Here is a 114,213-nt window from a genome sequence, read left to right as displayed (position 1 = left end):
TCGGCGCGGCATGCGCCTTCACGATCGCCATCGGAATCTGCCTGAAGAGTTTGGCGACGGAGAGCTCGCTCGCGCCGTTCTTCTGCGCAGCGCCTTCAACGAGGTAGCCTGGCGCGATCACGGTCGCATCGAATGCCGTCGCCTCCGGCCAATGCCGCCCGCTTTGCGTCGCTTCGGAAAAGGCGCGCGGGATCACGACGATCGCCGCGTCGCGCTGATGCCGCCGCGCAAAGGCGATGATGTGCGCCGCATGAGGTCCGGTCACTTCAAGTGGTTCGTAATCGCCATCGGTGAAGATGGCTGCCATCTCGGTGCGGCGTTTCAAAAGCTCGCGCGTCCAGGCGAGCTTGATGTGGCCATCATCCCAGTGTTGCGCCAGTGCCGCCCAATCCGGTTGCTGCAGTGCCTTCAGCACTTTCGCGCGTTCGGCGAAATCCACCGGGCGGCGGTTATCGGGATCGACCAGCGAGAAATCCCAGAATTCGGTGCCCTGATAGAAGTCCGGCATGCCGGGAATGGTCGCTTTCAGCGTGATCTGGCTCAGCGAATTCAACGCGCCAATCAGCGATGTGCGTTTGGCAAAAGTCTCAAGCGCCGCAAGAAATTCCGGCGACTGGGCCGGATCGAGAATGCGCTCCAGAAACGTGCGCAGACCTTTCTCGTAAGCCTCGTTCGGGTTGAGCCAGCTCGTTTCCTGTTTGCCTTCGCGCGCCGCCTTCAGCGCATAAGCCTGCATCCGCTCGAGGAAGGAATTGTCCCGCCCGCCGAGCGGCCACGCGCCGATAAGCGCCTGATACAACATATACTCAAACGCTGCGGAGGGCGCGCGCATCTCGCCATCGACCACCAGATGCTCGGCATTCAACATCTTCCAGCGACTTACGGCACTGGCCCATTCGCCCGGCATTTCCGCCAGCGCCAGCAGCCGAGCACGGGCATCCTCGCCGCGCTTGGTGTCGTGGGTGGCGGTCGAGGTCATGCCATACGGCCGCTCGCGCGCGCGCGTGACCATTATCTCATGGAACGTGGCGACAGGTATCGCGTCCGCTGCCGGCTCACCGCCAACTTCGTTGAACGCCAGCAGACGATGATAGCGATAGAAGGCGGTGTCTTCGAGCGACTTCGCCATCGTCGGCCCGGTGAATTGCTGCACCTTCAATGCAAAGCGTCGCGCCCGCGGCTTGCTATGCGCGGGGCGGCCAGGCTTCAGCAGGTCCAGCGTCAGAGCGTCGCGCAGGAAGTCGAACAAACCTTCGTCGGCGGCGAACCAGTCGGCACGCGCCTTCTCGATGGTGTTGGAAATCAACTGCCGATCCAGCGCCGATGGCCCCGTCGCGGAGAGATAGGTGCGATAGACCGGGAAATGCAGCACGTAGAGTTCGAAAGCCTGACGCAGCGTGTCGGCGGAGAAGTCGCGCGTCGAATAATGCCCATTGGCGATCCGTGCCAGCAGACGCGTCAGCACGGTGAATTCGCTGAGCAGCAGGGTATCAAGCACGCGGCGCTTGGCTTCCACCAGTTGGGGTTCGAATTTCGGCGAGACGTTGCTCACCTGTCGCCAGGTTTCGCCCAGCGGTTCCAGACCTTTTTCTTCGACCAGCACCTGCGTGATCACATTGAGCCATTCATAGCCGGTGGTGCCATGCACGCCGGCGAAGGGCACCAGCTTCTCGTGCTCGCCGAGAATCTTCTCGACCACGACATAGAACGGTTTGGTGCTGTTGCCATGCGCCTCGCGGATCAGCCGGCGCAGCCGTTGGAAATATTGCGAGGGATCATGAAGACCGTCGATATGGTCCAGCCGCAACCCCTGCAGCTTGTCTTCGGCAATCAGCCGTTTGACCAGCGAATGGATCGCCTCGAACGTATCGGCGTCCTCGATACGCAGACCAGCCAGCGTATTGACGTCGAAGAAGCGGCGGTAGTTGATCTCGCTTGATGCCAGGCGCCACTGACCGAGCTTGTAGTGCTGGCGCTCCAGCAGCATATGCATGGCCTGAATCTGGGCGGGCCGATCCAGCCCGGCGCGATAGGCGTCGAGGCCGCGGGTGATAACCTCGGCAGCGCCGTCGATCGACGCCAGCTGCTGCTTGAAAGCCGGCGCTTCCCGCCGGTTGGGATGGCGGAGGCCCTTGTGCTTGGCCGCGAGTGTCAGGATTGCGCGGCCGGCTGGCGTGTTGCCGGCATCGGCTTCCTTGACGATGCTGCGCAGCATCTCGCTGTAGCGCTCCGGCGCGATCGGCAGCCTATGTTCGAAATACCAGGCCGAGAAGCTGCCTTCCTCGGCGTCGTATCTCAGCTCGATCTCGCCGTTGTCCAGTGCCTGGCCATAAGAGCTACCGATGATCGGTAGCAGCAGACCGCCGCGTGCGCGATAGGGCAGGGTGTCCCAGTCGATGTCGAAGGAGACGGCGTGCGGCGAGGCCTGTCCCCATTCCAGCACGTCGAGCCACCACGGATTGTCTGCGAAATGCACGCCCACATGATTGGGCACAAAGTCGAGGATCAGGCCGATATCGTTGGCCTTCAGCGCGGCACTCAGGCGCTCGAAACCTTCGTCGCCGCCCAGTTCCGGATTGAGCTTGGTGTGATCGACAATGTCATAGCCATGGGTCGAGCCGGCGCGCGATTTCATGAAGGGTGAGGCATAGAGATGGGTGATGCCAAGCGCCTTCAGATAGGGGACGATGCCCGCGGTGGCATCGAAATCGAAATCCTTGGTGAGTTGAATACGGTAGGTCGCGACGGGAATCGCAGGAGCCATTATCTATCTCCGATCCGCCATATGACGGACCACGGCGTCCCCACGCCGGTGGTAGTGTTGCCCCAGATTGTCGTGCCGGATGCGGGCTGCGCAGCCGCTATTTCCTTGTCGGACAGATTTGCCGTGAGATGCAGCCTGCTGCCGTCACCCATTGTCCAGAATGCCGTGAGCCAACCGCCATCACTTGCCTCAGCCTTGCCGAACCGTGCGCCAGCGAGGCGCGGCACGATATGCTGCTTGCGCAATGCGAGCAGCTCGCGAACCAGCGTCAGCCGCGTCTTGCCCGTGGTCGTTTCGCGATTACCCCAATCGAGGAAGGCCGAGCGGAACGAGCTCTCGTCCAACGGATCGGGAATCTCGTCGCCATATTTTTCGTAGGCGCTGGCGAATTCCTTCTTGCGGCCATTGCGCACGGCATTGGCGAGATCGCCTTCGAAATCGCAGAAAAACGGGAATGGCACCTTCGAGCCCCATTCCTCGCCCTGAAACAGCATCGGCACCATCGGCGCCAGCAATGTAATGGCCAGTGCAGCTTCGATGGCCTCGGGCTTGGCCAAGGTTTCCAGCCGATCGCCGAGCGCACGGTTGCCGATCTGGTCGTGGTTCTGCAGGAAATTCACGAAGGCCGCCGGTGCGAGTTCGCCTGATGGTTCGCCGCGCGGTGCGCCGTCGCGATGCGCCGACGACTGGCCCTGATAGGCGAAGCCCGAGCCCAGCGCCCGTACGATATGATCGAGCGGCTTCGGTGCGTAGTCGCTGTAATAGCCCTTGTCCTCGCCGGTGAGCAGCACGTGCCAGGCATGGTGATAGTCGTCGTTCCACTGCGCGCGATATTTGCCGCGCGGCGGGTTGGTGGCGGGATCGAGCAGAGTGGCGCGGTTGTCGTCGTTCTCGAGCACCAGATGGATCAGCCGGCCGGTGTCGGCGGCCAGCTTGCCGACCTCGCGGCTCAGCTCGTGCAGCATCGGGATCTCGCCCTGTTCGGGGATCGCATGCACGGCATCGAGCCTGAGCCCATCGAAGCGATAGTCGCGCAGCCACGCCACGGCATTCTCGATCGCGTAGGCCCGCACCTCCGGCAGGTGATAGTTGATCGCCGAGCCCCACGGCGTATGCGCATCGCCGAAGAAGGACGGCGCATAGAGGCCGAGATAATTCCCTTCCGGGCCGAAGTGGTTATAAACGACGTCCAGAAACACTGTCAGCCCACGCAGATGCGCCTCGTCGATCAGCGCCTTCAGGTCCTCCGGGCGGCCGAACATCGCATCCGGCGCGTACCACAATACGCCGTCATAGCCCCAGTTGCGCTTGCCGGCAAAATCGGCGAGCGGCATCAGCTCGAGTGCGGTGATCCCGGTGGCGACGAGATGATCGAGCTTGTCGATTATCGCGCGATAGGTGCCCTGCGGCGTAAAGGTACCGACATGGGTTTCAATCAGCACGGTCTCTTCCCACGGCCGCCCGCGCCAGTCGGTCGCGCGCCACGGATAGGCCTTGTGGTTGATCACTTCGGAAGGGCCGGCGATATCGTTCGGCTGAAAGCGTGAGCCGGGGTCGGGCACGTCGGTCTTGTCGTCGATCCTGAAGCGATAGGTGGCGCCGGCTTTCACGCCGGAAATCTCGGCGACGAACCAGCCGTCATCGCCGGGCTTCAAGGGATAGGATTGATCGCCAAGTACCACGTCGACGCGTTGCGCCGCCGGCGCCCAGAGACGGAAGATCGCGCCTTTCTCCGTGAGCCGTGGTCCGAACGAATGCGCGCTCATGCTGGCGTCCCCGCAAAGGCAAGCACCGAGCGCGGTGGCGCATCGATGTCGCTACCGGGGGGGAGGATAGCGATGGAGAGCTTCTCGTCGGCGGTGTTCAGCACCTGCCGCCAGTTCTTGTATTCCAGCATCTTCGGCAGCTTGAAAGGAATGCCCTCAGGCGCCGCATTCAGCACGATGAAGATCGGATTGGTGTTGTCGCCGGAAGCGCTAAGCACATAGGACAGGAAGCGACCGTCGGGAAACGCCCAATCCGTCTCGGTCATCTCGTCGGCCGAGGGCGTCAGCCACAGCACGCCATAGCTGCCATCGGCGCGGCGACCGTCGAGCCAGCGTTGCGTGGTGATCTGCGGAAAGCGCTGTCGCAGCTGCGCCATATGGCCGATGAAGTCGGTGAGATCGTCGTCCTTATCACCGAGATTGTCCCAGCCGACCCAGCCGATCTCGTTGTCCTGACAATAGGCGTTGTTGTTGCCGCCCTGCGTGTTGCCGACCTCGTCGCCGGCTAGCAATAGCGGCACGCCCTGCGCGAGGAACAGACAGGCGAGCTGGTTCTTGCGCAGCTGCCGGCGCAGCGCCAGCAGATCGGGATCATCGGTCGGGCCCTCGACGCCGAAATTGTTGCTCAAATTGTCGCTGGAGCCATCGCGATTGTCCTCGCCATTGGCCTCGTTGTGCTTCTCGTTATAGGCAAACAGGTCGGCTAGCGGGAAACCGTCATGTACGGTGACATGGTTGATGCCAGCGCGCTGCTTGCGGCCGTCATGGTTGAACACGTCTGACGAACCTGTCATGCGACTGGACACTTCGCCGATCAGCGAGCCCTCGCCGCTCCAGTAGCGGCGCATGGCGCTGCGATATTTGTCGTTCCATTCCGACCACTGCGACGGAAACGCGCCAACCTGATAACCGCCCATGCCGAGATCCCAGGGCTCGGCGACCATTTTGACGTTCGCTAGGACAGGGTCCTGCCGGATGGCGGTGAGGAAACCGCTATTGCGATCGAAGCCATTCGGCCCGCGCGCCAGCGTGGTTGCAAGGTCGAAACGAAAACCATCCACGTGACACACCTCGACCCAGTAGCGCAATGAATCCATCACCATCTGCAACACGCGCGGATGCGTAAGGTTCATCGAGCTGCCACAGCCCGTGAAGTCGTCATAGAATCGCGGATTGTCCGGCATCAGCCAGTAATAGGAGGCGTTGTCGATGCCGCGATAGCTCAGCGTCGGGCCGAGATGATTGCCTTCGGCGGTATGGTTATAGACCACGTCGAGCATCACCTCGATGCCCGCATCATGCAGCCGCGCGACCGTCGTGCGGAACGCATCGAGCGGATTGTCGGCGCCGTAGCGCGCTTCCGGGGCGAAGAAGGAGAGGGTATTGTAACCCCAGTAATTCACCAGCTTCATCTCGACTAGACGCCGGTCATCGACGAAGCTGTGCACCGGCAGCAGCTCGATGGTGGTAACGCCAAGCCGTTTGAGATGCTCGATCATCGACGGCGACGACAGGCCGCGATAGGTCCCGCGCAGCCCTGGCGGCACGTCCTTGCGGGTCTGCGTCAGGCCTTTGACATGGGCCTCATAAATGATGGTGTCTTCCCAGGGGACGCTGGGACGCGCTTCCTTGCGGCCCCAGTTGAAGGTTTCGTCGACCACCACGGCCTTCGGCATGCCGCGCGCATTGTCGCGGCGATCGAAGGACAGGTCCTCGCGCGACGAGCCAGTGCGATAGCCGAAATGTGCATCGCTCCAGACGAGACGCCCGGCCAGTTTCTTGGCATAGGGGTCGAGCAGCAGCTTGTGCGCATTGAAGCGATGCCCATGCTCCGGTTCATAGGGCCCGTGCACGCGATAGCCATAGAGTTGGCCCGGCGAGACATCGTTGAGATAGCCGTGAAAGACGTGCTCGTTATACTCCGGCAGTTCGATGCGCTCGAGCTCGCGCCGCCCCTGGCTGTCGAACAGACACAGTTCGACCTTGGTGGCGTTCGCAGAGAACAAGGCAAAGTTGGTCCCCCGTCCGTCCCAGCTTGCGCCGAGGCGGGAGGGCATGCCGGCAGATAGTCTCATGCTCTAGAATTCCGGTACGAGAAAGAGTGCGGCCAGCGGTGGAAGGGTTAGACTGAGTTCGGGGACAAGCCCCTTGGCAATGACTTCGCCGGAATTGCCGACATTGCTGCCGCCATAATGCGCGGCGTCGGAATTCAACACCTCGCGCCAGGTGCCGGTGAACGGCACGCGGACGCGGTAATCGTGATAGACGTTTGGCGAGAAGTTCACGACCACGAGGCACTGCGTGCGCGGGTTGGCGCCCTTGCGCAGCCAGGCGAAGACGTTGTTGCCGGCATCGTCGGTGATCATCCATTCGAAGCCGGCCGGATCGCAATCGAGTTCATGCAGTGCCGGCTGGTTGCGATACAGCTCGTTGAGATCGCGGATCAGCGAGTGGATGCCGGCATGCTTGTCCTGCTCGAGCAGGTGCCAGTCCAGCGATGTGTCATGATTCCATTCGCGCTCCTGGGCAAATTCGCAGCCCATGAACATCAGCTTCTTGCCGGGATGTCCGAACATGAAGGCGTAATACGCACGCAGATTGGCGAACCGTTGCCAGTCGTCGCCGGGCATTCGGCCCAAAATGGATCGCTTGCCGTGCACCACTTCGTCATGGGAGAGCGGCAACACGAAATTTTCCGAGAAGGCGTATTGCAGCCCGAACAGAATGTCGTTGTGCTGGTACTTGCGATAGATCGGATCCTTGCTGATATAATTCAGCGTGTCATGCATCCAGCCCATGTTCCACTTGTAGCCGAAGCCCAGTCCGCCGAATTCGACGGGACGCGATACTTGCGGCCATGCAGTGGATTCCTCCGCCGCGGTGGTCGCATTCGGAAATTTGGCGAAGACTTCGGTGTTGAAGCGGCGCAGGAAGCTGACGGCCTCGATATTCTCGCGGCCACCATATTTGTTCGGAATCCAGGCGCCGGCTTCGCGGCTGTAATCGAGATACAGCATCGAGGCGACGGCATCGACGCGCAGCCCATCCACATTGTAACGCTCGAGCCAGAACAGCGCGTTGGATACGAGGAAGTTTACGACTTCGGTGCGGCCGTAATTGTAGATCAGCGTGCCCCAGTCCATGTGCCGGCCCTGCAGCGGGTTGGCATGCTCATAAAGGGCCGTGCCGTCGAAATTGCCGAGGCCATGCGGATCGTCCGGAAAGTGACCGGGCACCCAGTCGAGCAGCACGCCGAGCCCCTCGGCATGACAGGCGTCGATCAGCAATGCGAATTCTGCCGGCGTACCGAAGCGGCTGGTCGGCGCATACATGCCGGTCGGCTGATAGCCCCATGAACCGTCAAACGGATGCTCGTTGACGGGCAGGAATTCCACATGGGTGAAGCCAAGATCGCGAGCATAGCGCGGCAGCGTCTCCGCGAGGTCGCGATAGGTCAGCCACTCATTGTCGCCCTTGCGACGCCAGGAGCCCAGATGCACCTCGTAGATCGACATCGGCTTGTTCAGCGCATTGATGTGATCCGGGGCAGGGCGCGGATGCGGAATCCTGGTTTCGTCGAGCACGATGGACGCTGTTGACGGCCGCAGTTCGGCGGCGAAGGCCATCGGGTCGGATTTTTGCGTCAACTGTCCATGCGGGCCGATGATGTCGAACTTGTAGTGATCGCCGGGCATCGCGCCCGGGATGAACAGCTCCCAGTAGCCGGGGCCGCGCACGCGCATGGGATGACGCCGCGCGTCCCAGAAATTGAAATAGCCGACCACGCTGACACGCTTCGCATTGGGCGCGAGCACCACAAATCCGACGCCGCTGACGCCTTCAAGCACCATCGGATGGGCGCCGAGCTTGTCATAGAGCCGCTGATGGGTACCTTCGCCGAGCAGATAGAGATCGAATTCGGTGAGGATCGGCGGAAAGCGATAAGGATCGTCAAGATCGACGGATCTGTCGCCATAGCGCGCCCGCAGTTGATACTTGGTCGAGCCATTGGCCAGCGCGCCGACAAACAGCCCGGCGTCATGCACGCGCTCCAACGCGGTCGTCGCACCGTGATCATCAATGGCATCGACCTTCACGGCTTCCGGCAGGAAAGCGCGCACGACCGTCTTATCGGCTTCCTTGTGGGGGCCGAGATAGTGAAATGGATCGGAGTGGCGGCCTTCGACGATTGCGTAAGCCTCGGCGGGCAAATTTGTCATACGGCTTCCTCAGAATACTGGTTCAGAATGCGCAGAATGCCAGTCAGTGGCACCCGCAGCCAATCTGGCCGATGCGCAAGTTCGTATTCGATTTCGTAGAGCGCCTTTTCCAGAAGGAAGAAGTTCAGCATTTCCTTGGTGGCTCCCGCGTCTGCCGGCCACAGCCGCGCATCAGTCATGGTCTCGCGATAGGCGTCAACGAAAGCCGTGGTGGCACGTTCCCGCCAGGCGTCCAGTGCCGCAGCCAGCTTGCCGGTGTCGTCCGAAGTGACCTTGAGCGCGCGTTCCAGCGCTGCCGTTGCCGAATAATCGATCGAACGAATGAGCCCGGCGATGTCACGTGCAGCGGGCGCCTTGCGGCGGCGCTCATCGATCGATCTGCGCGGTTCACCCTCGAAGTCGATGATGAAAATATCATCCTTGACGATCAGCATCTGGCCGAGATGGAAATCTCCGTGATGGCGGATCTTCAGTCCGTCAATATTCTCCGGCAGCAGCTCGGTCAGCCACCCCCGCAAGCCGTGGCGCAGTTCCAGCACCTGATCGATCAGCGCGCGATCCGAATCCTTGGCGGCATTGCGACGTTGGGCGAGCGCACTAAATACCGGCTCCGCACGCGTGACGATTTCATTGATCCAGAGCCTGATATCGTCAGGCGACGTCGGCTCCGGCTTGAAATCCGGGATGTCGTCGCGGCTGGCCAGCGCCATCTGCATCTCGGCGACACGGCGGCCGGTCTGCGACATATAGAGCAGATACGGTACCTGTTCTTCACTGTGCGGGGCGTGGTCATCCACCGCCAGCAGACGCTGCTCATCGGCGAAACGGTCGAGATAGGCCGATGTCACCGTCCAGGCATCGCCCTGATTCTGCACGAAGGCATGCACGATGGCGACGGCGGTGCGTTGATCGCCCTCGACCAGTTCGACACTGCCAAGCAGAGCCGGCGTATTGGTGAAGCCGGCGATATCCGTCAGGAAACGGCTGACCTCGATCTCCGGATTGATGCCGGCCTGCAGCTTGCGATAGATCTTCACGACATAGTCGTTGTCGACCAATGCAGTGCTGTTGGACTGTTCGGTTTCGACCGCACGGATGTTCTCCAGCGGAGCAGCCGGCTTTTCGGCAAGCTTGGTTGTTGGCCGGAATTCCAGACGGTTTCCCTCTTCTTCGACGGTCAGTGAAATTCGCAAATTGTGCAGCAGCAGCGCAATGAAGATGTGGTCGGTGGCAACGTCGAGTAGGGTACCTTCGCGCGCGCCCTGACGAACGGCGGCAAAGGCTTTCGGATTGTAGCGTTCGCGGTCGAAGCGGGTCCACTCGATCTGCATGGGCAGCAGATAGCGCGTCGCCACATTGCGCTGCGTGGTTTCGAAGAACACCAGCCATGGACGATTGTCGCCGATCTCGCAGAACGGGATCGCACCGGTGAGCACGGGCTGGATCGCCTTTGGCTGTCGCTCCGGATACCAGCGGCTGCGCGCCAGGAAGGAGGGCAGCACGTCGCGCTCGAACACACCGCGCGTACGGGCGAGCGTCATCCAGGTCGAGCCGAGCGGCACCACCAGCGTTTCGAATTCCGGTACCACCGGCGGCTGCGAATGCTCGGAGACATCGCGGAGCTGCAGCTGGAACCAGTAGAAGCCGTAAGGCGCCAGCGTGATCATGTAAGGCAGATCGCCGATCGGCGGAAATTTGGTGCGGCCGAGCATTTCCAGCGGCACGCGTTCCTTCCACGGCGACAGATCGAGTTCGGTGGCCTGCGCGGCGCGCGACAGGTTGGCGACGCAGAGGATCGCTTCGTCGCCGAGCTGGCGCACATAAGCGAGAACGGAGCGGTTGTCGGGGCGGATGAAGGTCATGGTGCCGCGGCCGAAAGCCAGCGTCGATTTCCTGACAGCAATGAGGCGCTTGGTCGCCGACAGCAGCGATGACAGGCTGCGCGACTGCGCCTCCACGTTCACGGACTCGTAGCCGTAGATCGGATCCATGATCGGCGGTGCGTAGAGCCGCGCGGGATCGGCGCGCGAGAAGCCGCCATTACGGTCGGGTGCCCATTGCATCGGTGTGCGTACGCCGTTGCGGTCGCCGAGATAGATATTGTCGCCCATGCCGATCTCGTCGCCGTAATAGATGATCGGCGTGCCGGGGAACGACAGCAACAACGAGTCCAGCAGCTCGATCTTGCGCCGATCGTTGTCCATCAAAGGCGCCAGGCGACGGCGAATGCCGACATTGATGCGCGCGCGCGGATCGTTCGCATAGGTCGACCACAGATAGTCGCGCTCGACGTCCGTGACCATTTCCAGCGTCAGCTCGTCGTGATTGCGCAGGAACATCGCCCACTGGCAATCGCCGGGAATATCCGGCGTCTGGCGCATGATGTCGGTAATCGGGAAACGGTCCTCCTGCGCCAGCGCCATATAGATGCGCGGCATCAGCGGGAAGTGATACGCCATGTGGCATTCGTCGCTGTTGCCGAAATATTCCTGCACGTCCTCCGGCCATTGATTGGCCTCGGCGAGCAGCAGCTTGCCCGGCGCATAGGCATCGAGTTCGGCGCGCAAATGCTTGATGACTTTGTGCGTTTCCGGCAGGTTCTCGTTATTGGTGCCGTCGCGCTCGACAAGATAGGGGATCGCGTCCAGACGGAAGCCATCGACGCCGGCATCCAGCCAGCGTTTCATCACCTGCACCACGGCAGAGACGACGCGCGGATTGTCGAAATTCAAATCCGGCTGATGTGAGAAGAAGCGGTGCCAGTAATAGGCCTTGGCCTCCGGGTCCCAGGTCCAGTTCGACTTTTCGGTATCGGTGAAGATGATCCGGGTGCTCTGATATTTCTGGTCGGTGTCGCTCCAGACATACCAGTTGCGCGCAGAAGAGCCGGCCGGGCTGCGGCGGGCGCGTTTGAACCAGTCATGCTGATCCGACGTGTGATTGATGACGAGTTCGGTAATCACGCGCAGGCCACGGCGCTTGGCTTCGTGGATGAAGCGCTTGAAATCCTTCATCGTGCCGAAGTCGGGATGGATCGAACCATAGTCGGCGATGTCGTAGCCGTCGTCGCGGCCCGGCGACGGATAGAACGGCATCAGCCAGATGGTGGTGACGCCGAGATCCTGCAGGTAATCCAGCTTCTCGGTCAGGCCGATAAAGTCGCCGATGCCGTCATGGTTGCTGTCAGCGAAGGTCTTCACATGCAGCTGATAGATGATGGCGTCCTTGTACCAGAGCTTGTCGATCTCCTCGGCGCGCTGTTTCGCTTTAACGTCGATATCGGTCATTACGTTCATGTCAACGCTTTCAGGCGAGGCAACGGAAGAAGATGGCGGGATCGCGCTGGGGATCGAGACGCAGGCGGATGCCGCCCCATTCGACGCCATGGCGCTCGCCGGTAATGATGTTCTCGACGGCGGCAACATTGCGTCGCTCGCCATCGACCATCACCTGCGTGTCGATCGGTAGCCAGAATTCATACGGATCGCGCGACAGCGCGATGGCGCCGGCGACCGTATTGGTGCCATCCACCGACTCCTTGACGAAGCCGATGATGTTGTCGTTGTCGACCGGCATGAAGCGCAGGTTCGATGTCTGCTGCAGCGCCGGGTTGGCGCGGCGCGCGTGGTTCAGCGCGGTGATGTAGGGCTTGATATTCCCCGGCGCATTCCAGTCGCGGGTCCTGATCTCGTATTTCTCCGAGTTCAGATATTCCTCCTTGCCGGGGATCGCCTCGTGTTCGAGCAATTCGAAACCGTTATAGATGCCATAAGTCGACGACAGCGCGGCCGCCAGCGCCACCCGCGCCTTGAACATCCAGGCTTCGCCGGATTGCAGGTGATAGGGCAGGATGTCCGGCGTATTGACGAAGAAGTTCGGGCGATAGAATTCGCGCTCGGGATAGCCGCACAGTTCGTTGAGATACTGCTCGATTTCCCACTTCGCGGTGCGCCAGGTGAAATAGGTATAGCTCTGCGAGAAGCCGAGTTTGGCGAGGCCCTTCATCAGCTTCGGGCGCGTGAAGGCTTCCGCCAGAAACAGCGCATCGGGATGCTTCAACTGCACCTCGTGGATCGCCCATTCCCAGAACCGCAGCGGCTTGGTGTGCGGATTGTCGATGCGGAAGATCTTGACGCCCTGGTCGCACCAGAACAGCAGCATGTCGCGCAGCGCATTCCACAGCGATCCCGCATCTTCGCAGTCGAAGTCCGGATTGTGGATGTCTTCGTATTTTTTCGGCGGGTTCTCCGCATATTTCATCGAGCCGTCGGGCCGACGCTTGAACCAGTCCGGATGGTCCTTGACCCACGGATGATCCGGCGAGCACTGCACGGCCACGTCGATCGCCACTTCCAGACCATGCTCTTTGCACGCAGCGATCAGCGCATGGAAATCCTCCATGGTGCCGAGTTGCGGATGCAATGCGTCATGGCCGCCCTCGGCGCCGCCAATGGCATAGGGGCTGCCGACATCGCCGGGCTCGGAGGTTAGCGAATTGTTCTTGCCCTTCCGGTTGGTCTTGCCGATGGGGTGGATCGGCGTGAAATACAGTACGTCGAAGCCCATGGCCTGCACGTCGGGCAGGCGGGCAATACAGTCGCGGAACGTGCCATGCTGGCCGGGCACCGTGCTCTGGCTGCGCGGCACCATCTCATACCACGCGCCGTTGCGGGCACGTTCGCGGTCGATCATCAGCGGCAGCAAAGGCGAGCGCGTCAGGTCAGGCCGCAACTGCGCTTCGGCCATGGCGGTGCGCAGCTCAGGTGACAGCAGCGGCTCATTGTCGCCGGTCTGCAGGAAATTCTCGCATTGCTTGACGATGAGCGCCGAAGCCTCGGGCCCGCCATTCTGCGCCTTGGTCATCAGACCGGCGCCTTCCAGCGCATCCAGTGTGACATCCTGTCCGGCCTTCAGCTTCAGCTCGAAGCCGTGGCGCCAGGTGGCGAATTCGTCGGTCCAGGCCTCGATGGCATACACATAGCGTCCGATGCCACCGGGTGTGAATGTGCCGCCCCAGCGGTCATTGACCTCAAGGGTCATGGGGACCCGATTCCACTCGCGGTCCTGCTCGCGGCGCCAGACAATGGCTGCGGCGATGATCTCGTGACCATCGCGGTACAGGTCGGCATAGACAGCGACAGGTTCGCCCACGATACGTTTGACCGGGAAGCGGCCAGCGTCGATGATCGGATAGATGTTTTCGATATGGAAAGCCCCGCCGATGCCGGCGGTGTCCACGATTTGCGATGTTCTGTTCACGGTGATGCCATCATGAGGTGTCGTCCCTGTTCGATTATTCAAAAAGAGACGGTGCGATCATATACAAAGCCCCGTGACAGGGGTTTGGTTCCCCATGGAACTCAGCTTAGATCGACGCGTTGAAACCGGCTATCCTCTTCCGCAAATTCAGAGATTTCCCAGCAACTTTCGATTGTTGCTCTGCAAACAGCGTGCCGAATGGACCTTTTCACCAAAGCTGCCGAACTCGGAATCCAGACCGGTTTTCACGACGGTCAGGGCCAGTGGCACACCACGGGCGAAGCTGCCCTGAAGCTCATTCTGGACGCCATGCCGGTGCGCACGCCGCATCGCTTCGTGGCGAGTCCGGTCGTGGTCCGGGCCGGCGAGGGTGCCCGCACGGTCCTCAATGAGGCTGCCACGTTTCCCCTGACCTGGAAAATTCTCGACGGGGTTAAGGTTATCGCCGAGGGAACGACGGAGGGGCGCGAGATCACCTGGCCGCGCGATCTGCCGGTCGGCGTGCATCGGCTCAGGCTGGTCGACGCCAAGAAATTCCCCGATGAGGCGCCGTTCATCGTCGCGCCGTCCAAGGCATTTTCCGGCACCTTCGATCGGTCCTGGATTCTCGCCGTACAGCTCTACGGCGTGCGCTCCGAGCGCAACTGGGGCATCGGCGACTTCACCGATCTGCAGGACCTGATCAGACTGGCCGCCGATATCGGCGCCGGCGGTGTCGGTCTCAACCCGCTGCATGCGCTGTTCGACGACAGGCCGGCCGAATGCAGCCCGTATTCGCCGAACAGCCGGCTGTTTCTCAATCCGCTCTATATCGACGTCGAGGCGCTGCCCGAATATGCGGCGAACGATAGCGGCGACACGCTGGCTGAGATGCGCGCCAGCAAGTTCGTCGATTATGTCGATATCGCCGCGGTCAAGTCGACAGCGATGCGTGCCGCCTTTGAGACATTTTATGCCGATCCGACATCCGAGCGTCAGAAGGCCTTTGCCGCATTCCGCGCCGAGCGCGCGCCGCTGCTGACGCGCTTCGCCTGTTTCGAGGTGCTGCGGCATCAGCAGCAGACCGCGTGGTGGGACTGGCCGTCGGAATGGCTGCTGCCCGATGATGCGACCTGCGACGCCTTCCGCGCCGGGCCTGACGGCAAGGAAGTGGCTTACATCGAGTATGTGCAGTGGAATGCCGATCTGCAGCTCAAGGCGTGTTTCGATCTGACGACGAAGCTCGGCATGCCCGTCGGCCTCTATCTCGACGTCGCCGTCGGCGTGCAGTCCGGCGGCTTCGATGCCTGGAACGAGCAGATCGCGATCTCGCGTCATCTCTCCGTCGGTGCGCCGCCCGATGCGCTGCAGCCCGCCGGGCAGAACTGGGGTCTCGCCGGCTTCAATGCCGCAGGGCTGGAAGTGCAGGGCTTCGCGCCGTTCAAGGACATGTTGCGCGCCTCGATGCGCTATGCCGGCGCCGTCAGGCTCGATCACGTGCTCGGCCTCAATCGCCTCTACGTCGTGCCGCATGGCTATGACGCCGATAACGGCGCCTATGTGAAGATGCCGCTGGAAGCACTTCTGGCGGTGACGGCGCAGGAGAGCGTCGCCAATCGCTGTGTGGTGATCGGTGAGGACCTCGGTACCGTGCCGGACGGCTTCCGCGATCATCTCGCATCCTGGGGCATCTGGTCGTATCTGGTGATGATGTTCGAGCGTGATGAACGCTATGCCTTCCGCGGTATCGACTATTACGCACCGAATGCGCTGGTGACCTTCAATACCCATGATCTGCCGACCTATGCCGGCTGGCGCAGCCTGCACGATCTGCAGCTGAAGCGCTCGCTGGGCATCGATCCCGGCGAGAGCGACGATGCCCGCCGTTACGCGCTGCAGATGCTCAGCGAGGCGCTGCGAGCCCAGGGCATCAATACCGAAGACTTCTACGCCGTCGCTCACTTTCTCGCGCGCACGCGGACCCGTTTGCTGGCCGTCGCGTTGGAAGACCTGTTGGGTGTGATCGATCAGCCGAATATTCCCGGCACCATCAATGAACATCCGAACTGGCGGCAGCGGCTGCCGGCCACGGTGGAGACGATGGCCACGTCGATCGATCGTGACGCGCTGCACATTGCAACCGCGGACAGGAGTTTGTCCGCATTGACGTAAATTTTGTCAGGTGGCGGAAAGACTTTGTACAGCAATATCGAAGATTACGCGCTGATCGGCGATTGTGAGACCGCCGCTCTCGTCAACCGCAACGGATCGATCGACTGGCTGTGCTGGCCGGCCTTCGATTCTGACGCATGCTTTACCGCGCTGCTCGGCACCAAGGATCATGGCCGCTGGCAAATCACGCCCGATGCTCCGATCACGGCATGCAAACGGCGCTATCGCGGCGACTCCCTCATTCTGGAAACCACGCTGGAGACGGACGACGGCGCCATCACGCTGATCGACTTCATGCCGCCGCGCGGCGCCGCCTCTGATGTGGTGCGCATCGTCCGCGGCGATCGCGGCACGGTGACGGTCCGGATGGAGCTGATCATCCGCTTCGGATTCGGCGCGGCCATCCCCTGGGTGAAGCGCGACAAGGACGGCGGAGTGCTGGCGATTTGCGGGCCCGACATGACCGTGCTGCACACGCCCGTCGAGACCCATGGCGAGAACCTCACGACCGTCGCGAAATTCGAAGTCAAACAGGGCGACAGCGTCCCGTTCGTGCTGACCTATGGGCCTTCGCATCTCAAAGTGCCAGCGCCGATCAATGTCGACGAGGCGCTGAAGGACACGGAGGAATTCTGGAAGGAATGGAGCAGCCGCTGCACCTATAAAGGCGAGCACCGCGATCTCGTGATGCGCTCGCTGATTACGCTGAAGGCGCTGATCTATGCGCCGTCAGGCGGCATCGTCGCGGCGCCGACCACGTCGCTGCCCGAAAAGCTCGGCGGCTCCAGAAACTGGGACTATCGCTTCTGCTGGCTGCGCGACGCGACCTTCACGCTGCTGGTGCTGATGAACAGCGGCTACACGGATGAGGCGCGCGCCTGGTATCGCTGGCTGCTGCGCGCCGTCGCCGGCGCACCGGCCGAGATGCAGATCATGTATGGCATCATGGGCCAGCGCCGCCTGCTCGAATGGGAGGCCGACTGGCTGCCCGGCTATGGCGGCGCGCTGCCGGTGCGCGTGGGCAATGCTGCGCATGCGCAGCTGCAGCTCGACGTCTATGGCGAGTTGATTGATGCCTTCCACCAGACCCGCGTTGCCAAACTCGATCTCGAGGATGGCACCTGGGCGGTGGAATGCGAGATCCTCGAACATCTCGCTTCTGTCTGGAACAAGCCCGATCACGGCATCTGGGAGCGCCGCGGCCCCGGCAAGCACTATGTGCTGTCGAAAGTCGGCTGCTGGGTTGCGTTCGACCGCGCCATCAAGAGCGCCGAGAGCTTCAATCTCAAAGGCCCTGTCGACACGTGGAAGGCGCTGCGCAAGGAGATTCATCGCGACGTTTGCGAGAAAGGGTTCGATCCTCGCGAAAACACCTTCGTGGAATCCTATGGCTCGGACGTGCTCGACGGCGCCATTCTGCTGCTGCCGGCTCTGGGTTTTCTTCCGGCCGACGATCCTCGCGTGAAGGGCACGATCGCAGCGGTCGAGAAATATCTGATACGCGACGGCTTCGTGCTGCGCCACGATCCGCGCGAGGTCACTGGCGAGGTGCAGCCCGCCGAGGGTGCGTTCCTCGCCTGCAGCCTGTGGCTGGCCGAGGCCTATATCAAGATGGGTGAGATCGCCAAGGCGGAAGAACTCTTCAATCGCGTCGTCGCGATCGCCAATGATGTCGGGCTGCTGGCGGAAGAATATGACAGCGGCGTCAAACGCCAGACCGGCAACTTCCCGCAGGCGTTGACCCATATCGCGCTGATCGCCGTGGCGCATAATCTGGCGAGCGCCAAGCGTCCGCAGGAGAAGAAGGTGGAGCGGGCGAAGTAGCTCTTCTCTTAACCCTCCCCGCAAGGGGGAGGGGGCTACGTCACATGGCATTCCTTTTCAAAATCATCTCCACCGCGCCCGCAAAGCCTTCCTCCTCATTCGACGTCGTCACATCCGTCGCCTGCGACTTCACATCGTCGCTCGCATTGCCCATGGCGATCGACATGCCTGACACCTTGAACATCGGCAGGTCGTTGCGCATGTCGCCGATGGTGGCGATGGCCTCAAGGGAGATGCCGAGGCGCTGCGCCATAGCCTGCACAAAGGTGCCTTTGTTCTGGTTGGGCGGCGTGATGTCGAGATAGTAGTTCTGCGAGCGCACGGCGACAGCTGTATCGCCCAGCGCCTTCTGCATCGCGCCCTCACAGCGCTCAAGCAACGGAAAGTCCGCGCTGGCGCCGACGATCTTGCAGGCCTTGGCAAGATAGGGCGAGAAGTCATCCACCATCACGGCCTCATGCTGGATGGTGTCGCGCTCATGCGGCACATATTTGCCGTCGTCGCGCTTGATCACCCATTCATCATTGGTGAAAATCCAGATATCGACGCCGTGGTCTTCCAGCACTTCAATGGCGCGCTTGGTCGCAGCTTCCGGGATCAGGTGCTGCACGATCGGCTTGAGGTCGCCGTCCACCATGGAGCTGCCATTGAACGGGCCGATCGGCAGCGTGATCCCCAGTGGCTTGACCAGGAAGCGCATGCCGACGGGCGGGCGGCTCGACGTGATCGTGAAGCCGATGCCGGCGTCTTCCAGTTTCTTCACGGCCGCCTTGGCCGTGTCGGTGAGGCGTTTGTCGTGGGTGACGAGCGTACCGTCGACATCGGACACCACGAGAGCGATTTTGGTCATGGTTTGATCTTTCAGGCCGGCAGTTGTTTGATGATGGCGGAGACGATGCCGTCGACATCGTCGTCGATGGATACTGTCATTGGGCGTTCGTCTGGGCCGGGGATTTCGAGCGTCTTGAACTGACTGTCGAGCAGCGTCGGCGGCATGAAATGATTCTTCCGCGCCGCCATGCGCTTGGCGATTAGCTCCTTGGAGCCGTCGAGATAGACGATGCGAATGTCGTCGCGGCCGTGCAATAGCAGATCGCGATAGGCGCGCTTGAGCGCAGAACAGGCGACGACAAGCTTTTGGCCATCGGCGGTGACGCGGTCGATCTCGTCGGCAATGGCCTGCAGCCAGGGCCAGCGATCGTCGTCGGTGAGTGGCTGGCCCGCGCGCTGCTTCTCGATATTTGCCTTCGGGTGAAAATCGTCGCCATCGGCGAAGCGCCAGCCGAGGCGTTCAGCAAGCGTCTTCGCGATCGTGCTCTTGCCTGAGCTGGAGACGCCCATCACCACCAGAGCCTTGGGTGCCAGGATCTTGGGTGCCAGAGTCTTGGGCGCGGTGTCAGCCACGCGCGTCGTCCGGCAGGGCGGCCTTGTCGCACAGCCACACGGTTTCGCCGTCCGACCGCGCGCGATTGGCTGGCAGATCCTCGCCCTTCAGCACCCGGGTCAGGATCGCGCGCTTGTCCTCGCCGCTCATCAGGAACAGCATCTCGCGGCATGAGGCGAGTGCCGGCAGCGTCAGGCTGACGCGCGGCACGAAAGGCTTCACATGGGCTTCGGGCACGCCGACAACCCAGCGGTCCTTGATCTCGATGGCTGGATAGCTGGGGAACAACGATGCCACGTGGCCATCGGGGCCGACGCCGAGCAACACCAGATCGAACAACGGCTTTGCCTTGTCGAAAGTGTCTGCACCGTAGAACGACTGCAGTTCGCGCGCATAGAGCGCCGCCGCGTCGTCCGGATTCGCCGCATCGGTCTTGATTGGGTGCACATTCGCAAGCGGCGCGCATGCATCCAGGAACGCAGTTCGCGCCATACTCATGTTGTTGAGCGGATCGCTTGAAGAAACGAAGCGGTCGTCGCCGATGAACCAGTGTACGCGATCCCAGGGGATTTCGCTGCGATAGGGTTCGGTGGCGAGTAATTCATAGAGCCGCTTCGGGCTCGATCCGCCAGTCATGCAGATGGCGATGCGACCGGGATTGGCCTCGATGCGCTCGATCAGCCGGTCGGCTGCGGCCTCGGCGAGAGCCACCGCATCCTCGACCACGACGATATGGCGATTGGGCGCTGTCATCGTGTCAGCTCAGCACGCGCCAGCTACGACCGTCGCGCTTGAGCAGGTCGTTCGCTTCTTCGGGACCTTCGCTGCCGGCGTTGTAGGTCTTCAGCCCATCCTTGCCGGCCTTCTTCCATGCATCGAGGAACGGCTGCACGGCACGCCAGCCGGCTTCCACGCTGTCGGCGCGCTGGAACAGGATGTTGTCGCCGATCATGCAGTCATAGATCAGCGTCTCATAGCCCGTCGCCGGCGCGGCCTGGAAGTAGTCCTTATAGCGGAACTTCATCTCGACGCCGTCGATCTCCACGGCAGGGCCGGGCACCTTGGTGTTGAACTTCAGCGAGATGCCTTCATTTGGCTCCACCGCGATAACGAGAAAGTTCTCCGCGAGGCTTTCCACCGACATGTCACGGAACATGGCGAAGGGCGCTTGCTTGAACTTGATCGCCACTTCGGTGCGTTTGATACCAAGTGCCTTGCCGGTGCGCAGATAAAAGGGAACGCCGGCCCAGCGCCAGTTGTCGATCGACAGCTTCATCGCTGCATAGGTCTCAGTGGTACTGCCTTCCTTGACGTCCTTGGTCTTCAGATAATCACCAATGTCGGTATCGCCCACATGGCCGGCGACATATTGCGCGCGAACCGAATTCTGCAGTGCTTCGGCTTCGGTCTGCGTGGTGACGGCGGCGAGCACTTCAGCTTTCTCGGAGCGCACCGCATTGGCCTCGAAACGCGCGGGCGGCTCCATCGCGACTAGCGATAGCAATTGAAACAGATGGTTCGGCACCATGTCGCGCAGCGCGCCGGTCGCATCGTAGAACGAGCCGCGATGGCCGACGCCGAGTTTCTCATCCACGGTAATCTGCACGTGGTCGATATGGTTGCGATTCCAGATCGGCTCGAACATGCCATTGGCAAAGCGCAGCACCAGGATGTTCTGCACCGTCTCCTTGCCGAGATAGTGATCGATCCGGTAGATCTGCTGCTCGTTCATCAGGCCGAGCAGTTCATTATTCAGCTTCTTCGCGGATTCAAGGTCGGTGCCGAACGGCTTCTCGACCACGAGGCGGCGCCACGAGCCGTTTTCCTTCAGCATGCCGGTGCGGCCGAGCTGACGCGCGATCGGCGCGAAGGCCGAAGGCGGCGTTGCCAGATAGAACAGGCGATTGCCGCCGGTGCCGCGCGCTTCCTCGAGTTTGTCGAGCTGTTCGCGCATGCGATCGAAGGACTCCGGCTCGCCCGGATCGGCCTCGATGCAGGTGACACAATTGAGCAGCTTCTGTGCGATGGCGTCGTCGACCGGGCGCGTCGCATATTGCTTCAGGCCCTTCATCAGGTCGTCGCGGAGTTCCGCGCCGGTCATGTCCTTGCGGGCGATGCCGACGACGCAGAATTTCTCCGGCAGAAGATCGGACGCCTGCAGGTTATACAGCGCCGCGATGACCAGCCGGTGGGCGAGATCGCCGGTGACGCCGAAGATCACGAATGCGCAAGGGTCTGGCTTCTTCTTGGATTTGGCAGGGCCTGGAGCTTGTATCTCGGTCATGCGGGCTACGCCTTTGGTTTGATGATATCAGGCGCGTCCTGCCGTTTTGGATCCGGATGCTGATCGGGCTCTTTGTGGCCGCCGAAACCGGCGCGCATCGCGGATAGAATCTTCTCTGCAAATGTGTGTTCCTTGCGCGAGCGAAACCGCGCAAACAAGGCCGCCGTCAGAACCTCGGCGGGGACAGCCTCGTCGATGGCGGCATTCACTGTCCAGCGGCCTTCGCCGGAATCCTCGACGAAGCCCGAATAGGTATCCAGCGTCTCATTCTTGGCGAGCGCGGAGGAGGTGAGGTCGAGCAGCCATGACGGGATCACGCTGCCACGGCGCCAGACTTCGGCGATGTCAGGCAAATTCAAATCGAAGCGATGCGCCTCCGGCAGCGCCTCGATATTGGCGTTCTTCATGATGTCGAAGCCCTCGGCATAGGCCTGCATCAGTCCGTATTCGATGCCGTTATGGACCATCTTGACGAAGTGCCCGGCGCCGACCGGGCCGGCATGGATATAGCCGTTCTCGATGCGCGGATCGCTGTTGTCGCGGCCCGGCGTACGCGGAATGTCGCCGATCCCCGGGGCCAGTGTCTTGAAGATCGGATCGAGCCGATCGACGACGCTCTTTTCCCCGCCGATCATCATGCAGTAGCCGCGATCAATGCCCCAGACGCCGCCCGATGTGCCGACGTCGATGTAATACAGGCCCTTCTCCTTCAGCGCCTTGCCGCGGCGGACGTCGTCCTGCCAGAACGTGTTGCCGCCGTCGATGACGGTGTCGCCGGGCTCCAGCAGCCTGGTCAGCGCATCGATGGTGGTTTCGGTGATCTTGCCGGCTGGCAACATGACCCAGACGGCGCGCGGCTTGTCGAGCTTCTTGACGAAATCTTCGAGCGACGATCCGCCGATGGCACCTTCGGAGGCAAGGCCGCTGACGGCCTTGGCGTCCTTGTCATAGACGACGGCGGTGTGACCGTTCTTCATCAGGCGGCGGACAATATTTCCGCCCATTCGGCCGAGACCGATCATGCCGAGCTGCATTGTGTGATGTCCTTTATTGATTGCGCATGACCCGAAGCAATGTCCGGGCCATGCGGATCGTCGTTTAGTTCAATGCGGCAGTAATCGCCTTGTCGAGAACAGCAAGTCCGGCCTTGAGATCGCCCTTGAGATGGATGCGCAGGGCGCGGCGGTTGCGATCCGTCAGCACGCCAAAGTCACCACGCGCCTGTGCCGCCTTGATGACACCGAACGACGCCCGGTAATCGGGGATAGCGAGATCCTTGGCATCGTCAGCCGTGATCTGCAGGAAGACACCGGTATCGGGTCCGCCTTTGTAGGCCTGGCCCGTCGAATGCAGGAAGCGCGGGCCGAATTCGGCGCAGGTCGCGACCTTCTTCTTGTCACGCACCGCCATCCGCATGTGCTGCAGCGTGTCGATATGCGCGCTATCGCGTTCGACATAGGCCAGCAGGGCCACGTAATCGCCGGGCGTGACGCGCCGGAAATGCGCCTTCAGCCACGAGGTCAGATCGCCATCGGCGCCGGCCTTCTTCAGCAGTTCGGCATTGCTGTCGTCGGTGTAGAGATCGGCGTCCTTTGATGACACCACCGGCGTCTCAGGCGGCAGCGAACCGGTCTTCTCGAAGGATTCGGTCAGCTCGCGCGTCTTGATCTTGGCGGCCTCGACATCCGGCTGGTTGAACGGATTGATGCCGAGTATGGATCCCGCGACGGCCGTCGCGATCTCGAAGCGGAAAAATTCCTGGCCGAGATGATCGATCGACGGCATCACGATGCGCGCGACGGGATGGCCCGCCTTCTCCAGCGCGGCCAGTCTGTCGTCATGCGCCTTGTCGTCTTCGCCCGATGTGCGCAGGTCGATGAAGAAACGATCGGTGCCATAGACGGAGGGCTCGCCCAGCGTTTCGCCGTCGATGGGGATCAGGCCCTTGCCGTCCTTGCCGGTGGATTCGGCGATGAGTTGTTCGGCCCATGCGCCGAAATCGGCGATCTTCTTTGAGGACAGGATCGTCACCTTGTCGCGGCCATCGAGGCCGGCATTGCCCATCGCGAGTCCGAGCTGGACGCCGGGATTTTCAGCGGGCGGTACGTCCGGTCCGCAGGAGCGGACCATCGACAGCGTGAGATCGAGCAGCTTGGTGAGATCGACGCCCGCTGCAGCCGCCGGCACCAAGCCGAAGGGCGACAGCACGGAGTAGCGCCCGCCGATGGTGGGATCGCCATGGAAGATGCGCGCAAACTTTTGGGTCTTCGCGACCTTCTCCAAAGACGAGCCGGGATCGGTCACGGCGACGAAATGGCCGCCGGCCTTGTCGGCGCCGACCGCCTTGGTCACCTCGTCGAAGAAGTAGTTCTTCATCACGTTCGGCTCGGTGGTGCCGCCGGACTTGCTGGAGACGATGAACAGCGTCGAGGCGATCTTCACCGCAGCGCCCATGGCACGCACCTGCGCGGGATCGGTGGAATCCAGCACATGCAGTTTCGGGAAGCCCGCCACCTTGGCAAAGGTCTGCGCCAGCACTTCCGGCCCGAGGCTCGATCCGCCCATGCCGAGCACCACCGCATCGGTGAATCCCTGCGCCTTCACCCATTTGGCGAAGTCGTTGTAGTCGGTGAGCTTGGCCTTCTCGGCGAAGGCGCTGTTCAGCCAGCCCAGCCACTTGTCTTCGTCCGCGCCGGTCCAGACCGATTTGTCCTTGTGCCAGAGTCGGCGGATCTTTGCGGACGCGCGCCAGTCTTCGGTCGAGGTTGCGACCTTCTTCGTGACGCCGTCGCCCAGCGCCAGCTTCTGCGCGCCGATGCCACCACCCAGCGATGTTGCGCGCTTGTGCGCCACTGCGCCGTACAGCTTGTCGGCCGCATCGGCGAACAGCTTGACGCCGTCCTCGACAAGATGGGTGGTGATCGCGTCGAGCGAGATGCCGGTCTTGGCGAGGTCGGCCAGCACCTTCTTGGCATCCTCGACATTCTCTTCGAGGCTGTCGCGCACCTCGCCGTGGTCGCGGAACGCGTCCAGCGTGGCGGGCGGCACGGTGTTGACGGTGTTCTTGCCGATCAGCTCTTCCACATAGAGCGTGTCGCGATAGTCCTTGCTCTTCACGCCGGTGGAAGCCCAGAGCAGCCGCTGCGGTTTTGCGCCTTTGGCCTTCAGCTTCTCCCAGCGCGGGCCGGCGAACAGTTCCAGATATTCCTGATAGGCGAGTTTGGCATTGGCGATGGCGACCTTGCCCTTGAGGTCCTTGAGCCGCGCCTTCTCGGAGGGATCATTGGCCTTGGCGATCTTGTCGTCGAGCTGCTTATCGACCTGCGCATCGATGCGGCTGACGAAGAAAGAGGCGACGCTGGCCACATGCGAGGGATCGCCGCCCCCGGCAACATATTTTTCCAAGCCGTTGAGATAGGCCTCGGCGACCTCCACATAGGTCTTCTGCGCGAACAGCAGCGTCACATTGATGCTGATGCCTTCGCCGATCAATTGTTCGATGGCGGGCAGGCCTTCCGGCGTCGCCGGCACCTTCACCATCAGGTTCGGGCGCTTGACGCTCGCCCACAGGCGCTCCGCCTCAGTGACTGTGCCCTTGGTGTCATTGGCGAGATAGGGCGAGACTTCCAGGCTGACGAAACCATCATCGCCCTTCATCCTGTCATAGACCGGCTTCAGCACATCGGCGGCGTGCTGGATGTCCTCGACGGCAATGTGCTCGAACAGGTCGGCAGGCGACTTGTCGCCGGACTTCAACGCCTCGGCAATCGGGGCATCATATTCGTCCGAACTTCCGATCGCCTTCTCGAAGATCGCCGGGTTCGACGTCACGCCCTTCACGGCGTCAGTGTCGATCAGCTTCTTGAGGTCGCCTTTGGCGACGAAGCCGCGGGCGAGGAAGTCCAGCCAGACGGCCTGACCGTGAGATTCGAGTGCTTTGACGGGATTCATGATGCCTTGTTCTGCTTACAATTATCAAAAGGCCGATCGCCGCGCGAAACGTTCCGCGGCCCGGTTCCAATGATCGCCCCAAACCCATACGCATGGCAAGCCGAACGGTTCCATTCTGGTCGCGGGAGCCGGATCGCAATTCCGTGTTCGCCAGATTGGCCCGGTGGCATGACAATTGTGCAAATTTTGTGCGTCGGTTTTGTGGGTTGGGGAGCGCCTCCAGCCCTCACGTCATTGCGAGGAGCGAAGCGACGCGGCAATCCAGAGGGGCACAAGCGAAGAAAGACTGGATTGCTTCGTCGCAATGGCTCCTCGCAATGACGGCGAAGAGCTGGGAGTCAGGGCCGGATGTACAGATAGCCCTGCGACTGCAGCTCCGCGATCCGGACCACACCTCCGCGGTCGGCGATGGTGAAGCCCGGCAGCAGGCCGTCCAGCGTCACATCCTGCGCCTTCATGGTGTTGCCGCAGGCGGCCAGTTGCAGGCCGGCCTTGGTGAATTTGCTAACCCGCGCGGTAATGTCGGGATTGGTGGAAGCCCGGGCAAATGACTTCAGCGCCGGACCGAGCACGACCAGTGCGATGGTAACGTTGTCGGGGCCGCCGACACCGTCGAAATGATTCTGGATATTGCCGAGCGCGAAATTCACCCGGTCGGCATCGGCGAGGTGATAGACTACCTTGAGCTTGGCAGGTGGCTTTGCGTCAGTCGCTGCCGCGCTGGCCTGCGAGGCGACCAGTCCCGCGCCGATCGACGACAGAGCGGTCCACAATAGGCTGCGTCGATTCATGGCTCGCTCCGATTGGGCGTCAATCACGTTCACTTGCTGCGCATCGCCGCGAGTTCCTTGCGATCCGTGATCAACGATTCACATTCCTTCAGGTTTGTGCGATCGAGCCGGAAAATCTTGTCGTCTTCGCCGCCGGTGAGCGCGTCGGTGCCGGGTTCTTCATCGGGCTTACTGTTCTGCCAGATGCGGACGCGCTCGACACGGACCAGCGTTGCGTCGATGTCTTTGGCCAGGCCGATCGCAATGCCGCCGCCGTCGCAATCGACGCTGCATGCGAACTTCACTTCCTGGCCCTTGTCGGTATCCTGGATCTGGCCGCAAGAACCGCTGGAATCCCAGTCGCCTTTGCGATGGCGATATTTGAAGCCGAGCCGGAACGAGTAGGGCGTGTAGCTTTGTTCGGGCGGATGCCCGGCGACGACCAGCAGCTTCATGGTGCTGACCTTCTGTTTGGGATGCCGTGCCAGATGCTCGGCGTCATAGCGCCGGACGAAGCACGCATAGGTCAGCTTCGGACCAAGCGGGCCGGCAAACATGCGCTTGTTGAATTCGGCTGCCTTCACCGCATCGACCTTGGCCGGCTCGTCCTCGGCGCGCGCCAGCGGGCCGCCGATGGTCAGGGCGGAGGTGAGAACCAGAAGGGACAACACACGGATGGTCATCGACGTCTCGCAAGGTGAGGCGGCCCGTTGCGGGCCAGTTCACCTTGGTCGCGTCAGAAGCGGGATGCGTTCAATCGACGCTGGGCGCGGTCGATGCACTCCCTCGCCCCGCACTTGCGGGGAGAGGTTAGGTAGCATCGCGTCGACCGTGAATTCAAAGATCGCTCTTCGCGAGATCCCACATCAGCCGGTAGGTCCCCTCGGAAATCAGCTCTGCCTTTGCCGCTGCAATGGCCGCGGTGAAGCGGCCCTTCATGGTCGCAGCGACGGCGTCGACATCCGTGCCGTCGATCATCACATACCAGTCGCGGGCGGCGGGATTGGGTGCGGCGGGATCGTTGGTGAGCGGCTTCGACAGCCGGGGATCGCTCTCCATCAGATGCATCGAGATGATGCCGTTGATATCGCCGGGATCGAGCTGCGCTTCGATGGCGCTGCGCAGTTTGTCAGCGCCATCGACGGGTGGCCGGATGCGCACCAGCCCGAGCGCCGCGCCGCGGCCCTGACCGCGACTGACGGTGATCCGGGCCACCGAGCGCAGCATGTTCTGGAAACGGCCGATATTGGTCAGCGACCACTTGGTCTGGTTGGCCAGCGCCGTGCGATAGGCATCACTGTCCAGCACGTCGAATGTCGCGGTCGAATACAGGCCGAGATACTTCGGCCTCGCGTTCACGGCCACATAGCGCCTCGCCTCATTGAAGCCCTCGATGGCGACGCGCTCGGCAAGATGCTCGCGGTCGTACCACGCGTTGAATTCCTGCTCATGGCTGGCGTCGATATCCATCGACGTCATCAGCATTCCCGTGCCTTTGATCGGCATTCCAGAAGTCCTATTTCAGTTTCGACGCGACATCGGCGATGGCCTTCATCACCGCATCGCGCATGCCGGGGTCATACAGGCTGTGGCCGGCGCCTTCAACGATGCGCACCTCGGCATCCGTCCAGCGCCTGGCCAGGGCGTGCGATGTGGCGGGCGGGCAGAGGAAGTCGTAACGGCCCTGAATGATGACGCCGGGAATGCCGCTGAGCCTGCCGGCATCCTCCATCAGTTGATGCGGCCGCATAAAGCAGTCGTGCTTGAAGTAATGTGCTTCCATCGCGGGTGTCGCCGGCATCATCCGCGTGGTGTTGCCGAGTTCGGCACGGTCGAGCCGCGTGCGCTTCGGCGCGATCTCCGACAGGATGGCTTCGGTGCCGCCCCAGGCGCGGATCGCCGGGACATGCACGGCCGGATCGGCATCGAGAATGCGGCGATAGAAGTTCGGCAGCGGATCGGCGCGCTCGGCTTCGGCAAGGGCGCTCAGAAAATCTCCATGCAGGCCGGGATAATGCCGCGGCAACATGACGTTGAAGACATCATGCAATTCCTCCCGCGTGCCGAGAAAGGTTGCGCGCAGCACGATGCCGGTCACGCGATCCGGATGGGCCTGCGCATAGGCCAGCGCCAGCGTCGCTCCCCAGGAGCCGCCGACCACGAGCCATTTGTCGAAGCCGAATTGGGTGCGGATCGTTTCCATATCCGCGATCAGATGCGGCAGCGTGTTCGCCTCGCGCTTGCCTTTGGGCTTGCTGCGGCCGGCGCCGCGCTGATCGAACAGAACGGTGTGAAAGCGCTGCGGATCGAACAGCCGGCGGTGATCGGGCTGGCAGCCGGAGCCGGGGCCGCCATGCAGATAGACTGCCGGAATGCCGTCGCTGCGGCCGACGCTCTCCACATGGATTGCGTGGCCGTCGCCGACATCGAGATGTTCCGAGGTCAGCGGCGCAAACAGGTCCGCATTCACCGGGGCGGGGACATCAGCGGCCATGGACGTCGTCCACGTCCGGCTCCAGCGTGCCGCCTTTGAAGTTGCGATAGATGAAGCGGTCGCGGCCCTCAGTGGATTCCGTCTCGGCCATTTTGAAGATTTCGGCGTGAACAGGCGACAGCGTGCAGGCGGGGTCGGTATTGCCGGCATCGCCGGTCAGCGCGAAGGCCTGGCAGCGGCAGCCGCCAAAATCCACTTCCTTGAACGCGCAGCTCTGGCATGGCTCGGGCATCCAGCCGGTGCCGCGATAGCGGTTGAAGGCTTCGGAATTCTGCCAGATCCAGGCGATCGAATGATTGGAGCGCACGGATTCGAATTCCATCCCGGTGATGGTCTCGGCGGCATGGCACGGCAGGATCTTGCCTGATGGAGAGATGTTGAAGAACTGCCGGCCCCAGCCGCCCATGCATTTTTTCGGTCGCAGCGCGTAATAGTCCGGGACGACATAGTCGATATCGAGAATGCCTTTCAGGCGCACCTGCGCGTCCTCGACGATGCGGCTGGTCTCGTCGATCTGGTCGATGGTCGGCATCAAGGCGGCGCGGTTCTTCAACGCCCAGCCGTAATACTGCACATTGGCGACTTCCAGCCGGTCGGCATCGAGATCGACGGCCATCTGGATGATATCGGCGAGCTGATGCAGGTTCTGCCGGTGCATCACCGCATTCACGGTCAGCGGCAGGTCGAGTTCGCGCGTCCATTTGGCGACTTCGAGCTTCTTCACGTGGCCATTGCGATAGCCGCCGACGCGGTCCGCCACCACGGGCTCATTGCCCTGGAAGCTGATCTGCACATGGCATAGCCCGGCATCGGCGAGCGCGGAGAGTTTGTCGCGCGTCAGCAGCACCGCCGAGGTGATGAGATTAGAATACAGGCCGACATCCGTCGCATGCTGCACCAGTTCGACGATGTCCTTGCGCGCGGTCGGTTCGCCGCCGGAGAAGTGGATCTGCAGCACGCCGATTTCGGCGAGCTCGGACAGCACCTTCTTCCATTCGTCGGTGGTCAGCTCGGTGCTGCCGCGATCGAGCTCGACGGGGTTCGAGCAATACGGGCATTGCAGCGGGCAGCGATGGGTGAGTTCGGCCAGCACGGCGAGGGGAATGCCGAAGGTTTCCGCGGTCGAGCGCGTGCGCTCCATGATCGCGAGACTGTCGGCGGGATCGGTGAAGACGGGACTGGCGTCGGTAAGCGTAGGACTCATGCTGTCTTCTCCCGCGCTTGCGTGAGAAAGCCCTTGTCGGCGAGATCCTGCAGCATCGCGAGAACATCGGTACCGATATCGTCGCGCGGCGCGGCGTATTTCGCCGCCAGCAGGTCGATGATATCGGCGACGTTACGTTCGCCATCGCAAAGCTGGAGGATTTCGACGGCGATATCGTCCGGCGCCAGCACGCGCTCCGGCGCCAGGATCACCCAGCGCTGGCGCGTCTCGTCGAACTTCAGCTTGGCGTGGCGCGGCAAGACCGGCTTGCTCGCCTCGCTGACACTGATCCGACGATTGCTGCGCAACTCCGTCATCGTTGCCTTCTTACTTGGCCGGGACGAACGCGCCCGGCGGCACATGGCCGTCCACATAGGCATGATACAGCGCATCGAGCTGCACCCACAACACATTGGTCTTGAAGATCAGTGCATTGCAAACCGCGCGGCGCTCAGCCGGGGTGCTGGCGTGCTGTTTCACGTAATCCAGCGCGAAGCCGGCATCGCGGGGCGCCTGGGTCAGGCGGCGGCTGAAATAGCTCATGATGTCCGGATTGACGAAATTATAATGCTTCAGCATGCCAGAGATGCGTTCTTCATGCAGGTTCGGCGCGAACAGTTCCGTCAGCGACGAAGCGATGGCCTCAAGCGGCGTCCTGTCGCGCACGAAATGCACATAGGCCTCCACGGCGAAACGCGTCGCCGGCAGGATGCCCTCGGTGGATTCCACATAGGCTGAGTCGAGGCCGAGCCCTTCGGTGAGCTTCAGCCAGCGCTCGATACCGCCTTCTGCGCCGGTATCACCGTCGTGATCCTCGATCCGGTGCCGCCATTCCACGCGTGTCGCACGGTCGCGGAAGCGCGAGATCACCACCGCGTCCTTGATGGGGATCGTGCTCTGGTAATAGTAGCGGTTCAGCGCCCAGGCCTGCACCTGACCCTTGTTGAGCTTGCCGCCATGCAGCAGCTTATGAAACGGATGCAGGCTGTGATAGCGCGTCGCGCCGATATGGCGCAGCGTCTCTTCCAGTTGCGCGGCTGTCTCCAGCGGCACGGCGGCTGAAATCGAATAGGCGGAAATGGCATTGGCGCCGAGCGTGTTTGCACTGGGTGCGTTCACAGCGTGATCTCCATGCCGTTGCCGGGGATTTGCCAGCCGGCGGTGGTCAATGCGGCGCGCTCGGTGGAATCATGTAGCAGCGCCGGGTTCGAATTGTTGATGTGCAGGAAGAACTTTCTGGCGATGCCGGCATTGGCCAGTTCACTGATGGCGCCATCCGCGCCGGACATCGACAGATGCCCCATGCTCTGGCCGGTCTTCTGGCCCAATCCTGCCGCGATGAGTTCGTCGTCGCGCCACACGGTACCGTCGAAGAACACCAGCGGGGCGCCGGAGATGCGCGTCTTCAGTTCGGGCGTCACCCGCGCGCAGGCCGCGATAAAATAGAAATACTTTCCGGTGGCCTTCTCGGCAATTCGCAGACCCAGCGTGTCGCCGTCGCCATCTTCACCGGCCGGATGCGCCTGGCCTTCGAGATACCACGCGCTTTTGCCGGGCACGGTGAAGGGCAACACCTCCAGGCCGGACGGCGTGCCATCCTGCAGCTTCGGTTCGAAAGACGTATCAATCTCGATGGCTTCGCGGCGCACATTCTTGTCCGAGAGCACGTTGAAAATGCTGTTGGCTTTCAGGATCGCCAGCACACGTGTGTGCGCATAGATTGTAAATGGCGAACCCTCGCGCATCGACAAGAGCCCGGCCACGGCATCGACCTCGCCATTGGTGAGGATCACGCCCGCGATCGGCGAGTGTCTGACATGATCGGGATGGGGATGAAGCTGTGGCGCATCGGTGACCTGTTGTCGCAGGTCGGGCGAGGCATTGATCAGGAACCAGTTGGCATTGTCGGCCGACACCGCGATCGAGGCCTGACCGCTCCGCAAGTCTGGCCGCTCATCGCGCGCCGCACGACAAATCCGGCATCCGCAATTCCACTGCGGAACACCGCCGCCGGCCGCGGCTCCAAGAACGACAACACGCAACATGAGATCGCCCTGAATCCCGGCCAATTCGCGTCTCGTAAAAAGACGCGGGGCGCCCGTCAGTGACGAAGGCGCCCCCAAAACTTAAGATCTTAGCGTGAGCTCAAGTCTTACTTGCGCGCTGCGCAGGCGTACATGTTGATTTCCATGCCGACTGCAACTTCGACGATCTTCGGTGCTTTCCAGGCCATATTTATCTCCCGCTTCTCTGCAGTCAGGTACTGCATAACCACAACTCTAATCCCTGCTCAAAGGTTCGCCAACAACTTCGTCATCACAATGTGAAGCGGTAGGGGTACAATATGCGTGCAATGCACAATCGATTGCGCTGCAACATTGCAATGGCGAGAACGTTCCATAGATAGCGAAGGCCTTTGGTTGAAAGGCATTGATTCGTACTCAGCCCGCCGCATCTTCCGGGATATTCGCGTGGTCTGAGGTCTTCTGCGTCCGCGCCCAAGCCCAGTGCCAAGAGAATTGCCATGCCGCTTTATTTCTTCAACACACGCATCAACGACGAGCTGGTGGTCGATCCCGAAGGCGAGGAGCTGCGGGATCCCGATCATGCCTGGGATGTGGCGCGGTCGATGATCCTGCAATTGCTGCGCTCTGAGGGCACGCCGAGCGATCTGCTCAAAGCGGTGCTGGAAGTCACGGACAAGGACGGCGAGATCGTGCTTGAATTTCCGTTCACCGAAGCACTGCTCGATGCCACCGATGAGTCCGCAACGCGGCATTAGAGCGTTGTCGAGCGAAGTGGGCACCGGTTCGCGTCAATACAAAAAGCCAGAGTCTCGGTTCTGATTCTATCAGAACCGAGAAGGCTCTAGCCGATTGCGGGAATCCGCACAGGCTTGCTCGCGCGTGATGTTTTGATTGCGCAGCGACATAAAAATATCCAACAGTGCGATCCGGAAAGCCTCGGGGGCGGCGCATCTCATGTGCTGCGAGCAGAGAAGGCTTCCGTAAAAAGGGGAGAGATCCATGAGTGTCTACACGTCCGCGCGCCGGGCAATGCTTGCCGGTGCGTTCATCGGTGTCTTTACAAGCGGCGCTTTTGCCCAGCAGTCCGATACATCACCTGCAACACCGGCTCCTGCAGCAGCTCCAAGTGCAGCGCCTGCTGCTCCCGCAGCGGCTCCTGCACCGGCGCCAGCCGCACCGCAAGCTGCCGCTCCGGCACCTGCGGCTGCGCCAGCCGTTGCCGCTGCGCCGGCCCTGCCGCCCGGCTCGCCGCTGATCGGTCGTCCTGATGGCGCTGCCGCAGCCAAGCTCGCGCCCGTCGCGCCGCCGCCGATTCCGTCGGCCGCCGACAAACTGCCGACTGCTAAACTGAAAGTACCCGCGGGCTTCAATATCGAGGTTTACGCCGCCGGCATGGCCAATGCGCGGTCGATGCGCGAGGGCGACAAGGGCACCGTGTTTGTCGGTTCGCGCCTGGTCGACAAGGTCTATGCCGTCATGAACAAGGACGGCAGGCGCCAGGTGAAGGTGCTGGCCTCCGGCCTCTATCGCCCGAACGGTCTCGCCTTCAAGGACGGGACGCTCTACATCGCCGAACTGTCGAAGATCTCGAAGATCGACAAGGTGGAAGACAATCTCGAAAATCCGCCGAAGCCGACCATGATCTACGACAACCTGCCGAAGGACGAAGCCCATGGCTGGAAGTTCATCGGCATCGGCCCCGACAACAAGCTCTATGTGCCGGTCGGCCAGCCCGGCAACAACGTGCTGCATGACGAGGCCCATGGCCAGATCCGCCGCATGAATCTCGATGGCACCGGCGCCGAGATCTATGTGAAGGGCGTCCGCAACACGGTCGGCTTCGACTGGAATCCGACCACCAAGCAGATGTACTTCACCGACAACGGCCGCGACTGGATGTCGGAAGCGGTGCCGGAGGATGAACTCAACCGTGTTACCAAGGCGGGTGAAGACTTCGGCGCGCCATACTGCCTGCAGGGCAATATCCTCGATCCGGAATTCGGCTGGGGTAAATCCTGCGCCGACTACACCGCGCCGGTTGGCCTGCTCGGTTCGCATACCGCGGCATTGGGCATGCGGTTTTACACCGGCAAGATGTTCCCGGCCGCCTACAAGGATGCGATCTTCATCGCGCGCCATGGTTCCTGGAACAAGACGACCAAACTCGGCGGCGACGTCGTTGTTGCGAAGCTCAACAAGGACGGCACGGTGAAATCCGTCGAGCCGTTCCTCACCGGTTTCATCGAGGACAACAAATATGTCGGCCGCCCCGTCGACGTGCTGCAGATGAAGGACGGATCGCTGCTGGTCTCCGACGACTGGAACGGCGCGATCTATCGGATCACCTATGGCAAGCAGAAGGTAGCGGGCGCGAAGTGACGACGTTTTCTCACCTCTCCCCGCCTAGCGAAGCTTTGCTTCGCCGGGCGGGGAGAGGTCGACTGCAACGCGCGAAGCGCGTGAAAGTCGGGTGAGGGGGACTCTCCACTTGCTCCGAGCGCGGTGAGAGTCCCCCTCATCCTCACCTTCTCCCCGCAAGCGGGGAGAAGGAATTCGCCACGCCGGAGTTTCAGTATTCAGAAAGTTCAAAGCCGATGCGCCCGTTTGCCGTCATCGTAGCTCTTTTTCTCTCGACCTCCCCACTCTTCGCCGCCGAACCCATCACCGAGCGCGCCGCGCCGTGCCTCGCCTGCCACGGGGAGAAGGGTGTCTCCGAAACCGAGAACACGCCGTCGCTCGGTGCGCAGCAGCCGGCTTATTCGCTGATCCAGATCTACATGTTTCGCGAGAAGCTCCGCGTCGCGGAGCCGATGAACGACATGGTGAAGGATTTTACCGACGACGACCTGCGCAGTTTCTCTGACTATCTCGCGACGCTGCCGAAACCGACAGCGCTGGAGGCGGGCGATCCCGCGCGGATGCAGGCCGCCAAGGCGCTGACCTCGCAATTCCGCTGCGACAGCTGCCACAACGCGGATTTCTCGGGCCGCGACAACATTCCGCGCATCGCCAATCAGCGCGAGGACTACCTCGCCAAGACCATGCGCGAATACAAGGACAACTCCCGCCATGGCTATGACGCGACGATGGCAGACGTGATGCAGTCGATCTCCGAAGCGCAGATCGTGGAGCTGGCTTATTTTCTCGCAAGGGTGAAGTGACGTCGCGCGGGCTCACCCGCGCGATGTCGTTCCAGCGTAATTCCCGCTCGTCATTCCGGGGCGTGCGTTACCACTCGTCATTCCGGGGCAGGACGGACCGCGAAAGCGGGACGGACTGAACCCGGAATCTCGATGTGTTTTGCGCTGAACATGCTGAGATTCCGGGTTCGCGTGCGCGAAGGCGCGCCCGCGCCCCGGAATGACGGTTTGGGGCGACACGGCTCTGCAAACATTTTTTCCTATTTCTTATTGACAATATCCTGCCCGGGATTATATTCCCCTTCGTCCGGCCCCGATGAGAGGGGCGAGCGCGATCGTCACGTTCGCGGGGTGGGATGCGGTGGACGCCGGAGATGCGGCGTCACGCGGTTCACGGGGAACGTCTGTCTTCGGGCAGGACGGATCTGCGCCAGCACTGCCACTGGCAAGGAGACGGCCGACCTTGGGATGGAAAGACCCCTGGACAGTGTGACGGACGACCAAATCGAAACGCGTTCGGCTTACTCGCTTGAGGCTACCCTGTCCCTCCGCCCTGGGACATTAATTTTGGTGATGGGACCGTTCGCCATGGCAGATGTGCAGGCAACCGAAAAAACACCGTATGCGGAACGTCGGGCACTTGCTCGGCGCCTCCGAAAGTCCTGATGCACTCTAGATTGCGGAAGACCGCATTCGCATCAGGCCCAAGGGTGCAACGGGCACCCGGCGTTCCGCACGCCCTCTCGATTGAGGGTGGGAAGGAATGCTCATAGCTCGGACGCTTCGGCGCCGCGAGACTGCGAAATCGTGCCTGATTGGCAATCTCCGGCCGCCTGCGTTAACAAGCGACAAGCAATGGAGCACTGCATGAACGATCTCTGGCGCCTGTCGGCAACTAACCTCTCCGCACTCATTCGCGACCGCAAGGTGTCCGCCAAGGAGGCGACGGTGGCTGGCCTCGCACGGCTCGATGCTGTGAACCCTGCCATCAATGCCGTGGTCGACCATCGACCCAATGAGGCGCTGGCACGGGCGGATGCGGTCGATGCGGCGATTGCGCGCGGCGACGCTGTCGGCCCGCTCGGCGGCGTGCCCATCACCGTCAAAGTGAATATCGACTACGCGACCTATCCGACATCGAATGGCGTGAAGATCCAGAACGAGATCATCGCCAAGACCAACAGCCCGGTGATCGACAATCTGCTGAAGGCTGGCGCCGTCATCATCGGCCGCACCAATTGCCCGGCATTTTCCTATCGCTGGTTCACCACCAATCAGCTCTATGGTGATACCAAAAACCCGCGCGATCCCTCGCTGACGCCGGGCGGATCATCAGGCGGCGCAGGCAGCGCGGTCGCCGCCGGCATCGGTCATATCGCTCATGGTACCGATATCGCGGGCTCGATTCGCTATCCCGCCTATGCCTGCGGTGTACACGGTCTGCGTCCCACGGTCGGTCGCATCGCTGCCTACAATCAGGCGCTGCCCGAGCGCATCATCTCCGGTCAGATTACCGCGGTGTCAGGTCCCTTGGCGCGGACGATCAACGATGTACGCCTTGGGCTTGCGGCGATGTCGCAGCCCGATGCGCGCGATCCCTGGTGGGTGCCGGCGCCGCTCGAAGGCCCGACGCGCGAGAAGCGCGTCGCCATGTGCTTGCGGCCTGATGGTCTCGCCATCACCGCCGACGTCGAAGCTGCCGTGCGCGATGCCGGCAAGCGGCTGGAGCGGGCAGGGTGGGTCGTCGAGGAAGTCGAGAACACGCCGGCCCTGCGCGAGGCCGCCGCCTTGCAGACGCAGCTCTGGTTCGGCGATGGCTATCAGGGCATGCTGGATGCGGCCGAACGCGAGGGCGATCCCGCAGCACTGGTCTGTCTGCGCGGACAGAAGGACAAGCTCAAGGACTTCGAGAATGGCGGCCTGTCCCGCGCGCTGGTGCGCCGTTCCACCTTCGTGCGCGACTGGGAAATGTTCTTGCAGCGCTATGCCGTGGTGCTGATGCCGATGTCCGGCGAGCTGCCGTTCCCGGATCATCTGGATATGCAGGGCCAGGAAGGCTTCGATCGCGTCTGGGCCGCCCAGATGCCGCAGATTGGCATTCCCTTCATGGGCCTGCCGGCGCTGAGCGTCGCCACAGGCCTCGTCGGCCGTGCGCCGACCGGCGTGCAGGTGGTCGCCGGCCGCTACCGCGAGGATCTGTGTCTGCTGGCCGGCGAAGCCATCGAGGCCGGCGGTACCCCGCCGATGCCTTGCGACCCCGTGACGGCCTGAGAGGGATCAGTGCGATGACCGGCATCTCCGATTTTTCTGCGAACGCACTGACAGGTGAGCCTGTCGCGCTCAAGCAGTTCGAAGGAAAGGTGCTGCTGATCGTCAATACCGCCAGCGCCTGCGGATTCACGCCGCAATATGCGGGGCTGGAGAGACTGCAGCAGGATTTTGCGCCGCGCGGATTTTCTGTGCTGGGCTTTCCCTGCAACCAGTTCGGCGCGCAGGAGCCGGGCGACGCCAAGGCGATCGAGAGCTTCTGCGAGGCCAATTACCACATCACCTTCCCACTGTTTGAGAAGATCGACGTGAATGGCGCCGGGGCGCATCCATTGTATAATTACCTGAAATCTGAAAAGTCCGGATTGCTGGGTTCGGGAATCAAATGGAATTTTACCAAATTCCTGATCGACCGTTCCGGACGGGTCGTCGAGCGTTTTGCGCCGACCGCCAAACCTGAATCACTGCGAGAGAAAATCGAGGCGCTGCTATGACCGATAACACCAATGCATCAGCCGATCTGCCTGATCGCCTGTCCACCGATCCGCGAAGCCCGTTCTACAATGCCGAAGTGCTGCAGCGCGATGTCGGCATTCGCTTCAAGGGCGCTGAGAAGACCAATGTCGAGGAATATTGCGTCAGCGAAGGCTGGGTGAAGGTGCCCGCCGGTGCGGCAAAGGACCGGTACGGCAATCCGCTGCTGATCAAGCTGACCGGCTCTGTTGAGCCGTATTTCCGCGACTAACGCCACGAAAGCGCCGAAAGTCCTGCTGCGGGAAGCTGCCCTGTTCGCGGCACGCGCTGACTAGCAAAAAGGCGTTGCCCGCATAAATTTGAAGCTTAAAGTAATTGCGGTTTCCGGCTAGGCTGCGTCCGTCAGCATGATGGACACAGTCGGGCCGTCGTGATTGCAATGCGTGCATGGCAAATGAAGGACCGGGAATGCAGGTGGTGTCGCTACGTTCGGACGCTCACGCCGAGTCGGAACCGGTTTCCGGCCGCAAACCCGCTTCAGCCATGATCGAGATCGATCACGTCTCGCAGCGCTTTCAGACCTCCGGCAAGCAAAGCCATCTGGCGCTGTCGGATATCAACCTCACTATCGAAGACGGCGCCTTCGTCTCGATCCTCGGCCCATCGGGCTGCGGCAAGTCGACCTTGCTCTATATTGTCGGCGGCTTCGTGCAGCCCACCGATGGCGTCGCCAAGGTGAAGGGCAAGGCGATCACGGGACCGGGTCCTGATCGCGGTCCGGTGTTTCAGGAATTCGCGCTGTTTCCGTGGAAGAACGTACTCGGCAATGTCATGTATGGCATGCGCCAGCAGGGCATGAAGAAGGCTGAAGCCGAAACGCGCGGCCGCAAGCTGCTCGAGATGGTCGGCCTTAAGGGCTATGAGAATTTCTATCCGAAAGAACTTTCCGGCGGCATGAAGCAGCGCGTCGCGATCGCGCGCACGCTGGCCTACGATCCCGCCGTGCTGCTGATGGACGAGCCGTTCGGCGCGCTCGATGCGCATACCCGCACGCGGCTGCAGAACGATCTGCTCGACATCTGGGATACACAGCGCAAGACGGTGCTGTTCGTCACGCATTCGGTCGAGGAAGCCGTCTATCTCTCCGACAAGGTGATCGTGATGTCGCGCTCGCCGGGCTCGATCAAGGAAATCGTCGATATCGATCTGCCGCGGCCGCGTAAGCGCGCCGATCTGCTGCTCGACGCACGTTTCCAGAAATACATCGTCGACATCGAGAAGATGATCGACGACGGCAAGGACCATCTGTGATGACCGCGCGCGGAGTGCTCAAGACACTTTCGCCATTGTTCGCCTGTATCGGCTTGCTGTGTGTCTGGCAGATTGCCTCGCTGCGGCTGGATACCGAAAGCTTCCCAACGGCATTGGAGTCGATCAAGGCCATTCCGTCGATCCTCGAGGACAAGGGATCGCTGCTGAACATCCTCGATTCCATCCGTCGCATGGCCATCGGCCTCGTGCTCGCAGTGATGTTTGCGATCCCGCTCGGTCTGCTGATGGGGCGCATCAAGGCTGTCGCGGCCTTCTTCAATCCGCTGATGATGATCATCTATCCGGTGCCAAAAGCAGCGCTGATGCCCATCATCATGCTGTGGATGGGCGTTGGCGACGTCTCCAAGATCCTCGTCATCTTCCTCGGCGTCTCGCTGCCGATCATCTATCACGCCTTCCAGGGCTCCAAAGCCGTCGAAGAAAAGATGCTGTGGTCCGGTGCGGCGATGGGTATGTCGGCGCCGATGCGCATGCTCCGCATCGTATTGCCGGCAGCGCTGCCTGAAATTCTCACGGGTTGCCGCACGGGTCTGGTGCTGGCGCTGATCACCATGATCACCTCCGAGATGATCGCGCGCCAGTCCGGCGCCGGCAACATCCTGTTCAACTCGCTCGACATGGCGCAGTACGACACGGTGTTTGCGATGATCCTGATCATCGGCGCCATGGGCATCATCTTCGATGCGGCCTTCGAGAAGCTCCGCCTGTCGCTGGTGCGCTGGTCGCAGCCGCGCGACGACATGCCTCTCAGCTTTACGTGAGCGCAACATGAACCAGGAACGCATCAATTCGGTTCTGCTGGGCATCACGCCGATCGTGCTGTTCATCGCGCTGTGGCAGTCGCTGATCTCGTTCGGCTTCGCGCCGACGAGCTTGTTGCCGCCGCCGGGCGCGGTGTTCGGAAAGCTGGCGAAGGACTTCTTCAACGGCGACTTTCTGCACGATATCGCCGCGACGCTGATCCGTCTGTTCGCCGGCTTCGGCATTGCCGTGGTCGTCGGCGTGTTCATCGGTCTTGCTGCAGCGGTCAGCCCGGCAGTCAATGCCGTCGTCAAGCCGCTGGTGCGCGTGCTGGCGCCGATCCCGAAGATCGCGCTGTATCCCGCGCTGCTGCTGATCCTCGGCTTCGACCACGCCTCCAAGATCACGCTGGTGACTGCCGACGCGCTGTTCCCGATCCTGCTCTCGACCTATTACGGCGCGTCGATGGTCGAGCAGAAGTTGATCTGGTCCGCGATGGCCGCCGGCACGCCGCGCTGGCAGATCCTGTTCAAGGTGGTGCTGCCCGCCGCGATGCCATCGATCCTGACGGGCTGCCGCATCGGCCTCGTGATCTCCTGCATCGTGGTATTCCTCGCCGAGATGATCACCTCGACCGATGGCCTTGGTCACATGCTGGTTCAGGCCGCGCGCACGTTCCAGACCGTGGACATGTTCGTGCCGCTGATCATGATCTCGATGCTCGGTCTGATCCTGAACAGCCTGCTGCACTGGCTGCGCAGCTATCTGCTGCGCGGATTCCCGGAAGTGTGAAGACCTTCGATCAAAACACTCAGCCCTCATGGTGAGGAGGCGCCTATTCGGCGCCGTCTCGAACCATGAATGGATGTGCGGCCATCCTTCGAGACGCCGCGCAAGTGCGCGGCTCCTCAGGATGAGGGGCCGAGTTCGCAGTCGCTACAAAACCGGCGGCTTCTGCAACTGGAAGTGCTTCAGCAAATCGACGAATGCCGACAGCCGTCCCTCGCGATAGGCATCGACATCGAGCCCTTCGTAATTGAGAAAGCCTTCGCCGGTCTTGAGGCCGATCTTGCCCTCGGCCATGTTGCGGCCGACGATCTCCGGCGACGCGTAGCGGTCGTTGTTCAGCGCACCGGTGAGATACTTGCTGGCGTAATACAGAATATCGCCGCCGCCCCAATCGACGAATTCCAAGAGGCCCAGCACTGCGAAGCGGAATCCGAAGCCGTATTTGATCGCCTTGTCGATATCCTCGGGGCTGGCAACACCTTCCTCGACCATGCGCGCGGCTTCGTTCATGGCCATCGCCTGGATACGCGGCACGATATAGCCGGGCGTCGCGGCGCAAACTACGGGGACCTTGCCGATGCCTTCGAGCATCTCCTTCACGCGTGCGGTGATCGCCGGATCGGTCTTGGCGCCGGGCGAGACTTCGACCAGTGGCACGAGATAGGCCGGGTTCAGCCAGTGTGCGTTGAGGAAGCGCTCGGGATGCTCGACGGCGCTGGAGATATCGTCAACGAGAATGGTCGATGTCGTCGAGGCGATGATCGGCGTGGGGCCTGCGAGTTGTGAGGCGCGCGCCAGCGCCTCACGCTTCTGATCGAGCACTTCGGGCACGCCTTCGAAAATGATCGCCGAGCTGCTCAGCGCGGCACCTGCGCCTGATTCCGGCACGACGCTGACGCGCGCCACCAGGGTCTCGATATCGGCTTCGGTCAGCAGACCAAACCGCGCCATGCTGGCAAAGGTCTTGCGGATCTCGCCCAGTGCCTCGGCTTCCAGTGCCCTGAACTTGTCGAGGTCGCGCGCCTTGAAGTCGACGATCGCGACATTGTGGCCGGCATAGGCAAAGGCGACCGCGATGCCGCGGCCCATGCGGCCCGCGCCGAGACAAGCAATGGCGGGACGGGCGCTCATGCGGCGAAGCCTTCGCGCAGTAGCTTCAGCAGCGCGGCCTGATCGAGATCGCCGAAGCCGAGGCTTGCGAGCGTGCGGCCACCCTGCAGGAAGTTCTCGCCGCAGATCGCGCCGCCGATGGCGAGGAAGGCTTTGACCAGCGGTGTCTCGACGCCCGCGAGCGTGGCGCAGGACAGGAAGAACGACAGGCCCGTGCGCAGATCCTCGCGCATGTAGCGGTGCTCGGTGAGCACGATGTGCTCGCGCCAGTCACCGCTGTCGGTGAGACGATCATGCGAGCCGCGGCCATACATCCACTCTTCGCCTTCCTTGGCGTAGTGATCCGCCAGCGGGAAATGCGCGCCGTTGTAACCAAAGGCCTCGCGGATCGCGATGCGCTCGGCGTCGAGCTGGTCAGTGACGCGGCGGATCGCCGGCTGGGTGCCTTCCTTGTGAATGTCCCAGGTCGGAAAATGCTCAAGCGGGCCGGCATTCATCACGATCAGCGGTGGATGAATGATCGGACCGGCATTCATCAGCGCACCGGACAACGCATCACCACACGGCTCGATGACGCCGGGGAAGGCCTTGTCGATGACCTTGCAGGCATAGTCCATCATGTGAAGCGGGAACACGCCGGTCGGCAGCCGCTTGGCGCGGATGGTGATGGCGACCTCGAACGGGCCGTGCTTACGCGCGAGCCAGGGCAGTGTACCGGTTTCCGCAAAGGCGACCTTGGCGGTGTTGCCGGCGTCATGTGCGGCCTTGGCAAAGATCATCGAGCCGAAGGTCGCCGGCGGCAGATAAACGACCTGACCATCTTTGAGGTGAGGTGCGATCCGCTTGGCGATATCAGGCTGCGCAAAGGCAGGGGCTGGGCACAGGATCAGTTCGACGTCCTTGATCGCTTCCGCAATGTCCGTTGTTACCAGCGTCAATTGCGTATCGTGCGTGCCCTGCGCATTCTTGACCTTGATGCGCGAGCCGGCCTTCTTGTGTTCGGCGACAGCCTCGGCGTCGCGGCGCCACAGGCGGACGTCATGGCCCTGCAGTGCGAAATCACCAGCGGCTGCGAACGAACCGTTGCCGCCACCCAATACTGCGATCTTCAATTGGTCTCTCTGTCGCTCGGCGTTGCCGCCTGAACCTGCTTCAGTTTGAAATGCTGCACCTTGCCGAGCGCGGTGCGCGGCAGATCTGTGACGAACACAATGTCGCGCGGCTGCTTGTAGCGGGCGAGCTGCGTGAGCACATGGGCCTTCAGTGTCTCGGCGGTCACGCTGCAATTCGGCCGCAGCAGCACATAGGCGACTGGTACTTCCTGCCATTTCGGATCTGGCACGCCGACGACGCCGCAATCGGCGACATCGGGATGTTCGAGCAGTACGCGCTCGACCTCGGCGGGATAGACGTTCTCGCCGCCGGAAATAATCATGTTCTTCTTGCGGTCATGGACCCAGAAATAGCCGTCATCGTCGCGCGTGCCGATATCGCCGGTGCGATACCAGCCGTCATGCAGCGCCTCGCGCGTCGCGGCCTCGTTGCCCCAATATTCGTAGAACACGTTGGGGCCGCGCATAGCGATCTCGCCGGTGGCAGTGGCAGGTAGCTCGTTGCCGTCGTCGTCGATGATGATGGCTTCGCAGCACAGGCCGGGCAAACCCGTCGATCCCGTACGCGACAGGTCGCCGCCCAGCCGCGTATAGACCGCGATCGGGCAGGTTTCGGTTGAACCATAGACCTGCAGCACGGGAATGCCGCGCGCTGTCAGGCGTTCGATGAGATGCGGCGGCACGATGCTGGAGCCGGTGGATACGGCCTTGAGGCATGACACGTCGGTCGCGGCCCAGTTTGGGTGTTCGCTCATCGCCTGAATGATCGCGGGTACCCAAACGGTCAGGGTGGGTCGCTCCCGCGTGATCGCTTCCAGCGTGGAGTCGGGTGTGAAGCGCGCATGGATTGTTATGGTAGCGCCGTGATGCAGCGCCGGCGTTGTCTGGATGTTCAGGCCACCGACATGGAAGAATGGCAGCACGGTCAGGACATGATCGTCTGACGTAAGCCCATGCATGTGCTGGCTCATCACGCCGTTCCACAGCACGGCTTCCTGACGCAGCACGGCGCCTTTGGGGCGCCCTGTAGTGCCTGACGTGTAGACGATCAGCAACGGGCAGGAGAGGTCGGTATGCGGATTGCGGCCGTCGCCCGAGGCGCGTGCGAGCAGTGTGTCGAATGTCTGGCCGGGGGCATCAGGCGCGAAATCGAACGCGATCACGCGCGTATCCGGCAAGTCCTTCGCAAGCGACGGGAGGATGGCCGCAAAGCCTTCCTCAAGCACCAGCACCTTTACCGAAGCATCGGACAGGATGAAGAGCTGCTCGGCGACCGCGAGCCGCCAGTTCAGCGGCACCATGATCGCGCCGAGGCGGGCGCAGGCATAGAGCAGAACGAGATAGTCCGGCCTGTTCAGGCTCAGGATCGCGACGCGATCGCCGCGACCGACGCCGCATTCCGCCTTCAACGCCTTCGCCGCTGCCTCGATCCGCGTATTGAAAGCGGCATAGCTGAGCGTCTTGCCCTCGAAATGAATCGCGGGCTTGTCGGGTGTAAACGCGGCGTTGCGGGCGATGAGGCTGGAGAGATCCACGATTACTCGTCTTTCTCGCCGGCCTCGTAGAGTGCTTCTCGGCCGATACGGTCGAGGCAAAGCTCGGCGGTCCAGGGCAGCATCAGCGCACCGCAGCGGCTGTCACGATAGATGCGCTCCAGCGGCAGCGTCTTCAGCATGGCCTGACCGCCGCAGGTGCGGATCGCCAGTGCGGCGAGTTCGTTGGCGCCTTCCATCACGGTGTACTGGGCGGCGTAGGCGCGCAGCACCTGCTCCTTGCTCGGATTGGCACAGGCTTCGGTCACGGCCTGGAACCAGGTCGACTTGAGCTGTTCGAGCTTGATCTGCATCTGCGCCACGGCGATCTGCTTGGTCGGATACATCCGCCGCTTGACTGGCGGCATGCCCGGGATTTCGCCGCGGAGATACTTCACGGTGAAATCGTACGATGCCTGCGCGAGACCGACGTAAGTCGGCGACAGCGTCAGGAACATGTGCGGCCAGCGCATCGCGGCCTGGAAGTAGACGCCGCGCGGCATCAGCGCTGCATCTTCCGGCACAAACACGTCCTTGAAGATCAGCGTGCGGGAGACCGTGCCGCGCATGCCCAATGGATCCCAGTCGCCGACGACGGAGACGCCTTCGGACTTGGCGGAAATCGCCAGATACAGCGTGTTGCGGCGCGAAGCCTTCTCGCCCTCAGCGACCTCGGTGCAGAGCACGCCGTAGTAATCGGCGAAGCCCGACAGCGACGCGAAGATCTTCTTGCCGTTGACGATCCAGCCACCTTTGACGGGCCTGGCTTCGGTGCCGAACGCAACGCCGCCTGCGGCCGCTGCGCCACCCTCGGAGAACGGCTGCGAATAGATCGCGCCGTCTTCGACGATACGCTTGTAGTGGATGGCGCGGCGGCGGTGCTGTTCGGCGCGCATCTGGTCATCCATGTCGAGGTCATCGGCCAGCGGGCCGGACCACAGCGTCGAGCAGACATGCATGTTCCAGGTGAGTGCCGTGGCGCCGCAATAACGGCCGATTTCGGCGGCAGCGAGCGAATAGGTCTGATAGCCGGCGCCCGAACCGCCGTTGGCTTTCGGGATCGAGATGCCCAGCAGACCCGCCTTGTGCAGGTCCTTGTAGTTCTCCAGCGGGAAGGTGGCCTCGGTATCCCACTTCGCCGCGCGACCGGCGAAGTTAGCCTGCGCCAGCTCGCGCGCCTTGGCGATCAGCCCGGCCTGCTCGTCGTCGAGACGATAGGCCTTCGGATCGAACATCGGCTTGTCGAGAACGATGCTGTCGAGATCGGGCTTGCTGGCAGGCTTGTTCATGAGGATGACCCCGAAAGGTTGTGGCTGGTTTTGAGGAAGTCGGCGAGCACTTCGTTGAATTCGCGCGGGCGTTCGAAACTGGCGAGATGCCCGACGCCTTCAAGTTCGACATAGGTCGCGCCCGGCACGAGTGTGGCCATCTTGGCCATGGTTTTCGCGGGCGCGTTGTTGTCTTTCGATCCCGATAGGACTAAAGTCGGTATTTTGATGTCCGCAATGTTCTTGCGCAGATCGAAGCCGATCATCGCCTTCATCGAGGCGCGGTAGGTGTCGGGCTTCACAGACGCCATGCAGTCGCGTGCGAGTTCAAGGCCGGCAGGATCCGGATTGTCGCCGATCAGGCCTGCCACCAGCTTCGGCGCCATCGACACCATGGTCTCGCCGCGGTCGAGCGGGCCAAGCCGGGCGTCGATGAAATTCTTCTGCCATTCGCCGTCGGAGCTGCCGAAGGCGGAGGTGGTCTGCGCCAGCACGATGGCGCCGGCGAGATCGGGATAGTCTACCATGAAGCGCTGCACGATCATGCCGCCAATGGAATGGCCGACCAGCACCGGTTTCCTGGCGCCAATCTGCGCGAGAAAGTCCTTCAGGGCTTCGGCGAAGGCCGGGATGCTAGGCGTCTCAAGTTGCTTTGAACCGCCATAGCCCGGCATGTCCCAGCCGATGGCGTAGTAGCGGTCGCCAAACGTTTCGAGCTGGGGGCGCCAGCCGCGGCCGGCACCACCGATCCCGTGCAGAAACACCAGCGGCGTCGCCGCGGGGGAGCCTTTGGCTTCAAAACCGAAGCGGCCGTCCTTCGTCGTCAGGGCTGCAGAATTTGGCACGCATAGGCCTCCTGTGCTGTCGGACAAGGTGATCCTAGCATGTCCGAGATATATGAAAAGCGATAGTTTTAGACTTAAAGGGTTGTGGGTTGCCTCATCCGGAGGCACGTCGTTTTTAGAGGTCGGCTCTCCGGTGACGGACTATGCGCCTTCCGGTTGGCGATGTTGTGATGTCCCGCCATCGCCCTTGTCCGAAATTTCTTTAGGTTTAAAACAATGTCGATTGCCGATGCATCGAGGGAGGAAGCCATGTCCGATCAGTCATTTTTGTCCTGGCCGTTTTTCGAGGACCATCACCGCGAGCTGGCCACGGGTCTGTCGCGCTGGGCCAAGGCGACATTGCCCGGTCTGGTCGATCACCATGACGTCGATGGCTCCTGCAAACGTCTGGTGAAGGCGCTTGGTGATGGAGGCTGGTTGCGCGCGGCTGTGCCGGCGAGCCATGGCGGAATGTATCCGACCTTTGACGTGCGTTCGCTGTGTCTGATCCGCGAAACGCTGGCCTATGAGAGCGGTCTCGCTGATTTTGCGTTTGCGATGCAGGGACTGGGCACCGGCCCGATCAGTCTGTTCGGTTCCGAGGCCTTGAAGTCGCGCTATCTGCCGCGCGTTGGCAGTGGCGAGGCTATTGCGGCTTTCGCATTGTCAGAGCCCGATGCAGGGTCGGATGTCGCTGCGATGACGACGACGGCGGTGCCTGATGGTCCGGATCATGTCCGCATCAACGGCCTCAAGACCTGGATTTCCAATGGCGGCATTGCCGACCAGTATGTGGTGTTTCTGCGCACGGGCGAATCCGGCGCGCGCGGCATCAGCGCCTTTGTGGTCGATGCGGATACGCCGGGCTTCACGATCGCGGAGCGGATCGATGTGATCGCGCCGCATCCGCTGGCCACGCTGAAATTCGAGGATTGCCGCGTGCCTCTGGCGAACCGTATCGGCAAGGACGGCGAAGGCTTCAAGGTCGCGATGGCGACGCTCGACGTGTTTCGCTCGACCGTCGGTGCTGCCGCGCTCGGCCTCGCACGACGCGCGCTCGATGAAGCGCTGCATCGCTCGGTCACGCGAAAAATGTTTGGCCATACGCTGGGCGATCTTCAGCTGACGCAAGCGGGGCTCGCGGAGATGGCCACGTCCATCGATGCATCGGCCCTGCTGGTCTATCGCTCGGCCTGGACCAAGGATCAGGGCGCGGCGCGCATCACGCGTGAAGCCGCCATGGCCAAGATGTTCGCGACCGAAGCGGCACAGACAGTGATCGACCGTGCTGTGCAGATTTTCGGCGGTCTCGGCGTGCAGTCGGGCGTCAAGGTCGAGGAACTCTATCGCGAGATCCGTGCGCTGCGCATTTATGAAGGCGCAACCGAAGTCCAGAAGGTCATCATCGGTCGCGAGCTGATCAAGGCTGCCCAGGCACAGTGAGCTGATCAGGCAAGCCGATCACGGCTCGCCTGACGATCACGCGGCAGTCGCCTCCGCTTTGTAGTTCGGAGCCGACGCAAGAAACCGCGCATAGGCGTCCGCATCCGGCGGCGTGAACTTCTCCACCAGGGCGCTGCGCCGTTTGCTGGTGGCGCCCATGTCGTCGAGCAGTTCGTCGAAATGCTTGAAGTGATAGGGTGCCACGCATAGCCCGCCATAGACACCGGCCGCTGGACGCTCAATGCGCTTGAAATGCAGCATCTTGTCCATATCCGCATGCATCTCCGCTGCCGTCGGCTGTTTCGCCAGCTTGCCGTCGGCATAGCGCACCAGCCAGTTGGCGGCCATTTCCGCTGTCAGCACCGAGCAGAAGCTGGAATTGAAGCCGACAAAGCCCATGTCCGGCAGATCCGGATTAGCAATCACGCGATAGAGCCGATATTGCCCGTCGGCTTGGACAAGTTTGTCGCGATATTGCTGCGGCAGGAACGGCACGCCGAGCGTGAAGCCGATGGCGAGTATCGCGACGTCAGCTTCAATACGCTGGCCACCTGACATCACGATGGTCTTGCCGTCGTAATGATCGAAGGTGCCGCGGATCGCCTTGATGCGTCCGTCGGCAACCATCGGGAAGAAGTTCGGCGTGGCGATCGGCACCGAGCAGTTGATGCCGTCCTCGATGCGGCCTTCTGGCACCATGTCGCATTTCTTCAGCTTGAGCTGGGTCTTCAACATGGCCTCGAGCCCGCGCCAGTTGGCCCAGATAAATGGCTTGGCAATGGCGTGATTGAGCCGCGAGAGCGCTGTCAGCCCCCAGCCCCGAAACATCTCCTCCTGCGCACGGATATAGAGGATGCGCTTGAAGTTGATCAGGCCGCCGATGAAATAGGGAATGCGCCAGACCGGCTCGCGATAGACGAAGGTAACGGCGCTGGCGCCGGCATTGACCGAATGCACGGCGATATCGGTGGCCGATTTCGAGCCGCCGAGCACAACGACCTTCTTACCTTTGACGATGGATGAATCCGTGTGCTCCGCCGAATGCAGGATGACGCCGCCGCCGGTCTTGAACGCGTCTTCGCCGGGGTGATGCAGCTCCTTGCGCTCGTTGAATTGTCCGGTGCAGACCGCCACGAAATCGAATGCTTCCTGTGCGGTGTTGCCAGCCGCATCGCGTGTCTCAAGCGTCCAGCCGGGTAGGCCATTGTCGCGGCGTTTCATGCTCACGACGGTCGTGTTGAAGCGCATCAGCGGGATCAGATCATAGTCGTGTGCATAGTCTGTGAGATAGGCATGGACCTGCGGCCCCTTCGGCCATTCCGGATAGCTGGCCGGCATCCGCTTGTCGGTGAAGCGATAGAGTTCCTTGGGGCTTTGGGTCTGCACCTCCGGATAAGAGCGGGCGGGCTCCCATACGCCGCCGAGATCGCCGCTGCGTTCCAGCACCGTCACCTTGTGCCCGTGCGCCGTGAAGGATTTGGCGGCGGCAAGGCCGGCGATGCCGGCACCGATGACGCAAACGTTTTTCTGTTTGACCATGGCTCGTCTCCTGTCTGAATGCAGTGCTGTATGGCGGGCGTACGGGCTCACGCGCGCAGACGGGGGTCTGCGCGGAACGTCCGCGATGCGTGAAACTCGGTTCGGCTGTTTACGCCTAGTCGTTGGCTTCCGGTGGTAGGAAGTTCACTTCATGCTCGGCGGAGACCCGCACGATGGCTTCAATGTCGCTCATGTTGTGCAGTTGCTTGAACAGGGCTTCGAGCTTCTGCGTCGGCGACACCCAGAACAGTGCGCGGGCAGGCTTGTCCGACTTATTGAAGTAGCCATGCGGAATGCCGCGTGGCAGGCGGACGAGGTCGCCGGCATGGGCACGGACCCATTGGCCGTCGAGCTTGAGGTCGAGCACGCCTTCCTGCACCAGGATGAATTCTTCCTGAGTCGGGTGGATATGCACCGGCACGAACTGACCGGGATCACTGTTGGTCTCGAAAGCAAAGGTGGAGTCGGTCATGGCCTTCGGGAAATAGACCTGCCCGAGAATATTCCACGTGGTGCCGTTATATCCGGTGCCGTTCTGGGTAATGCCTTTTTCAAGTGCCGCCATGGTCCTGCTCCCTTGGGTTTCACGTCTGCAAGGATGCTGCGTGACCCCGCGCTTTGTCTCTAGCCGTTGAACGAATCCGCTATCCGAACGACGAAATAATTACCGGTAGGGGGAGGGGCGCAGGCGCGTTGCGCTGCACACTCATCTTTGGCAGGCGCCGGCCTGCGCATTCGTTGTGCAGCACGGCAATATTTACGGCGCGGCGCCGACTATGCGGCGTGATGCGACATGGATAGTCTAGGCTTCAAATAACGCAGGCGATCGGACCATGGTGTTGGACGCAGCCGTATCAGGGAATGTCCAGCCGGCCCGCGGCGCAAGGCTTGCGGCGTTCTCCCGCGTCTTCACCAGGGATATCGACGAGGCGGCCGATTCGATCGGGCGCATCTTCTGTCCGCATGCGCTCGACCCCTTGCAGCGCTCCTGGCCGGATTTTCACGCGCTCCATAACTGTGCCGCGTTCGATGGCTTCTCGGTGAACTATGTGTCCTATGGCGGTTCGGTATCGATCGATCCCGGCTGTCTCGATCGCTTCTTCCTGCTGCAGATACCAATGCATGGCGGTGCCCGGATCGATACGGGTGGCCGCACGATAGAGGCGTCCGCAGGGCGTTTCGCGTCCTTGCTGTCGCCGACCATGCCAACAAAGATGGTCTGGCAGGACGATTGCGCAAAATTGATCCTGCTGGTCGAACGGCGGCTCGTAGAAGAGCGCGCGGCGGCGCTGGCGGAAAGATCCGGAGCGGTCATCGAGTTTGATCCGGAGGTCGACCTCAATACGCCGTTCGGTCTCGCGATCCGGTCCCAGATCGAATACCTCGTTGATCTCGCGGAGCATCGCGGACCAGGGCAGCAGATTTCGCCCATGATGGCGGCGACCCTGCGTGACTCCGTGATTGGACTGTTGCTGACCGGTCAGCGTCATACGCTCACCGACACCATCGACCGCAGTCTTACGCGCCTTGGTCCGCTGCCATCAGTGCTGAGAAAGGCGCGGGACTATCTTGAATCCCATGCCACCGAGCCGCTTGAGCTCGATCGGCTAGCCCGCGCGGCAGGCATTGGGATACGTTCGCTGCAGCTCGGCTTCCAGAAGCATTTCGGCATGTCGATTTCCGATGCGCTGCTCGATATCCGGCTGACGCATTTGAATGCACGATTGCTGCGGGCTGCGCCGGGCGAGAGGGTCATCGATATGGCCTTCGATCTCGGCTTTACCCATCCGAGCCGGATGGCCAGCTTCTACCGTGCCCGTTATGGCGAGAGCCCGTCGGATACGCTCCGCCGCAGCCGCTAGCAGCATGGCCTGCCTGTTTCTTGCAAAAGCTTGAAGTCTAAAATAATATCCAGGCAGGCTCATGGAGAGCCTGCGGAAGGTGACGCATGTCCGGATTGTCTCGCTCCTCCCACGCTCTGGTGACCGGCGGCGGCCGCGGCATCGGCCGCGCCATTGCAGCATCGTTGGTGCAGGCCGGCGCGACCGTCACCATCCTGGGTCGCAATCTCACCGTGCTGAACGAGGTCGTTGCCGCTGGTGACGCGCACCATGCGATGGCCGCCGACGTGTCCGATCAGGCCGCGCTGAATGCCGCGATTGCGGATGCCGCGAAACGCCAGCCGATCGATATTCTGGTGGCGAATGCGGGTGCCGCGGAATCCGCGCCTTTCGTGAAATCGGATGCCGCGCTGTTCCAGCGCATGATGGACGTCAATTTCATGGGCGTCGTCTATGCGACGCAGGCTGTGCTGCCCGAGATGGTCAAGCGCAAGAGCGGTCGCATCGTCGCGGTTGCTTCGACGGCCGGCCTCAAGGGCTATGGTTATGTGAGCGCCTATAGCGCTGCGAAACATGCTGTCATTGGCCTCGTGCGCTCGGTGGCGCTGGAAGTCGCGAAAAGCGGTGTCACTGTGAATGCAGTGTGCCCAGGCTTTACCGAAACCGATCTGCTCGAAGGCAGCATCGACAACATCATGAGCAAGACTGGCCGTACGCGCGAACAAGCTGTTGCCGAATTGGCGAAGCACAATCCGCAGGGCCGTCTGGTGACGCCCGGCGAAGTCGCCGATGCCGTATTGTGGTTGTGCGGCGCCGGCGCCAGTTCCATCACCGGCCAGAGCATCGCCGTCGCTGGCGGCGAAGTCTGATCGAACCGCAACAACAAGAACCGAACAAATTACCGGGAGCCAATATGTCAGTCATGGTCAAGAACAAGGTCGCCAATCCCGTCACGCTGCCGCTGGCCGAGTTCAAGCCTGAGCATTTCCTACTGGCGGTGGCCGATGGCATCGCGACGGTGACGCTGAACAGGCCGGAACGCAAAAATCCGCTGACCTTCCAGAGCTACCGCGAACTGACGGATTTCTTCCGCGCCTGTGCGATGGATGACGACGTCAAGGTTGTGGTCGTCACCGGTGCCGGCGGCAACTTCTCGTCGGGCGGCGACGTGTTCGAAATCATCGGCCCGTTGATTGAGATGAACACCAAGGATCTGACGGCCTTCACGCGCATGACCGGCGATCTGGTCAAGGCGATGCGCGCCTGCCCGCAGCCGATCATCGCCGCAGTGGAAGGCATCTGCGCCGGCGCCGGCGCCATCATGGCGATGGCCTCCGACATGCGTCTGGCTGCGACCGGCACCAAGGTCGGATTCCTGTTCAACAAGGTAGGCCTCGCCGGCTGCGACATGGGTGCTTGCGCGATCCTGCCGCGCATCATCGGCCAGTCCCGTGCGTCCGAGCTGCTTTATACCGGCCGCTTCATGACGGCCGAGGAGGGCGAGCGCTGGGGCTTCTTCAGCCGCATCGTCGCACCGGCGGAGGTGCTGAGCGAGGCGCAGACACTGGCCAAGCAGATTTCCGAGGGGCCAACTTATGCCAACACCATGACCAAGCGCATGCTGTCGATGGAATGGGCGATGTCGGTGGAAGAGGCGATCGAAGCCGAGGCGGTGGCGCAGGCGCTGTGCATGACCACGGAGGACTTCGCCCGCGCGTTCCACGCCTTCGCGAACAAGCAGAAGCCGACGTTCGAGGGTAATTGAGACACACGCACCGTCATGCCCGGGCTTGACCCGGGCATCCATCTTTGGCGGCAATGCGGGTGGTAAGATGGATGGCCGGGTCAGGCCCGGCCATGACAGAGTTTCAACAAGTCGCCTCGCGCGGGCGCGAGCAAATTCAAGATGCATCGCGCCGATTGACAATTTGATGTGCATCAAAGCTGGCGAATTGCCGGTTTGTCAGGCTTGCCAGGAATTGTTTTAGGTTTAAAATATCTCCATCCAGGCACGACTGCGGAGGCTGTCATGAAGATCGCGATTATCGGTGGCGGGCCGGCGGGCCTCTATTCTGCGATCCTGCTGAAGAAGCAGCGGCCGCAGGCAGAGATCACGGTCTATGAGCGCAACCGGCCCGACGACACCTTCGGCTTCGGTGTGGTGTTCTCCGACGCCACCCTCGATAATTTCGAGAAATACGATCTTCCAAGCTATCAGCGCATCACCCAGGAATTCGCTTACTGGGACGATATCGCCGTGCACTTCCGCGGCACAGTCCACCGCGTCGGCGGCAACGGCTTCTGCGGCTGTTCGCGCCGCACGCTGCTGATGATCCTGCAGGACCGGGCCCGCGAACTCGGCGTCCATCTGCTGTTCGAAGTCGATATCACCGACGAAGCGCGTTTCGCCGATGCCGATCTGATCGTGCTGGCTGATGGCATCAACAGCCACTTCCGTAACAAGTATATCGAACACTTCGCGCCCGAAGTAGATTTGCGCTCGAACAAGTTCACCTGGATGGGTTCAACCAAGCCGCTTGATGCTTTCACCTTCCTGTTCCAGGAAACCGAGTGGGGGCCGTTCATTGCGCACGCCTATCAGTATGAGGCTGGCCGCTCGACCTGGATCTTCGAGACCGATCCGGAGACCTTCAAGCGCGCCGGCCTCGAAGGCCTCGGCGAGCAGGAATCCGCTGATCGCATGCACGATATCTTCAAGGGCTTCCTTGGCGACCACAAGCTGTTGATCAACCGCTCGATGTGGCGCAATTTTCCGATGATCCGCAACAAGCGCTGGGTCAAGGACAACATGGTGCTGCTTGGCGACGCCAAGGCGACCGCGCATTTCTCCATCGGCTCTGGCACCAAGCTGGCGATGGAAGATGCTATCGCGCTGCATGATGCAATGGCGAAGGCCCCCACTGTTGAGGCCGGTTTGCACGACTACGAACACGGTCGCCGCGAGGAGGTCGAGAAGATCCAGCATTCGGCGGACGTGTCGCTGGTCTGGTTCGAGCACGTGGATCGCTTTTGGGACTTTGACCCCGTGCAGTTCGCCTTCGGCGTCATGACCCGTGCCAAGGCGATCACCTACGATAATCTGACACTGCGCGCGCCGGACTTCGTCAAGGAAGTCGACAAGTCGTTTGCGCAGAAGGTGCAGGCGCAGGGCTTCGACGTCGATGTCGACAAGCCGGAAGTGCCGATGTTCCAGCCGTTCAAGATGCGGGATATGGTGCTTGCCAATCGCGCCGTAGTGTCGCCGATGTGCATGTATTCGGCGGAAGAGGGCGTCCCGAACGATTTCCATCTGGTGCATTACGGCTCGCGCGCCATTGGCGGCGCCGGTCTCGTCTTCACCGAAATGGTCTGTGTTGGCCGCGACGCACGCATCACGCCCGGCTGTGCTGGTCTGTGGACCGACGAGCAGGAAGCGCAGTGGAAGCGCATCGTTGATTTCGTCCACTCGACGTCGGCTGCGAAGATCTGCCTGCAGCTCGGCCATGCCGGCCGCAAGGGGGCGACCAAGCTGATGTGGGACGGCATGGACCGCCCGCTCGCCGATGGCGCATGGGACATCGTCTCGGCGTCGCCGCTGGCTTACTATCCGGATAGTCAGGTGCCCGTGGAAATCGATCGTGCCGGCATGGATCGCGTCAAGGCAGAGTTCGTGGCTGCCACGATCCGCGGCGAGCGCTGTGGCTTCGACATGCTCGAGATGCACACGGCGCACGGCTATCTACTGGCGAGTTTCCTGTCGCCGCTGACCAACAAGCGCACCGATGAATATGGCGGTTCGCTGGAAAATCGTCTGCGCTTCCCGCTCGAAGTGTTCACGGCGATGCGTGAAGCGTGGCCGGCGCACAAGCCGATGTCGGTTCGCTTCTCGGCGACCGACTGGGCCGAAGGTGGCAACACCGGCGACGACGCGGTACAGATCGCCCGCGCCTTCGCCGAGGCTGGCGTCGATCTCGCCGATATCTCGACAGGGCAAACCGTCAAGGAGTCGCGTCCGATCTACGGCCGCATGTTCCAGACGCCGTTCTCGGATCAGGTCCGCAATGAAGCGCGTGTCGCCACCATGTGCGTCGGCAACATCACCTCCGCCGATCAGGTCAATACGATCCTGGCCGCCGGCCGTGCGGACCTCGTCGCACTTGGCCGTCCGCACCTGACCGACCCGTCCTTCACTATCAAGGCGGCTGCCTGGTATGGTGCAAAGGACGCCTATTGCCCGCCACAATATATGCCCGGCAAGGATCAGATTTTCCGCAACAGCGTCAGGGACAAGCAGGATTTCGAAGACCTGAAAATTAAGGCTAAGCCGAAGACCCGCGCCGAGATGCGTGCGGAGGCGGCAAAGCCACTTGCAGCTGAATGACTGGGCATGCGAGCTTAGCGGCTAAATTCTGGGCGTTGCGTAAAGTGGAGTTGGGCTGATGAAAGCAATCATCGTGGGCGGCGGCGTTGGCGGTTTGACCGCCGCCTTGATGCTGCGGGCGCGGGGCATCAATTGCGAGCTCTACGAACAGGCTGACACCATCCGCGAACTCGGCGTCGGCATCAACACGCTGCCGCACGCGATTCGCGAACTCACCGGTCTCGGCCTGCTTGATCGGCTCGATGCGGTCGCGATCCGCACCGACGAGCTGCACTATCTCAACCGCCACGGTCAGGAAGTCTGGCGCGAGCAGCGCGGCTACGGCGCTGGTCATGATGTGCCGCAATTCTCGATCCACCGCGGACGTCTGCAGACTGTAATCCATCGCGCTGTCGAAGAGCGCCTTGGTACGGAGGCAATCCACACAGGTCGTCGGCTCGGTCACTTCACGCAGGACGAGGGTGGTGTCACCGCCTATTTCTTCGATCGCAATAACAACCATGTCGAAACCGCGCGGGGCGATATCCTGATCGGCGCTGATGGCATCCATTCGAAGGTGCGCAGCACGCTGTTCCCGAACGAGGGACATCCGGTCTGGAATGGCCTGATGCTGTGGCGCGGTGCGCGCGACTGGCCGGCTTTCCTCACCGGCAACTCGATGATCGTCGCCGGCGGTCTCCACGCCAAGGTCGTGGTCTATCCGATTGCCGAAGGTGAGACGCCGGGCAACCGGCTGACCAACTGGGCGGTGCTGGTGAAGACCGGCGAGGGTGGCACATTGCCGCCGCGCCGCGAGGACTGGTCACGCCCCGGCAAGCGCGACGAATTGATGCCGCATGTGGCGCGTTTCAATGTGCCGCATATCGACGTGCCCGCGCTGATCACGGCGACGCCGGAATTCTGGGAGTATCCCTGCTGCGACCGCGATCCGCTGCCGTACTGGTCTGGCGGACGCGTCACGCTCCTCGGCGACGCCGCACATCCGATGTATCCGGTCGGCTCCAACGGCGCCTCGCAGGCGATCCTCGATGCGCGCGCGCTGGCCGACTCGCTGGCCCATGCCGAACATCCGCGCCAGGCGCTGATGGCCTATGAGCGCAAGCGCCTGCCGATGACCGCGGAGATCGTGCGCTCCAACCGCCGCGGCGGTCCGGAAGGCGTGATCGATGCCGTGGAGCAGATCGCGCCGGACGGCTTCGACAATGTCGAGAACGTGTTGAGCTACGCGCAGCGTGAAGCGATTGTGAAGGGCTATGCGCATAAGGCTGGCTTTGCGGCCTCGCCGGGACTTGCCGTGGTGAACGGCTGATATAGCTCGCTGCAAATCGAGAATTTAGCTTTCGTCATGCCCGGGCTTGTCCCGGGCATCCACGTTTTGGGCGCCGCTTAAGACGTAGATGGCCGGGACAAGCCCGGCCATGACGTCGAGGATGGTATGTGGCTGAACGAAGAGCCGCGCCTTACGCGCCGGGAGGCGGCGGCAGGAAGTGGATGTTGTATTCGGCGGCGAGCGCCACCACGTCCTCGGGCTTCTGTTCTTTCATGTTGTGGATCGCCCAGAACAGGTCATAGAGCCGGCGGCTCGGCGAGACCCAGAACAGCACTTTGGCGTTCTGATCGGACTTGTTGAAGATGCCGTGCGGAATGCCGCGCTGCAGGCGCACCAGATCGCCCGGCGTGGCCGAAGTTTCGGAGCCGCCGAGGAAGAAGTCGAGCTTGCCTTCGAGGATGTAGAGATACTCATCCTGGTCGGGATGGATGTGCGGCGGCACGAAAGTGCCGGGTGGGAAGGTGGCGTGCCACGAGAACGAATCCTCGGTGCAGTTCTTCGGCACATAAGTCTGGCCGAGGATGTTCCAGGTGATGCCCTGCATGCCTTCATTAGCGCGGGTGATGCCGGCGATCTCGGTCTTCATGGTTGGTCCTTCCTTGGGTCACGCATTACGACGCGTCGGGTGGTACTCGAAAACAGTTGATCAAACGTGGAGGAAACGATCCTTCACAGTGGAGTCGCTCTTCAGTTGCTCGGATGTGCCGGTCCATACGACGCGGCCCTTTTCGATCACGACATGACGATCGGCGAAGCCGGCGAGCGCATCGACATTCTTGTCGATGACCAGAATGGACTGACGCTCGGCCTTGAGCTTCTTCAGGCAATTCCAGATTTCGAGGCGAATGAGCGGGGCGAGGCCTTCGGTGGCTTCATCGAGAATGAGCAGCTTCGGGTTGGTCATCAGCGCGCGGCCGACGGCCAGCATCTGCTGCTCGCCGCCCGACAACTGCGTGCCGAGATTGCTGCGGCGTTCCTTGAGGCGCGGAAACAGCTCGTAGATCTTGTCCAGCGTCCAGCGCGCCGGCGGATGCCGCACGGCGGCGGTGGCAACCAGGTTTTCTTCCACGGTGAGCGTCGGGAAGATCTGGCGGCCTTCGGGTACGAGGCCAATCCCCGCCTGGGCAATGCGATAGGACGGCAAGCCTGCCATCGGCTTGTCGTCGAAGGTGACGGTGCCGCCGGTCGGATGGATCAGGCCCATGATGGCATTGATGGTCGTGGTCTTGCCCATGCCGTTGCGGCCGAGCAGGGTAACGACTTCACCGGCATTGATGGTGAGCGAGATATCGAACAGCACCTTGGCCGCGCCGTAAGCCGCCTGGAGATTTGAGACTGAGAGCATCAGGCAGCCTCCTCGCCGAGATAGGCAGCGCGGACTTCCGCATTGTCACGAATGCTCTGCGGCGAGCCGGACGCGATGATGCGGCCGTAAACAAGGACCGAGACCCGGTCAGCCAGTGCGAACACGGCGTCCATATCGTGCTCGATCAGCACGATGGGAAGCTCCTTGCGCAGCTCCTGTAGCGTGTTGATCAGCCGCTGCGATTCATCGTGGCTGGTGCCGGCGAGGGGTTCGTCGAGCAGCAGCAGTTTCGGCTTCGCCGCTAGCGCAATGGCGATTTCGAGCTGGCGCTTCTCGCCATGCGACATCTGCCCGGCCGGCACGCCTGCGCGAGCAGCGAGGCCGAAGCGTGACAGCAGGGCCATGGCGGTGTCGTTCAGCGCCGGCTCCTTGGATGCATTGCCGAAGAAACTGAAGCTCGAGCCGCTGCGTGCCTGAACGGCGATGGCGACATTCTCCAGCGCCGAGAAGCGCGGCAGGATCGAGGTGATCTGGAACGAGCGCACCAGGCCCATCCGCGCACGCTCTGCCATTGGCAAACGCGAGACGTCCTGGCCGTCAAAGATAATGCGGCCGGAGTCCGATTGCGCGTGGCCGGAGATCTGGTGGATCAGCGTGGTCTTGCCGGCGCCGTTGGGGCCGATGATGGCGTGCAGCTCGCCGGCTTCAATGTTCAGCGACACATCGTCGGTGACACGCAGCGCGCCGTAATTCTTGCAGATGTTCTGCAGCTGAAGCGGAGCGCTGCTCATGATTTGCTCCCGAACAGGCCGGTGATGCCCCCGCGTGCATAGAGCACGACGAGAATGAGAATGGGTCCGAAGATCAGCGCCCAGTTCTCGGTGTAATGCGACAGAATATCCGCCAGCAGGCTGAACACCGCCGCGCCGATTATTGCGCCATGCAGTGAGCCGAGACCGCCGAGCACGAGTACAAAGATCAGGTCGCCGGAGCGTTGCCAGGCCGTATAGGCCGGACTGACGAACTCAGTCTGGTTGGCAAGCAGAAACCCGGACACGCCGGCGATCATGCCCGCAATGACGTAGGCGGTGAGCTGATAACGATAGGGCGCAAAGCCGATCGCTTCCATGCGCACGGGATTCTCGCGAATGCCGCGCAGCACCCGGCCGAAACGCGACGCGACGAGGGCGCGGAGCAGAAGATAGGCGCCCAGCAGCACGCCGAAGGCGACATAATACATCGCCACATCGTTCTTCAGGAATTTCGAGCCGAAGAACATGCTGCGCGATGCCAGCGTCAGCCCGTCGTCACCGCCATAGGCAGCCAGCGAAGTGCCGAGGAAGAACAGCATCTGGCCGAAAGCCAGCGTAATCATGATGAAATAGACGCCCTTGGTCCGCAACGAGATCGCGCCGGTGAAGAGAGCGAAGATGAGCGAGACACCGAGCGCCACCGCAAGCTGGATGAAGCCATCGGTGATTCCGTGGCTGGAAAGGATCGCGACGCTGTAGGCGCCGAGGCCGACATAGGCGGCATGGCCGAACGAGATCATCGCGCCGTAGCCGATCAGCAGATCGAGCGACATGGCGGCGAGCGCCAGGATCATGATGCGCGTGACCAACGCCAGGATGAAGCTCTGCGATCCCCACAGCACCGAGAGCGGCACAAGGGCGAAGATCGCGAAAACGATCAGCGGCAGCACATAGGCGCGGCTGGTACGCAGCGGCGTTGCGAGGGTAGGCGAAGCGGGGGTGTCGAGGTCGACGAGATTGTTCATGGTCTGCTCCCGTTACTGCTTGGACGGGAACAGGCCGGATGGCCGGAAGAACAGCACCGCAGCCATCAGGATATAGATCAGCATCGGCGCAATGGCGCGGCCGGTCTGGCTGGCTGCCGAGGGATCGAGCAGCAGCTTGAGCAGCGTGGGTGCGAAGAAACGTCCGAGCGTATCGACGAGACCGATCAGCAGGGCTGCGATGAAGGCGCCGCGGATCGAGCCGATGCCGCCGATGACGATCACCACGAAAGCAAGAATGAGCACGTTGTCGCCCATGCCAGGCTCTACCGAGAGGATCGGCGCAACCATGGCGCCGGCGAAGCCCGCAAGCATGGCGCCGACGCCGAACACGATAGTGAACAGCAGGCGGATGTTGACGCCCAGCGCGGAGACCATGGCAGCGTTGCTGGCGCCGGCACGCACGAGCATGCCAAGCTTGGTCTTGTTGACGACGAGATAGAGCGCGAGGCCGACAGCAAGACCGACGGCGATGATGACGAGACGCCACACCGGATAGAGCATGCCGTCGGTGATCTCGACCGCGCCCGACAGCGCGTCAGGAATTGCAACATTTAGCGGCGCAGCGCCCCAGATGTATTTCACGGCCTGATTGAGGAAGATGATGACCCCAAAGGTGGCGAGCACCTGATCGAGATGGTCGCGATCATACAAATGTCGAAAGATCAGGACCTCCAGCAGGAGCCCGAAAATCAGGGCTGCTGGTAGCGCCAGTGCGAGGCCGGCGACGAAACTTCCGGTCATGGCGGTGAAGGCGGCGACCAGATAGGCGCCGACCATGTATTGCACACCATGCGCAAGATTGATGAAGTCCATGACGCCGAACACCAGCGTGAGGCCGGCGGCGATCAGGAACAGGATCAATCCGAACTGCAGGCCGTTCAGGATCTGGACGAGGGCAAGCGTGAGGGTCATCAGATAACTTGGTTTCTATACTGAGATAAACACGGGCCGATAAAACACCGGGCCGTCCCGCCTTCGCGGCAACGGCCCGGTGATGAGTGATCGCCAGGGCGATTACTGCGCAGCGCAGTCCTTGGCGTAGCGATCGCCGTAGTTCGAGAACACCTTCTCGACGATCTCGGTCTGGAACTTGCCGTCAGCGCGTTTGGCAACCTTGGTCAGGAAGAAGTCCTGAACGGGATAGCCGTTGTTGCTGAACTTGAAGCCGCCACGAATGGACGGGAAGTCGGCCTTCTTCATGGCTGCAGCCACCTTGGCCTTGTCCGAGAGGTCGCCCTTCACGGCAACGACGGCGCTATTGATCAGCATGGCCGCGTCATAGGACTGGAAGGCGTAGGTCGCCGGCACGCTGTTATAGGCCTTCTCGTATTCTGCCACGAACTTCTTGTTCTGCGGAGTGTCGAGGGTCGGTGCCCAGTTCGAGCCACCGAACATGCCGATCGCCGCGTCCTGCTGCGCCGGCAGCGTCGATTCATCGACGGTAAAGGTCGACAGGAACGGGATGCGGTCGAGCAGGCCGGCCTGCTTGTACTGCTTGACGAGGTTCACGCCCATGCCGCCCGGCATGAAGGTGAGCACGGCATCAGGCTTCATCGATGCGATCTTGGAGAGCTCGGCCTGGAAGTCGAGCGTGCCAAGCGGGATGAAAGACTCTTCGAGAATCTCGCCCTTGAAGTCCATCTTCACGCCGGCGACGAAGTCCTTGCCGGCCTGATAGTTCGGGGTCATCAGATAGATCTTCTTGTAGCCGCGCTTCTGGGCGACGTTACCGAGGATCTGGTGGATCTGGTCGTTCTGATACGACGTCACATAGAAGTACGGATTGCACTCCTTGCCCGCGTAGCTCGACGGGCCGGCATTCGGAGAGATCAGGAAGGTCTTGTTCTCGGTCACCGGCTTATGGATCGCGCCCAGGATGTTGGAGAAGATCGGACCGACCACGAAGTCGACCTTGTCGCGCTCCAGCAGACCCTTGACCTTGGTGACGGCGACGTCCGGCTTGAGTTCGTCATCCACAACGATGACTTCGACGTCCTTGCCGCCCATCTTCCCGCCGAGATCCTTGACAGCGAGGTTGAAGCCGTCGCGGGCCTGCTGTCCGAGCACGGCACCGGCGCCCGACAGCGACACGATCACGCCAACCTTGATCTTTTCCTGAGCCATGGCCGGGATGGCCGAAACGCTCATCATCAGGGCGGCCAAACCGGCCAATTTGAGAGACTGCTTCATTAACTTCTCCTCCACTCGGCCGCGACAGGCAGCCGAAAAACGTGCCAACCCAAATTCTGTTCTTTTGCCTAGATTATGCTCACGACGGGCGCAGCCGCAAGCAATGTAAATGACTTCCAGGCGTCAGAAATCAGCCGAATACCCTATGCAAACCGTAGGCCAATTTATTTGAACCTTAAAGAAATATTCAAAATCGACGGCGGTCAAGGCTGCGGCGTTTTGGCTTGCGGTCGGACGGAAATTCCTTGAAGGTCAAAGGATCGGTATGGGGCGGTACGAGATTGTGGATTGCCGGTCTCTCGGCCGCCGCAGGAGCTTCAAGCAGGTAAGATTGCATCATGATTCTCGATTCCGAGACCAAGGCCGTCGAACTTCCCGATGATCACGGCGATGAGCTGCGCCTGTGGCTGCGGCTCCTGACTTGTACGACGTTGATCGAGGGCGAAGTCCGTAGCCGCTTGCGCGAGCGCTTCGATGTCACGCTGCCGCGCTTCGACCTGATGGCCCAGCTCGACAAAGTGCCCGACGGTATGACCCTGTCGGATGTCTCGAAGCGCATGATGGTGTCGAACGGCAACGTGACCGGTCTGGTCGAGCGTCTTGTCGAATCCGGCCACGTCGATCGCCGCACCTCGGACACCGATCGTCGGGTTCAGGTGATCCGGCTCACCAAACTCGGCCGCGCCGAGTTCCGCAAGATGGCCGAAGAGCATGAGACCTGGATCGCCGAAATCTTCACGGATCTGGCGCCGAAGGATGTCCGCGAACTGATGCGTTTACTGGCCAAGACCAAGGCTTCTGCGCAGAAAGCGGCGCAAAAGGCAGCGAACGGCAAGGTTCCGTAAACGCGACGCGGTGAGTGCAGTGATCGATCTCGAAGCCGAATACAACAATCGCGCAAAAGTCCCGGAAAGCTCTGCGCTGATCGCCGGCTGGGCACAGGACGCCAAAGCCTATCGCGACAGCGGCGTGCAGATGCGGGCCATTCCATATGGCTCAGGCGCACGGCACACGATCGACTACTTTCCCGCCGGCGACAAAGGTCCGATTGTCGTCTTCATTCACGGTGGCTACTGGCAGGCGCTGGATGCCTCGTTCTTCAGCCATCTGGCGCGCGGGCTGAACGGCCATGGCATCAGCGTGGCGATCCCCAGCTACGATTTGTGTCCGAACGTCTCGGTCGGTGATATCATCGCGCAGATGCGTGCGGCGACCCGCGAGCTGGCGAAGCTCGGCAGGCGGCTCGTCGTGTCGGGCCATTCGGCGGGCGGTCATCTCGCCGCCTGCATGCTGGCGACGGATTGGCGCGCGCTCGATGCCGCGCTGCCGCAGGACCTGATTGTCGGCGCCTATGCGATCTCCGGGTTGTTCGATCTGGCGCCGCTGGTGCCAACGTCCATCAACAATGCATTGCATTTGAATGATGCCGGCGCCCGTGAGGTCAGTCCGTTGTTCTGGCCGGCGCCTTCGCACGGATCTCTCGATGCCGTGGTTGGCGGCAACGAGGGCGTCGAGTATTTGCGGCAGAGCCAAAGCATCGTCGATGCCTGGGGTGCCCATATTCCCGCGCGCTTCGAGGCGCTTCCCGGCGCAAATCATTTTACCGCCGTCGCACCGCTGGCCGATCCGCAGTCCGCCATGGTGCTGCGGCTAAAGGCGCTGGCCACGCTTTAGGCTGACTTGCCTAAACAATCCGCGCAAATCGACGTTGTCAGCCGAAAATTTCGGCGTGCCCCAAGACTCCGCAGTTGCGGAAAACTGTTTTAAGTCTAAAATGATATTTGGATGACGTTGCCGGGCATCTGACGTGACGGGAGCATTGCAATGGCCGCTGATACTCAGCTGACAAAGCCTTATACGGCGCATGTTGATACGTTTGCGCGGGACAATATGCCCCCGCCGGAACAGCTACCGGAGTTTCTGTTCACCCGGCCCGAATTTCATTATCCGCCGCGCATCAATTGCGTGGTGCCGTTTCTCGATCGCTGGGTCGCAGAAGGGCGCGGCGATGCGCCGTGCATGATCGGGCTGAACGAGAGCTACAGCTATCGCGAGCTGTATGAGCTCGTGAACAAGATCAGCAACGTGCTGGTCAACAAGCTCGGCCTTGTCACCGGTGGCCGCGTGCTGCTGCGTTCCGCCAACAATCCGATGATGGTTGCGACCTATCTCGCCATCATCAAGGCCGGCGGCGTCTGCGTGTCGACCATGCCGCTGCTGCGCGCCAAGGAACTGTCCTATCCGCTGCAGAAGGCGAAGATCTCGCTGGCGTTATGCGACAGCAAGCTGTCGGACGAGATGGAGAAGGCCAAGGCGGTTTCGCCCGAACTCAAGCGCGTTGTCTATTGGGGCACCGGCGAAGCCGAACTCGACAAGATGATCGCCGAGGCGAGCCCGGAATTCACCGCTGTCGATACGGCTTCGGATGATATCTGCCTGATCGCCTTCACTTCGGGCACGACGGGCGACCCGAAGGGCACCATGCATTTCCACCGCGACATGCTTGCGGTGTGCGATGGCTTTGCGCGCAACGTGTTGCGTGCCAGCCCGGAAGATCGCTTCATCGGTTCGGCGCCGCTGGCCTTCACGTTCGGTTTCGGTGGCGTACTGTTCCCGCTGCATATTGGCGCGTCCTTCGTGGTGCTTGAGAAGGCTGGTCCCGACGAGCTGCCTGTGGCCGTTGCCAAGCACAAGGTGACGGTGTGCTTCACCGCGCCCACCGCCTATCGCGCCATTCTCGGCAAGATCGACCAGTACGATCTCTCGACGCTGCGCAAATGCGTCTCCGCCGGCGAGACGCTGCCGAAGGGCACCTATGATGCATGGCTGAAGGCAACCGGCATCAAGCTGATGGATGGCATCGGCGGCACCGAAATGCTGCACATCTTCATCTGCGCCATTGAGGAAGAAATCCGCCCGGGCTCGACCGGCAAGCCGGTGCCGGGCTATGTGGCCAAGATCATGGACGACGAAGGCAACGAAGTGGCACCCGGCACGCTAGGCCGTCTCGCCGTGAAGGGCCCGACCGGCTGCAAGTATCTTGCTGATCCGCGTCAGCTAAAATTCGTGCAGAACGGCTGGAATATCACCGGCGATACGTTCCTGATGGATGAGGACGGCTACTTCTGGTACCAGTCGCGCTCGGACGACATGATCGTGTCGGCGGGTTACAATATTGCCGGCCCCGACGTGGAAGCTGCGTTGCTCACCCATGAAGCCGTGGTCGATTGCGGCGTTGTCGGTTGCCCCGATGCCGACCGCGGCATGATCGTAAAGGCCTATGTCGTTCTCGCTCCCGGTCAGGCAGGGAGCGACGCGCTGGCGACCGAGTTGCAGAACCACGTGAAGCGCGAGATCGCGCCTTACAAATATCCGCGCGCCATCGAGTTCGTGACGCAACTGCCCAAGACCGAGACCGGCAAGCTGAAGCGCTTTGCGCTTCGCCAGCAGGCCGCGGCGGGCGCGTCACCGACCGTTGCCGCATAAGTTTGAAGACGTTTCTTTCAGGGAGGATTGCCCGGTGAATGCACCAAAGGGCCCGACATTGACCGTGGTGCCAAACGCAAAGGGCGATGTTGCAGCATCCGTTTCGCGCGCATTGCAGCCGAGTGGCTGGCCGAAGCCCAAAGGCTATGCCAACGGCATGACGGCAGATGGCCGCATCGTCGTGACCGGTGGTGTAATTGGCTGGGACGCCGAGGAGAAGCTGAAGCCGGATTTTGTATCGCAGGTGCGTCAGGCACTGCAGAACATTTCCGACATCCTCGCGGAAGGTGGCGCGAAGCCCGAGCATCTCGTACGGCTGACCTGGTATGTCGTCGATATGGAAGAATATCTCGGCAATCTCAAAGCGCTCGGTCAGGCCTATCGCGAGATCTTCGGTGCACACTATCCGGCCATGGCGCTGGTGCAGGTCGTGCGTCTGGTTGAACTCGCTGCGCGCGTCGAAATCGAGGCGACTGCGGTGGTGCCGCGCTAAGCGGCGCTACTTCGCCTCGATAAACTCTGTCGGGCTCTTGCCCGTCACTTGCCGGAACGCGTGCGAAAACGCGGAGAAGCTGGCATAGCCGAGATCGGCAGCGAGCTGCTTCACCGAGGCGTTGCGGTTCATCGACAGTCGTTCGATCGCCTCTGCGATCCGCGCGCGTTGACACCAGCTCTTGAAGCTCAATTGCGTCTCTGCCGAAAAAAGCCGCGATAGTGTACGTGCAGACGTGCCGACGGCGCGCGCCAGTGTTTCGATCTCGTAAGTCTGCGTCGGATCGGTCAGCACCATCTCCGCCGCGCGTCGGCAGCGCGGCTCCTGCGGTAGCGGCATGAAGGTCGCGGGATCGCCTGCCTGATGCAGCTCGAGCATGGCAATCTCGATCAACAGCTGATTGCGCGTGACGTCATCGCGCCCATCGAATAGCGCCAGGATCGACTCGTGCAACAGGCGCGACACGCGAACCACGAACTCCGCGGCGAGATCGCCATTGCGTCGATCCTGCGCCAGCCAGTCGACGTTGAAATACAGCGAACGCATCTCGATGTCGGCCAGCACGTCGATGGCGTGGGGCAGGTGGGCCGGCACCCAGACCGCGCGGTCCGGTGGCACCAGCCAACGGCCCTTCGGAGTCGTGACCTGCATAGTGCCCGCAGCGGCGAACACGAGTTGCGCCTCGCGATGGGCATGGGTGTCCAGCCGGATGCCCTTGCGGTAGCGCGTCGCCAGGATGTGGACGCCGTCCGTCGCCGGGCGCCGGCGCTCCGATAAGTCCAGGATTGGCGGTTCTGCGACATTCATTGGCAACATCCCGTTAGAGCAAGCTCATATAACGGCATTCCAAGGTTGCCAAGGAATCGATTCATGAACGTCCCCAGCCGGGTCATCACCCTCGTTAATGTCGCCCATTTCATCGACCACTACGCGATGCTGATCTTTGCGGCAGCGGTGCTCGTGATGGGTCCGGCCATGAATATGACCTATACCGAGCTGCTGCCCTATGCGACGCCGGGCTTCATGGCGTTTGGGGCCGGCTCGTTGGTGACTGGCTGGCTCGGGGACCGCTGGAGCCGTCGCCATATGATGGTGATCTTCTTCTACGGCATCGGTCTGTCGATGATGGCTGTCGGCCTGGTGCAGACGCCTTTGCAGCTTGGTGCGGCGCTGTTCTCGGTTGGCCTGTTCGCGTCGATCTATCATCCGGTCGGCACGGCGATGATCGTCTCCTATGCCGACAAGCTCGGCAGTGCGATGGGCATTAACGGCGTGTTCGGCAATTTCGGCGTGGCATCTTCCGCACTGATCACCGGCGTACTCGGTCAGTTCCTCGGCTGGCGCTGGGCCTTCATCATTCCCGGCCTGGTCACCGTCGCGGCCGGCGTTGTCTTCATGCGCGAGGTCGCGCATGAAGATCGCTCGGGATTCAAACAGGCTGCGGCGCAAGCGCGCGTCGCGAAGTCCGACATGTGGCGCGTGATCCTTGCACTGTTGGTCACGGTGGTCGCGATCTCCACCGTCTTCAACGCCATCACCGTCGCGCTGCCAAAACTGTTTGCCGAGCGTCTGTCCGACATGACGGACAGCCCGGCATTGCTTGGCATCATTGCCGCCTGCGTTTACGTCTTCGGCGCGGCAACCCAGTACAACATCGGCAAGCTGATCGATAAGCACTCGCTGAAGGCGGTGAGCGTTCCGTTGTCGCTGGTGCTCGCGCCGTTCCTGTATTTCGCAGCGTCGCAGTCGAACATCTCACTGATTGTCGTCGCGATCGGAATCATCATTGGTCTGTTCGGGCAGATCACCGTCAACGAGGCGATTGTCGGCAAGTATACAAGCGAGGAGTGGCGCTCGCGCGCCTATGCCGTGCGTTATTTCGTTGGCTTTACCGCAGCGGGAGCCTCGGTCGGGCTTGTCGCGTGGTTGTACGAGCAGGGTGGCTTCATCATGATGTTGCACGCCTTTGCCGCCTTGTCGGCGCTGGTGATCGTCGCTGCACTGATTTTGCCGCGGGAGTTGCCGCCGGCAAAAGCGCCTCTGGCATAAAACCTCTCGCTTGACACTGGCGAGCAGCGCGAGACCGGTCTAGTTAGGCGGTGAATACCATTCGCCTCCTGAACGGCGGCTGGCGAAAGTGGCATTTCGCGCACATCAGCATCGTGGTCGCAGATTTCCGAATGGTCTCGGGAATTGTCCGATGTCTGCGGTGTTGCATGATGGGTGCTGCTTTCTGACCGTGATGACCGAGACGCGAGCCGCCGGAAACCGTTTTGCTGGATACATCCGTGAATTTTGAAACGCTCGTCGACGAGATTTATGAAGCGGGAGTTTTGCCGGAGCGTTGGCCGCAGGTGTTCGATCGCCTGGCGGAGATGGCAGATGCCGAAGGTGCGATGATTTTCGCATCCGCGCCTGGCATTCCGCGGTGGACGTCATCTGAGAGAATTCGCGAGCGGATCGATCGTTGGACCAAGAGTCCCTATGCGACCAAGAATCCACGAAGCGCCAGACTAATCGCGGAAAACGAGCCGTGGTTTCTGACGGACCTGGACCGGTTCACGATGGAAGAACTCGACAATGAGAGCTTCTATCGGGACATTCTCCGGCCGGCGGGTCTCGGCTGGTGCGCCGGTACCTCGGTACGGTCTCCCTCCGGTGATACGCTCGTGATTTCGGTAGAGAAGGCTTACGCCAAGGGGCCGGTTGAACGCGCTGTGGCGGATCAACTGGATGGCCTCCGGCCTCATCTGGCCCGTGCGGCGGTGTTGTCTGGTCGTCTGGGCTTCGAACGTGCCCGCACGGCGGTTGCGACACTTCAGATGATTGGCCTTCCCGCGAGCGCGGTCAGTCAGGAGGGGCGCGTTATCGCGGCCAATCCTGGGTTCATTTCCAGCACGACGATTGTCGGCATTGGCGCGCAGGATCAGGTGCAGTTCGCCTCGCAGGTCGCTCAGACCATGTTTATCGAGGCGCTGAGCAAGCCCTTATCTCTGTCGAAAACGGGCCGTTCAATTCCAATTTCTGGGACTGAGCACAGCCCACCCTTGATCGCGCATGTGCTGCCCCTCCGTCTGGCTGGCCTCGATGTTTTTGCGGGCGCTATGTCGATCCTGCTCCTGACGCCGATCACCCACCAGCAGCGCAGCCCGGGTCCGGAGCTTCTGCAGGCCTTGTTCGATTTGACGCCGGCTGAAGCGCGGATCACCAGCCTTTTAATCGATGGCAACTCAGTCACCGCCATCTCGAAAATGCAGAGCGTCAGCTTGAACACCGTGCGGACCCAGCTGAAATCCGTCTTCTTGAAAACCGGCGTCGAGCGGCAGGTGGACCTGGTTCGGCTTCTGGGCCAGCCGCGAGTTCAATTGATCCCGGACCGGGACGCCTGAAAAATCCACGAAAAAGGCCGGCACGATGGCCGGCCTTGATGCGTAAGTATGTCCGGTGAAAAATCGTGCAGTCGTCAATACACGGTCCGCCGAAGCGGTAATAAGAAACCGCTGCTATGCTGCTGAAGCAGCGGCGAAACAATTCCCGGTATCGACGTAGGTTATTCCTGCGACATCCGCGTCACCAATTTGGGTGAAGCGCCCGACTATTTGTATACAACGCAGGGTTTCACGAATTCACGTGAACAAAATCCCGCAGCAGCGGGTAGATCTCGTTGTTCCAACGGCGTCCGCTGAATACACCGTAGTGGCCGACACCGGCCTGCATGTGATGGACTTTGCGATAGGCTCGCACGCCGGTGCAGAGATCCTGGGCTGCTAGAGTTTGGCCGATCGAGCAGATATCATCCTTCTCGCCCTCGACCGTCATCAGCCCCATGCGCTTGATCGATGCGCAGTTCACGGTCCGGCCCTTGTAGGTCAGCTTGCCTTGCGGCAACAGATGCTCCTGGAACACGTCGCGGATGGTGTCGATATAGAACTCTCCCGGCAGATCCATCACGGCGAAATATTCATCATAGAACGTCTTGATGATTTCCGCCTTCTCGGTCTCGCCCTTGGCGAGATGATTGGCGAGATCGACATGTGACTTGATGTGCCGCTCGAGATTCATCGAGACGAATGCAGTCAACTGAATAAAGCCGGGATAGACCTGCCGGAACGCGCCTTTGCACTGGAACGGCACGTAGTTGATCATGTTCTCTTCGAACCACTTCAACGGCTTGCTCTTGGCGAACTCGTTGACCTTGGTCGGCTGAATGCGCGTATCGATCGGGCCCGCCATTAGCGTCAGGCTTGCCGGGCGGGCGGGGTGATTGTCTTCCGACATGATAGCTGCTGCAGCTAGCGCCGACACGGATGGCTGGCAAATCGCGACCATGTGCGAACGCGGGCCGAGCTCGTTCATGAATGTGATCAGGTGCTCGGTGTATTCGTCGAGGCCGAACTTGCCCTGATTGAGCGGTATGTCGCGGGGGTTATGCCAGTCTGTGATATAGACGTCATGATCCTGCAGCAGGGTCTTCACAGTGCCGCGCAGCAGCGTCGCGAAGTGGCCGGACATCGGCGCCACCAGCAGCATGCGCGGCTGCTCCGGTGCATTCTCTTTCTTGAAGTGTAGTAGCGATCCGAATGGCGTCTTGAAGGTGACTTCTTCCGTCACCTCATGCTCGCTGTTACCGACCATCACCTTGCCGATATCGAATTCGGGCCGATGATAGGTGAGGGCGGAGCGCGAGATCAGCTCAAGTGCTGCCGCGAGGCGACCGAACAGTTTCTCGGAGGTGCCGGCCGGGACGAGATTGAGGTACTTCAATGCGGCAGACGCACCGGTGCGCCAAGGTGCTGTCAGATCCATGTGATTCTGGTAGGCCTGATACATCATTGACATCATCCGGAGCTATCCCTGCTTTGTTGCTATGCAATATTGAAGCCAGAGAAGAGTCAATTCGTCTGGAAAAACTGGCACGTGGTTTGCTGAATAAAATTAAAGCAGCACAAGCAATGGGCAGCCGGGAACCGGTTACCCCGAGGGCTGACGGGCTGCCTGGGTTCGGGCGTAAGGGGATAGGTCATGGCCAACGCAACACTCACCATCAGCAGCAAGAACTACTCGTCGTGGTCATTGCGAGGGTGGCTGCTGACAAAATTCTCAGGCCTTGAGTTCGACGAAGTCGTTACGGCGCCGGACGATGCCTCCGCCAAGGCTGAGATCCTGTTGCTGTCTTCATCGATCCTGGTGCCCTGCCTGCGCCATGAAGGGGCGGTGGTCTGGGATACGCTGGCAATCGCCGAATATCTCAACGAGATCATGCCGGAAGCAAAGCTATTGCCGGCGGACCGCATCCTGCGGGCGCATTGCCGCTCGATTTCGGGCGAAGTCCATTCCGGCTTCACGACATTGCGAGCGTCGCTGCCGGTCAACATCAAGGGGCATTTTCCGAACTTCAAGGTCTGGTCGCGCGCGCAAGCCGATATCGACCGGATCTGCACAATCTGGCGCGAGTGTCTGTCGAAGTCCGGCGGCCCTTTCCTGTTCGGCACCCGCAGCATGGCGGACGCCATGTATGCGCCGGTGGTGACGCGCTTCGCGACCTATGACGTCAAGCTCGATCCGCAGCTATCAGCCTATGCCAGCATGGTGATGAACCTGCCCGAAATGCAGGAATGGATTGCCGCGGCCAGGCAGGAGCCTACCGATATCGAAGAGCTCGAGGTTGAGTACTGATTGATAGTTCGGCAACGCCATGCCGGCTTACGGATCGGGCAGGGCGTGCTCAACTTGTATCCAGAATTTGTAGCGCTTGCCCGGGAATTTGCGCGGTTTGGCCGCCAGATCACCTGCTAACGAGCGCGATTGGTATCAAAACGCCTTTGACGCCAGCTGGCGCGATTTTCGCATAGCAGCAATTTCTCGCGAGCCGCATTGCGTTGGCTGCCGATCGATTGCGCGCCAATCACAGTTCGGTCCCCGGGTGTTTTTAAACACATTGGAGGATCCCATGAATGTACATGCTGCGATCGATCTCAAATGGCCCGGGCTTAAGCACCCGAACGGCGATCCTCTCCGCCTGAATCATGGGGATTTCGTAGCGATCGATCGGCACAAGGATACGACATACGAGGCGACCTATCGCCCGCAGGCACTCTATAGCCGTGCCAATGAAGGCTTTCACGCCAATAACGAAACTTTCCTGCTCCATGAAGTCGCGACCAATCTGCCGATCTATCGCGAAGACACGGGCCCTACCGACTTCCATCTGCATCTTCCACCAGGCGGCTTCCAGCTCGTGCTGGTCACGTCGGGCATGTTCACCTTCGATTACGATGGGCGCTTCTACAATGTCGGCCCTGGCGCAGTGATGCTACAAAGCGCGATCGTGCATCGTCAGCTGTTCTACACCTGGTCAGGTCTGTCCACGGAGGAGAACCTGAAGACACCGCAGACGGTGGTGCCCGATCCCCTCTCCATGGGCTACTCCGGCAAGTTTCTCGAAGCCTTCGTAACCGATCCGACGACCTTCCCGAACCCGACAATCGTGGGTCCGGATCAGATCAACGAAGCCGAGACGCCACGTATGGCCTGGACCCATGCGCTGCATGATCGCCCGGACGATGCAGGCTTCTGGCTTCAGGATCCGCTGGCGCTGGATGCGCTCTTCAAGCTGCTGGCTGATGACACCATCAAGTCGGCGGCGCCCGTCTATGTGCGCGATATTGGCATCGAGGCACCGAGCGGGCATCTTGTCACCGGTCACATCATCGCAACCGATCCGCATGGCAAGTCCCTCTTGCCGAAGAGTTCCTCGGCGGCCGTGGATGCCGCCTCTTTCGCGAAAGGCGAGGTTGTCATCTATCGCGTCATTCGTGGCATGGCGGAATTCAGGGATAGTGCCGGAAAGACGTTCGAACTTGCGGCCGGTGACGTGGTGACGGCGGGCAAGAATTCGACCAGCCTCATCGGGATGGGCGAAAATACGCAAGTCCTCCGGCTTGGCCTGCTGAAAGGCATGGAGCAGCTTCGAAGCTGGACGCCGACCCAACGCGATGAAATCGACGGCCTGGCGGCCAAGATCATTACACAGAAGGACATCCGTCCCCTGCGGACCGAGGGCAAGCCTGTCGGCTATCTGTACGCGTAAGCGCTCGTCGGCGCAGTGCACCGCCGCCCCTGAAGCAGGTACACGGCGCTCACGCTGTACGTGGCAGCCGCCATCCGACCACGCGTGCCTCGACCATGCTGCCTGTCTCGGCATTGCGCCATTCGCCATCAATGAACTGGCAAGGGAAGGGCAGCTGATAAGTGCCGCTGTGGTCCTCGCACAACACTTGCACCACCTGATCAGGCTCAGGATCACCCTGGCCATCGAATTCGGCCAGCCGTCGTTCACGCGTCGCCATGAGGTGCTCCGGTCCAAGGAACGGGCGGACATCTTCTTCGTTCCCATCACACCTGGTTGACAGCCGGGCGCCAGCACCGCTTGGTCTTGGCGGCATGACGGACATGATGGGGAAAACGATGCGCGGCCGAACAATCCTTGCGATGACATTGCTGACCATTTTGGGCGCCGCCAAGGCGCAGGCGCAGGATGTGCCGGGAATCGAGATCTGCACGGTCGAAAAGACCATGGAGCGTCGCACCAGCTGCCTGCAAAGCAATGTCAATTTTCTGCAGCAGACATTGGGCAAGCTGCGGCTTGATCAGCAACAGCGGCTGGATGCGGCCAACCGTCAGGTCGAGGCGCTGAAGGCTACCGTCGTTGCCCTGCAGAAGACGGTGGAGGAGCTACAGGCGGCGCAGAAGAAGCCGGCGCCGGCTGCGAAGGAAGCTCCGGCTGCCGCGAAAGACGCACCGGCGGCCAAGGATGCGCCAGCGCCTGCCAAGGATGCCGCGAAATAGGGCGCTCTCGTCCTACTCGCTGCTCAGCACGGGTCCGAACAGTTCCCAGCGTTCGCCCTTGAAACGCATCATCTGCAACTGCTGCAGCGGGCTGTAGTCGGTTGGGCTGGTCTTGACGCGGGTACCGGGCAGGAAGATGCCGACCTCATAATCGAGGCTCGTGGCCTGCTTCATCACATTCTCCCGCGTGAGCGTGTCGCCGCATCGCTCCAGGATATGCGCCAGCGTGCGCGCGATGCCGAAGCCGTACAGCGTGTAGATGTCGTTCTTGTCGCCGTCGGGATAATACTTGTCCATGAAGGCAAGCCATTCCTTGATGGTCGGATCGTCCTTCCACTGCGGATCGGTGGGGTCCTTCATATAGGCTGCGCTGATCACGCCCTGCGCATAGTCGAAGCCTGCGGGCTTGATCACCGAGCCGACCGATTGCGACACGTTGACCAGCATCTGCACCGGCTTCCAGTTCAGCTCGGCCACCTTCTTGATCGCCTGCGCGGCGAACTTGGGCGAGGCGATGTTCAGGAATACATCGGGATTGGCGGTCCTGATCTGGACGATCTGCGAATCTACTGTCGGTGAGCTGGTCTCGAAGCTCGCCTGTACCGTGATCATCTTGTCGGCCTTGTCGCCGAGTCCTTCGCGTACGCCGCTGAAATAGTCCTTCCCCATGTCGTCGTTCTGGAACAGCACGCCGATCCTCGCATCGGGATGGTTCTTCAGAATCCAAGCGGCCCAGATGCGCCCCTCATTGTGGTAGCTGGGCGACCAGCCCATGGTCCACGGGAAGTGCTTTGGGTCGGCCCATTTCGAGGCGCCCGACGACACGAACAGATGCGGCACCTTCTTGATGTTCATGTATTTCTGGATCGCGGAATTCGTCGCGGTGCCCAAGGGATTAAACAGCAGCAGCACTTCGTCGCTCTCGACCAGCTTGCGCGCCTGTTCCACCGTCTTTGGCGGCGAGTAGGCATCGTCATAGCTGATGAAAGTGATCTTGCGGCCGTTGATGCCGCCCTGATCGTTCAGCATCCTGAAATACGCCGCTTCGGATTTTCCGATCGAGGCATAGGACGATGCCGGTCCGCTATAGGGCATGATGTTGCCGACCTTGATCTCGGTATCGCTGGCGCCCGGATCGTATTTCTTCTGCGCGTGAGATGGCGTGGCCAGCACGCCGAGCATGAGCGCGGCAAAAGCGAGAGTCATTCCCCGGGGCAGTATCCTGAGCATCGTTTCCTCTGACGTCTTGCATTTCCGCGGTGCGGTCCATCTGGGTGGACCATCGATCGCCGCGGCTTGCGTCGAGTATGCACGATTGAGAAGAGCGGGCCAGCAACGAGAGCGCGTGGCTCAGCACGCGTGCGTCCCCTCTGGCTCAGGAGAGGGGACGCCGGAGCGTATTGCTTACGAGTTCTTCTCGCCGGACATCAGCGGGCCGAACAGCTCCCAGCTTTCGCCCTTGAACCGCTGCATCTGAAGCTGCTCCAGCGGGCTGAAGTCGGTCGGGCTGGTCTTGATCTTGGTGCCCGGCAGATAGATGCCGATCTCCATGTTCAAGCTCGCCGCCTGCTTCATGATGTTTTCGCGCGTGAGGTCGTCGCCGCATTGCTTGAGCACCTGGACGATGCCCTGCGAGACGCCGTAGCCGAACACGGTGGCGCCGTCTTCCTTGTCGCCTTCGGGATAGTACTTGTCCATGAAGGCCGACCATTCCAGCATGCCGGGATCGTTCTTCCATGTTGGATCCTTGGGATCCTTCATATAGGCCGCGCTGAGCACGTCCTGCGAGTTGGCATAGCCCGCGGGCTTCATCACGCTGCCGACAGATGCCGAGACATTGGTGACGATGTGAACGGGCTTCCAGCCCATTTCGCCGACCTTCTTGATCGCCTGTGCAGCGAATTTTGGCGTGGCGATGTTGATGAAGACATCCGGATTGGCTGCCTTGATCTGCACGATCTGTGAATCCACCGTCGGTGACGCCGTCTCGTAAGGCACCTCGGAGACGATGTAATCTTTGACCTTGTCGCCGAAGCCTTCGTGCAGTCCGATGATGTAATCCTTGCCGAAGTCGCCATTGGCATAGAGCACGCCGACTTTCTTGCCGGGATGATTTTTCATGATGTATTGCGCGTAGATGCGCGCCTCGGCCTGGTAGCTCGGCTGCCAGCCCATGGTCCAAGGGAAGTTCTTCGGATCGGCCCATTTCGCGGCGCCCGTCGAGACGAATAGCTGCGGCACCTTCTTGGTGTTCATATATTTCTGGATCGCCGTATTTCCCGGCGTGCCCAGCGGATTCATGATGAACAGCACTTCGTCATTCTCGACCAGCTTGCGCGCTTGCTCCACCGTCTTCGGCGGGCTGTAGCCGTCGTCATAGCTGATGAAGGTGATCTTGCGGCCATTGATGCCGCCCTTCTCGTTGATCATCTTGAAATAGGCGGCCTCGGTTTTTCCGATCGTCGCGTAGGAGGACGCCGGGCCACTATACGGCATGATGTTGCCGATCTTGATCTCGGTATCGGTGGCGCCAGTATCGTATTTTTTCTGCGCGTGGCTTGCGGTGGACGTAAGCGCTACGACAACGCCGGCGAGCAAAGTCACTCGCAGAACTTTCCAGTCATGCTGCATGGTCAAGTGTCCTCCCTGTGGTTCGATCAACCGCATCGGCTCGTCTATGCAGGCTTTTGTGATGCGGCTCGAATGCCGGGAGTATGCACCAAGCCTTGAAGTTGGAAAGCTGACTTAATCAGCAAAGCATGACGCGGCGCACAACACCGCGTCGATATGTTTGTGCGTCGCGCTCACTTGCCGGTGAATTTAGCTGGGCGCTTCTCAAGAAACGACGCCATGCCTTCGCGGAAATCCGCTGTGCGAAACAGCGGCAGCAATTGCAGGAACACGTGATGGACGTGGTCGCCAAAGCTCTCGGACAGACCTGAGCGCATCATGTGTTTGGCAGCCTGCACTGCGAGCGGCGCATTGGCGGCAATCTCGGCCGCGACGGCATTGGCGCGCGTCATCAATTCCGCATCATCAACCACCTCGTTGGTAAGGCCCATTTCGAGGCTTTCGCGCGCCGACAATGTGCGGCCTGTGAAGATCAGCTCGGCTGCCTTGGCCCAGCCAATCATGCGCGGCAGAAACCAGGTGCCGCCGGATTCAGGCACTACGCCGCGCTTGACGAAGGCTGCAGCGAATTTTGCGCTCTCCGCCATGATGCGCATGTCGCAGCCGAGTGCGACGTCCATGCCATAGCCGGCGGCGGCACCATTCATGGCGCAGATCGTCGGCTTCTCCATGTTGAACATCACGATCGGGGGCGCTGACTTGAGATCGAGCGTGGTGCGGCTGTTGTTGGCGTCATTGGCGGAGCCGATGCCGGTGCCCTTGGTGGCGCTGGCCATATCGAGCCCGGCACAGAAGGCGCGGCCGGTGGCCGTCAGGATCACCACGCGGACTTCGGGATCAGCGTCGGCTTTCAGGAAGAGTTCGCTGAGCTGCGACAGCATCTCACGCGAGATCGTGTTCAACCGTTGCGGGCGATTGAGCGTGACGGTCGCGATGCCATCGGCGACAGAGTAAAGCACTTCGTCATCGGCTTCAGGCGCAACTGCGGTGTCGGTCGGCATCGGGCTTCCTCGGATTTGTGTGTTTTCGTTGTCCGCAGCTAAAGCTGAATGGAAATTCCACGCAAGTGGCCATGCATTTGCGCGGCTTGGCAGCGCGGGACATGTTTGCTCTACTTCGGCCACGCTGCGTCACCCGCCCAAGGTGCGATAACAAACCAAGAAAAATGTCAGGGAGTTTCCATGTCCAGCCCCAACATCCGTGTCCTCGCCACCGATCTCGCATTCCCCGAAGGCCCGGTGGTGATGCCGGACGGGTCCGTCATTCTGGTTGAAATCCGTGCGCAGCAACTGACGCGAGTCTGGCCCGATGGCCGCAAGGAAGTGGTCGCGAAAATTCCCGGCGGCCCGAACGGCGCTGCGCTCGGTCCGGACGGTAAGATGTATCTCTGCAACAATGGTGGCTTCAGCTGGGCGGCGTCGCGCGGCGCCGTCATGCCTGGCGCGCCGGAGCCGCATGAATATATCGGCGGCTCGATCCAGCGCGTGGACCTCTCTAACGGCAAGGTCGAAACCCTGTTCGACAAATGCGGCGCGCATCCGCTGAAGGGACCGAACGATCTGGTGTTCGACAAGCAGGGTGGGCTCTGGTTCACCGATCTCGGCAAGCGTCGCCATCGCGACATGGATGTCGGCGCGTTCTATTACATGAAGCCGGGTGCGACCGAGGTCGTCGAAGGTCATTTCGGCATGTTGCCCGCGAATGGCATCGGCCTGTCGCCCGATGAGAAGACCGTCTATGTGGCCGAGACGCCGACGGCACGGTTGTGGGCCTTTGACGTCGGCGCCCCCGGCGAGGTGAAGCCGAGCGACGTGATCTACCGTGGCGAGCGCGGCCGTCCCATCGCGGGCCTTGGCGGCTATCAGATGTTCGATTCTCTCGCGGTTGAAGCCTCCGGCAATGTCTGCGTTGCAACGCTGGTCAGCGGCTGCATCTCGGTGATTGCGCCGGATGGAAAATTGGTGGAACAGATACAAACTGGCGACCGCGTCACCACGAATATCGCATTCGGCGGCCCCGAGCTGAAGACGGCCTATATCACGCTGTCAGGCAAGGGCGAGCTGATCGCAATGGATTGGCCGCGCGGTGGCTTGCCGCTTAACTTCTTGAACAAGTAGCCTGAAGGAAGATCGATGCCGTGGCTTGAACCCGTTACGCTCAGTGGACCTCACGCCCGGCTCGAACCTCTTGCCAAAGACCACTGCGATGGCCTGATCGAGGCCGCCAAGTCAGGCGACCTTTCGAAGATCTGGTACACGGCGATCCCAACGCTCGAAAAGATGAGCGCCGAGATTGACCGTCGGCTCGCTCTGCAGGCATCAGGCGCGATGCTGCCATTCACGGTGAAGGATGCCGACGGCAAGATCGCCGGCATGACGACCTATATGAATGTCGATGCCGCCAACCGCCGGGTCGAGATCGGCTCGACCTGGTATGGCAAGTGGGTGCAGCGCACCGCGCTCAATACCCAGTGCAAGCTCCTACTGTTGCAGCATGCTTTCGAAAAGCTGGATTGCATCGCGGTGGAATTCCGCACGCATTTCTTCAACCACCAGTCCCGTCGTGCCATCGAGCGGCTCGGCGCCAAGCAGGACGGCATCCTGCGCAATCACCAGATTGCGCCGAACGGCACGCTGCGCGACACGGTTGTCTATAGTATCTTGCCCGGCGAATGGCCGACGGTGAAGGCGCATCTGACCTATCAGCTGGACGAGAAGCCGCGCTGACGATCAACTGGCAGCACGTCGCTTGCGGGCAGGCGGATAAATCCGGTCAATCAGGCGATTGCAATAATCGGATGTCGGTATTTGTTCGCTGAACAGCGCGCGATAGATGATCGGCGCCACCACATGGTCGATCACCTCGTCGATATCGAACGGCGTCTCGCCGCGCGCTTTGGCGCGTGCGTTAAGGGTGGTGAGGTGATCACAGGTGAAGCCTGCGCAGGCGCTGGGCAGTCCCTCCTTGAGGGCCGACAGCACGTCCCGCATCAAGGCCTGGCCGACCGGAGATGACATCTCTTCGGCATATTGCTCGATGAAGGCGCGCAGATCGGTTTCGACCGCGCCAGTGTCGTCAGGATCCGCGATCGGCCGCAGCCGCGCCACGGCGACGTCGGCGAGCAGCGCGGAGAGATCGCCCCAGCGCCGATAGATGGTCGATGGCGTCACGCCAGCCTCGGCAGCGATCTGTGGCACGGTGATCTGGTTTCGGGTGGAAAGAGCCCCCAATTTGCGGACAGCATCATGCACGGCGCTCTGTATCCGCGCGCTGCGTCCACCGATCCGGACCCGTTCCTTCACCGTCACTTCGTTCTCCGGCAGTCTTGCCATCTGTAAAAAATGAGATTCTTAACGCAAAATATTTGCATTAAGGTCTCGGGCGACCTAGATGCCTAATGCAACTATTTAGCTTTTAGGAATGAGCTATGCAAGGCGGCGCCGAAAAGACGTGTGTTTCCAATGCTCAAACGTCACCCGTCCGAGCCGGTTGGGTGTTGAGGCCGTCGGCCATGACGGCATTCAGTTTCGCCGGGGCCGCGCTGGTCGCGGCCAGCAGCAGCGCGGTGACGCCGCTGTACCGGCTCTACCAACAGTCGATGCACCTCTCGCCGCTGATGATTACGCTGGTATTCGCGGTCTATGCGATCAGCCTGCTGGCGGCGTTGCTGACGGTCGGTGGCCTGTCCGATTATGTCGGACGCCGTCCGGTCATTCTCGGCGGTCTGTTGCTGAATGCCATCGCGATGGTGCTGTTCTCCTATGCCAGTGATGTCGGGCAATTGATCCTCGCGCGTGCCGTGCAGGGCCTGTGCGTCGGCACGGCGACAACGGCATTGGGCGCTGCGATCCTCGATACCGACCGCAAGCGCGGACCGCTCCTCAACAGCGTGACCGCCTTTCTTGGCCTGATGGTCGGCGCGCTTGGCGCGGCGGCGCTCGTCACCTTCGCGCCCGATCCGCTGCATCTGGTCTATGAGGTTCTATTCGCGCTGACGGTTGTGATGATCGTGCTGCTGTTCGTGATGCCCGAGACTGTGTCGCGCAAATCCGGCGCGCTGGCCTCGCTGCGGCCGCATGTGCGCGTACCCAGCCAATCGCGCGCCGCGCTGCTGCGCGTTGCACCGGCCACCGTCGCCACATGGGCGTTGGGCGGCTTCAGCCTGTCCTTGATGCCCACGGTGGTCGCAACGACGATGGGCGTCTCCGCGCCCTGGGTCGGCGGCGTCGTGGTCGCGACCCTGATGCTCGCTGCAGCACTGACCGTGGCCGCCCTTCGGCAGCTTCCGGCGCAGCGGTTGCTGGTGATTGGCACGGCCGCGCTGTCGCTGGGCGTCTTCGTCTCGCTGCTCGGCATCTGGCAGCACAGCGTTGCGATGCTGTTTGCCGGTTCGGTGATCGCAGGTTTCGGCTTCGGCGCGTCCTTCGCCGGCTCGCTGAGCACGCTGCTGCCGACCGCCGAGGCGCATCAGCGCGCCGGTTTGCTGGCGGCGTTCTATGTGTTGTCCTATCTGGCCTTCAGCCTGCCGGCACTCGCTGCAGGCGTGGCTGTGCCATATGCCGGACTGGCTGTCGTGGCCTATGTCTATGGCGCCGTGGTCATCCTGCTTGCGATCATGTCGATGATTGCGTCGCTGCGCGGTGAACGCTGACGGTCAGACAGCGTCCGGCTGATAGAGCGTATCCACCGTCACCGTGCCGACGACGCGCGAGACGCAGGGACAGATCTTCGTATTGCCGCTCTTCTGGTGATCGCTGAAGAACACGTCGCGATGATCGATTTCGCCGTCGATGGCGAGGACATCAATCGCGCAGACCCCGCATTCGCCGCGTTCGCAGTCCGACATCACCTCGAAGCCGGCCTCGTTGAGAGCTGCCAGCATCGAGCGGCTCTGCGGGACCACGATCTCCGCGCCGCTGCCCTTCAGCCGGACGCGAAATTCCGTAGTTGGCAGGAGACCGCTGGAGCCGAAGGTTTCATAGCGCAGATCAGCGGGGGCGCGTCCGGCGGCGTTCCATTCGCGCCGGGCTGCTTCCAGCATGCGCATCGGGCCACAGAGGATGACGATGGCATCGTGAGGCAAGGCAGCAAAGGTCGCGGCGAAATCCAGTCGAGCACCTTCATGGCTGGCGTACACCGTCAGGCGGTCGCCGAGCAGCGTCGATAGTTCATCGAGATAGGCGGCTTCGCTGCGAGCCTTGACCGCATAGTGCAGTTGCAGATCGATGGCTTTGCTGTGGAGCGCTGCGGCAATGCCGGTGATCGGCGTGATGCCGATGCCGCCGGCGATCAGGCAGTATGTCCCACGATTCCAGTCGATGTCGTAGAGCGATGACGGGCTGGAGATCTCCAGCCGCGCGCCGACCTGCAGTGCCCAAATGGCTTTGGAGCCGCCGCGGCTATCCGGTGCCAGCCGCACAGCGATCCGCAGCAACTCGTTGCTGCGTTCTCCCACCAGCGAATAGGATCGCGTCTGTGGCTGGCCGTCGATCAGGAGGCTGACATTGATGTGGCTGCCGAGAGGGTAGGAAGGCAGCGGTGTATCCGGCTTCAGTGTGATCTCGCGAATGTTCGGCGCCACATTGCGCGTGGCCTCGACGCGGCATCCCATCCAGTGTTCTGCAAAACGCATGAAAGGTCTCCGTCAATCCGCCGGTGTCGAGGTCAGCAATGCGAGCGCAGGCAGCAGATCGAGATGATTGCGATTGCGCAGTGCCAGCCGCAGATTGCGCACGGCAAGCCGCGCGTGCTCACGCATGATCGCCTCGGCGCGCGCACCTTCGCGATTCTCGATGGCGTCGACGACGATGCGGTGATGTTCCTGGCCGATCAGCAGGATGTTGTGCGCTTCCGGCAGCGCTGACTGCGCCATCACGAAGGCGCTGGGCGAGGCAAAGGGCATCGCCGAAACACGATCTATCTGCCGGATCACCGGCGCGCTGCCGGAGAGATCGGTCAGCAGCGCATGGAAACGGGCGTTCATGGTGACATAGGTAGAGAAGGCTTCCACCGAGATCGGATCCTGCCGCACCAGTTGATCCAGATCCGACAGACATTCTTTCAGTGGTTCAAGGTTGCGGGCGCTGGCGCCGCGCTCGGCGGCGAAGCGGGCTGCGAGGCCTTCCAGCGTGCCGCGCAGTTCGATGGAGTCGAGAATATCGCGCTCGGAAAACGCCTTCACCATGAAGCCGCCGGACGGGATTGCCTGCAGCAGGCCCTCATCTTCCAGTCGCACTAGCGCCAGCCGTACCGGCGTGCGCGAGACGCCGGTGATATCGACAGCCTGCAATTCGCTGATGCGCTCGCCCGGGCGCAGCGTCCCGGACAGGATCATGTCGCGCAGTGCCAGCTGCGCACGGACGGTCTGCGAGACGGAGCGTTCGGTATCGCGTTCGCTCATGATTTTACTCTGCCGCCTGCAGTTTGGGTGGCGTACTTTCCTTCGCCACCATGCGGTCGATCACCCGCCGGCACCACATCGCACCGGCATCGATATTGAGGTTGTAGAATACGCGGTCCGGATTCTCGGTCATCGCCTTCTGCTGCGCTTCGAGAATGATCTCGTCCTCGCGGAAAATACCCGCGACGCCTTCGCGGATTTCCGTGGTGATCTTCTGCTCGGTGATGCGGTGGTTGCGCACAAAGGCCCAGAAATAGTGGCAGGTGGTCTCGGTTTCCGGCGTCATGGTGTTGAGCACGAAGCCGTTGACGCCCTGCGAACGATCGCCTTCCGGAGCGCCGGTTCCGGCCGGTGCGACGCCGACGTCGATATTCACCGTGCTCGGCGCCTGGAAGTGGATGATCTGCCAGCGATCGACGGGACCGGGCTTGCGCAGCTGCGCAGCCCAGAATGGCGGCGCCTCAATGCCCTTCATCCAGCGCGTCACCGTCACGGTCTTGTCGCCATGGGTGACATCGAAAGGAGATTCAGCGACGTCGTCCTGACCGATGCTGGAGCCGTGCACGAAGGTCTCGTGGGTGAGATCCATCAGATTGTCGACCACGAGGCGGTAGTCGCACTTCGCGTGAATCGTCTTGCCGTCGCCGGCCCATTCCGGATCGTCATTCCAGTGCATGTCCGGCACTAGTGCCGGATCTGCCAGCGCCGGGTCGCCCATCCACAGCCAGATGAAGCGATGCCGCTCGACCACGGGATAGGAGCGCACGCAGGCGGAGGGATTGATGGTCTCCTGCGAGGGCATAAAGGTGCAGCGGCCCTGCGCGTTGTATTTCAGGCCGTGATAGCCGCAGACAACCGTGTCGCCCTCGAGACGTCCCTTGGAGAGCGGCACCAGTCGGTGCCAGCAGGCATCCTCCAGCGCGCTAACGCCGCCATCGGAGCGTCGATAGATCACCACATGCTTGCCGCAGATCGTGCGCGGGAAAAGCTGGTGCTTGATGTCGGCATCCCAGGCGGCGGCGTACCAGGCGTTCAGCGGGAATGAAGCGGGCATCGTATTCCTCCGTGGCGCAGTTCTTGAGTCCTGTTTGTATACAGGGATGGCGTTTGAAGGGACGATATCTCAATAAAACGGGGATTAGAACCAGTTTATGTATACTGAAATTGGAAAATATCTCCGGAATAGGTATTAAAAAACCGCCCCTGAGGGCGGTTTTTCGTGAAGGCTGTATACCTCGATGGTGGGATCAGACTTCCCGTCTGTTCAAAAACGCCAGCCGCTCGAACAGGTGCACGTCCTGCTCGTTCTTCAGCAGCGCGCCGTGCAGCGGCGGGATCAGCTTGCGCGGGTCGCGCTCCCGCAGCATCTCCGGTGACATGTCCTCATTGACCAGCAGCTTCAGCCAGTCGAGCAGTTCCGACGTCGATGGCTTCTTCTTGAGGCCGGGCACGTCGCGCACCTCGAAGAAAATACGCATCGCTTCGGCGACGAGGCGATGCTTGATGCCGGGGAAGTGGACCTCGACGATCTGGTTCATGGTGTCGATGTCGGGGAACTTGATGTAGTGGAAGAAGCAACGGCGCAGAAACGCGTCGGGCAATTCCTTCTCGTTGTTCGATGTGATCATCACGATCGGGCGCTTTGCCGCCTTGATGGTCTCGCCGGTCTCGTAAACATGGAATTCCATGCGGTCGAGCTCGAGCAGAAGGTCGTTCGGGAATTCGATGTCAGCCTTGTCGATTTCGTCGATCAGCAGCACCGGTCGCTCTGCGTGGGTGAAAGCTTCCCACAGCTTGCCGCGCTTGATGTAGTTGCCGATGTCCGAGACGCGGGGATCGCCGAGCTGGCTGTCGCGCAGGCGCGAGACGGCATCGTATTCGTAGAGGCCCTGCTGCGCCTTTGTGGTCGACTTGATGTGCCAGGTCAGCAGCGGTGCGCCCAGCGCCTTGGCGACTTCCTCGGCCAGTACGGTCTTGCCGGTGCCAGGTTCACCCTTCACCAGCAGCGGGCGTTCGAGCACGATAGCGGCATTGACCGCGACCTTGAGATCATCGGTCGCGACATAGTTTTCGGTGCCGGTAAATTTCATGGAGACTTTGCCTTGTTCTTCTTGTCGCGCGGACGCGCGCCGCCGAAAATGATGGGAATCGCGGTAGGCGATCGCAGAGTGAGGGGATGCGACGTCAGCGCCGGATCAGCGACAGGATGACGAGCACGATCACCGCGCCGATGGTGGCGTTGATGATGTCGCGGATCGCCCCGACGCCAAGGCTCACCCCCAATCGCGGCAGCAGCCAGCCAGCGACCAGTGCGCCGATGATGCCGACTACGATATTGCCGAGCAGGCCGAAGCCGGCGCCACGAACGATCAACCCGGCCAACCAGCCGGCGATGGCACCGATCAGCAATGCTGCGAGAATTCCCATGGATCAATCCTTCGCGGGCGACATCAAGTGACGCGCCATTCCTGTTGTGATCATCAGCCGTCGGCCAATTTGGCCAGCCGGCACGTTTCCGGGCGAAGTTTAATTGAATTATTGGTCAGGTCCAGCCACCATTCCGGGCACTTCGCGGGACCTTTTGCGATGACGAAGAACATATCATGGCGGGGAAAAGCCGGGCGGTCTGGCGGCAATTGGCGGATCAGCCGTTGTGAGAAAAGCCCGCGCTGAAATATTCGCGTTGCAGCGCCGAATTGGCGACAACGCAATCTCGACCACGTCGTTTGGCCTCGTAAAGCGCCAGATCGGCCTCGCCGACCAGGACGGCTTCGTTCGAGGTCAGGCTGTTCCGGCTGGCGACGCCGACGCTGATCGACAGGTGGCCACGGGTTGATGCCATATTTGGAATCTCCAATGCCCTGACTCGAAGACGCAGGGCTTCCGCGATAGTGATCGCATCGGCCTCGGATACGTCCGGCAAAACGATGGCGAACTCCTCGCCGCCATAACGTGCGGACAATGCCGGCGTATTGATCGTGGCATCGGCAATGACGGCCGCGACGCGTTTGAGGCATTCGTCGCCGGCCTGGTGGCCGTTGCTGTCATTATAGCCCTTGAAGTTGTCGACATCGATCAAAAGCACCGACATCTCGTCGTGCTGCTCAAAGACGCGGCGCAGAAAGCCGTCGAGTGTGCGGCGGTTGGCGAGCCCCGTCAGCCCGTCAGTGGTCGCGAGTTCGGCGAGCTTTGTATTCAACGACGTCAACTCGTCCTGCATGCTTTTTCGAAGGGTGACGTCGCGCAGCACGCCTACGATTTCGACCTTGTCGCGATCGATATCGCGGGTGGCCAGTTTGAAGTTAACCTCCACCCAAGCGAGTGAATGGTCGTCACGATAAGTTCGAAAAATCACGGTGCGGTTCGCTGTGAGATCTTTCAATTGCGCGCTGGCCGCCTTCACGGCTTCCACATCCTCCGGGTGCACCAGTTCGAAGCAGGAGCGCCCGAGCAGATCTTTCGGATTATGCCCCAAAACGAATTCGACCGAATGCGAGACGAAGACGATATTTCCAAAGCGATCGAGCAGGATAATAACATCGGCGATGTTGTCGGCGAGCAGGCGATAGCGGGACTCGCGCTCGCGGAGCGCGTGTTCCATGTTGAGCCGGAAGCGAAACTGGGTCGATAGCAGGGCGGCGAGCAGGATCACGGTGCAGAGCAGGACTGAAGCAACGATAACGTCGGAGAGCAGATTGCTCTTCCATATCGCCAACACCTGATCTTCCGGAATCGCGACTGTGACGATCAGCGGATACTGCGTGGTTTGCTCGTAGCTGAAATATTTGGTGATGCCGTCGAACGGCGAATCGATCTTGTAGAAGCCTGCCAGACTCTGTTTCAGACGGGTCTGAATGAGCTGAGTTCCGGAGAGGTCCTTCCCAACTTCCATCGATGGCCAGTGAATCAGCAGTATGCCGTCGCTTCGGATCAGGCTGATGCCGCCGCTCTCGCCGATCTGGAATGTTTTGTAGAAATCGCTGAAGTACTGGTTGTCGATCGCGCCCGTCATCACACCTTTGAAGCTGCCATCGGGGCTGTCGATCCGCTTCGACAGGATGATTGACGTGCGGCCGGTTAGCCGCGACGTGATGGGAGCGTTGATCCTGATATTGGAGTCGGTGTGATCGCGATGATAGGTGAAATAGTCGCGGTCGGAATTATTGTGCGTTGGCGTTTCCGGCAGCGAGGAATAGCGCCAGTTCCCAAGCGTATCGAATACACCGATTTCGCGCAGCTGTGGCAGTGCATTCGCCGTGTTGGCCAGAAACGTGTTGAAGCGATCCGGCTGCGGGTTTTGGTACTTCAGCAGATCCGCCATCCCGCTCATGGCGATGTCGATGGCCTGTATCGAGCGCGAAGCATGTTCGACCAGCGAATGTGCGAGGTTTCGACTGTCGGTTTCGCTTTGCGCCAATACGGTCTGGCGGGCATCGAGCGCCTTCCAGACGACAAGCCCGAGCACGCACGCGCTCATCGCCAGCACGAACAGCGTGACGATCACACCTGGCGCGGAGAGTCGGCTCGGCGAACTGCTGGTCAGTGTCGTGGGTACGGTCATTCGATTCTATGTTGACAGCAAAACAGGCCATCACCATGGCCGTTGTTGCTTTCACGATAGCTAAGAATGCCCGCCGATGGCGGGACACCGCGCTGCGTGGTTACTGACGCCGGAATTGTTGAAACAAATACCTGCAATCTGACAAGCGATTGCTTCACCATGCCGCGGAGCGGAATTCGCCCCGGTTTGACTGACAAATCTCGCTTATTCCGGATATGCGCCGCGATGGCGCACCACGGAGCTGTGTAGGTTTCTACCACATCCGGCCCTTGACGGACGCGGGTGGTCGGGCAATCTGTCAATCATGTTCTTGCAATTCTTCACATCGCTGCGCGATGCACAGGTCCCGGTGACTCTGCGCGAATATCTCACGCTGATGGAGGCGCTCGACGCCGACCTCGCTGATCAGTCGGTAGAGAATTTCTATTATTTGTCCCGCGCAGCGCTGGTGAAGGACGAGCGCAATCTCGACAAGTTCGATCGGGTGTTCGGCACGGTCTTCAAGGGGCTTGAGAGCCTGCTCGACGCCATGGAAAAGGCGGAGATTCCCGCCGAGTGGCTGAAGAAGCTCGCCGAGAAATATCTTACCGAGGAAGAGAAGAAGCAGATCGAGGCTATGGGCTGGGACAAGCTCATGGAAACCCTGCGGAAGCGCCTTGAAGAGCAGAAGGAACGTCATCAGGGCGGCAACAAATGGATCGGCACCGCCGGGACATCACCGTTTGGTGCCGAAGGCTACAATCCGGAAGGCATCCGTATCGGGCAGGAGAAAAGCCGCCACCGGCGCGCGGTGAAAGTCTGGGACAAACGCGAGTTCAAGGATCTCGATGGCAATGTCGAGCTTGGCATCCGCAACATCAAGGTGGCGCTGCGCCGTCTGCGCAAGTTTGCCCGCACCGGCGCGCCCGATGAGCTCGATCTCGACACCACGATTCGGGAGACCGCCAACCACGGCTATCTCGACGTCCATATGCGCCCGGAACGGCGCAACGCGGTCAAGGTGCTGGTGTTCTTCGATATCGGCGGATCCATGGATTCGCATATCGAGCAGGTCGAGGAACTGTTTTCGGCGGCGATGAGCGAATTCAAGCACATGGAGTATTTCTACTTCCACAACTGCCTCTATGAAGGCGTGTGGAAGCAGAACAAACGCCGCTTCACGGACCGTACGCCGACTTGGGACGTGCTGCACAAATATGCCCATGACTATAAGATCGTGTTCGTCGGCGACGCCTCGATGTCGCCTTACGAGATCATGGTGCCCGGCGGTTCGGTCGAACATGTGAACGAAGAGTCCGGCTCGGTCTGGCTGGAGCGCATCACGCAGACCTATCCGAATGCGGTATGGCTCAATCCTGTCGCCAAGCGGCACTGGGACTACTCGGAGTCCACGACCATCATTCGCCGGCTGTTCTCGGAACGGATGTATCCGCTGACGATTGAAGGTCTCGAAGGTGCAATGAAGGAACTGGTGCGAAAAGCATGACGCAGACGATTACCCGCGGCTACAAGGCGCTGCTCGACGAAGCTAACGCGCAGATCGAGACCATGAGCGTCGAGGACGTAATGAAAGCGGCGGAAAGCCCGGATGTCGTTATCGTCGATATCCGCGATCCCCGCGAGATCGAGCGCGAAGGCAAGATCCCCGGCTCGTTCTCCTGCACCCGCGGCATGCTGGAATTCTGGATCGATCCGGAAAGTCCCTATGGCAAGCCGATCTTCCAGGAAGACAAGAAATTCATTTTCCATTGCGCCAGCGGCTGGCGCTCGGCGCTGGCGGCCAAGACCGCAGCCGATATGGGCCTGAAGCCGGTGGCGCATCTGGGCGGTGGCTTCACCGCCTGGCGCAATGCGGGCGGCGCGGTCGAGAAGGTCGAGCCGAAGGCGTCGAAGTAATCGTAACTCTCGGCCGTCATGCCCGGCGAATGCCGGGTATCCACGTCTTGCCGCGAGTGAAGACGTGGATGGCCGGGACAAGCCCGGCCATGACGGTGTTTCAAAATAAAAGGGCACTTGTGCATGACATCCACTGATCCTCTTGTCTCGACCGAATGGCTCGCCGCGCATTTGGGCGATCCCAAAGTCAAAGTCATAGATGCGTCGTTCAAGATGCCTGGCGTGCTGCCACTGCCGGTCGATGACTATCTCGCTGCGCATATTCCCGGCGCTGTGTTCTTCGATGTCGATGCGGTCTCCGATCACTCTGTGTCGCTGCCGCATATGTATCCTGATGCCGACCAGTTTGCGCGCGATGTCGCCGCGCTCGGCATTTCCTCTGATGATACGGTCGTCGCCTATGATGCGGGTGGCTGGGTCGCGGCGCCGCGGGCGTGGTGGATGTTCCTCTCTTACGGCCACGCCAATGTGAAGGTGCTCGATGGCGGGCTGAAGAAGTGGAAGGCCGAAGGGCGTGCGATAGAAACCGGAAAGTCGTCACCGAAGCCTGGCACTTTCAGCGCCGCGCTCGACAAGTCGTACATCCGCAGCAAGGCGCAGATCGTTGCCAATCTGGATTCGCGCAAAGAGCAATTGATCGATGCGCGTGCCGCCAATCGCTTCGAGGGAAGTGTCCCTGAACCGCGCGCCGGTATTCGCTCCGGTCACATCCCCGCCAGCCGCAACCTGCCTTACAACTTGTTGTTCGACGCTGCGACCGGCGCGATGAAGCCGCTCGAAGAGTTGCGCCAAGCCTTCACCGGCACGGGGCTCGATCTGGACAAGCCCATCATCACCACATGTGGCTCGGGCGTATCTGCGGCGGTGTTGACGCTGGCGCTTTATCGTCTCGGCGTGCGCGGTTCAGCGCTCTATGACGGCTCGTGGTCGGAATGGGGGCAGCCCGACGGTCCGCCCGTCGCGACCGGACCGGCGTAACCGGGGTCGAGGTCAGCGCGCGACCGGCAATCCGAACGGGTCGGTTGGCTGTGGTGCAGCGGCCGCCACAGGCCGGGCGGCCACACGCCGCTTTTTGACGACGATGCGCTTCTTCACGAACTTCTTGGCGGGCTCTGCAGCAGGCTTCGCTTTCGGCAGTGGAACCGACTCGGTATCGATGGGCGGTCCGCCCAGCATCGCAATTTTCGTCGAAGACAATCTTGCGTCGTCATCGGTCAGCGTGGCTGTCGGCTGTGGCCCTGCCGCTACCTCTGTTGCGGCGGCTGGTGCCGGAACGACGGCAGGCTCGGGAGGAGGGGCAGCAACTGGTTCGACGGAGGTCGCAGGTGCGACGGCAACCGTCGTTAGAGGATCCCGCTCTTCGATCTTCGTTGCTTCCGACTTCGCTACAACTTCAGGCTTCGGCGTCGCCGCCACCGGGGCAGTCATCTCGACTGTCGGTGCGGCCAGTGTCGACAGGGGCGCGGCGGTCTCGGGCAAGGCGATCTTTTCCGGCTCCGCAGGAGCCGCGATGGGGGGCACCTGTTCTGCCGCCGATGTCACGGAGACCACTGGCGGCGCGACAGTCTCAGGGGTGGGGGCTGCCGGTGCCTCGACGCGTAGCATGGCCAATGTCGGTGGAGCTTCGCCGGGCGGCTGCGCAAAGACGGCCTGCGGCGCGCGCCTGGTCGGAATGGTCGCGAATTCCTGATGGGCAGAGCGCAGCAGGGCTGCGGCGCCAAGGCCGAAGACCACCAACGAGACTGTGAGCAGGACGGCTGCGAACAGAAATCGGAAACCCGGAAGCATGAATGGCAGTTCCGCCTTCGGACAGACCGTGGAAGGCTTTCGAACGACGGGGACGCGGTGACAACACTGGAAGCGGCCCGTTCCGCAGAATCGGCTGCCGCCAAAGCGTCGCGAATCAGGACCATTTGAGGATAACGCACGGCCTCAGGAACCGTTTGTTAAAAAGTGGGATGCACAACTGAGGACGCATTCCTGAGCAGTGATTTCAGCGGAGGTGAGGCAAGATAGCCACGCCGGCGTGTGATCTCGCGAATATGACCGAAATGGGAAGCTTTTTTCCGGAATTGTCTTGAATGCGCCGCTATCCTGCGCGATCTGACGGCATGTTCCGGTTTTTGCTTGAGCTTATACAAGGGCAATGATGATCAAGCGTGTTTTGACGACATTGGCGACCGTGGCTCTCGGTAGCGTCGCGGGTCATTCGCTCGCGGTGGCGCAGGGCTATCCTGTGGGCACGCCAAGCGGCTATTCGATCCCGGCCGACCCCAACTACCCCCCGGGCGGTTATCCGGCCAATTCGCGCGCCGATCGCGCGCTGGACGCCATGCCGGACTTTGATGCGCTCGACGAAGATGACGCGCCGCCCTCTCGCGGTGGCCGGCCGATGACGGGGCTATCCGCGCCCGGAATTGCGCCCCAGAGCCCGGTGATGTCTCCGGATGATCCGCGCTACGGTCGCCCTGCTGGTGCTGCCCCGGTTTATTCCGATCGCGCCATGCCGCAGGGCCCGGTGATGTCGCCCGACGACCCGCGTTACGGCCGCCCGATGGCGCCGCCAGCGGTGGTCTATTCGAGCCGTGGCAACGGCGATGGCGCAGTGCGTCCGCCTGAAGGCATGGGCGGGCAGGGTGCCCCTGTGACCGGCTCGGTGCAGGGACAGGGTCTGGGCGCCAATGGCAGCTCCGTGATGGTGGCTTCATTGCCTCCGGAAGATCAGCCGGAAACCGGTCCTGCGCAGCTGCCGCCGCAGTTCCGCCGGCAGGAAGTCAATTTCGTCACGAAGGAGCCCGCGGGCACCATCGTCGTCGATACGCCGAACTTCTATTTGTACTATGTGCTCGGCAACAACCGCGCGATGCGCTATGGCGTCCGTGTCGGCCGCGACGGCTTCACCTGGAACGGTGTGCAGAAGATCACTCGCAAGGCAGAGTGGCCGGATTGGCATCCGCCGACCGAGATGATCGAGCGCCAGCCCTATCTGCCGCGCTTTATGGCGGGTGGCGAAGGTAATCCGCTCGGTGCCCGCGCGATGTATCTCGGCTCCACCGTGTATCGTATCCACGGCACCAACCAGCCGTCGACTATCGGCAAGTCCGTGTCGTCGGGCTGCTTCGGCATGCTCAACGACGACGTCTCGGATCTGTTCGAGCGCGTCAAGGTCGGCACCCGCGTGGTGGTGATGCCAGGCAAGGCTCCGGCAACGACCGCCTCCGCGCAGCCCGTGCCCGGTCCGAGCGCCAGCGCCGCGCCGGCGCCGCTGCCCGGTACCCAGCCGACATCGGTTCAGCCGCTACCGGCCCCGGTCAGCATTCGCTGATTTCCTTCAGCTGATTTCAAGAAAACGGGCGCTGTGTGATCACACAGCGCCCGTTTTCTTTTGCGCTTTGAACGCTTGCGTCAGTTGAGCTTGCGGACGGGGGCGCTGTTCAACCAGCCGCCGATGCCCTCGATCATCTCCGCATAGATCCGCTTGTAGTTTTCCGTGGTGACATAACCGAGATGCGGCGTGATCACGACATTGTCGAGCTTGCGCAGCGGGCTGTCGAGCGGCAGCGGTTCATGGGAATAGGTGTCGATACCTGCACCGGCAATTTTCCCGGCCTGCAAGGTCTCGAGCAGCGCGACTTCATCCACGATCGGGCCGCGTGCTGTGTTGATGAGATAGGCTGTCGGTTTCATCCGCGCGAGATCCACCCGTGACACCAATCCGCGTGAGCGATCACTCAGCACGAGGTGGATCGTAATGATGTCGGCCTGGGCGAACAGTTCTTCCTTGGTCGCGTAGGTCACGCCGGCTTTTTCGCAGGCCTCGGGCGTCAGATTGGTGCTCCAGGCAATGGTCTTCATGCCCAACGCGCGGCCGATGCCGGCGACCTGACTGCCGAGCTTGCCGAGGCCGATGATCCCGAGTGTCTTGCCTTCGATGTCCTCGCCGATCGTCACCTGCCAGGGCTTGCCGGCCTTCATGCGTGCGTTTTCAAAGCCGATCTTGCGGGTCAGTTCCAGCATTAGGCCGATGGTCAGGCCGGCCGTCGGATTGCCCACCATCGCGGTACCGCAGACGGTTATGCCCCGAGCCTTCGCAGCCTCGAAATCGATCGCGGCATTGCGCATGCCCGAGGTAATCAGCAGCTTGAGTTTCGGCAGCGCCTCGAACATCGCGCGGGGAAACGGCGTCCGCTCGCGCATGGCGCAGATGATTTCGAAATCCTTCAGCGCTGCAGCCGCTTCGTCCGCTGAGGCGAACGGCTTGTCGAAGACGGTGATCTCAATGCGGTCGGCGAGTGCGCTCCAGTCACCAAGCGTCAGGGCCACGTTCTGATAGTCGTCGAGAATTGCACAGCGCAGCCGCGTCATAGGATCGTCCATCCGGTGTGGTGATGACGGTGTTGAAGCCGTCAGGGGATGGACACATTGCGCGCCTCGCGGGCGTGCGCAAGCGTCTGCATCGTCGGCGGCAGTGCGATCAGCTTAATGTGAGGGCGGGACCGGCGCGGACGGGTCCTTGGCGCGACAGGCGGGGCCCGGGCCGCGCATGTAATGCTGCTCGGGCCGGTAAGGATCGAAGGCGGCGACGAAGAACAGCTGCCAGAACGTCCGGATTTCGTGGAGTAGGCCTGGGCGCGCCGCGCGGGTTTCGGCGGCGGCTGGAGAGGGGACTGATGTAGTGATCGCCATGACGAGGCTCCGCCTGTCTGCCCGCGACTTCAGTCGCGAGGGGCATGATTGATCGCCCTGGGAGCACTCTTGGCGGAAGTCGTTAAAAAGCGGTTTTAATTGTCATAATGGCTGCCTCGAAGAAGTGCAGAGTTACCAAATCCTTAAGACCCCCGGTTGCCCTTTCGGGGCCACGCCGCTACATCAGCGACAACCCATTTTTCACGCCCGCGACGGTTTTCAAGGATCACGATGGCTCGCCAATTCGTCTACTTCATGCAGGGTCTGACCAAGGCCTATCCGACCCGCAAGGTGCTGGATAACGTCCATTTGTCGTTCTACCCGGACGCCAAGATCGGCGTGCTCGGTGTCAACGGCGCCGGTAAGTCGACGCTGCTCAAGATCATGGCTGGCCTCGACAAGGAATACACCGGCGAGGCCTGGGTCGCGCAGGGCGCGCGCGTCGGCTATCTCGAACAGGAACCTCAGCTCGATGCGTCTTTGAACGTCCGCGAGAACGTCATGCTTGGCGTCGCCAAGCAGAAGGCTGTTCTCGATCGCTACAACGAGCTGGCGATGAACTACTCGGAAGAGACCGCTGACGAGATGACCAAGCTGCAGGACGAGATCGAGGCGCAAGGCCTCTGGGATCTCGACAGCAAGGTCGACCAGGCGATGGATGCGCTGCGTTGTCCGCCTGACGATGCCGACGTCACCAAGCTCTCCGGTGGTGAACGCCGCCGCGTCGCGCTCTGCAAGCTACTGCTCGATGCACCCGAACTGCTGCTGCTCGACGAACCGACCAACCATCTCGACGCCGAATCCGTGTCGTGGCTCGAAGGCCATCTACGCAACTATCCCGGTGCGATCCTGATCGTGACCCATGACCGCTACTTCCTCGACAATGTGACGTCGTGGATTCTCGAACTCGATCGCGGCCGCGGCATTCCCTACGAGGGCAACTACTCGTCCTGGCTGGTGCAGAAGCAGAAGCGTCTGGCACAGGAAGGCCGCGAGGACGCAGCCCATCAGAAGACGCTGGAACGCGAGCAGGAGTGGATCGCCTCGTCGCCCAAGGCCCGTCAGGCCAAGTCGAAGGCGCGCTACCAGCGCTATGACGAGCTGCTCAAGAAGGCCAGCGAGAAGCAGACCCAGGGTGCGCAGATCACCATTCCGGTGGCCGAGCGCCTCGGCGACAACGTCGTCGACTTCGAAGGCCTCACCAAGGCCTATGGTGATCGCGTGCTGATCGACGATCTGACCTTCAAGCTGCCGCCCGGCGGTATCGTCGGCGTCATCGGCGCCAACGGCGCCGGCAAGACCACGCTGTTCAAGATGATCACCGGCCAGGAGAAGCCCGATAGCGGCACGATCACCGTCGGCGAGACCGTTCATCTCGGTTATGTCGATCAGTCGCGCGATGCGCTCGACGGCAAGAAGACCGTGTGGGAGGAAATCTCGGGCAATAACGAACTGATCCTGCTCGGCAAGAAGGAGGTCAATTCGCGCGGCTACTGCTCGTCGTTCAACTTCAAGGGCGGCGATCAGCAGAAGAAGGTCGGCGCATTGTCGGGCGGTGAACGCAACCGCGTGCATCTCGCCAAGATGCTGAAGTCCGGCGCCAACGTCCTGCTGCTCGACGAACCGACCAACGACCTCGACGTCGACACGCTACGTGCGCTGGAAGAGGCGCTGGAAGACTTCGCCGGTTGCGCCGTGATCATCAGCCATGACCGCTGGTTCCTCGACCGTATCGCGACCCATATGCTCGCTTTCGAAGGCGACAGCCATGTCGAATGGTTTGAAGGCAACTTCCAGGACTACGAGAAGGACAAGATGCGTCGTCTCGGGCAGGATTCAATCATCCCGCATCGCGTGAAATACAAGAAACTGACGCGCTGAGGAGAACTCTCAAATGGCCGACTGGAGCGCGCAGCAGTATCTGAAGTTCGAGGACGAGCGAACCAGGCCGGCACGGGATCTGCTCGCGCAGATTCCGCTTCTCGATGCCCGCAAGGTCGTCGACATCGGCTGCGGGCCCGGCAACTCGACGGAGCTTCTGGTCAATCGCTGGCCGCAAGCGTCGGTCATCGGTGTCGATACGTCGGCCGATATGCTGCGGCAGGCGCGGGAACGTCTGCCCGCGCAGACGTTCATCGAAGCCAACATCGCCCATTGGGTAGCGCCGGCCGGCTCCGATGTCTTGTTTGCCAATGCCGTGTTTCAGTGGGTGCCGGATCACATCAAGCAGCTGAAGCGTCTGGTCGGTGCCTTGCCTGACGGCGGCGTGCTGGCCGTGCAAATGCCGGACAATCTCGACGAGCCCTCGCACATCCTGATGCGCGAGGTCGCCTATCTCGAGCCGTGGCGCGCGCAGCTCTCGAAGGCTGCGGAGCTGCGTGACTCATTGCCGAAACCCGGGGCCTATTACGATGCGCTGCAGCCGCTGTGTTCCCGCGTCGAGATCTGGCACACCGTCTACAATCATGCGTTGGCCGATGCCGCCGCGATCGTGGAATGGGTGAAGGGCACCGGGCTGCGTCCGTTCGTCGATCCGCTGGAGCCGCCGGAGCGCAAGGCTTACATCGCTGAGTATACCGCGCGCATCGCCGCCAGCTATTTGCCGCAGGCGGATGGCAAGGTTTTGCTGAAATTTCCGCGGATCTTCATTGTCGCTGTCAAATAGCTGATGCGGCGAGTCGCCGCGCACGCCGACATCATGGCGTCCACAACCCGCGTTATATAATCGGCACTTCAATCGCGCCGCGATTCGTCCCTCAAGCGAGCCCCGACATGTCCATGACGCCTGAAACGCCCCTGCCGCCGAAGGGCTTCCCGTTGCGCCCGATCCCGATGCTGATTTTCGGATCGCGCTGGCTGCAACTGCCGCTATATGTCGGCCTGATCGTGGCGCAGGGCGTTTACGTGGTGCTGTTCCTTAAGGAGCTGTGGCATCTGTTCCACGGCGCTTTCGATTCCACCGAACAGCAGATCATGCTGGCGGTGCTCGGCTTGATCGACGTGGTGATGATTTCCAACCTGCTGGTGATGGTGATCGTTGGCGGCTACGAGACCTTCGTGTCGCGGCTCAACCTGCAGGGCCATCCGGACGAGCCGGAATGGCTGAGCCACGTCAACGCAAGCGTGCTCAAAATCAAGCTTGCTATGGCGATCATCGGCATCTCCTCGATCCATCTGCTGCGTACCTTCATCGAGGCTGGCGCGCTGGGCTCGTCCCGCGCCGGCAACTACACAGAGACCGGCGTGATGTGGCAGACCATCATCCATACGGTGTTCATACTTTCGGCAGTCGGCATCGCCTATGTCGATCGGTTGTCGAACCTCGCCACGGAAGAAGCGCGGCGGCAGGGCGCCCACGAACTGGCCGATGGCCATGGCAAGCATCATTGAGGGCGATGATCCGTATTCTGAAATATGCACTGCTGGCGCTAGTTCTGTCGGGCAGTGCCTCGGTTGCCCGCGCCGCCGACGCCGGCTTCACCACCTTCGTTGCTTCGCTCTGGCCGGAAGCCCAGCAGGCTGGCGTCTCGCGCAAGACCTTCGATGAGGTCACGCGCGGGCTCGAGCCGGACTACAAGCTTCCGGATCTCATTCTGCCCGGCCGTCCTACGACTGGCGCGCCGTCGCAGGCGGAATTCGTGCAGGTGCCGGCGGATTATGTGAAGGAGGCCAGCGTCATCCGGCTGGCGGGTGAGGGGCAGCGGCTGTTGCAGAAGCACCGCGCGACACTGGCTGCCATCGAGCAGCGCTTCGGCGTGCCGGCGACAATCATCCGGGCGATCTGGGGGCGCGAGACCGATTACGGTCGGTATGCGTTGCCCTATGACGGCATTCGCGTGCTGGCGACGCAAGCCTATGTCGGTCGCCGCAAGGACCAGTATCGCGGCGAGTTCATCGCAGCATTGAAGCTGATCGAGCGCGGCGACGTATCGCGCAAGGATCTGCGCGTGTCCTGGGGCGGCGCGACGGGGCTCACGCAATTCCTGCCGTCGGAACTGGATAAGCACGGCGTCGATTTCGACGGCGACGGCCGTGTCGATATCTGGAAGTCGGTGCCGGATGCGCTGGCATCAGCGGCGCAGCAACTCACGAACAAGGGTTGGCAGCGCGGTCTGCGCTGGGCCTATGAAGTGCGTGCGCCGGCCAATGCCGACTGTACGATGGGTGTGCCAGAAGTCACCCGGCCGATTGGGGAGTGGATTCGTGCAGGCTTCATTCCGGTCCGTGGCGAGAAGCTCAGCGCGGCGGAACAGGCGCAGCCGGCATCGCTGCTGCAGCCCGAGGGCATCTATGGCCCGGCCTTTCTGACGACGAAGAACTATTTCGTCATCAAGGAATACAATTTTTCCGATCTCTATGTGTTGTTCGTCGGCCATCTCAGTGATCGAATGGCTAATGCGCAGCCCTTTGCTACGCCGTGGTCGGCATCGAACCAGTTGCGCAGCACCGATGTCGAGGCCATGCAGCGGCACCTGACGAGGCTTGGTCTCTATGCCGACAAGATGGATGGCAAGGCCGGCATGAAGACGCGCGCCGCGCTCGGTGCCTATCAGAAGTCAGCGGGCCTCAAGGTCGATTGTTGGCCCAGCGAGACGGTGTTGCGTGCGATGAACGCAAGATAGTCGCACCTTCAATCGCCCAACGAAAAACCCGGCCGCGTAAACGGCCGGGTTTTGAATTTGGATCGTGCGCGCGAATGCGCAGTCGTCAGATCAGATCAATCGCAAACTTCGACCGGACGCGAACGCCAGACGCCGCGATATTCGTCCCAGACGCGCTGGCGGACGACACGGCATTCCGGTTCGACATACACCGGAGCGGGGGCGTAGCCGTAGCCATAGGCCGGAGCCGGACGGCTGGCTGCAATGGCGCCACCGAGGAGAGCGCCACCGATCAGGCCACCGGCAACGCCAGCGGCGATGCGGCCACCGTCAGCCTTTGCGGCAGGCGCAACAGCAACCAGCGAACCGGCAACCGTCGCGGCGGCGAGCAAGGCGGAAATCGTCTTCTTCATCTCAAGTCTCTCCAGAAGGGCGCCGCAAGCGACGCACGGTTAAAGGTCTACTCACGCTGCGATTCGAACTGACGATCTCACTTAGAAGCGCCCAACCGTCAATTCGATGTAAACGTTAGCCAGTCAATGATCCGAAAAAGCGGTTTTTTCGGGCCATTGCAAGCATCACGCACTGGAAATGTCGTAGGTTTCCGATGCGTGACAGGAGTGATCTCAGAGATCACATGATCCCGCGATCTCAGCCGCACACGCGGACGCGGCGAATGCGCCAGCCATAGCCGTCCCAGAAGCGCTGACGTTGCCAGAAACAGTCGCCGTAATAGCCCGGACCGGCCACATAGGCAGGACGGCCGTAATAGCCGTAACCGGGACCATAGTATCCCGAACCGGCAGCGATCGCACCGCCAAGCAGGGCGCCGCCAATCAGACCTGCAGCCACCGCGCCACCGCCGCCATGTCCACGCCAATGCTGCGCGCTTGCCGATGTCGGAGCCATGGCGGAAACGGCCAGGGTGGCAACGGCGGCAATGGCCATCAGAGTTTTCTTCATGGCATTCCCTTTCTCAATCGGGCTTCGCTCACACATAGCGCTGCCTGACGCGAAAAGTTTCATACTTCACTTGAATGATCAATGAACGGGACCGCGCATCCAGGTTACATCTTGATCTTAAAGCCATTCCGGACAGAGGTCCGCGACCCTCCCTAAGGGCATGCCACGGCGCACGCGGTTGCTGGATAGGGGCATTCTGTCGGCTAGCCGTCATCTGATCACGGCGCTTGCGATGTTCAGACGAATTTTAGATTCGTTCCAATTTCTCTCATGCGATCAGTAGTTTGGAATAGCTTCAAAGTCGGCGTTTTCCTTTTGCATCGGGGCGGCCTCTTACATATCCAAGAGGGGTCCTGACCTGCGAGTTCGCCTTCATCTCATGATCGTTTGTTCCTGCAACGTCTTTTCCGACCATGATGTCCGTAGTGCCGTTGCCGGAGCGCGTCCGCCGCGTACGCCGGGGCAGGTCTATGGATGCCTCGGTTGCAGCGCCCAGTGCGGACGGTGTGTACGGACAATCAAGAAGATCATGGACGAAGCGCTGGGCGCTTGTGCCAAGTCCTGCTGTGCCGGCTGCCCGCATACAGCGGCCCACGGGCAGTCTCACACCGAGACTCATGCGCATATCGAACTGGCAGATATTGCCTCGATCGAAGCGGCAGCCTAAGCACTTATAAATTCAACAGCTTTCCAGCTTTTCCACGCTCCTTGCCGAATTGAGCAAAGAAGGGTTGTCCTGTCGGTGAATCTGATTTAGAAACATTCTAAATTCAGACGAGGGCCCTGTTTCGGACGGGTTCAGCAGACAGGAGAACATCATGAAGGGCGATCCGAAGGTCATCGAATTCCTCAACAAGGGCCTGCGCAGCGAGCTCACCGCGATCAGCCAGTATTGGCTGCACTTCCGGCTCCTGAATCACTGGGGCTTGGTCGACATGGCCAAGATGTGGCGCAAGGAATCCATCGAAGAGATGAATCACGCAGATCGTTTTACCGATCGCATTCTCTTCCTGGACGGCTTCCCGAACATGCAGGTTCTCGATCCGTTGCGCATCGGCCAGACGGTCAAGGAAATCATCGAATGCGATCTCGCTGCCGAAATCGGTGCCCGCACGCTGTATGAAGAAGCCGCCACCTATTGCCACGGCGTCAAGGATTACGTCTCGCGTGATCTGTTCGAGAAGCTGATGAAGGACGAGGAAGGTCACATCGACTTCCTCGAAACGCAGCTCGATCTGATCGAGCGGATCGGCATCGATCTCTACACCCAGAAGCACATGGGTGGCCTTGAGAGCGAGTTCTAAGCCTGGATCTTTGCGGCGTCTCAATAGACGCCGGACAATGTCGTCCGCCCCTGTTCCGGCAGGGGCGGTTTCGGCATATCGCATTTCGCGAATGCCGCGCGGATCGCCGCAGTCGATCCATCCAGCGGATATTCTACGGCCGTTCGGCCCCCGTTGATCGACCTGATCCGGACGTACAACGTCTTCGCACCGGCAAGCTCGCTGACGAATGTCGCGATCTCTGCCCTGTCTTCGATGACGATGATCTGGTTTCCCCGCACCACCCGCGAGCCGACGTCGTCGTGACCAGGTTTTCCATCGAAGCGATAGCCGAGCACCGTGTTGCGGTTGCTGCCGATCTTGAAATCGAAGGCGAAGCGGATCAGCGGCGCGCCATCGATGCATGTCAGCAGCAATGACGAGACGCGCGGGAAGTCCACATTGCTGTTAGAGGCTTCGGCGAAGACATAGGCGCTGGGCAATTCAGCGCCGGTGATGCGGTCGATCTGGTGCGGGATCAACCATTCGCCAGCATATGTTTCGTCCCGCTCCGTTACGAATGGATCACGCACGCAGCCGCCTAGGATGAGGCCCGCGACCGTCATCAACTGGATCAACGCAACGCCACGCACAACGCTCTCCCCAAGCGTCGTGATTATACAACCTTAAGTGATAATTTCAAATAGAGGTTGTGCGTGGATGGCCGCGGCTGCCGGAGCTCCTTTTTGGATCCGGACGAGGGCGACGAGCTACAACTGCTGGCGATAGGCGACGTCGATCTGTTCCTGAGTCATCGGTTCACCGAGTTTCGTCTGGTCGTGAACCATTTCGGAGATGCTCGGCATCACCGAGCGCTTCACCTGCACCTCCGGCGACCACAGCTTCGAGCGCATCAGGGCCTTGCCGCAATGGAAATAGGCTTCGGTCACGGTGATGCTCAATACCGCGCGCGGGAGCTTGCCGAACTCTTCCATCGACGCCATCAGTTCCGGGTCTTTAATCAGCCTGGCTACGCCACTGACACGCAAGGTGTCGTCGATGCCCGGAACGAAGAAGATCAGCTGCACATGGCCGCTGCCAGCCATCAGATTCTGGAACGTATCGATGCGATTATTGCCGGGACGATCCGGCATCTGCAGCTCGGTTGGCGAGGCAATCCGAACGAAGCCAACGCCGCCACCGCGCGGTGAGGCGTCGACGGTGCCGTCGGGACCCGACGAAGCAAGCACGCAGAACGGCGACAGCGAGATGAACTTGCTGGAGTGCATATCGAGCGTCGGTCGCGCCTTGGCGATCACGCGCGGATGCGGCGTTGGATAAATGGTGCGGAGTTCGTCTGCTGCGACGTCGGTCACGTCTGCTCCCCCGATATGATTTGATAACGCAAAACTAGCATAGTGGCGCCTTGCGGAAAAGTCGCGCAGACAGCACCGCAACCGACGCCGGAGTCACCATGTGACTCCCTAACGAATGTTGCTTGCCGATTTGGCCCGTTCGCTATGAGCCTGTGGCGTCTTTGTGTGGCCCGGGCCAATTGATGACGCCGGCCCACCAACGCAACCGTATGCGTGTCACGAGTGCAAGCGATGCCGCGATTTCAATGACGCCGCTGGCGATGATGAGTTCGCGCGCGAAAGGCACCCAGGCGGGCGTGACGAGCAACAACTTCTCCGGCATGGCGAGATACGGCAATGGCCGGCGCCATTGGACGCGTTGACGTCAGTTGGATCATTCACCTGTCTTCGCGATCAGGCCTTGTCGATGATGTGGGTGTTGGGACGATCACTGCCCGAGGCAGTTTCCTCGTGCCACTGCCCTTTTTCGTCCTCATAGGCAATCACCTCGGTGCGACCCGGCACCCTCTGCTCGGCCGCGGCGCGCTTGGCGGCTGCGGTGGCGAGTGCGTGCGTCGCATACGGCTCGGAGAAGACGGCGCCAACCTTATAGGCCCAACCGCCATCATGCTCGACGATCACATAGGTCACTTCCGTCATATCAGTCTCTCTTTATCCTGTAGTGCCCGCGGCGAGGTGACGGCGGGGCCAGAGTGACCTAACGCGCCGCGCGCAGAATTAGCCTCAAATTGGGCCCGATTGCCTGTGGATTGCAAGGCCGCACCCTGGCACCGTTTCGTGATCGTCATCATGCGGCGTCAGCCGGAACGAAACAGCTAATGATGATCTCGCCGCGATGGCGCACATACCAGACGACGGCTTCGCCGACGGGATTGCCGCGATCGCGGATCACGGCACGCGTCGGCACCTCCGTCCATATGCCTTCGATCGGCACCCAATAGGCGCCTTTGCGGACGTCATATTCGGTGCGATGGCCGTCGGAGATATCGCAACACGGCACGCCATTAGGGCTGATGACGCTTTTGAACCAGTTCCGGATATCGTCGGGCACATCGCTGAACTGGCCGCGATCGATGGCGTGTGCTGACGCGGTCATCACGGTGAACACTGCAAGCAGCACCACTTGAATCAATCCCCGCATGCGAACCTCACATCGGTGTTGTATCACGCGCGGACTCCGGGTGCCGCACGGGACGACTCGGATTCTTGCGATGATTAAGCCTGAGCTATGGCGGCGACGCCTGCCCAAAGATTATACCCGGCGCGACGAGCTGGGGATCGCTGCGCTGCAGTATCGATCTGTTGGTCTGCTGGCCCACGGTACCATGCTAGCATCTGTGTCAAGCGGCCCGATCAAATGGCTGCACCGGGGAGGATGACCATGCCCAGCCGTTCTATGCGCGCGTTGTGCGCTGCTGCTGTCGTGACATGTGCTTCGCTTGCTGCGGTGACCGCGTTCGCCGCTGATTATCCGGCGCCGAAACAGGGCGACTGGATCGCGAAGGATTTCAAGTTTCATACCGGCCATGTGATGCCGGAGTTGAAGCTGCATTACACCACGGTGGGTGAGCCGAGCGGCCAGCCGGTGCTGGTGCTGCATGGCACCGGCGGTTCGGCGCAGAGCATGTTGACGCCTGCTTTTGCGGGCGAATTATTCGGCGCGGGCCAGCCGCTCGATGCCACAAAATACTACATCATCATTCCCGATGCGCTCGGCCACGGCAAATCGTCGAAACCCTCTGACGGGATGAAGACCGCATTTCCGAAGTACAATTACGACGATATGGTCGATGCCCAACATCGGCTGCTGATCGAAGGGCTCGGCATCAAGCATGTGCGGATGGTAATCGGAAATTCCATGGGCGGCATGCATGCGTGGATCTGGGGCACGAAATATCCTGATATGATGGATACCTTGGTGCCGATGGCGTCGCAGCCTACGGAAATGAGCGCACGAAACTGGATGATGCGGCGCATGATGATCGAGACCGTGCGTGCCGATCCGGATTACAAGGGCGGCAACTACACATCGCAGCCTGGCATGATCAAATTTGCTAGCGTGATGTATGGCATCGCAACAGCCGGCGGCACGCTGGCCTATCAGATGCTGGCGCCGACCGGCGAGGCCGCCGACAAGAATGTCGATGACCGGCTCAAGGCGCCGTTTGTCGCCGATGCAAATGATTTCATCTATCAGTGGGAATCGTCGCGCGACTACAATCCATCAGCAGGTCTGGAGAAGATCACATCCGTCGTGCTCGCGATCAACGCTGCCGATGACGAGCGCAATCCGCCGGAGACCGGGTTGATGGATGCCGCGCTGAAGCGGATCAAACATGCGAAGATGCTGCTGATCCCGGCGAGCACCGAGACCCGTGGTCATCTCACGACAGGCGGTGCGAAATTCTATAAGCAACAGCTTCAGGAGCTGCTGCAGACCGCACCGCAGCGGACCATGTAAAAAGTAAAGGCGACGGGCCGGCATTGCGGCGCGTCGCCTGATCTGTTGTCACGCGTCCGTATCGAACGACGCAGCAGTGCTAGTCGTCCTTGTTCTTCTTGCGCTTCTTCTTTTTCTTGCCGTCGTCGGTTTCGTCAGACTCATCCGCGATGGCGGCTTCGGCCTCGATCATCGCGGCGACGCGTTCGACGGCTTCCTGCTGCTCGCGCAGCAAGGCCTCTTCGCGCTCCTGCGCTTCGCGCAGGCGCATCTGGCGGTGGTCTTCCCAGGCGTCGAACACCATGTGCAGCCACGGCATGATCTGCTCGAGGCTCGGCAGCGCGCCGGGAGGACCCTGCTCGCCGCGCGGCCCGGCTTCACCCTGCACACCGGGTTTGCCCTGAAGGCCCTGTTCACCCCGTGGTCCCTGCGGCCCGGCCTTGCCCTGTGGTCCGATCGGACCGGGCTTGCCGTTGACGCCAGCCTTACCATTGACGCCAGCCTTACCCTGGGGGCCTGCTTCGCCGCGCTTGCCCTGCGGCCCCGGCTTGCCATTGGCGCCGGCTTTGCCGGCCAGGCCCGGCTTGCCCTGCGCGCCGTCCGGCCCCGGCCGTCCGGGATGGCCCTGCGGTCCGGGAAGCCCCGGTTCGCCGCGGGGGCCGCGTAATCCGGTCTGGCTGATCGTTTCTTTTGCCACGCCTCACACTCCGTATTGATTCTGTCCGGCCGCTTTTAACAGGGGATGGATGACGGCTTCAATTCGCCGCTGCTGCCATGCCACCACAGACATTGCCGGTTGCGCTTCACCACATGCGGACTAGCATCGGCTGTCGCTTGACCTGCCGGCACCCGCGCCAGGTTGGCGTGGCGGCGAACAAAAGATCAGGGAGGAGAACATGCGGAGAGGGCAGGTTCTGTGGTTGCTGTGCGGCGCTGTGGCGCTGCTGGGAGCACCTGCGCCGGCCGCGGCTGCCGGACAGCTCGCCGTCGCGGTGGCCGATTTCGACTATAGCGACACTTCGGGCGAGGAGGCCGACCAATCCGCGCAGCATCGCGACCGCATGACCATCTTCGCTGCACTGCTGCGCGACGGGCTGGCGCAGCGCGACTACCGCGTGGTGCGCCCGGCCTGTCCGCAGCCCGCCTGCACTGCCATCAGCATGGCGCCCGACGATCTCGTCGCGGCGGCGCGCCGCGACGGCGCGCGTTATCTGGTCTATGGCGGCATCCGCAAGATGAGTACGCTGGTGCAATGGGGCGAGGTACAGTTGTTCGATGTCGAGCGCGAGCAGCTGGTGATGCGTCGCGCCGTCACCTTCCGCGGCGATACGGACACAGCGTTCCGCCGCGCCGCCGATTTCGTGAGCGAGACGGTGAAGGATGCGATGGCCGGCCGGTGAGCGTCGTCAGAACGTGCAGTATCGCGTTCAATGCGCCGCTGGACGTGTCGCGTAGCCTGCGGGTTATCGATCACGCATCCAGTAGCGAAGCCACACATTCGATCTCGATTAGCATCGCCGGATTGGGCAGCGCCTGAACCACGCAAGTGGTGCGCGCCGGATAGGGCGGTGGTCCGAAGGCTTCGGCATACAGAGTATTCATCGCAGCCACGTCGGACGCGCGCGTCAGCAGCACATTGACCTTGACGAGGTGCGAGATGTCGGTGCCTGCATCCTTCAGCACTCGTTTGATCGTGCGCACCACAAATCCGAACTGCGCCTCGAAGTGTTCCGGCAATTGGCCATTGGCGTCGAAGCCGGGGATGCCGGAGACGAACAGGAGATCGCCGACCCGCGCCGCATAAGACAGCGGCGGCGCCTTGATTCCGGGAGGGGGCGGGAAGTGCTGGATGGGCATGATCAGGCCTCGCGCTCATGTGTGACGGGCCAGCGTAGCAGGTCTAGGCAAGGTGCGCCCGCGAATTGCCGGGCCCTGTCGAACCCGAATGGGATCCGCGGCGACTTACGCTCTCATCAGGGCAACGGGCGACGACATATGAAATCATATCTGGCGCTGCTGACCTTGTTGGCCCTCACGAGCGCAACGCATGCCGGCGAGATACGCCTAGGGGCGTCCATGCAAGTGAAACCGGATTCGATCTGGTTCGGGGATCGCGCGAAGCTGGCGCGATGGCAGGCACTGAAGAAAGCCGGCGATTCAAAAGCTCTGGCGTCGTATCAGGAGGGCCTGCTGCAGGCGCGTGAGGCATGGCAGTTCACTAGGCCGCTCACTGTCAGAATTCGCGGCTTTGAGCCGAAGGCGCATCTGGTCGATGTCGAGATGCAGACCGAAGGCCGGCTGCAGGGCTCCACATGGGTGCTGGATACCGACGCGCTCCAGCAATAGCGCCATCAGCTAGCCGTGCGCCGGCACGTCGGCCCCATCCGCTGAATACTGTTTGATCTTGTTACGCATGGTGCGAACGGAGACGCCGAGCACGCGGGCGGCATGGGTGCGATTGCCGTCGCAGCGCGCCAGCGTCTGCAGCATCAGTTCGCGTTCGACCTCATGGACAGTCGCGCCGATCAGCATCGTCACGACCTCGCTGGGATCTGACGAGGGCGCAAACATGTCCATTTCAGCCGGCGAATCGTCACGCGGGCGGCGAAGGGACTCGTAAAGGGATTCCTGGATCATGGGTATCTCCCGATCAACGCCTGCTTCGTTGCGCGAAGCAACAACATCGAGAACGAACAGCCCCCAGCCGTCGCGTTGCGGCAGGTTGGGCGCGATTGGTTAATGAAAGGTTAATCCATGGGTACCATTGGGTGTACCGCCGGGATTTTGCAACAAAGAAAGTCGCTTTGTCGGCCCTTGGCGCCTTGGAACCCGGCATGTCGATAAGCGCACAGGGCGCGCTAGATATTGGCACCGCGGTTATAGGCTTCGATCAGCTGGTTATAGGCGCGCGGCCGAGCAGGGGAGCCCTCGACCGTCCAGGCGATCGATAGGCCCCCGGGGCGTTCACCTAGGTAACACCCATTCTCATTAGATAAGACTTTACACCTAGGCTTAAAGTCTTTATTATGGCCTCGAATGAGAGGAGGATGCAATGAATGCTCTGTTAGATTTCAAGCGTGGCCTGTTCTTCATGGCGGACGAACTCAGCGATATCAAAAGGGAGCTGATTTTCAGGCGGTTGCTCCGCTTGACTATCAAAGCTGGCTACAAGGATGATCAGGATCGGGATGAGCTTGGTAGGTGGACTAGCGAGGGAGGCGTCACGGTCGAGACTTCTGATGGATTCCTTACGGGAATTCCAAGTATCGATGAAACCTCGCAGGCTCTAAGCGATACGCTGGTTAGCGTTATGGAGACGTTGGAGCATCTGCCAACGATGAGCGCATCTCAGTACGGAATCGCTGTTCATGCCGCGTTCGGTGCGGCGGTGAGCCTACAAGATTTTCCCGGTGTTGGAGATATCGAACGAAGCTTCAGTCTTGACGCCGTAGACCCGACTTATGGCATGGCCGGAACGATCAGGACCGATTTGACCCTTCGCGATATTCAGGGCGACGTCATTGCGATCTACGATGTAAAAACCGGCAATGCGAGGATGTCTTCCGCCAGGGCAGATGAGCTTCGCGAAATGACGCGGTCATCGCCCAATACGCCTGTGTTTGAGCTGAATGTCGTTCGAGGGATTTCTCGAAAGTCGCGTGGTGCAATGTCCCGGTGTGCGATCCGCATCGTGTCGTTTTGCTCTAACTAAGCTTGGAGGAATAACAGAATGTCGATGGAAATATATGTTCTTTCCGAACGCCGCCTCGTTTCGATCCAGGAATGGCAAAGGTCAATCGATGCCACAGGAGTTTCAATGAAGCTGTCGACCGGGACGCCATTCGCTAAATTGCGAGGGGCGCTGCCTGTTTTATTAGATCGCAAACCTTCACACTTCGAATGCGATCACTGGGATGTGAAAGATTTCGTCCGTACTTATCCTGACGTTCAGTCTGGCCATCGAAGTAAATATGCTCTCGCGATACGTTGGGGGGCAGATGCCGATGCCGCATCCTCCGCTTATAGCGCCGCGGCTGGTTATGCCCGAGCAACTGGTGGTTTTATATTCGATTGCCAAGAAGGGGCCGTGATTTCGTTGGAACGCGCCATCGAAATTGCCGATGAATTGAAACACAGTGGGCCTGCAATAGAGGCTGCTGTGCGCACAGTTATGCAACGGTTCAGACGAGGTAAATGACCACCAATTTACCCGCTGGGGAATTTCACGGGCAGTGTTTGTGAAAATTCATCTCTCCGACAACAGAAAAGCCGGGCAATCGCCCGGCCTTTGGTGTTTGTTGTTCGGTCACTAACTCGGGGGAAGGAGGCGTCTTACAACGCCTTATTACTTTTCTTCACCGCCTCCGCCTGCACATAGACCTGCTGGCCCATGTCCTTGAACTTCCGGCTCATGCTGGCCATGCCGTCCTCGATCACGCCACTCATCGACATGCCCATCGACGCCGTGCCGCCGAGGTTCAGTGCCGCCTTCTCGTTGTCGCCGAGGGTTGCCGCGTAGTCGCGCACGTCCTGCGTGATCTTCATCGAGCAGAACTTCGGTCCACACATCGAGCAGAAATGCGCGACCTTGTGGGCGTCCTTCGGCAGCGTCTCGTCGTGATAGGCGACGGCGGTTTCCGGGTCCAAGCCGAGATTGAACTGATCCTGCCAGCGGAAATCAAAACGGGCGCGTGACAGCGCGTCGTCGCGCATCTGCGCGGCGGGATGGCCTTTGGCAAGATCCGAGGCATGCGCTGAGATCTTGTAGGTGATCACGCCGACCTTGACGTCGTCGCGGTTGGGCAGGCCGAGATGCTCCTTCGGCGTCACGTAGCACAGCATCGAACAGCCGAACCAGCCGATCATGGCGGCGCCGATGCCCGAGGTGATGTGGTCGTAGCCCGGCGCGATGTCGGTGGTCAGTGGCCCCAGGGTGTAGAACGGCGCTTCGCCGCATTCCTTGAGCTGCTTGTCCATGTTGATCTTGATCTTGTGCAGCGGCACATGGCCGGGGCCTTCGATCATCACCTGGCAGCCCTTCGCCCATGCCACCTTGGTGAGTTCGCCGAGGGTTTCCAGTTCGGCGAATTGTGCGCGGTCATTGGCGTCGGCGATCGAGCCGGGGCGCAACCCGTCGCCGAGCGAGAACGACACGTCATACTTGCGCATGATGTCGCAGATTTCCTCGAAGTGGGTGTAGAGGAAGCTCTCCTGGTGATGCGCCAGGCACCACTTGGCCATGATCGAGCCGCCGCGCGAGACGATGCCGGTGACGCGGTTGGCGGTGAGATGGATGTAGGCCAGCCGGACGCCGGCATGAATGGTGAAGTAGTCGACGCCCTGTTCGCACTGCTCAATCAGGGTGTCCTTGTAAAGCTCCCAGGTCAGCTTGACCGGATCGCCGTCGCACTTCTCCAGTGCCTGATAGATCGGCACGGTGCCGATCGGGATCGGCGCATTGCGCAGGATCCATTCACGGGTGGTGTGGATGTTGCGGCCCGTCGAGAGGTCCATCACGGTGTCGGCACCCCAGCGGATCGCCCACACCATCTTGTCGACTTCTTCCTCGACCGACGACGTCACGGCGGAGTTGCCGATATTGGCGTTAATCTTGGTGAGGAAGTTGCGGCCGATGATCATCGGCTCGAGTTCGGCGTGGTTGATGTTGCAGGGGATGATGGCGCGGCCGCGGGCGATCTCCGAGCGCACGAATTCCGGCGTGACGAACAGCGGCACTTCGGCGCCGAAGCTCTCGCCGTCGGCGCGCGCGGCCTCGGCGCGCTCGAGCTGGACCTTGCGGCCGAGGTTTTCGCGCTCGGCGACGTAGATCATTTCCTTGGTGATGATGCCGGCGCGGGCGAACTCATATTGCGTGATCATGTGATCGCCGGTGCCGCGCAGCGGCTTGTGATAGGCCTTGAACGACTTCGCAGCATGCGCTGCGCCGACATTGCCGTTGTCTTCCGGCTTGATCTTGCGGCCCTGATATTCCTCGACGCCGCCGCGCTCCTTGACCCAATCGAGACGCGCGCGAGACAACCCGTTATTGACGTCGATCAGCACGTCCGGATCGGTATAGGGACCCGACGTGTCATAGACCGGCAGGTTCGGCTCGCCGGCGCCTTCCGAGAGAATGATCTCGCGCAGCGGCACGCGCAGGTCCGGCGCGCTCTCCGGGATCGCGTAGATCTTGCGCGACGAGGGCAGGTTGCCGGTGGTGACGGCGGGCAGGGTGGTGTCGGGATTGGAGCGGATGTTCATGGACTAATCCTCCGTTGTCGTTCTTGAAATGTCAGGCGGCTTTGGCGGATGCGCCAAGCCATTGATGGACGCGAGCGTCCGGGTCTGCGTGTTGGGTGACGTCGCTGACGACGGCGATGGAATCCGCGCCAGCGGCAAAGATCTCTGCGGCTTGTTCGAACTTGATGCCGCCGATCGCCACTAGCGGCAGCGTGCCGATGCGCTTCTTCCAGACAGAGATTTTCGGAATGCCCTGCGGCGCGAAGCGCATGGATTTCAGCGTGGTGAAGAAGATCGGCCCGAGCGCGACGTAATCCGGCTTCGCGCTTAATGCGGTTTCAAGTTCGTCCTCGTCATGGGTTGAGAGGCCCAGCGTGATGCCGGCCTTGCGGATCGCGGCAACATCGGCCTCGGCCAGATCTTCCTGGCCGAGATGCAGATGCTGCGCCTTGAGGTCGATGGCGACGCGCCAGTAGTCGTTGACCACCAGCTTGGTCTTGGTACCGTTGGTCACGGTCAGCGCCTCGCGAAACAGCGTCGTCGCCGCTGTGTCGTCGAGATCCTTGGCGCGAAGCTGCACGGTGCCGACGCCCAGCTGCGTGAGGCGTTTCACCCAGGCTACGGTGTCGACGACGGGATAGAAACGGTCAGGATACGGCATGCCAGAACGGTGTCCCGATGACTGGAGTGGAAGGAGAAGCGAAGTCGCGCGCGCCCATCAGGCCCGCCTCGAAGCCGGTGCGGCCGGCCTCGACGGCGAGGCGGAAGGCATTGGCCATGGCGACGGGATCGGCCGCCTTGGCGACGGCGGTGTTGAGCAGCACGGCGTCATAGCCGAGTTCGAGCGCTTCGGCGGCATGCGACGGCGCGCCGAGGCCGGCATCAACCACCAGCGTGATATCGGGCAGGCGGTCGCGCATCAGTTTCAGCGCGTCGGCATTAATGATGCCGCGTGCCGAGCCGATCGGCGCGGCCCATGGCATCACCACCTTGCAGCCGGCATCCACCAGACGCATCGCGACGCTCAAGTCCTCGGTGCAATAGGGGAACACCTCGAAGCCGTCCTTGATCAGGATATCGGCGGCTTCGACAAGGCCGACCACATCGGGCTGCAGCGTGTCATTGTCGGCGATCACTTCGAGCTTGATCCAGGACGTGCCGAACAATTCGCGCGCCAGCTTTGCGGTGGTCACCGCCTCGCGCACGCTGCGGCAGCCCGCAGTGTTGGGCAGCACGGTGACGTCGAGTTCTCTAATCAGCGACCAGAACGCGTCGCCGGTCTTGCCGCCGGCGGATTCACGCCGCAGCGACACGGTGACGATGCCGGCGCCGGAGGCGCGGATCGCGTCCTGCATGATCGCGGGTGACGGATAGAGCGCCGATCCGATCAGCAGGCGTGACTTAAACTCTTTGCCGTAGAAATTCACCATGAACTCGCTCCATGGTTTGCGTGCTCCCTCCCCCCTTGCGGGGGAGGGTTGGGGAGGGGGGTAGAGCCAGGCGAGAGCGTCGCGGTAAGAGTCCCTTTGTGGACCCCCGCCCCCGACCCCTCCCCGCAAGGGGGAGGGGAGCACAGCGGCCTTTGCGAATTGATCACGTCAAGGAGGTGCACGTTCTCACCCTCCCTGCCGTGGCGTGATGATCTCGATCTCGTCGCCTGCTTTGAGCGGCGTTTGCGCCCACGCGCTGCGCGGCACCACGTCGAAATTCAGCGCAATGGCGCAATGGGTGCCTTCGTAGTCCAGTTCCTGCAGCAACGCACCGACATGCGACGCCTCGATTTCGCGGTGCTCGCCATTGACGATCACTTGCATTGCATCACCTCATTGTCGATCTCGCCACGCTGCACATAAGCGAGCGTCAGCTCCGCCAGCGCAGGCGCCAGCAGAAAGCCGTGGCGATAGAGGCCGTTCACCGCGATCGTGTTCTTGTCGATCGCGATGCGCGGCAGGTTATCAGGGAAAGCCGGGCGCAGGCCCGAACCGAATTCGAGAATGCGCGCTTCGGCAAAGGCCGGATGCACCGCATAGGCAGCGCCGAGCAGTTCGAGTGCAGAGCGCGCGCTAACGCCGGTGTCCTCGCCTTCGATGGAGGTCGCGCCGAGCATGAAGCGGTTGTCGGCGCGCGGGATCACGTAAAGTGGCCATCGCGGATGCATCAGGCGGATCGGGCGCGACAGCTGTACTTCATCTGTCTCGACGATGATGATTTCGCCCTTGACGCCGCGCAGCTTCGGCGTGCTGGCATCATCACGTGCCGCAAGCCCGCGGCAATCGATCACCAGACCGTCGAGATCTTTCGGCTGCTGCTCGCTGTTGTATTTGATGATGCCGCCGGCGGCGGTGATCCGCGCATGGAGTTGCGGGAGCACGCGGCGCGGCTCCACATGGCCTTCGCCGGGATAGAACAGCCCGTCGCGAAACCGGCCTTCGAGCGAGGGCTCGATCTCGGCGACGCCTGCTGCATCCAGCCGCGTATGGCCGGAGGTCATTTTCGCGAAGCGTTCGAAATCGGCGCGGTCGCGCGCATGTGCAACGACCAGCGAGCCATTGAACGGTGTGTCGGGGAGTTCCTCGCGCCACAGATCGAGCGCGCGCAGGCCGAGGCGGGAGACCACAGGCTCGGAGACCTCGGCTTCGCACCACGGCGCCAGCATGCCGCCGGCCCAATGGCTGGTGGCGTCGCGCATGCTGGAATCGCTGCGCTCATGCAGCGTCACGGCGTGGCCGGCCTTGGCCAGCATCAACGCCTGCCAAGCGCCGGCAATGCCAGCGCCAATGACTGATATCGATTGACCCGCCACGGGAGAGTCCC

General features: G+C 61.4%; 108 protein-coding genes (2 of these 108 running past the window's edge). 44 read left to right on the top strand and 64 right to left on the bottom strand.

Annotation, left to right across the window (positions count from 1 at the left end; genetic code table 11):
* The 6 genes in view from treY to CHC01_RS27075 are tightly spaced (at most 10 nt apart) and all read right to left on the bottom strand, a layout consistent with a single transcriptional unit that may run on beyond the window.
* On the bottom strand, positions 1–2,764 hold the 5' portion of the coding sequence (gene treY, locus CHC01_RS27100) for a malto-oligosyltrehalose synthase (protein ID WP_089267458.1). It extends 29 nt beyond the left edge of the window; 2,764 of the gene's 2,793 nt are visible here — the first part of the coding sequence; the start codon lies at positions 2,762–2,764; its stop codon lies off the left edge, out of view.
* Positions 2,764–4,530, bottom strand: a complete 1,767-nt coding sequence (gene treZ, locus CHC01_RS27095) for a malto-oligosyltrehalose trehalohydrolase (RefSeq protein WP_089267457.1) — start codon at positions 4,528–4,530, stop codon at positions 2,764–2,766. Before treZ ends, treY begins: the two co-directional genes overlap by 1 nt.
* A complete protein-coding gene (gene glgX / locus CHC01_RS27090) occupies positions 4,527–6,605 on the bottom strand; it encodes a glycogen debranching protein GlgX (protein WP_089267456.1) in 2,079 nt (692 codons plus the stop codon). Before glgX ends, treZ begins: the two co-directional genes overlap by 4 nt.
* Positions 6,606–6,608: 3 nt before the next feature.
* Complete coding sequence (glgB, locus tag CHC01_RS27085; RefSeq protein ID WP_089267455.1) at positions 6,609–8,750, bottom strand: 1,4-alpha-glucan branching protein GlgB; 2,142 nt, start codon at positions 8,748–8,750, stop codon at positions 6,609–6,611.
* Entirely contained in the window at positions 8,747–12,046 is a 3,300-nt protein-coding gene (treS, locus tag CHC01_RS27080) for a maltose alpha-D-glucosyltransferase (RefSeq protein ID WP_089267454.1), read from the bottom strand. The genes glgB and treS overlap by 4 nt, the downstream gene beginning before the upstream one ends.
* 10 nt (positions 12,047–12,056) lie before the next feature.
* A complete protein-coding gene (locus CHC01_RS27075; protein ID WP_089267453.1) occupies positions 12,057–14,009 on the bottom strand; it encodes an alpha-1,4-glucan--maltose-1-phosphate maltosyltransferase in 1,953 nt (650 codons plus the stop codon).
* A gap of 198 nt (positions 14,010–14,207) precedes the next feature.
* On the opposite strand from CHC01_RS27075, the gene malQ reads away from it, so the two are divergent.
* On the top strand, positions 14,208–16,160 hold the full coding sequence (gene malQ, locus CHC01_RS27070; protein WP_089267452.1) for a 4-alpha-glucanotransferase: 1,953 nt from the start codon (positions 14,208–14,210) through the stop codon (positions 16,158–16,160).
* Positions 16,161–16,184: 24 nt separating this feature from the next.
* Entirely contained in the window at positions 16,185–17,984 is a 1,800-nt protein-coding gene (locus CHC01_RS27065; protein WP_089267451.1) for a glycoside hydrolase family 15 protein, read from the top strand.
* A gap of 40 nt (positions 17,985–18,024) precedes the next feature.
* Here the strand turns inward: CHC01_RS27065 and CHC01_RS27060 are convergent, their stop codons facing one another.
* From CHC01_RS27060 to pqqA, 15 genes are all read right to left on the bottom strand, one after another.
* A complete protein-coding gene (locus CHC01_RS27060; protein WP_089267450.1) occupies positions 18,025–18,834 on the bottom strand; it encodes an HAD family hydrolase in 810 nt (269 codons plus the stop codon).
* Between the two features lie 11 nt (positions 18,835–18,845).
* Positions 18,846–19,325: a gluconokinase gene (locus CHC01_RS27055; RefSeq protein WP_089267449.1), complete on the bottom strand. Its 480-nt coding sequence runs from the start codon at positions 19,323–19,325 to the stop codon at positions 18,846–18,848.
* A gap of 55 nt (positions 19,326–19,380) precedes the next feature.
* Positions 19,381–20,121, bottom strand: coding sequence for a 6-phosphogluconolactonase (gene pgl, locus CHC01_RS27050; RefSeq protein WP_089267448.1), 741 nt, complete (start codon positions 20,119–20,121; stop codon positions 19,381–19,383).
* Positions 20,122–20,125: 4 nt separating this feature from the next.
* Positions 20,126–21,652, bottom strand: a complete 1,527-nt coding sequence (gene zwf, locus CHC01_RS27045) for a glucose-6-phosphate dehydrogenase (protein ID WP_089267447.1) — start codon at positions 21,650–21,652, stop codon at positions 20,126–20,128.
* A gap of 5 nt (positions 21,653–21,657) precedes the next feature.
* Positions 21,658–22,686 carry a phosphogluconate dehydrogenase (NAD(+)-dependent, decarboxylating) gene (gene gnd / locus CHC01_RS27040; RefSeq protein WP_089267446.1) on the bottom strand — a complete coding sequence of 343 codons (1,029 nt, stop codon included), beginning with the start codon at positions 22,684–22,686 and terminating at the stop codon, positions 21,658–21,660.
* Between the two features lie 64 nt (positions 22,687–22,750).
* Positions 22,751–25,603, bottom strand: a complete 2,853-nt coding sequence (locus tag CHC01_RS27035; RefSeq protein ID WP_089267445.1) for a bifunctional transaldolase/phosoglucose isomerase — start codon at positions 25,601–25,603, stop codon at positions 22,751–22,753.
* 338 nt (positions 25,604–25,941) lie between these two features.
* Positions 25,942–26,394, bottom strand: a complete 453-nt coding sequence (locus CHC01_RS27030; RefSeq protein ID WP_089267444.1) for a DsrE family protein — start codon at positions 26,392–26,394, stop codon at positions 25,942–25,944.
* A 29-nt stretch (positions 26,395–26,423) separates the two neighbouring features.
* Positions 26,424–27,056 carry a hypothetical protein gene (locus CHC01_RS27025; RefSeq protein WP_089267443.1) on the bottom strand — a complete coding sequence of 211 codons (633 nt, stop codon included), beginning with the start codon at positions 27,054–27,056 and terminating at the stop codon, positions 26,424–26,426.
* A 154-nt stretch (positions 27,057–27,210) separates the two neighbouring features.
* On the bottom strand, positions 27,211–27,879 hold the full coding sequence (locus CHC01_RS27020; protein WP_089267442.1) for a DUF4286 family protein: 669 nt from the start codon (positions 27,877–27,879) through the stop codon (positions 27,211–27,213).
* A 10-nt stretch (positions 27,880–27,889) separates the two neighbouring features.
* Complete coding sequence (pip, locus tag CHC01_RS27015; RefSeq protein ID WP_089267441.1) at positions 27,890–28,867, bottom strand: prolyl aminopeptidase; 978 nt, start codon at positions 28,865–28,867, stop codon at positions 27,890–27,892.
* Entirely contained in the window at positions 28,857–30,071 is a 1,215-nt protein-coding gene (gene pqqE, locus CHC01_RS27010) for a pyrroloquinoline quinone biosynthesis protein PqqE (RefSeq protein WP_089267440.1), read from the bottom strand. Before pqqE ends, pip begins: the two co-directional genes overlap by 11 nt.
* Positions 30,068–30,388, bottom strand: coding sequence for a pyrroloquinoline quinone biosynthesis peptide chaperone PqqD (gene pqqD, locus CHC01_RS27005; RefSeq protein ID WP_089267439.1), 321 nt, complete (start codon positions 30,386–30,388; stop codon positions 30,068–30,070). The genes pqqE and pqqD overlap by 4 nt, the downstream gene beginning before the upstream one ends.
* A 10-nt stretch (positions 30,389–30,398) precedes the next feature.
* Positions 30,399–31,151: a pyrroloquinoline-quinone synthase PqqC gene (pqqC, locus tag CHC01_RS27000; protein ID WP_089267585.1), complete on the bottom strand. Its 753-nt coding sequence runs from the start codon at positions 31,149–31,151 to the stop codon at positions 30,399–30,401.
* Positions 31,152–31,186: 35 nt separating this feature from the next.
* Complete coding sequence (gene pqqB, locus CHC01_RS26995) at positions 31,187–32,116, bottom strand: pyrroloquinoline quinone biosynthesis protein PqqB (protein WP_089267438.1); 930 nt, start codon at positions 32,114–32,116, stop codon at positions 31,187–31,189.
* Between the two features lie 107 nt (positions 32,117–32,223).
* A complete protein-coding gene (pqqA, locus tag CHC01_RS26990; RefSeq protein WP_089267584.1) occupies positions 32,224–32,304 on the bottom strand; it encodes a pyrroloquinoline quinone precursor peptide PqqA in 81 nt (26 codons plus the stop codon).
* Between the two features lie 291 nt (positions 32,305–32,595).
* Between pqqA and CHC01_RS26985 the strand changes: the two genes are divergently transcribed.
* From CHC01_RS26985 to CHC01_RS26945, 9 genes are all read left to right on the top strand, one after another.
* Entirely contained in the window at positions 32,596–32,853 is a 258-nt protein-coding gene (locus tag CHC01_RS26985; RefSeq protein WP_089267437.1) for a DUF6894 family protein, read from the top strand.
* A 244-nt stretch (positions 32,854–33,097) separates the two neighbouring features.
* Positions 33,098–34,477 (top strand): PQQ-dependent sugar dehydrogenase, encoded by a 1,380-nt coding sequence (locus CHC01_RS26980; protein ID WP_244558536.1) that lies wholly within the window; start codon positions 33,098–33,100, stop codon positions 34,475–34,477.
* Positions 34,478–34,692: 215 nt separating this feature from the next.
* Complete coding sequence (locus tag CHC01_RS26975) at positions 34,693–35,259, top strand: c-type cytochrome (protein ID WP_089267435.1); 567 nt, start codon at positions 34,693–34,695, stop codon at positions 35,257–35,259.
* Positions 35,260–36,105: 846 nt separating this feature from the next.
* Positions 36,106–37,509: an amidase family protein gene (locus CHC01_RS26970; RefSeq protein WP_089267583.1), complete on the top strand. Its 1,404-nt coding sequence runs from the start codon at positions 36,106–36,108 to the stop codon at positions 37,507–37,509.
* 14 nt (positions 37,510–37,523) lie between these two features.
* Positions 37,524–38,000 carry a glutathione peroxidase gene (locus tag CHC01_RS26965; RefSeq protein ID WP_089267434.1) on the top strand — a complete coding sequence of 159 codons (477 nt, stop codon included), beginning with the start codon at positions 37,524–37,526 and terminating at the stop codon, positions 37,998–38,000.
* A complete protein-coding gene (locus CHC01_RS26960) occupies positions 37,997–38,251 on the top strand; it encodes a DUF3297 family protein (protein ID WP_089267433.1) in 255 nt (84 codons plus the stop codon). The genes CHC01_RS26965 and CHC01_RS26960 overlap by 4 nt, the downstream gene beginning before the upstream one ends.
* A 197-nt stretch (positions 38,252–38,448) precedes the next feature.
* A complete protein-coding gene (locus CHC01_RS26955; RefSeq protein ID WP_244558543.1) occupies positions 38,449–39,291 on the top strand; it encodes an ABC transporter ATP-binding protein in 843 nt (280 codons plus the stop codon).
* Complete coding sequence (locus CHC01_RS26950) at positions 39,291–40,073, top strand: ABC transporter permease (RefSeq protein ID WP_089267431.1); 783 nt, start codon at positions 39,291–39,293, stop codon at positions 40,071–40,073. Before CHC01_RS26955 ends, CHC01_RS26950 begins: the two co-directional genes overlap by 1 nt.
* Before the next feature lie 7 nt (positions 40,074–40,080).
* Positions 40,081–40,845, top strand: a complete 765-nt coding sequence (locus tag CHC01_RS26945) for an ABC transporter permease (RefSeq protein ID WP_068732140.1) — start codon at positions 40,081–40,083, stop codon at positions 40,843–40,845.
* A 144-nt stretch (positions 40,846–40,989) separates the two neighbouring features.
* On the opposite strand, the gene CHC01_RS26940 is transcribed toward CHC01_RS26945, so the two are convergent.
* Genes CHC01_RS26940 through CHC01_RS26920 form a run of 5 tightly spaced genes read right to left on the bottom strand, consistent with a single transcriptional unit; the run spans position 40,990 to position 46,709 of the window.
* On the bottom strand, positions 40,990–41,973 hold the full coding sequence (locus tag CHC01_RS26940; RefSeq protein WP_089267430.1) for a 3-hydroxybutyryl-CoA dehydrogenase: 984 nt from the start codon (positions 41,971–41,973) through the stop codon (positions 40,990–40,992).
* The gene (locus tag CHC01_RS26935) at positions 41,970–43,064 is read right to left on the bottom strand and encodes an NAD/NADP-dependent octopine/nopaline dehydrogenase family protein (protein WP_089267429.1); all 1,095 of its coding nucleotides are present in this window, start codon (positions 43,062–43,064) and stop codon (positions 41,970–41,972) included. Before CHC01_RS26935 ends, CHC01_RS26940 begins: the two co-directional genes overlap by 4 nt.
* Positions 43,061–44,599, bottom strand: coding sequence for a class I adenylate-forming enzyme family protein (locus CHC01_RS26930; protein WP_089267428.1), 1,539 nt, complete (start codon positions 44,597–44,599; stop codon positions 43,061–43,063). The genes CHC01_RS26935 and CHC01_RS26930 overlap by 4 nt, the downstream gene beginning before the upstream one ends.
* 2 nt (positions 44,600–44,601) lie before the next feature.
* Positions 44,602–45,885, bottom strand: coding sequence for an acyl-CoA dehydrogenase family protein (locus CHC01_RS26925; protein WP_244558535.1), 1,284 nt, complete (start codon positions 45,883–45,885; stop codon positions 44,602–44,604).
* Entirely contained in the window at positions 45,882–46,709 is an 828-nt protein-coding gene (locus tag CHC01_RS26920; protein ID WP_089267427.1) for an alpha/beta fold hydrolase, read from the bottom strand. The genes CHC01_RS26925 and CHC01_RS26920 overlap by 4 nt, the downstream gene beginning before the upstream one ends.
* A gap of 249 nt (positions 46,710–46,958) precedes the next feature.
* Here CHC01_RS26920 and CHC01_RS26915 point away from each other — a divergent pair, with 249 nt between their 5' ends.
* Positions 46,959–48,131 (top strand): acyl-CoA dehydrogenase family protein, encoded by a 1,173-nt coding sequence (locus CHC01_RS26915; protein ID WP_089267581.1) that lies wholly within the window; start codon positions 46,959–46,961, stop codon positions 48,129–48,131.
* Between the two features lie 36 nt (positions 48,132–48,167).
* Here the strand turns inward: CHC01_RS26915 and CHC01_RS26910 are convergent, their stop codons facing one another.
* Both CHC01_RS26910 and CHC01_RS26905 read right to left on the bottom strand, forming a co-directional pair.
* Positions 48,168–49,670, bottom strand: coding sequence for a flavin-containing monooxygenase (locus tag CHC01_RS26910; protein WP_089267426.1), 1,503 nt, complete (start codon positions 49,668–49,670; stop codon positions 48,168–48,170).
* 115 nt (positions 49,671–49,785) lie between these two features.
* Positions 49,786–50,235 carry a cupin domain-containing protein gene (locus tag CHC01_RS26905; RefSeq protein WP_089267425.1) on the bottom strand — a complete coding sequence of 150 codons (450 nt, stop codon included), beginning with the start codon at positions 50,233–50,235 and terminating at the stop codon, positions 49,786–49,788.
* 268 nt (positions 50,236–50,503) lie between these two features.
* On the opposite strand from CHC01_RS26905, the gene CHC01_RS26900 reads away from it, so the two are divergent.
* The 5 genes from CHC01_RS26900 (at position 50,504) to CHC01_RS26880 (ending at position 57,201) form a co-directional block, all read left to right on the top strand.
* On the top strand, positions 50,504–51,532 hold the full coding sequence (locus CHC01_RS26900) for an AraC family transcriptional regulator (RefSeq protein ID WP_089267424.1): 1,029 nt from the start codon (positions 50,504–50,506) through the stop codon (positions 51,530–51,532).
* Between the two features lie 86 nt (positions 51,533–51,618).
* The gene (locus CHC01_RS26895; RefSeq protein WP_089267423.1) at positions 51,619–52,380 is read left to right on the top strand and encodes an SDR family NAD(P)-dependent oxidoreductase; all 762 of its coding nucleotides are present in this window, start codon (positions 51,619–51,621) and stop codon (positions 52,378–52,380) included.
* Positions 52,381–52,433: 53 nt separating this feature from the next.
* Positions 52,434–53,276, top strand: a complete 843-nt coding sequence (locus tag CHC01_RS26890) for an enoyl-CoA hydratase family protein (protein WP_089267422.1) — start codon at positions 52,434–52,436, stop codon at positions 53,274–53,276.
* A 264-nt stretch (positions 53,277–53,540) separates the two neighbouring features.
* A complete protein-coding gene (locus tag CHC01_RS26885) occupies positions 53,541–55,892 on the top strand; it encodes a bifunctional salicylyl-CoA 5-hydroxylase/oxidoreductase (protein ID WP_089267421.1) in 2,352 nt (783 codons plus the stop codon).
* Positions 55,893–55,950: 58 nt separating this feature from the next.
* Positions 55,951–57,201 carry a flavin-dependent oxidoreductase gene (locus CHC01_RS26880; RefSeq protein ID WP_089267420.1) on the top strand — a complete coding sequence of 417 codons (1,251 nt, stop codon included), beginning with the start codon at positions 55,951–55,953 and terminating at the stop codon, positions 57,199–57,201.
* 151 nt (positions 57,202–57,352) lie between these two features.
* Here the strand turns inward: CHC01_RS26880 and CHC01_RS26875 are convergent, their stop codons facing one another.
* The 6 genes from CHC01_RS26875 to CHC01_RS26850 form a co-directional block, all read right to left on the bottom strand.
* Positions 57,353–57,808 carry a cupin domain-containing protein gene (locus CHC01_RS26875; RefSeq protein ID WP_089267419.1) on the bottom strand — a complete coding sequence of 152 codons (456 nt, stop codon included), beginning with the start codon at positions 57,806–57,808 and terminating at the stop codon, positions 57,353–57,355.
* A 60-nt stretch (positions 57,809–57,868) separates the two neighbouring features.
* On the bottom strand, positions 57,869–58,567 hold the full coding sequence (locus CHC01_RS26870; RefSeq protein ID WP_089267418.1) for an ABC transporter ATP-binding protein: 699 nt from the start codon (positions 58,565–58,567) through the stop codon (positions 57,869–57,871).
* Entirely contained in the window at positions 58,567–59,319 is a 753-nt protein-coding gene (locus tag CHC01_RS26865) for an ABC transporter ATP-binding protein (protein WP_089267417.1), read from the bottom strand. Before CHC01_RS26865 ends, CHC01_RS26870 begins: the two co-directional genes overlap by 1 nt.
* Positions 59,316–60,305 (bottom strand): branched-chain amino acid ABC transporter permease, encoded by a 990-nt coding sequence (locus CHC01_RS26860; RefSeq protein WP_089267416.1) that lies wholly within the window; start codon positions 60,303–60,305, stop codon positions 59,316–59,318. The genes CHC01_RS26865 and CHC01_RS26860 overlap by 4 nt, the downstream gene beginning before the upstream one ends.
* 12 nt (positions 60,306–60,317) lie before the next feature.
* The gene (locus tag CHC01_RS26855; protein ID WP_089267415.1) at positions 60,318–61,238 is read right to left on the bottom strand and encodes a branched-chain amino acid ABC transporter permease; all 921 of its coding nucleotides are present in this window, start codon (positions 61,236–61,238) and stop codon (positions 60,318–60,320) included.
* A 102-nt stretch (positions 61,239–61,340) separates the two neighbouring features.
* Complete coding sequence (locus CHC01_RS26850) at positions 61,341–62,516, bottom strand: ABC transporter substrate-binding protein (RefSeq protein WP_089267580.1); 1,176 nt, start codon at positions 62,514–62,516, stop codon at positions 61,341–61,343.
* A 338-nt stretch (positions 62,517–62,854) separates the two neighbouring features.
* Between CHC01_RS26850 and CHC01_RS26845 the strand changes: the two genes are divergently transcribed.
* The 4 genes from CHC01_RS26845 to CHC01_RS26830 all read left to right on the top strand — a co-directional run bounded on the left by CHC01_RS26845 (position 62,855) and on the right by CHC01_RS26830 (position 66,495).
* A complete protein-coding gene (locus CHC01_RS26845) occupies positions 62,855–63,361 on the top strand; it encodes a MarR family winged helix-turn-helix transcriptional regulator (RefSeq protein ID WP_170849792.1) in 507 nt (168 codons plus the stop codon).
* Between the two features lie 10 nt (positions 63,362–63,371).
* The gene (locus CHC01_RS26840) at positions 63,372–64,190 is read left to right on the top strand and encodes an alpha/beta hydrolase (protein ID WP_089267414.1); all 819 of its coding nucleotides are present in this window, start codon (positions 63,372–63,374) and stop codon (positions 64,188–64,190) included.
* Positions 64,191–64,334: 144 nt separating this feature from the next.
* Complete coding sequence (locus CHC01_RS26835; protein ID WP_502695686.1) at positions 64,335–66,002, top strand: AMP-binding protein; 1,668 nt, start codon at positions 64,335–64,337, stop codon at positions 66,000–66,002.
* A 34-nt stretch (positions 66,003–66,036) separates the two neighbouring features.
* On the top strand, positions 66,037–66,495 hold the full coding sequence (locus CHC01_RS26830) for a RidA family protein (RefSeq protein WP_089267412.1): 459 nt from the start codon (positions 66,037–66,039) through the stop codon (positions 66,493–66,495).
* Positions 66,496–66,501: 6 nt separating this feature from the next.
* Here the strand turns inward: CHC01_RS26830 and CHC01_RS26825 are convergent, their stop codons facing one another.
* Positions 66,502–67,302 (bottom strand): AraC family transcriptional regulator, encoded by an 801-nt coding sequence (locus CHC01_RS26825; RefSeq protein ID WP_244558534.1) that lies wholly within the window; start codon positions 67,300–67,302, stop codon positions 66,502–66,504.
* A gap of 63 nt (positions 67,303–67,365) precedes the next feature.
* On the opposite strand from CHC01_RS26825, the gene CHC01_RS26820 reads away from it, so the two are divergent.
* A complete protein-coding gene (locus CHC01_RS26820; RefSeq protein ID WP_089267410.1) occupies positions 67,366–68,544 on the top strand; it encodes an MFS transporter in 1,179 nt (392 codons plus the stop codon).
* A gap of 239 nt (positions 68,545–68,783) precedes the next feature.
* Entirely contained in the window at positions 68,784–69,884 is a 1,101-nt protein-coding gene (locus tag CHC01_RS26815) for a helix-turn-helix transcriptional regulator (RefSeq protein ID WP_141137173.1), read from the top strand.
* 229 nt (positions 69,885–70,113) lie between these two features.
* Here the strand turns inward: CHC01_RS26815 and CHC01_RS26810 are convergent, their stop codons facing one another.
* Positions 70,114–71,337, bottom strand: a complete 1,224-nt coding sequence (locus tag CHC01_RS26810) for a polyhydroxyalkanoate depolymerase (RefSeq protein WP_089267408.1) — start codon at positions 71,335–71,337, stop codon at positions 70,114–70,116.
* 180 nt (positions 71,338–71,517) lie between these two features.
* On the opposite strand from CHC01_RS26810, the gene CHC01_RS26805 reads away from it, so the two are divergent.
* The gene (locus CHC01_RS26805; protein ID WP_089267407.1) at positions 71,518–72,171 is read left to right on the top strand and encodes a glutathione S-transferase family protein; all 654 of its coding nucleotides are present in this window, start codon (positions 71,518–71,520) and stop codon (positions 72,169–72,171) included.
* Positions 72,172–72,445: 274 nt separating this feature from the next.
* Complete coding sequence (locus tag CHC01_RS26800) at positions 72,446–73,585, top strand: hypothetical protein (protein ID WP_089267406.1); 1,140 nt, start codon at positions 72,446–72,448, stop codon at positions 73,583–73,585.
* 49 nt (positions 73,586–73,634) lie between these two features.
* Here the strand turns inward: CHC01_RS26800 and CHC01_RS26795 are convergent, their stop codons facing one another.
* Positions 73,635–73,844 (bottom strand): hypothetical protein, encoded by a 210-nt coding sequence (locus CHC01_RS26795; protein ID WP_089267405.1) that lies wholly within the window; start codon positions 73,842–73,844, stop codon positions 73,635–73,637.
* Between the two features lie 118 nt (positions 73,845–73,962).
* On the opposite strand from CHC01_RS26795, the gene CHC01_RS26790 reads away from it, so the two are divergent.
* Positions 73,963–74,343: a hypothetical protein gene (locus tag CHC01_RS26790; RefSeq protein WP_170849791.1), complete on the top strand. Its 381-nt coding sequence runs from the start codon at positions 73,963–73,965 to the stop codon at positions 74,341–74,343.
* 12 nt (positions 74,344–74,355) lie between these two features.
* On the opposite strand, the gene CHC01_RS26785 is transcribed toward CHC01_RS26790, so the two are convergent.
* The 3 genes from CHC01_RS26785 to CHC01_RS26775 all read right to left on the bottom strand — a co-directional run bounded on the left by CHC01_RS26785 (position 74,356) and on the right by CHC01_RS26775 (position 77,975).
* A complete protein-coding gene (locus tag CHC01_RS26785; protein ID WP_244558533.1) occupies positions 74,356–75,549 on the bottom strand; it encodes an ABC transporter substrate-binding protein in 1,194 nt (397 codons plus the stop codon).
* A gap of 198 nt (positions 75,550–75,747) precedes the next feature.
* Positions 75,748–76,974 (bottom strand): ABC transporter substrate-binding protein, encoded by a 1,227-nt coding sequence (locus tag CHC01_RS26780; RefSeq protein WP_089267402.1) that lies wholly within the window; start codon positions 76,972–76,974, stop codon positions 75,748–75,750.
* 173 nt (positions 76,975–77,147) lie between these two features.
* On the bottom strand, positions 77,148–77,975 hold the full coding sequence (locus tag CHC01_RS26775) for an enoyl-CoA hydratase/isomerase family protein (protein WP_089267401.1): 828 nt from the start codon (positions 77,973–77,975) through the stop codon (positions 77,148–77,150).
* Positions 77,976–78,155: 180 nt separating this feature from the next.
* Here CHC01_RS26775 and CHC01_RS26770 point away from each other — a divergent pair, with 180 nt between their 5' ends.
* On the top strand, positions 78,156–79,091 hold the full coding sequence (locus CHC01_RS26770) for an SMP-30/gluconolactonase/LRE family protein (RefSeq protein ID WP_089267400.1): 936 nt from the start codon (positions 78,156–78,158) through the stop codon (positions 79,089–79,091).
* Positions 79,092–79,106: 15 nt separating this feature from the next.
* Positions 79,107–79,700 carry a GNAT family N-acetyltransferase gene (locus tag CHC01_RS26765; protein WP_089267399.1) on the top strand — a complete coding sequence of 198 codons (594 nt, stop codon included), beginning with the start codon at positions 79,107–79,109 and terminating at the stop codon, positions 79,698–79,700.
* Positions 79,701–79,703: 3 nt separating this feature from the next.
* On the opposite strand, the gene CHC01_RS26760 is transcribed toward CHC01_RS26765, so the two are convergent.
* Positions 79,704–80,282, bottom strand: coding sequence for a TetR/AcrR family transcriptional regulator (locus CHC01_RS26760; RefSeq protein WP_089267578.1), 579 nt, complete (start codon positions 80,280–80,282; stop codon positions 79,704–79,706).
* 203 nt (positions 80,283–80,485) lie between these two features.
* Here CHC01_RS26760 and CHC01_RS26755 point away from each other — a divergent pair, with 203 nt between their 5' ends.
* Positions 80,486–81,625: an MFS transporter gene (locus CHC01_RS26755; protein ID WP_089267398.1), complete on the top strand. Its 1,140-nt coding sequence runs from the start codon at positions 80,486–80,488 to the stop codon at positions 81,623–81,625.
* Positions 81,626–81,628: 3 nt separating this feature from the next.
* On the opposite strand, the gene CHC01_RS26750 is transcribed toward CHC01_RS26755, so the two are convergent.
* From CHC01_RS26750 to CHC01_RS26725, 6 genes are all read right to left on the bottom strand, one after another.
* Positions 81,629–82,606, bottom strand: coding sequence for a PDR/VanB family oxidoreductase (locus tag CHC01_RS26750; protein WP_089267397.1), 978 nt, complete (start codon positions 82,604–82,606; stop codon positions 81,629–81,631).
* A gap of 12 nt (positions 82,607–82,618) precedes the next feature.
* Positions 82,619–83,374 carry a GntR family transcriptional regulator gene (locus CHC01_RS26745; protein ID WP_089267396.1) on the bottom strand — a complete coding sequence of 252 codons (756 nt, stop codon included), beginning with the start codon at positions 83,372–83,374 and terminating at the stop codon, positions 82,619–82,621.
* 4 nt (positions 83,375–83,378) lie between these two features.
* Positions 83,379–84,428 (bottom strand): aromatic ring-hydroxylating dioxygenase subunit alpha, encoded by a 1,050-nt coding sequence (locus tag CHC01_RS26740; protein WP_089267395.1) that lies wholly within the window; start codon positions 84,426–84,428, stop codon positions 83,379–83,381.
* Between the two features lie 193 nt (positions 84,429–84,621).
* Positions 84,622–85,464 (bottom strand): AAA family ATPase, encoded by an 843-nt coding sequence (locus tag CHC01_RS26735; protein ID WP_068732213.1) that lies wholly within the window; start codon positions 85,462–85,464, stop codon positions 84,622–84,624.
* 94 nt (positions 85,465–85,558) lie between these two features.
* Complete coding sequence (locus CHC01_RS26730) at positions 85,559–85,801, bottom strand: GlsB/YeaQ/YmgE family stress response membrane protein (protein WP_089267394.1); 243 nt, start codon at positions 85,799–85,801, stop codon at positions 85,559–85,561.
* 217 nt (positions 85,802–86,018) lie between these two features.
* On the bottom strand, positions 86,019–87,935 hold the full coding sequence (locus tag CHC01_RS26725; protein ID WP_089267393.1) for a diguanylate cyclase: 1,917 nt from the start codon (positions 87,933–87,935) through the stop codon (positions 86,019–86,021).
* Positions 87,936–88,239: 304 nt separating this feature from the next.
* Here CHC01_RS26725 and CHC01_RS26720 point away from each other — a divergent pair, with 304 nt between their 5' ends.
* The 3 genes from CHC01_RS26720 (at position 88,240) to sseA (ending at position 90,809) form a co-directional block, all read left to right on the top strand.
* A complete protein-coding gene (locus CHC01_RS26720; protein WP_089267392.1) occupies positions 88,240–89,421 on the top strand; it encodes a vWA domain-containing protein in 1,182 nt (393 codons plus the stop codon).
* A complete protein-coding gene (locus CHC01_RS26715; RefSeq protein ID WP_068732221.1) occupies positions 89,418–89,831 on the top strand; it encodes a rhodanese-like domain-containing protein in 414 nt (137 codons plus the stop codon). Before CHC01_RS26720 ends, CHC01_RS26715 begins: the two co-directional genes overlap by 4 nt.
* Positions 89,832–89,954: 123 nt before the next feature.
* Complete coding sequence (gene sseA, locus CHC01_RS26710) at positions 89,955–90,809, top strand: 3-mercaptopyruvate sulfurtransferase (protein WP_089267391.1); 855 nt, start codon at positions 89,955–89,957, stop codon at positions 90,807–90,809.
* Positions 90,810–90,821: 12 nt separating this feature from the next.
* Here sseA and CHC01_RS26705 read toward each other — a convergent pair whose 3' ends face one another.
* Positions 90,822–91,619, bottom strand: a complete 798-nt coding sequence (locus CHC01_RS26705) for a hypothetical protein (protein WP_089267390.1) — start codon at positions 91,617–91,619, stop codon at positions 90,822–90,824.
* Between the two features lie 358 nt (positions 91,620–91,977).
* On the opposite strand from CHC01_RS26705, the gene CHC01_RS26700 reads away from it, so the two are divergent.
* A complete protein-coding gene (locus tag CHC01_RS26700) occupies positions 91,978–93,156 on the top strand; it encodes a L,D-transpeptidase family protein (protein WP_089267389.1) in 1,179 nt (392 codons plus the stop codon).
* A gap of 80 nt (positions 93,157–93,236) precedes the next feature.
* Here the strand turns inward: CHC01_RS26700 and CHC01_RS26695 are convergent, their stop codons facing one another.
* Positions 93,237–94,196 carry a D-2-hydroxyacid dehydrogenase family protein gene (locus tag CHC01_RS26695; RefSeq protein ID WP_089267388.1) on the bottom strand — a complete coding sequence of 320 codons (960 nt, stop codon included), beginning with the start codon at positions 94,194–94,196 and terminating at the stop codon, positions 93,237–93,239.
* A 114-nt stretch (positions 94,197–94,310) separates the two neighbouring features.
* Positions 94,311–94,517, bottom strand: coding sequence for a hypothetical protein (locus CHC01_RS33190; protein WP_089267387.1), 207 nt, complete (start codon positions 94,515–94,517; stop codon positions 94,311–94,313).
* Between the two features lie 231 nt (positions 94,518–94,748).
* Between CHC01_RS33190 and ettA the strand changes: the two genes are divergently transcribed.
* From ettA to CHC01_RS26670, 4 genes are all read left to right on the top strand, one after another.
* On the top strand, positions 94,749–96,398 hold the full coding sequence (gene ettA / locus CHC01_RS26685) for an energy-dependent translational throttle protein EttA (RefSeq protein ID WP_089267386.1): 1,650 nt from the start codon (positions 94,749–94,751) through the stop codon (positions 96,396–96,398).
* Between the two features lie 13 nt (positions 96,399–96,411).
* Entirely contained in the window at positions 96,412–97,182 is a 771-nt protein-coding gene (gene tam / locus CHC01_RS26680) for a trans-aconitate 2-methyltransferase (protein ID WP_089267385.1), read from the top strand.
* A 107-nt stretch (positions 97,183–97,289) separates the two neighbouring features.
* Entirely contained in the window at positions 97,290–97,907 is a 618-nt protein-coding gene (locus CHC01_RS26675; protein ID WP_089267384.1) for a TIGR00645 family protein, read from the top strand.
* Between the two features lie 5 nt (positions 97,908–97,912).
* The gene (locus CHC01_RS26670; RefSeq protein ID WP_089267383.1) at positions 97,913–99,139 is read left to right on the top strand and encodes a lytic murein transglycosylase; all 1,227 of its coding nucleotides are present in this window, start codon (positions 97,913–97,915) and stop codon (positions 99,137–99,139) included.
* 95 nt (positions 99,140–99,234) lie between these two features.
* Here the strand turns inward: CHC01_RS26670 and CHC01_RS26665 are convergent, their stop codons facing one another.
* On the bottom strand, positions 99,235–99,531 hold the full coding sequence (locus tag CHC01_RS26665) for a hypothetical protein (RefSeq protein ID WP_068732235.1): 297 nt from the start codon (positions 99,529–99,531) through the stop codon (positions 99,235–99,237).
* A 238-nt stretch (positions 99,532–99,769) separates the two neighbouring features.
* Entirely contained in the window at positions 99,770–100,081 is a 312-nt protein-coding gene (locus tag CHC01_RS26660) for a hypothetical protein (RefSeq protein WP_068732237.1), read from the bottom strand.
* A 379-nt stretch (positions 100,082–100,460) separates the two neighbouring features.
* Between CHC01_RS26660 and CHC01_RS26655 the strand changes: the two genes are divergently transcribed.
* Together CHC01_RS26655 and bfr are read left to right on the top strand one after the other, a co-directional pair.
* Positions 100,461–100,748, top strand: coding sequence for a (2Fe-2S)-binding protein (locus CHC01_RS26655; RefSeq protein WP_068732239.1), 288 nt, complete (start codon positions 100,461–100,463; stop codon positions 100,746–100,748).
* 151 nt (positions 100,749–100,899) lie between these two features.
* Positions 100,900–101,385, top strand: coding sequence for a bacterioferritin (gene bfr / locus CHC01_RS26650; RefSeq protein WP_068732242.1), 486 nt, complete (start codon positions 100,900–100,902; stop codon positions 101,383–101,385).
* A 20-nt stretch (positions 101,386–101,405) separates the two neighbouring features.
* On the opposite strand, the gene CHC01_RS26645 is transcribed toward bfr, so the two are convergent.
* The 4 genes from CHC01_RS26645 to CHC01_RS26625 all read right to left on the bottom strand — a co-directional run bounded on the left by CHC01_RS26645 (position 101,406) and on the right by CHC01_RS26625 (position 103,860).
* Positions 101,406–101,996 carry a hypothetical protein gene (locus CHC01_RS26645; protein WP_244558532.1) on the bottom strand — a complete coding sequence of 197 codons (591 nt, stop codon included), beginning with the start codon at positions 101,994–101,996 and terminating at the stop codon, positions 101,406–101,408.
* Positions 101,997–102,113: 117 nt separating this feature from the next.
* On the bottom strand, positions 102,114–102,719 hold the full coding sequence (locus tag CHC01_RS26640; protein WP_068732246.1) for an MSMEG_1061 family FMN-dependent PPOX-type flavoprotein: 606 nt from the start codon (positions 102,717–102,719) through the stop codon (positions 102,114–102,116).
* A gap of 393 nt (positions 102,720–103,112) precedes the next feature.
* Positions 103,113–103,358, bottom strand: coding sequence for a DUF2188 domain-containing protein (locus CHC01_RS26630; RefSeq protein ID WP_068732250.1), 246 nt, complete (start codon positions 103,356–103,358; stop codon positions 103,113–103,115).
* Between the two features lie 148 nt (positions 103,359–103,506).
* Positions 103,507–103,860, bottom strand: a complete 354-nt coding sequence (locus CHC01_RS26625) for a hypothetical protein (RefSeq protein WP_089267381.1) — start codon at positions 103,858–103,860, stop codon at positions 103,507–103,509.
* Between the two features lie 255 nt (positions 103,861–104,115).
* Between CHC01_RS26625 and CHC01_RS26620 the strand changes: the two genes are divergently transcribed.
* Entirely contained in the window at positions 104,116–105,180 is a 1,065-nt protein-coding gene (locus tag CHC01_RS26620; RefSeq protein ID WP_089267380.1) for an alpha/beta fold hydrolase, read from the top strand.
* A 79-nt stretch (positions 105,181–105,259) separates the two neighbouring features.
* Here the strand turns inward: CHC01_RS26620 and CHC01_RS26615 are convergent, their stop codons facing one another.
* A complete protein-coding gene (locus tag CHC01_RS26615; protein ID WP_089267379.1) occupies positions 105,260–105,856 on the bottom strand; it encodes a collagen-like domain-containing protein in 597 nt (198 codons plus the stop codon).
* A gap of 199 nt (positions 105,857–106,055) precedes the next feature.
* Between CHC01_RS26615 and CHC01_RS26610 the strand changes: the two genes are divergently transcribed.
* On the top strand, positions 106,056–106,559 hold the full coding sequence (locus tag CHC01_RS26610) for a DUF2380 domain-containing protein (protein WP_089267378.1): 504 nt from the start codon (positions 106,056–106,058) through the stop codon (positions 106,557–106,559).
* 70 nt (positions 106,560–106,629) lie between these two features.
* Here the strand turns inward: CHC01_RS26610 and CHC01_RS26605 are convergent, their stop codons facing one another.
* Positions 106,630–107,016: a RidA family protein gene (locus tag CHC01_RS26605; RefSeq protein ID WP_089267377.1), complete on the bottom strand. Its 387-nt coding sequence runs from the start codon at positions 107,014–107,016 to the stop codon at positions 106,630–106,632.
* Between the two features lie 219 nt (positions 107,017–107,235).
* On the opposite strand from CHC01_RS26605, the gene CHC01_RS26600 reads away from it, so the two are divergent.
* Positions 107,236–107,505, top strand: a complete 270-nt coding sequence (locus tag CHC01_RS26600; RefSeq protein WP_141137172.1) for a hypothetical protein — start codon at positions 107,236–107,238, stop codon at positions 107,503–107,505.
* Between the two features lie 9 nt (positions 107,506–107,514).
* Here CHC01_RS26600 and CHC01_RS26595 read toward each other — a convergent pair whose 3' ends face one another.
* The gene (locus CHC01_RS26595) at positions 107,515–107,736 is read right to left on the bottom strand and encodes a helix-turn-helix domain-containing protein (RefSeq protein ID WP_089267375.1); all 222 of its coding nucleotides are present in this window, start codon (positions 107,734–107,736) and stop codon (positions 107,515–107,517) included.
* 475 nt (positions 107,737–108,211) lie between these two features.
* Here CHC01_RS26595 and CHC01_RS26590 point away from each other — a divergent pair, with 475 nt between their 5' ends.
* Together CHC01_RS26590 and CHC01_RS26585 are read left to right on the top strand one after the other, a co-directional pair.
* On the top strand, positions 108,212–108,871 hold the full coding sequence (locus tag CHC01_RS26590; protein WP_089267374.1) for a hypothetical protein: 660 nt from the start codon (positions 108,212–108,214) through the stop codon (positions 108,869–108,871).
* A gap of 18 nt (positions 108,872–108,889) precedes the next feature.
* Positions 108,890–109,357: a hypothetical protein gene (locus CHC01_RS26585; RefSeq protein ID WP_089267373.1), complete on the top strand. Its 468-nt coding sequence runs from the start codon at positions 108,890–108,892 to the stop codon at positions 109,355–109,357.
* A 134-nt stretch (positions 109,358–109,491) separates the two neighbouring features.
* On the opposite strand, the gene thiC is transcribed toward CHC01_RS26585, so the two are convergent.
* The 5 genes from thiC to CHC01_RS26560 form a co-directional block, all read right to left on the bottom strand.
* Positions 109,492–111,420, bottom strand: coding sequence for a phosphomethylpyrimidine synthase ThiC (gene thiC / locus CHC01_RS26580; RefSeq protein WP_089267372.1), 1,929 nt, complete (start codon positions 111,418–111,420; stop codon positions 109,492–109,494).
* Positions 111,421–111,451: 31 nt separating this feature from the next.
* A complete protein-coding gene (locus tag CHC01_RS26575) occupies positions 111,452–112,060 on the bottom strand; it encodes a thiamine phosphate synthase (RefSeq protein WP_089267371.1) in 609 nt (202 codons plus the stop codon).
* Positions 112,047–112,829 (bottom strand): thiazole synthase, encoded by a 783-nt coding sequence (locus tag CHC01_RS26570; protein ID WP_089267370.1) that lies wholly within the window; start codon positions 112,827–112,829, stop codon positions 112,047–112,049. The genes CHC01_RS26575 and CHC01_RS26570 overlap by 14 nt, the downstream gene beginning before the upstream one ends.
* 186 nt (positions 112,830–113,015) lie before the next feature.
* Positions 113,016–113,213: a sulfur carrier protein ThiS gene (thiS, locus tag CHC01_RS26565; RefSeq protein ID WP_068732274.1), complete on the bottom strand. Its 198-nt coding sequence runs from the start codon at positions 113,211–113,213 to the stop codon at positions 113,016–113,018.
* Positions 113,204–114,213: the 3' portion of an FAD-dependent oxidoreductase gene (locus tag CHC01_RS26560; RefSeq protein ID WP_089267369.1), read on the bottom strand. Its footprint extends 28 nt past the window's final position; only the last 1,010 of its 1,038 coding nucleotides appear in the window; its start codon lies beyond the right edge, outside the window; it ends in the stop codon at positions 113,204–113,206. The genes thiS and CHC01_RS26560 overlap by 10 nt, the downstream gene beginning before the upstream one ends.

This window comes from Tardiphaga sp. OK246 (assembly GCF_900188215.1).
Lineage (GTDB): Bacteria > Pseudomonadota > Alphaproteobacteria > Rhizobiales > Xanthobacteraceae > Tardiphaga > Tardiphaga robiniae.
Note: the sequence above shows the minus strand (reverse complement) of the source record. Positions and strands in the feature narration are given on the sequence as shown.

Coding starts and splice junctions, on each gene's coding strand:
- treZ (WP_089267457.1), bottom strand. CDS start 4,530: ATGAGCGCGCATTCGTTCGGACCACGGCTCACGGAGAAAGGCGCGATC.
- glgX (WP_089267456.1), bottom strand. CDS start 6,605: ATGAGACTATCTGCCGGCATGCCCTCCCGCCTCGGCGCAAGCTGGGAC.
- glgB (WP_089267455.1), bottom strand. CDS start 8,750: ATGACAAATTTGCCCGCCGAGGCTTACGCAATCGTCGAAGGCCGCCAC.
- treS (WP_089267454.1), bottom strand. CDS start 12,046: ATGAACGTAATGACCGATATCGACGTTAAAGCGAAACAGCGCGCCGAG.
- malQ (WP_089267452.1), top strand. CDS start 14,208: ATGGACCTTTTCACCAAAGCTGCCGAACTCGGAATCCAGACCGGTTTT.
- CHC01_RS27060 (WP_089267450.1), bottom strand. CDS start 18,834: ATGACCAAAATCGCTCTCGTGGTGTCCGATGTCGACGGTACGCTCGTC.
- CHC01_RS27055 (WP_089267449.1), bottom strand. CDS start 19,325: ATGGGCGTCTCCAGCTCAGGCAAGAGCACGATCGCGAAGACGCTTGCT.
- pgl (WP_089267448.1), bottom strand. CDS start 20,121: ATGACAGCGCCCAATCGCCATATCGTCGTGGTCGAGGATGCGGTGGCT.
- zwf (WP_089267447.1), bottom strand. CDS start 21,652: ATGACCGAGATACAAGCTCCAGGCCCTGCCAAATCCAAGAAGAAGCCA.
- gnd (WP_089267446.1), bottom strand. CDS start 22,686: ATGCAGCTCGGCATGATCGGTCTCGGCCGAATGGGCGGAAATATTGTC.
- CHC01_RS27035 (WP_089267445.1), bottom strand. CDS start 25,603: ATGAATCCCGTCAAAGCACTCGAATCTCACGGTCAGGCCGTCTGGCTG.
- CHC01_RS27030 (WP_089267444.1), bottom strand. CDS start 26,394: ATGAATCGACGCAGCCTATTGTGGACCGCTCTGTCGTCGATCGGCGCG.
- CHC01_RS27025 (WP_089267443.1), bottom strand. CDS start 27,056: ATGACCATCCGTGTGTTGTCCCTTCTGGTTCTCACCTCCGCCCTGACC.
- CHC01_RS27020 (WP_089267442.1), bottom strand. CDS start 27,879: ATGCCGATCAAAGGCACGGGAATGCTGATGACGTCGATGGATATCGAC.
- pip (WP_089267441.1), bottom strand. CDS start 28,867: ATGGCCGCTGATGTCCCCGCCCCGGTGAATGCGGACCTGTTTGCGCCG.
- pqqE (WP_089267440.1), bottom strand. CDS start 30,071: ATGAGTCCTACGCTTACCGACGCCAGTCCCGTCTTCACCGATCCCGCC.
- pqqD (WP_089267439.1), bottom strand. CDS start 30,388: ATGACGGAGTTGCGCAGCAATCGTCGGATCAGTGTCAGCGAGGCGAGC.
- pqqB (WP_089267438.1), bottom strand. CDS start 32,116: ATGTTGCGTGTTGTCGTTCTTGGAGCCGCGGCCGGCGGCGGTGTTCCG.
- pqqA (WP_089267584.1), bottom strand. CDS start 32,304: ATGGCCTGGAAAGCACCGAAGATCGTCGAAGTTGCAGTCGGCATGGAA.
- CHC01_RS26985 (WP_089267437.1), top strand. CDS start 32,596: ATGCCGCTTTATTTCTTCAACACACGCATCAACGACGAGCTGGTGGTC.
- CHC01_RS26980 (WP_244558536.1), top strand. CDS start 33,098: ATGAGTGTCTACACGTCCGCGCGCCGGGCAATGCTTGCCGGTGCGTTC.
- CHC01_RS26975 (WP_089267435.1), top strand. CDS start 34,693: ATGCGCCCGTTTGCCGTCATCGTAGCTCTTTTTCTCTCGACCTCCCCA.
- CHC01_RS26970 (WP_089267583.1), top strand. CDS start 36,106: ATGAACGATCTCTGGCGCCTGTCGGCAACTAACCTCTCCGCACTCATT.
- CHC01_RS26965 (WP_089267434.1), top strand. CDS start 37,524: ATGACCGGCATCTCCGATTTTTCTGCGAACGCACTGACAGGTGAGCCT.
- CHC01_RS26960 (WP_089267433.1), top strand. CDS start 37,997: ATGACCGATAACACCAATGCATCAGCCGATCTGCCTGATCGCCTGTCC.
- CHC01_RS26955 (WP_244558543.1), top strand. CDS start 38,449: ATGCAGGTGGTGTCGCTACGTTCGGACGCTCACGCCGAGTCGGAACCG.
- CHC01_RS26950 (WP_089267431.1), top strand. CDS start 39,291: ATGACCGCGCGCGGAGTGCTCAAGACACTTTCGCCATTGTTCGCCTGT.
- CHC01_RS26945 (WP_068732140.1), top strand. CDS start 40,081: ATGAACCAGGAACGCATCAATTCGGTTCTGCTGGGCATCACGCCGATC.
- CHC01_RS26940 (WP_089267430.1), bottom strand. CDS start 41,973: ATGAGCGCCCGTCCCGCCATTGCTTGTCTCGGCGCGGGCCGCATGGGC.
- CHC01_RS26925 (WP_244558535.1), bottom strand. CDS start 45,885: ATGAACAAGCCTGCCAGCAAGCCCGATCTCGACAGCATCGTTCTCGAC.
- CHC01_RS26915 (WP_089267581.1), top strand. CDS start 46,959: ATGTCCGATCAGTCATTTTTGTCCTGGCCGTTTTTCGAGGACCATCAC.
- CHC01_RS26910 (WP_089267426.1), bottom strand. CDS start 49,670: ATGGTCAAACAGAAAAACGTTTGCGTCATCGGTGCCGGCATCGCCGGC.
- CHC01_RS26905 (WP_089267425.1), bottom strand. CDS start 50,235: ATGGCGGCACTTGAAAAAGGCATTACCCAGAACGGCACCGGATATAAC.
- CHC01_RS26900 (WP_089267424.1), top strand. CDS start 50,504: ATGGTGTTGGACGCAGCCGTATCAGGGAATGTCCAGCCGGCCCGCGGC.
- CHC01_RS26895 (WP_089267423.1), top strand. CDS start 51,619: ATGTCCGGATTGTCTCGCTCCTCCCACGCTCTGGTGACCGGCGGCGGC.
- CHC01_RS26890 (WP_089267422.1), top strand. CDS start 52,434: ATGGTCAAGAACAAGGTCGCCAATCCCGTCACGCTGCCGCTGGCCGAG.
- CHC01_RS26885 (WP_089267421.1), top strand. CDS start 53,541: ATGAAGATCGCGATTATCGGTGGCGGGCCGGCGGGCCTCTATTCTGCG.
- CHC01_RS26880 (WP_089267420.1), top strand. CDS start 55,951: ATGAAAGCAATCATCGTGGGCGGCGGCGTTGGCGGTTTGACCGCCGCC.
- CHC01_RS26875 (WP_089267419.1), bottom strand. CDS start 57,808: ATGAAGACCGAGATCGCCGGCATCACCCGCGCTAATGAAGGCATGCAG.
- CHC01_RS26870 (WP_089267418.1), bottom strand. CDS start 58,567: ATGCTCTCAGTCTCAAATCTCCAGGCGGCTTACGGCGCGGCCAAGGTG.
- CHC01_RS26865 (WP_089267417.1), bottom strand. CDS start 59,319: ATGAGCAGCGCTCCGCTTCAGCTGCAGAACATCTGCAAGAATTACGGC.
- CHC01_RS26860 (WP_089267416.1), bottom strand. CDS start 60,305: ATGAACAATCTCGTCGACCTCGACACCCCCGCTTCGCCTACCCTCGCA.
- CHC01_RS26855 (WP_089267415.1), bottom strand. CDS start 61,238: ATGACCCTCACGCTTGCCCTCGTCCAGATCCTGAACGGCCTGCAGTTC.
- CHC01_RS26850 (WP_089267580.1), bottom strand. CDS start 62,516: ATGAAGCAGTCTCTCAAATTGGCCGGTTTGGCCGCCCTGATGATGAGC.
- CHC01_RS26845 (WP_170849792.1), top strand. CDS start 62,855: ATGATTCTCGATTCCGAGACCAAGGCCGTCGAACTTCCCGATGATCAC.
- CHC01_RS26825 (WP_244558534.1), bottom strand. CDS start 67,302: ATGAATGTCGCAGAACCGCCAATCCTGGACTTATCGGAGCGCCGGCGC.
- CHC01_RS26820 (WP_089267410.1), top strand. CDS start 67,366: ATGAACGTCCCCAGCCGGGTCATCACCCTCGTTAATGTCGCCCATTTC.
- CHC01_RS26810 (WP_089267408.1), bottom strand. CDS start 71,337: ATGATGTCAATGATGTATCAGGCCTACCAGAATCACATGGATCTGACA.
- CHC01_RS26805 (WP_089267407.1), top strand. CDS start 71,518: ATGGCCAACGCAACACTCACCATCAGCAGCAAGAACTACTCGTCGTGG.
- CHC01_RS26800 (WP_089267406.1), top strand. CDS start 72,446: ATGAATGTACATGCTGCGATCGATCTCAAATGGCCCGGGCTTAAGCAC.
- CHC01_RS26795 (WP_089267405.1), bottom strand. CDS start 73,844: ATGGCGACGCGTGAACGACGGCTGGCCGAATTCGATGGCCAGGGTGAT.
- CHC01_RS26790 (WP_170849791.1), top strand. CDS start 73,963: ATGCGCGGCCGAACAATCCTTGCGATGACATTGCTGACCATTTTGGGC.
- CHC01_RS26785 (WP_244558533.1), bottom strand. CDS start 75,549: ATGACTCTCGCTTTTGCCGCGCTCATGCTCGGCGTGCTGGCCACGCCA.
- CHC01_RS26780 (WP_089267402.1), bottom strand. CDS start 76,974: ATGCAGCATGACTGGAAAGTTCTGCGAGTGACTTTGCTCGCCGGCGTT.
- CHC01_RS26775 (WP_089267401.1), bottom strand. CDS start 77,975: ATGCCGACCGACACCGCAGTTGCGCCTGAAGCCGATGACGAAGTGCTT.
- CHC01_RS26770 (WP_089267400.1), top strand. CDS start 78,156: ATGTCCAGCCCCAACATCCGTGTCCTCGCCACCGATCTCGCATTCCCC.
- CHC01_RS26765 (WP_089267399.1), top strand. CDS start 79,107: ATGCCGTGGCTTGAACCCGTTACGCTCAGTGGACCTCACGCCCGGCTC.
- CHC01_RS26755 (WP_089267398.1), top strand. CDS start 80,486: ATGACGGCATTCAGTTTCGCCGGGGCCGCGCTGGTCGCGGCCAGCAGC.
- CHC01_RS26750 (WP_089267397.1), bottom strand. CDS start 82,606: ATGCGTTTTGCAGAACACTGGATGGGATGCCGCGTCGAGGCCACGCGC.
- CHC01_RS26745 (WP_089267396.1), bottom strand. CDS start 83,374: ATGAGCGAACGCGATACCGAACGCTCCGTCTCGCAGACCGTCCGTGCG.
- CHC01_RS26740 (WP_089267395.1), bottom strand. CDS start 84,428: ATGCCCGCTTCATTCCCGCTGAACGCCTGGTACGCCGCCGCCTGGGAT.
- CHC01_RS26735 (WP_068732213.1), bottom strand. CDS start 85,464: ATGAAATTTACCGGCACCGAAAACTATGTCGCGACCGATGATCTCAAG.
- CHC01_RS26730 (WP_089267394.1), bottom strand. CDS start 85,801: ATGGGAATTCTCGCAGCATTGCTGATCGGTGCCATCGCCGGCTGGTTG.
- CHC01_RS26725 (WP_089267393.1), bottom strand. CDS start 87,935: ATGACCGTACCCACGACACTGACCAGCAGTTCGCCGAGCCGACTCTCC.
- CHC01_RS26720 (WP_089267392.1), top strand. CDS start 88,240: ATGTTCTTGCAATTCTTCACATCGCTGCGCGATGCACAGGTCCCGGTG.
- CHC01_RS26715 (WP_068732221.1), top strand. CDS start 89,418: ATGACGCAGACGATTACCCGCGGCTACAAGGCGCTGCTCGACGAAGCT.
- sseA (WP_089267391.1), top strand. CDS start 89,955: ATGACATCCACTGATCCTCTTGTCTCGACCGAATGGCTCGCCGCGCAT.
- CHC01_RS26705 (WP_089267390.1), bottom strand. CDS start 91,619: ATGCTTCCGGGTTTCCGATTTCTGTTCGCAGCCGTCCTGCTCACAGTC.
- CHC01_RS26700 (WP_089267389.1), top strand. CDS start 91,978: ATGATGATCAAGCGTGTTTTGACGACATTGGCGACCGTGGCTCTCGGT.
- CHC01_RS26695 (WP_089267388.1), bottom strand. CDS start 94,196: ATGACGCGGCTGCGCTGTGCAATTCTCGACGACTATCAGAACGTGGCC.
- CHC01_RS33190 (WP_089267387.1), bottom strand. CDS start 94,517: ATGGCGATCACTACATCAGTCCCCTCTCCAGCCGCCGCCGAAACCCGC.
- ettA (WP_089267386.1), top strand. CDS start 94,749: ATGGCTCGCCAATTCGTCTACTTCATGCAGGGTCTGACCAAGGCCTAT.
- tam (WP_089267385.1), top strand. CDS start 96,412: ATGGCCGACTGGAGCGCGCAGCAGTATCTGAAGTTCGAGGACGAGCGA.
- CHC01_RS26675 (WP_089267384.1), top strand. CDS start 97,290: ATGTCCATGACGCCTGAAACGCCCCTGCCGCCGAAGGGCTTCCCGTTG.
- CHC01_RS26670 (WP_089267383.1), top strand. CDS start 97,913: ATGATCCGTATTCTGAAATATGCACTGCTGGCGCTAGTTCTGTCGGGC.
- CHC01_RS26665 (WP_068732235.1), bottom strand. CDS start 99,531: ATGAAGAAGACGATTTCCGCCTTGCTCGCCGCCGCGACGGTTGCCGGT.
- CHC01_RS26660 (WP_068732237.1), bottom strand. CDS start 100,081: ATGAAGAAAACTCTGATGGCCATTGCCGCCGTTGCCACCCTGGCCGTT.
- CHC01_RS26655 (WP_068732239.1), top strand. CDS start 100,461: ATGATCGTTTGTTCCTGCAACGTCTTTTCCGACCATGATGTCCGTAGT.
- bfr (WP_068732242.1), top strand. CDS start 100,900: ATGAAGGGCGATCCGAAGGTCATCGAATTCCTCAACAAGGGCCTGCGC.
- CHC01_RS26630 (WP_068732250.1), bottom strand. CDS start 103,358: ATGACGGAAGTGACCTATGTGATCGTCGAGCATGATGGCGGTTGGGCC.
- CHC01_RS26625 (WP_089267381.1), bottom strand. CDS start 103,860: ATGCGGGGATTGATTCAAGTGGTGCTGCTTGCAGTGTTCACCGTGATG.
- CHC01_RS26620 (WP_089267380.1), top strand. CDS start 104,116: ATGCGCGCGTTGTGCGCTGCTGCTGTCGTGACATGTGCTTCGCTTGCT.
- CHC01_RS26610 (WP_089267378.1), top strand. CDS start 106,056: ATGCGGAGAGGGCAGGTTCTGTGGTTGCTGTGCGGCGCTGTGGCGCTG.
- CHC01_RS26605 (WP_089267377.1), bottom strand. CDS start 107,016: ATGCCCATCCAGCACTTCCCGCCCCCTCCCGGAATCAAGGCGCCGCCG.
- CHC01_RS26600 (WP_141137172.1), top strand. CDS start 107,236: ATGCAAGTGAAACCGGATTCGATCTGGTTCGGGGATCGCGCGAAGCTG.
- CHC01_RS26595 (WP_089267375.1), bottom strand. CDS start 107,736: ATGGACATGTTTGCGCCCTCGTCAGATCCCAGCGAGGTCGTGACGATG.
- CHC01_RS26590 (WP_089267374.1), top strand. CDS start 108,212: ATGAATGCTCTGTTAGATTTCAAGCGTGGCCTGTTCTTCATGGCGGAC.
- CHC01_RS26585 (WP_089267373.1), top strand. CDS start 108,890: ATGTCGATGGAAATATATGTTCTTTCCGAACGCCGCCTCGTTTCGATC.
- thiC (WP_089267372.1), bottom strand. CDS start 111,420: ATGAACATCCGCTCCAATCCCGACACCACCCTGCCCGCCGTCACCACC.
- CHC01_RS26575 (WP_089267371.1), bottom strand. CDS start 112,060: ATGCCGTATCCTGACCGTTTCTATCCCGTCGTCGACACCGTAGCCTGG.
- CHC01_RS26570 (WP_089267370.1), bottom strand. CDS start 112,829: ATGGTGAATTTCTACGGCAAAGAGTTTAAGTCACGCCTGCTGATCGGA.
- thiS (WP_068732274.1), bottom strand. CDS start 113,213: ATGCAAGTGATCGTCAATGGCGAGCACCGCGAAATCGAGGCGTCGCAT.